Source organism: Mycobacterium sp. SMC-18 (genome assembly GCF_045310895.1).
In the GTDB taxonomy this organism is placed as follows: Bacteria; Actinomycetota; Actinomycetes; order Mycobacteriales; family Mycobacteriaceae; genus Mycobacterium.
Map to the genome: position 1 here is coordinate 56,277 of NZ_JBJIAL010000003.1, position 113,723 is coordinate 169,999.

At 65.5% G+C, this 113,723-nt stretch carries 112 protein-coding genes and 3 pseudogenes (2 of these 115 cut by a window edge); 59 read left to right on the forward strand and 56 right to left on the reverse strand.

Translation table 11 applies throughout. From position 1 onward, the window contains the following. The 3 genes in view from ACJH6J_RS03385 to ACJH6J_RS03395 are tightly spaced (each overlapping or abutting the next) and all read left to right on the forward strand, a layout consistent with a single transcriptional unit that may run on beyond the window. A protein-coding gene (locus ACJH6J_RS03385) for an MCE family protein (protein ID WP_212806422.1) crosses the window boundary here: on the forward strand, positions 1-283 show its 3' portion. The gene continues 1,172 nt to the left of window position 1, outside the view; 283 of the gene's 1,455 nt are visible here — the last part of the coding sequence; its start codon lies off the left edge, out of view; it ends in the stop codon at positions 281-283. Next, complete coding sequence (locus tag ACJH6J_RS03390) at positions 280-1,464, forward strand: MCE family protein (protein WP_318984237.1); 1,185 nt, start codon at positions 280-282, stop codon at positions 1,462-1,464. Before ACJH6J_RS03385 ends, ACJH6J_RS03390 begins: the two co-directional genes overlap by 4 nt. Further along, positions 1,464-3,023 carry an MCE family protein gene (locus ACJH6J_RS03395; protein WP_212806424.1) on the forward strand — a complete coding sequence of 520 codons (1,560 nt, stop codon included), beginning with the start codon at positions 1,464-1,466 and terminating at the stop codon, positions 3,021-3,023. Before ACJH6J_RS03390 ends, ACJH6J_RS03395 begins: the two co-directional genes overlap by 1 nt. A gap of 60 nt (positions 3,024-3,083) precedes the next feature. Here ACJH6J_RS03395 and ACJH6J_RS03400 read toward each other — a convergent pair whose 3' ends face one another. Further along, complete coding sequence (locus tag ACJH6J_RS03400; protein WP_212814726.1) at positions 3,084-3,560, reverse strand: hypothetical protein; 477 nt, start codon at positions 3,558-3,560, stop codon at positions 3,084-3,086. 269 nt (positions 3,561-3,829) lie between these two features. On the opposite strand from ACJH6J_RS03400, the gene ACJH6J_RS03405 reads away from it, so the two are divergent. The 3 genes from ACJH6J_RS03405 (at position 3,830) to ACJH6J_RS03415 (ending at position 5,804) form a co-directional block, all read left to right on the forward strand. Continuing rightward, positions 3,830-4,264: a hypothetical protein gene (locus ACJH6J_RS03405; RefSeq protein ID WP_244872832.1), complete on the forward strand. Its 435-nt coding sequence runs from the start codon at positions 3,830-3,832 to the stop codon at positions 4,262-4,264. A 152-nt stretch (positions 4,265-4,416) separates the two neighbouring features. After that, positions 4,417-5,160 (forward strand): hypothetical protein, encoded by a 744-nt coding sequence (locus tag ACJH6J_RS03410; RefSeq protein ID WP_346416840.1) that lies wholly within the window; start codon positions 4,417-4,419, stop codon positions 5,158-5,160. 191 nt (positions 5,161-5,351) lie between these two features. Next, positions 5,352-5,804 carry a twin-arginine translocation pathway signal gene (locus ACJH6J_RS03415; protein WP_244872830.1) on the forward strand — a complete coding sequence of 151 codons (453 nt, stop codon included), beginning with the start codon at positions 5,352-5,354 and terminating at the stop codon, positions 5,802-5,804. 90 nt (positions 5,805-5,894) lie between these two features. On the opposite strand, the gene ACJH6J_RS03420 is transcribed toward ACJH6J_RS03415, so the two are convergent. Both ACJH6J_RS03420 and ACJH6J_RS03425 read right to left on the reverse strand, forming a co-directional pair. Then, on the reverse strand, positions 5,895-6,818 hold the full coding sequence (locus tag ACJH6J_RS03420) for an alpha/beta hydrolase (protein ID WP_346416841.1): 924 nt from the start codon (positions 6,816-6,818) through the stop codon (positions 5,895-5,897). Beyond that, positions 6,815-7,654, reverse strand: a complete 840-nt coding sequence (locus ACJH6J_RS03425; protein ID WP_212806426.1) for an IclR family transcriptional regulator — start codon at positions 7,652-7,654, stop codon at positions 6,815-6,817. Before ACJH6J_RS03425 ends, ACJH6J_RS03420 begins: the two co-directional genes overlap by 4 nt. A gap of 210 nt (positions 7,655-7,864) precedes the next feature. Between ACJH6J_RS03425 and ACJH6J_RS03430 the strand changes: the two genes are divergently transcribed. Beyond that, positions 7,865-8,245 carry a hypothetical protein gene (locus tag ACJH6J_RS03430; protein WP_212806427.1) on the forward strand — a complete coding sequence of 127 codons (381 nt, stop codon included), beginning with the start codon at positions 7,865-7,867 and terminating at the stop codon, positions 8,243-8,245. 40 nt (positions 8,246-8,285) lie between these two features. Here ACJH6J_RS03430 and ACJH6J_RS03435 read toward each other — a convergent pair whose 3' ends face one another. The 4 genes and pseudogenes from ACJH6J_RS03435 to ACJH6J_RS03450 form a co-directional block, all read right to left on the reverse strand. Next, positions 8,286-8,801: a nuclear transport factor 2 family protein gene (locus ACJH6J_RS03435; protein ID WP_212806428.1), complete on the reverse strand. Its 516-nt coding sequence runs from the start codon at positions 8,799-8,801 to the stop codon at positions 8,286-8,288. Beyond that, positions 8,798-9,646 (reverse strand): LLM class F420-dependent oxidoreductase, encoded by an 849-nt coding sequence (locus ACJH6J_RS03440; protein ID WP_212806429.1) that lies wholly within the window; start codon positions 9,644-9,646, stop codon positions 8,798-8,800. Before ACJH6J_RS03440 ends, ACJH6J_RS03435 begins: the two co-directional genes overlap by 4 nt. Position 9,647: 1 nt before the next feature. Further along, positions 9,648-10,440 (reverse strand): annotated as a pseudogene (locus ACJH6J_RS03445) (SDR family NAD(P)-dependent oxidoreductase). Between the two features lie 20 nt (positions 10,441-10,460). After that, entirely contained in the window at positions 10,461-11,297 is an 837-nt protein-coding gene (locus tag ACJH6J_RS03450; RefSeq protein ID WP_212806430.1) for a mycofactocin-coupled SDR family oxidoreductase, read from the reverse strand. A 204-nt stretch (positions 11,298-11,501) separates the two neighbouring features. Between ACJH6J_RS03450 and ACJH6J_RS03455 the strand changes: the two genes are divergently transcribed. Further along, entirely contained in the window at positions 11,502-12,581 is a 1,080-nt protein-coding gene (locus tag ACJH6J_RS03455) for a ferredoxin--NADP reductase (RefSeq protein WP_212806431.1), read from the forward strand. A 108-nt stretch (positions 12,582-12,689) separates the two neighbouring features. Beyond that, positions 12,690-13,871: an acyl-CoA dehydrogenase family protein gene (locus ACJH6J_RS03460; RefSeq protein ID WP_212806432.1), complete on the forward strand. Its 1,182-nt coding sequence runs from the start codon at positions 12,690-12,692 to the stop codon at positions 13,869-13,871. Between the two features lie 144 nt (positions 13,872-14,015). Here the strand turns inward: ACJH6J_RS03460 and ACJH6J_RS03465 are convergent, their stop codons facing one another. Further along, positions 14,016-14,429 (reverse strand): hypothetical protein, encoded by a 414-nt coding sequence (locus tag ACJH6J_RS03465; protein ID WP_371824471.1) that lies wholly within the window; start codon positions 14,427-14,429, stop codon positions 14,016-14,018. A gap of 251 nt (positions 14,430-14,680) precedes the next feature. On the opposite strand from ACJH6J_RS03465, the gene ACJH6J_RS03470 reads away from it, so the two are divergent. Next, positions 14,681-15,499 (forward strand): IclR family transcriptional regulator, encoded by an 819-nt coding sequence (locus ACJH6J_RS03470; protein ID WP_212814723.1) that lies wholly within the window; start codon positions 14,681-14,683, stop codon positions 15,497-15,499. Here the strand turns inward: ACJH6J_RS03470 and ACJH6J_RS03475 are convergent. Then, complete coding sequence (locus ACJH6J_RS03475) at positions 15,460-16,671, reverse strand: NADH:flavin oxidoreductase (protein ID WP_212806434.1); 1,212 nt, start codon at positions 16,669-16,671, stop codon at positions 15,460-15,462. The two genes, ACJH6J_RS03470 and ACJH6J_RS03475, sit on opposite strands and share 40 nt — an antisense overlap. A 483-nt stretch (positions 16,672-17,154) precedes the next feature. Between ACJH6J_RS03475 and ACJH6J_RS03480 the strand changes: the two genes are divergently transcribed. Beyond that, on the forward strand, positions 17,155-17,760 hold the full coding sequence (locus ACJH6J_RS03480; RefSeq protein WP_346416875.1) for a Dabb family protein: 606 nt from the start codon (positions 17,155-17,157) through the stop codon (positions 17,758-17,760). An 8-nt stretch (positions 17,761-17,768) separates the two neighbouring features. Here ACJH6J_RS03480 and ACJH6J_RS03485 read toward each other — a convergent pair whose 3' ends face one another. Both ACJH6J_RS03485 and ACJH6J_RS03490 read right to left on the reverse strand, forming a co-directional pair. Next, entirely contained in the window at positions 17,769-18,656 is an 888-nt protein-coding gene (locus ACJH6J_RS03485; RefSeq protein WP_212806435.1) for an SDR family NAD(P)-dependent oxidoreductase, read from the reverse strand. Beyond that, positions 18,653-20,575, reverse strand: coding sequence for an NAD(P)/FAD-dependent oxidoreductase (locus ACJH6J_RS03490; RefSeq protein ID WP_212806436.1), 1,923 nt, complete (start codon positions 20,573-20,575; stop codon positions 18,653-18,655). The genes ACJH6J_RS03485 and ACJH6J_RS03490 overlap by 4 nt, the downstream gene beginning before the upstream one ends. 103 nt (positions 20,576-20,678) lie before the next feature. Between ACJH6J_RS03490 and ACJH6J_RS03495 the strand changes: the two genes are divergently transcribed. From ACJH6J_RS03495 to ACJH6J_RS03545, 11 genes are all read left to right on the forward strand, one after another. Continuing rightward, positions 20,679-22,265, forward strand: coding sequence for an acyl-CoA synthetase (locus tag ACJH6J_RS03495; protein ID WP_212806437.1), 1,587 nt, complete (start codon positions 20,679-20,681; stop codon positions 22,263-22,265). A 13-nt stretch (positions 22,266-22,278) separates the two neighbouring features. Next, a complete protein-coding gene (locus tag ACJH6J_RS03500) occupies positions 22,279-23,385 on the forward strand; it encodes a zinc-binding dehydrogenase (RefSeq protein ID WP_212806438.1) in 1,107 nt (368 codons plus the stop codon). Between the two features lie 16 nt (positions 23,386-23,401). After that, positions 23,402-24,826 carry an aldehyde dehydrogenase family protein gene (locus ACJH6J_RS03505; protein ID WP_212806439.1) on the forward strand — a complete coding sequence of 475 codons (1,425 nt, stop codon included), beginning with the start codon at positions 23,402-23,404 and terminating at the stop codon, positions 24,824-24,826. Then, entirely contained in the window at positions 24,823-25,599 is a 777-nt protein-coding gene (locus tag ACJH6J_RS03510) for a crotonase/enoyl-CoA hydratase family protein (protein ID WP_212806440.1), read from the forward strand. The genes ACJH6J_RS03505 and ACJH6J_RS03510 overlap by 4 nt, the downstream gene beginning before the upstream one ends. Further along, positions 25,596-26,753 (forward strand): acyl-CoA dehydrogenase family protein, encoded by a 1,158-nt coding sequence (locus ACJH6J_RS03515; protein ID WP_212806441.1) that lies wholly within the window; start codon positions 25,596-25,598, stop codon positions 26,751-26,753. Before ACJH6J_RS03510 ends, ACJH6J_RS03515 begins: the two co-directional genes overlap by 4 nt. A 14-nt stretch (positions 26,754-26,767) precedes the next feature. Beyond that, positions 26,768-27,811 (forward strand): acyl-CoA dehydrogenase family protein, encoded by a 1,044-nt coding sequence (locus ACJH6J_RS03520; RefSeq protein ID WP_212806442.1) that lies wholly within the window; start codon positions 26,768-26,770, stop codon positions 27,809-27,811. A gap of 70 nt (positions 27,812-27,881) precedes the next feature. After that, positions 27,882-28,373: a polyketide cyclase gene (locus tag ACJH6J_RS03525; protein WP_212806443.1), complete on the forward strand. Its 492-nt coding sequence runs from the start codon at positions 27,882-27,884 to the stop codon at positions 28,371-28,373. Next, on the forward strand, positions 28,370-29,233 hold the full coding sequence (locus ACJH6J_RS03530; protein WP_212806444.1) for an SDR family NAD(P)-dependent oxidoreductase: 864 nt from the start codon (positions 28,370-28,372) through the stop codon (positions 29,231-29,233). The genes ACJH6J_RS03525 and ACJH6J_RS03530 overlap by 4 nt, the downstream gene beginning before the upstream one ends. 1 nt (position 29,234) lies before the next feature. Further along, positions 29,235-30,272, forward strand: coding sequence for an alpha/beta hydrolase (locus tag ACJH6J_RS03535; protein WP_212806445.1), 1,038 nt, complete (start codon positions 29,235-29,237; stop codon positions 30,270-30,272). Beyond that, entirely contained in the window at positions 30,259-31,335 is a 1,077-nt protein-coding gene (locus ACJH6J_RS03540; RefSeq protein ID WP_212806446.1) for a hypothetical protein, read from the forward strand. The genes ACJH6J_RS03535 and ACJH6J_RS03540 overlap by 14 nt, the downstream gene beginning before the upstream one ends. 20 nt (positions 31,336-31,355) lie before the next feature. Further along, a complete protein-coding gene (locus ACJH6J_RS03545) occupies positions 31,356-32,138 on the forward strand; it encodes an SDR family NAD(P)-dependent oxidoreductase (protein ID WP_212806447.1) in 783 nt (260 codons plus the stop codon). A 113-nt stretch (positions 32,139-32,251) separates the two neighbouring features. Here ACJH6J_RS03545 and ACJH6J_RS03550 read toward each other — a convergent pair whose 3' ends face one another. Next, entirely contained in the window at positions 32,252-32,866 is a 615-nt protein-coding gene (locus ACJH6J_RS03550) for a TetR/AcrR family transcriptional regulator (protein ID WP_212806448.1), read from the reverse strand. A 251-nt stretch (positions 32,867-33,117) separates the two neighbouring features. On the opposite strand from ACJH6J_RS03550, the gene ACJH6J_RS03555 reads away from it, so the two are divergent. Next, positions 33,118-34,050 carry a hypothetical protein gene (locus ACJH6J_RS03555; protein ID WP_212806449.1) on the forward strand — a complete coding sequence of 311 codons (933 nt, stop codon included), beginning with the start codon at positions 33,118-33,120 and terminating at the stop codon, positions 34,048-34,050. Between the two features lie 43 nt (positions 34,051-34,093). Here the strand turns inward: ACJH6J_RS03555 and ACJH6J_RS03560 are convergent, their stop codons facing one another. Next, positions 34,094-34,378 carry a hypothetical protein gene (locus ACJH6J_RS03560; RefSeq protein WP_053855896.1) on the reverse strand — a complete coding sequence of 95 codons (285 nt, stop codon included), beginning with the start codon at positions 34,376-34,378 and terminating at the stop codon, positions 34,094-34,096. Then, positions 34,378-35,526 carry a Rieske 2Fe-2S domain-containing protein gene (locus ACJH6J_RS03565; RefSeq protein ID WP_053855895.1) on the reverse strand — a complete coding sequence of 383 codons (1,149 nt, stop codon included), beginning with the start codon at positions 35,524-35,526 and terminating at the stop codon, positions 34,378-34,380. Before ACJH6J_RS03565 ends, ACJH6J_RS03560 begins: the two co-directional genes overlap by 1 nt. A 142-nt stretch (positions 35,527-35,668) precedes the next feature. Here ACJH6J_RS03565 and ACJH6J_RS03570 point away from each other — a divergent pair, with 142 nt between their 5' ends. Next, positions 35,669-37,396 (forward strand): 3-ketosteroid-delta-1-dehydrogenase, encoded by a 1,728-nt coding sequence (locus ACJH6J_RS03570; protein WP_212806451.1) that lies wholly within the window; start codon positions 35,669-35,671, stop codon positions 37,394-37,396. Between the two features lie 12 nt (positions 37,397-37,408). Here ACJH6J_RS03570 and ACJH6J_RS03575 read toward each other — a convergent pair whose 3' ends face one another. Then, complete coding sequence (locus tag ACJH6J_RS03575; RefSeq protein ID WP_212806452.1) at positions 37,409-38,077, reverse strand: helix-turn-helix transcriptional regulator; 669 nt, start codon at positions 38,075-38,077, stop codon at positions 37,409-37,411. A gap of 204 nt (positions 38,078-38,281) precedes the next feature. Here ACJH6J_RS03575 and ACJH6J_RS03580 point away from each other — a divergent pair, with 204 nt between their 5' ends. Next, entirely contained in the window at positions 38,282-38,884 is a 603-nt protein-coding gene (locus tag ACJH6J_RS03580; protein ID WP_020102778.1) for a PaaI family thioesterase, read from the forward strand. A gap of 14 nt (positions 38,885-38,898) precedes the next feature. Here the strand turns inward: ACJH6J_RS03580 and ACJH6J_RS03585 are convergent, their stop codons facing one another. From ACJH6J_RS03585 to ACJH6J_RS03600, 4 genes are all read right to left on the reverse strand, one after another. Then, a complete protein-coding gene (locus ACJH6J_RS03585; protein WP_212806453.1) occupies positions 38,899-39,387 on the reverse strand; it encodes a hypothetical protein in 489 nt (162 codons plus the stop codon). Positions 39,388-39,426: 39 nt separating this feature from the next. Next, positions 39,427-39,993, reverse strand: a complete 567-nt coding sequence (locus ACJH6J_RS03590) for a hypothetical protein (protein ID WP_406802748.1) — start codon at positions 39,991-39,993, stop codon at positions 39,427-39,429. A 213-nt stretch (positions 39,994-40,206) separates the two neighbouring features. Then, entirely contained in the window at positions 40,207-40,722 is a 516-nt protein-coding gene (locus ACJH6J_RS03595; RefSeq protein ID WP_212806455.1) for a hypothetical protein, read from the reverse strand. Continuing rightward, entirely contained in the window at positions 40,715-41,293 is a 579-nt protein-coding gene (locus ACJH6J_RS03600) for a hypothetical protein (RefSeq protein WP_212806456.1), read from the reverse strand. Before ACJH6J_RS03600 ends, ACJH6J_RS03595 begins: the two co-directional genes overlap by 8 nt. A 462-nt stretch (positions 41,294-41,755) precedes the next feature. On the opposite strand from ACJH6J_RS03600, the gene ACJH6J_RS03605 reads away from it, so the two are divergent. The 3 genes from ACJH6J_RS03605 (at position 41,756) to ACJH6J_RS03615 (ending at position 43,465) form a co-directional block, all read left to right on the forward strand. Continuing rightward, positions 41,756-42,697, forward strand: coding sequence for a hypothetical protein (locus ACJH6J_RS03605; protein WP_212806457.1), 942 nt, complete (start codon positions 41,756-41,758; stop codon positions 42,695-42,697). Positions 42,698-42,728: 31 nt separating this feature from the next. Then, a complete protein-coding gene (locus ACJH6J_RS03610) occupies positions 42,729-43,064 on the forward strand; it encodes an Imm51 family immunity protein (RefSeq protein ID WP_212806458.1) in 336 nt (111 codons plus the stop codon). Positions 43,065-43,204: 140 nt separating this feature from the next. Then, on the forward strand, positions 43,205-43,465 hold the full coding sequence (locus ACJH6J_RS03615; protein WP_406774189.1) for a hypothetical protein: 261 nt from the start codon (positions 43,205-43,207) through the stop codon (positions 43,463-43,465). 252 nt (positions 43,466-43,717) lie between these two features. Here ACJH6J_RS03615 and ACJH6J_RS03620 read toward each other — a convergent pair whose 3' ends face one another. Then, positions 43,718-44,329 carry a TetR/AcrR family transcriptional regulator gene (locus ACJH6J_RS03620; protein ID WP_212806460.1) on the reverse strand — a complete coding sequence of 204 codons (612 nt, stop codon included), beginning with the start codon at positions 44,327-44,329 and terminating at the stop codon, positions 43,718-43,720. Positions 44,330-44,415: 86 nt separating this feature from the next. Between ACJH6J_RS03620 and ACJH6J_RS03625 the strand changes: the two genes are divergently transcribed. Further along, positions 44,416-45,522 carry a P1 family peptidase gene (locus tag ACJH6J_RS03625; RefSeq protein ID WP_212806461.1) on the forward strand — a complete coding sequence of 369 codons (1,107 nt, stop codon included), beginning with the start codon at positions 44,416-44,418 and terminating at the stop codon, positions 45,520-45,522. Beyond that, positions 45,519-46,940: an APC family permease gene (locus ACJH6J_RS03630; protein ID WP_346416844.1), complete on the forward strand. Its 1,422-nt coding sequence runs from the start codon at positions 45,519-45,521 to the stop codon at positions 46,938-46,940. Before ACJH6J_RS03625 ends, ACJH6J_RS03630 begins: the two co-directional genes overlap by 4 nt. Before the next feature lie 94 nt (positions 46,941-47,034). Here ACJH6J_RS03630 and ACJH6J_RS03635 read toward each other — a convergent pair whose 3' ends face one another. After that, positions 47,035-47,910: a glycoside hydrolase family 16 protein gene (locus ACJH6J_RS03635; protein ID WP_346416876.1), complete on the reverse strand. Its 876-nt coding sequence runs from the start codon at positions 47,908-47,910 to the stop codon at positions 47,035-47,037. Between the two features lie 230 nt (positions 47,911-48,140). Further along, complete coding sequence (locus ACJH6J_RS03640) at positions 48,141-48,749, reverse strand: TetR/AcrR family transcriptional regulator (RefSeq protein ID WP_212806463.1); 609 nt, start codon at positions 48,747-48,749, stop codon at positions 48,141-48,143. A 44-nt stretch (positions 48,750-48,793) separates the two neighbouring features. On the opposite strand from ACJH6J_RS03640, the gene ACJH6J_RS03645 reads away from it, so the two are divergent. Beyond that, positions 48,794-49,951 carry a phosphotransferase family protein gene (locus ACJH6J_RS03645; RefSeq protein WP_212806464.1) on the forward strand — a complete coding sequence of 386 codons (1,158 nt, stop codon included), beginning with the start codon at positions 48,794-48,796 and terminating at the stop codon, positions 49,949-49,951. Between the two features lie 671 nt (positions 49,952-50,622). Here ACJH6J_RS03645 and ACJH6J_RS03650 read toward each other — a convergent pair. From ACJH6J_RS03650 to ACJH6J_RS03665, 4 genes are all read right to left on the reverse strand, one after another. Beyond that, entirely contained in the window at positions 50,623-50,961 is a 339-nt protein-coding gene (locus tag ACJH6J_RS03650) for a DUF1589 domain-containing protein (RefSeq protein ID WP_406783845.1), read from the reverse strand. Positions 50,962-51,140: 179 nt separating this feature from the next. Continuing rightward, a complete protein-coding gene (locus tag ACJH6J_RS03655) occupies positions 51,141-51,509 on the reverse strand; it encodes a DUF4345 domain-containing protein (RefSeq protein ID WP_346416877.1) in 369 nt (122 codons plus the stop codon). A gap of 77 nt (positions 51,510-51,586) precedes the next feature. Next, positions 51,587-51,769: a hypothetical protein gene (locus tag ACJH6J_RS03660; RefSeq protein ID WP_212806465.1), complete on the reverse strand. Its 183-nt coding sequence runs from the start codon at positions 51,767-51,769 to the stop codon at positions 51,587-51,589. A 140-nt stretch (positions 51,770-51,909) separates the two neighbouring features. After that, a complete protein-coding gene (locus tag ACJH6J_RS03665; protein WP_346416845.1) occupies positions 51,910-53,382 on the reverse strand; it encodes an acetyl-CoA acetyltransferase in 1,473 nt (490 codons plus the stop codon). 244 nt (positions 53,383-53,626) lie between these two features. Between ACJH6J_RS03665 and ACJH6J_RS03670 the strand changes: the two genes are divergently transcribed. The 5 genes from ACJH6J_RS03670 (at position 53,627) to ACJH6J_RS03690 (ending at position 59,655) form a co-directional block, all read left to right on the forward strand. Then, positions 53,627-54,730, forward strand: a complete 1,104-nt coding sequence (locus tag ACJH6J_RS03670; protein WP_346416846.1) for an acyl-CoA dehydrogenase family protein — start codon at positions 53,627-53,629, stop codon at positions 54,728-54,730. A 1-nt stretch (position 54,731) separates the two neighbouring features. After that, positions 54,732-55,916: an acyl-CoA dehydrogenase family protein gene (locus ACJH6J_RS03675; protein WP_346416847.1), complete on the forward strand. Its 1,185-nt coding sequence runs from the start codon at positions 54,732-54,734 to the stop codon at positions 55,914-55,916. 5 nt (positions 55,917-55,921) lie between these two features. Continuing rightward, on the forward strand, positions 55,922-58,306 hold the full coding sequence (locus ACJH6J_RS03680) for a CoA transferase (RefSeq protein WP_346416848.1): 2,385 nt from the start codon (positions 55,922-55,924) through the stop codon (positions 58,304-58,306). Positions 58,307-58,318: 12 nt separating this feature from the next. Beyond that, entirely contained in the window at positions 58,319-59,230 is a 912-nt protein-coding gene (locus ACJH6J_RS03685; RefSeq protein ID WP_346416849.1) for a LysR family transcriptional regulator, read from the forward strand. A gap of 86 nt (positions 59,231-59,316) precedes the next feature. After that, positions 59,317-59,655, forward strand: coding sequence for an MmcQ/YjbR family DNA-binding protein (locus ACJH6J_RS03690; RefSeq protein WP_346416850.1), 339 nt, complete (start codon positions 59,317-59,319; stop codon positions 59,653-59,655). Positions 59,656-59,665: 10 nt separating this feature from the next. Here the strand turns inward: ACJH6J_RS03690 and ACJH6J_RS03695 are convergent, their stop codons facing one another. The 3 genes from ACJH6J_RS03695 to ACJH6J_RS03705 are packed head-to-tail and all read right to left on the reverse strand — an operon-like array spanning position 59,666 to position 63,298. Beyond that, positions 59,666-61,135, reverse strand: a complete 1,470-nt coding sequence (locus tag ACJH6J_RS03695; protein WP_346416851.1) for an NAD(P)/FAD-dependent oxidoreductase — start codon at positions 61,133-61,135, stop codon at positions 59,666-59,668. A 55-nt stretch (positions 61,136-61,190) separates the two neighbouring features. Then, positions 61,191-62,147 (reverse strand): alpha/beta hydrolase, encoded by a 957-nt coding sequence (locus ACJH6J_RS03700; protein WP_318984194.1) that lies wholly within the window; start codon positions 62,145-62,147, stop codon positions 61,191-61,193. A 59-nt stretch (positions 62,148-62,206) separates the two neighbouring features. Continuing rightward, on the reverse strand, positions 62,207-63,298 hold the full coding sequence (locus ACJH6J_RS03705; RefSeq protein ID WP_318984193.1) for an NAD(P)-dependent alcohol dehydrogenase: 1,092 nt from the start codon (positions 63,296-63,298) through the stop codon (positions 62,207-62,209). A gap of 69 nt (positions 63,299-63,367) precedes the next feature. On the opposite strand from ACJH6J_RS03705, the gene ACJH6J_RS03710 reads away from it, so the two are divergent. Both ACJH6J_RS03710 and ACJH6J_RS03715 read left to right on the forward strand, forming a co-directional pair. Continuing rightward, positions 63,368-64,222, forward strand: a complete 855-nt coding sequence (locus ACJH6J_RS03710; protein ID WP_318984192.1) for an EamA family transporter — start codon at positions 63,368-63,370, stop codon at positions 64,220-64,222. 57 nt (positions 64,223-64,279) lie between these two features. Next, the gene (locus tag ACJH6J_RS03715) at positions 64,280-65,251 is read left to right on the forward strand and encodes an NADPH:quinone oxidoreductase family protein (protein ID WP_318984191.1); all 972 of its coding nucleotides are present in this window, start codon (positions 64,280-64,282) and stop codon (positions 65,249-65,251) included. Here ACJH6J_RS03715 and ACJH6J_RS03720 read toward each other — a convergent pair. The 3 genes from ACJH6J_RS03720 to ACJH6J_RS03730 form a co-directional block, all read right to left on the reverse strand. Continuing rightward, entirely contained in the window at positions 65,238-66,851 is a 1,614-nt protein-coding gene (locus tag ACJH6J_RS03720; RefSeq protein WP_406803513.1) for a CocE/NonD family hydrolase, read from the reverse strand. The genes ACJH6J_RS03715 and ACJH6J_RS03720 overlap by 14 nt on opposite strands. 153 nt (positions 66,852-67,004) lie before the next feature. Beyond that, complete coding sequence (locus ACJH6J_RS03725; protein WP_406803514.1) at positions 67,005-68,834, reverse strand: acyl-CoA dehydrogenase; 1,830 nt, start codon at positions 68,832-68,834, stop codon at positions 67,005-67,007. Between the two features lie 184 nt (positions 68,835-69,018). Next, positions 69,019-70,473 (reverse strand): aldehyde dehydrogenase family protein, encoded by a 1,455-nt coding sequence (locus tag ACJH6J_RS03730; RefSeq protein WP_406803515.1) that lies wholly within the window; start codon positions 70,471-70,473, stop codon positions 69,019-69,021. A gap of 134 nt (positions 70,474-70,607) precedes the next feature. On the opposite strand from ACJH6J_RS03730, the gene ACJH6J_RS03735 reads away from it, so the two are divergent. The 3 genes from ACJH6J_RS03735 (at position 70,608) to ACJH6J_RS03745 (ending at position 73,085) form a co-directional block, all read left to right on the forward strand. After that, positions 70,608-71,267 carry a cysteine hydrolase family protein gene (locus tag ACJH6J_RS03735; protein WP_406803516.1) on the forward strand — a complete coding sequence of 220 codons (660 nt, stop codon included), beginning with the start codon at positions 70,608-70,610 and terminating at the stop codon, positions 71,265-71,267. A gap of 62 nt (positions 71,268-71,329) precedes the next feature. Next, a complete protein-coding gene (locus ACJH6J_RS03740; protein ID WP_406803517.1) occupies positions 71,330-72,064 on the forward strand; it encodes a sulfite exporter TauE/SafE family protein in 735 nt (244 codons plus the stop codon). 124 nt (positions 72,065-72,188) lie between these two features. Beyond that, positions 72,189-73,085, forward strand: coding sequence for a cutinase family protein (locus ACJH6J_RS03745; protein WP_406803518.1), 897 nt, complete (start codon positions 72,189-72,191; stop codon positions 73,083-73,085). A 3-nt stretch (positions 73,086-73,088) separates the two neighbouring features. Here the strand turns inward: ACJH6J_RS03745 and ACJH6J_RS03750 are convergent. Next, positions 73,089-73,850, reverse strand: a pseudogene (locus ACJH6J_RS03750) (hypothetical protein); the annotation flags it as partial. A 104-nt stretch (positions 73,851-73,954) separates the two neighbouring features. Here ACJH6J_RS03750 and ACJH6J_RS03755 point away from each other — a divergent pair. The 3 genes from ACJH6J_RS03755 (at position 73,955) to ACJH6J_RS03765 (ending at position 78,094) form a co-directional block, all read left to right on the forward strand. Further along, complete coding sequence (locus ACJH6J_RS03755; protein ID WP_406803519.1) at positions 73,955-75,187, forward strand: PucR family transcriptional regulator; 1,233 nt, start codon at positions 73,955-73,957, stop codon at positions 75,185-75,187. A gap of 202 nt (positions 75,188-75,389) precedes the next feature. Next, complete coding sequence (locus ACJH6J_RS03760) at positions 75,390-77,216, forward strand: amino acid permease (protein WP_212806482.1); 1,827 nt, start codon at positions 75,390-75,392, stop codon at positions 77,214-77,216. Continuing rightward, positions 77,213-78,094 carry a universal stress protein gene (locus tag ACJH6J_RS03765; protein WP_406803520.1) on the forward strand — a complete coding sequence of 294 codons (882 nt, stop codon included), beginning with the start codon at positions 77,213-77,215 and terminating at the stop codon, positions 78,092-78,094. The genes ACJH6J_RS03760 and ACJH6J_RS03765 overlap by 4 nt, the downstream gene beginning before the upstream one ends. 73 nt (positions 78,095-78,167) lie before the next feature. On the opposite strand, the gene ACJH6J_RS03770 is transcribed toward ACJH6J_RS03765, so the two are convergent. Further along, the gene (locus ACJH6J_RS03770; protein ID WP_212806484.1) at positions 78,168-78,398 is read right to left on the reverse strand and encodes a hypothetical protein; all 231 of its coding nucleotides are present in this window, start codon (positions 78,396-78,398) and stop codon (positions 78,168-78,170) included. 338 nt (positions 78,399-78,736) lie between these two features. Between ACJH6J_RS03770 and ACJH6J_RS03775 the strand changes: the two are divergent. Beyond that, positions 78,737-79,763 (forward strand): annotated as a pseudogene (locus ACJH6J_RS03775) (DNA topoisomerase IB). Here ACJH6J_RS03775 and ACJH6J_RS03780 read toward each other — a convergent pair. Next, the gene (locus ACJH6J_RS03780; protein ID WP_406803560.1) at positions 79,752-80,951 is read right to left on the reverse strand and encodes an ROK family protein; all 1,200 of its coding nucleotides are present in this window, start codon (positions 80,949-80,951) and stop codon (positions 79,752-79,754) included. The pseudogene ACJH6J_RS03775 and the gene ACJH6J_RS03780 overlap by 12 nt on opposite strands. Before the next feature lie 142 nt (positions 80,952-81,093). Here ACJH6J_RS03780 and gap point away from each other — a divergent pair, with 142 nt between their 5' ends. Next, positions 81,094-82,113 (forward strand): type I glyceraldehyde-3-phosphate dehydrogenase, encoded by a 1,020-nt coding sequence (gap, locus tag ACJH6J_RS03785; RefSeq protein WP_406803521.1) that lies wholly within the window; start codon positions 81,094-81,096, stop codon positions 82,111-82,113. Positions 82,114-82,143: 30 nt separating this feature from the next. Here the strand turns inward: gap and ACJH6J_RS03790 are convergent, their stop codons facing one another. Continuing rightward, entirely contained in the window at positions 82,144-82,725 is a 582-nt protein-coding gene (locus ACJH6J_RS03790; RefSeq protein ID WP_346416879.1) for a PAS and ANTAR domain-containing protein, read from the reverse strand. A 335-nt stretch (positions 82,726-83,060) separates the two neighbouring features. On the opposite strand from ACJH6J_RS03790, the gene ACJH6J_RS03795 reads away from it, so the two are divergent. Together ACJH6J_RS03795 and ACJH6J_RS03800 are read left to right on the forward strand one after the other, a co-directional pair. Beyond that, entirely contained in the window at positions 83,061-83,783 is a 723-nt protein-coding gene (locus ACJH6J_RS03795) for a hypothetical protein (RefSeq protein WP_406803522.1), read from the forward strand. Then, positions 83,780-84,013: a helix-turn-helix transcriptional regulator gene (locus tag ACJH6J_RS03800; protein ID WP_406803523.1), complete on the forward strand. Its 234-nt coding sequence runs from the start codon at positions 83,780-83,782 to the stop codon at positions 84,011-84,013. The genes ACJH6J_RS03795 and ACJH6J_RS03800 overlap by 4 nt, the downstream gene beginning before the upstream one ends. A 10-nt stretch (positions 84,014-84,023) precedes the next feature. On the opposite strand, the gene ACJH6J_RS03805 is transcribed toward ACJH6J_RS03800, so the two are convergent. From ACJH6J_RS03805 to ACJH6J_RS03830, 6 genes are all read right to left on the reverse strand, one after another. Beyond that, positions 84,024-85,124, reverse strand: a complete 1,101-nt coding sequence (locus ACJH6J_RS03805; protein WP_346416853.1) for a hypothetical protein — start codon at positions 85,122-85,124, stop codon at positions 84,024-84,026. Then, positions 85,121-85,246 carry a hypothetical protein gene (locus ACJH6J_RS03810; protein ID WP_346416854.1) on the reverse strand — a complete coding sequence of 42 codons (126 nt, stop codon included), beginning with the start codon at positions 85,244-85,246 and terminating at the stop codon, positions 85,121-85,123. Before ACJH6J_RS03810 ends, ACJH6J_RS03805 begins: the two co-directional genes overlap by 4 nt. Beyond that, entirely contained in the window at positions 85,222-85,368 is a 147-nt protein-coding gene (locus tag ACJH6J_RS03815; RefSeq protein WP_346416855.1) for a hypothetical protein, read from the reverse strand. The genes ACJH6J_RS03810 and ACJH6J_RS03815 overlap by 25 nt, the downstream gene beginning before the upstream one ends. Next, positions 85,365-86,195: an ABC transporter permease gene (locus tag ACJH6J_RS03820; RefSeq protein WP_406803524.1), complete on the reverse strand. Its 831-nt coding sequence runs from the start codon at positions 86,193-86,195 to the stop codon at positions 85,365-85,367. The genes ACJH6J_RS03815 and ACJH6J_RS03820 overlap by 4 nt, the downstream gene beginning before the upstream one ends. Positions 86,196-86,468: 273 nt before the next feature. After that, positions 86,469-86,888 (reverse strand): nitroreductase family deazaflavin-dependent oxidoreductase, encoded by a 420-nt coding sequence (locus ACJH6J_RS03825; protein WP_406803561.1) that lies wholly within the window; start codon positions 86,886-86,888, stop codon positions 86,469-86,471. Between the two features lie 86 nt (positions 86,889-86,974). Next, a complete protein-coding gene (locus ACJH6J_RS03830; RefSeq protein ID WP_406803525.1) occupies positions 86,975-88,315 on the reverse strand; it encodes a diiron oxygenase in 1,341 nt (446 codons plus the stop codon). 152 nt (positions 88,316-88,467) lie between these two features. Between ACJH6J_RS03830 and ACJH6J_RS03835 the strand changes: the two genes are divergently transcribed. Beyond that, on the forward strand, positions 88,468-89,955 hold the full coding sequence (locus ACJH6J_RS03835) for an APC family permease (protein ID WP_406803526.1): 1,488 nt from the start codon (positions 88,468-88,470) through the stop codon (positions 89,953-89,955). After that, on the forward strand, positions 89,952-90,617 hold the full coding sequence (locus ACJH6J_RS03840; RefSeq protein ID WP_406803527.1) for a helix-turn-helix domain-containing protein: 666 nt from the start codon (positions 89,952-89,954) through the stop codon (positions 90,615-90,617). Before ACJH6J_RS03835 ends, ACJH6J_RS03840 begins: the two co-directional genes overlap by 4 nt. A 19-nt stretch (positions 90,618-90,636) precedes the next feature. Here ACJH6J_RS03840 and ACJH6J_RS03845 read toward each other — a convergent pair whose 3' ends face one another. Continuing rightward, a complete protein-coding gene (locus tag ACJH6J_RS03845; protein WP_406803528.1) occupies positions 90,637-91,245 on the reverse strand; it encodes a TetR/AcrR family transcriptional regulator in 609 nt (202 codons plus the stop codon). 94 nt (positions 91,246-91,339) lie between these two features. Between ACJH6J_RS03845 and ACJH6J_RS03850 the strand changes: the two genes are divergently transcribed. The 5 genes from ACJH6J_RS03850 to ACJH6J_RS03870 all read left to right on the forward strand — a co-directional run bounded on the left by ACJH6J_RS03850 (position 91,340) and on the right by ACJH6J_RS03870 (position 96,468). Next, positions 91,340-92,236, forward strand: a complete 897-nt coding sequence (locus tag ACJH6J_RS03850; protein WP_406803529.1) for a metal-dependent hydrolase — start codon at positions 91,340-91,342, stop codon at positions 92,234-92,236. Next, positions 92,233-93,315, forward strand: coding sequence for a PDR/VanB family oxidoreductase (locus ACJH6J_RS03855; protein ID WP_406803530.1), 1,083 nt, complete (start codon positions 92,233-92,235; stop codon positions 93,313-93,315). Before ACJH6J_RS03850 ends, ACJH6J_RS03855 begins: the two co-directional genes overlap by 4 nt. A 31-nt stretch (positions 93,316-93,346) precedes the next feature. Then, positions 93,347-94,864 (forward strand): flavin-containing monooxygenase, encoded by a 1,518-nt coding sequence (locus tag ACJH6J_RS03860; RefSeq protein ID WP_406803531.1) that lies wholly within the window; start codon positions 93,347-93,349, stop codon positions 94,862-94,864. Beyond that, positions 94,861-95,700, forward strand: a complete 840-nt coding sequence (locus tag ACJH6J_RS03865; RefSeq protein ID WP_406803532.1) for a short-chain dehydrogenase/reductase — start codon at positions 94,861-94,863, stop codon at positions 95,698-95,700. The genes ACJH6J_RS03860 and ACJH6J_RS03865 overlap by 4 nt, the downstream gene beginning before the upstream one ends. Before the next feature lie 78 nt (positions 95,701-95,778). Beyond that, positions 95,779-96,468, forward strand: coding sequence for an Abi-alpha family protein (locus ACJH6J_RS03870; protein WP_406803533.1), 690 nt, complete (start codon positions 95,779-95,781; stop codon positions 96,466-96,468). 16 nt (positions 96,469-96,484) lie between these two features. Here the strand turns inward: ACJH6J_RS03870 and ACJH6J_RS03875 are convergent, their stop codons facing one another. Next, positions 96,485-97,168 carry a TetR/AcrR family transcriptional regulator gene (locus ACJH6J_RS03875; protein ID WP_406803534.1) on the reverse strand — a complete coding sequence of 228 codons (684 nt, stop codon included), beginning with the start codon at positions 97,166-97,168 and terminating at the stop codon, positions 96,485-96,487. A gap of 188 nt (positions 97,169-97,356) precedes the next feature. On the opposite strand from ACJH6J_RS03875, the gene ACJH6J_RS03880 reads away from it, so the two are divergent. The 3 genes from ACJH6J_RS03880 to ACJH6J_RS03890 all read left to right on the forward strand — a co-directional run bounded on the left by ACJH6J_RS03880 (position 97,357) and on the right by ACJH6J_RS03890 (position 101,562). Further along, positions 97,357-99,117, forward strand: coding sequence for an AMP-dependent synthetase/ligase (locus ACJH6J_RS03880; protein WP_406803535.1), 1,761 nt, complete (start codon positions 97,357-97,359; stop codon positions 99,115-99,117). A gap of 17 nt (positions 99,118-99,134) precedes the next feature. Then, the gene (locus ACJH6J_RS03885) at positions 99,135-100,274 is read left to right on the forward strand and encodes an acyl-CoA dehydrogenase family protein (RefSeq protein ID WP_212806505.1); all 1,140 of its coding nucleotides are present in this window, start codon (positions 99,135-99,137) and stop codon (positions 100,272-100,274) included. An 88-nt stretch (positions 100,275-100,362) separates the two neighbouring features. After that, the gene (locus tag ACJH6J_RS03890) at positions 100,363-101,562 is read left to right on the forward strand and encodes a BTAD domain-containing putative transcriptional regulator (RefSeq protein ID WP_406803536.1); all 1,200 of its coding nucleotides are present in this window, start codon (positions 100,363-100,365) and stop codon (positions 101,560-101,562) included. A 7-nt stretch (positions 101,563-101,569) separates the two neighbouring features. On the opposite strand, the gene ACJH6J_RS03895 is transcribed toward ACJH6J_RS03890, so the two are convergent. The 12 genes from ACJH6J_RS03895 to ACJH6J_RS03950 are packed head-to-tail and all read right to left on the reverse strand — an operon-like array spanning position 101,570 to position 113,183. After that, positions 101,570-102,376 (reverse strand): hypothetical protein, encoded by an 807-nt coding sequence (locus ACJH6J_RS03895; protein ID WP_406803537.1) that lies wholly within the window; start codon positions 102,374-102,376, stop codon positions 101,570-101,572. Next, a complete protein-coding gene (locus ACJH6J_RS03900) occupies positions 102,366-102,974 on the reverse strand; it encodes an Mce protein (protein WP_406803538.1) in 609 nt (202 codons plus the stop codon). The genes ACJH6J_RS03895 and ACJH6J_RS03900 overlap by 11 nt, the downstream gene beginning before the upstream one ends. Continuing rightward, positions 102,971-103,597 carry an Mce protein gene (locus ACJH6J_RS03905; protein WP_406803539.1) on the reverse strand — a complete coding sequence of 209 codons (627 nt, stop codon included), beginning with the start codon at positions 103,595-103,597 and terminating at the stop codon, positions 102,971-102,973. Before ACJH6J_RS03905 ends, ACJH6J_RS03900 begins: the two co-directional genes overlap by 4 nt. 25 nt (positions 103,598-103,622) lie before the next feature. Beyond that, entirely contained in the window at positions 103,623-104,882 is a 1,260-nt protein-coding gene (locus ACJH6J_RS03910; RefSeq protein WP_212806509.1) for an MlaD family protein, read from the reverse strand. Beyond that, on the reverse strand, positions 104,879-105,997 hold the full coding sequence (locus ACJH6J_RS03915; RefSeq protein ID WP_318984162.1) for an MCE family protein: 1,119 nt from the start codon (positions 105,995-105,997) through the stop codon (positions 104,879-104,881). The genes ACJH6J_RS03910 and ACJH6J_RS03915 overlap by 4 nt, the downstream gene beginning before the upstream one ends. After that, entirely contained in the window at positions 105,994-107,196 is a 1,203-nt protein-coding gene (locus tag ACJH6J_RS03920) for an MCE family protein (RefSeq protein ID WP_406803540.1), read from the reverse strand. Before ACJH6J_RS03920 ends, ACJH6J_RS03915 begins: the two co-directional genes overlap by 4 nt. Beyond that, the gene (locus tag ACJH6J_RS03925) at positions 107,193-108,257 is read right to left on the reverse strand and encodes an MCE family protein (protein ID WP_212806511.1); all 1,065 of its coding nucleotides are present in this window, start codon (positions 108,255-108,257) and stop codon (positions 107,193-107,195) included. The genes ACJH6J_RS03920 and ACJH6J_RS03925 overlap by 4 nt, the downstream gene beginning before the upstream one ends. Then, complete coding sequence (locus ACJH6J_RS03930) at positions 108,254-109,303, reverse strand: MlaD family protein (RefSeq protein WP_212806512.1); 1,050 nt, start codon at positions 109,301-109,303, stop codon at positions 108,254-108,256. Before ACJH6J_RS03930 ends, ACJH6J_RS03925 begins: the two co-directional genes overlap by 4 nt. Beyond that, a complete protein-coding gene (locus tag ACJH6J_RS03935; protein WP_406803541.1) occupies positions 109,300-110,817 on the reverse strand; it encodes an MlaD family protein in 1,518 nt (505 codons plus the stop codon). The genes ACJH6J_RS03930 and ACJH6J_RS03935 overlap by 4 nt, the downstream gene beginning before the upstream one ends. Beyond that, positions 110,817-111,674 (reverse strand): MlaE family ABC transporter permease, encoded by an 858-nt coding sequence (locus ACJH6J_RS03940; protein WP_406774164.1) that lies wholly within the window; start codon positions 111,672-111,674, stop codon positions 110,817-110,819. The genes ACJH6J_RS03935 and ACJH6J_RS03940 overlap by 1 nt, the downstream gene beginning before the upstream one ends. A gap of 1 nt (position 111,675) precedes the next feature. Continuing rightward, positions 111,676-112,539 (reverse strand): ABC transporter permease, encoded by an 864-nt coding sequence (locus ACJH6J_RS03945; RefSeq protein ID WP_208103616.1) that lies wholly within the window; start codon positions 112,537-112,539, stop codon positions 111,676-111,678. Beyond that, positions 112,536-113,183, reverse strand: coding sequence for a TetR/AcrR family transcriptional regulator (locus ACJH6J_RS03950; RefSeq protein WP_406803562.1), 648 nt, complete (start codon positions 113,181-113,183; stop codon positions 112,536-112,538). The genes ACJH6J_RS03945 and ACJH6J_RS03950 overlap by 4 nt, the downstream gene beginning before the upstream one ends. A gap of 265 nt (positions 113,184-113,448) precedes the next feature. On the opposite strand from ACJH6J_RS03950, the gene ACJH6J_RS03955 reads away from it, so the two are divergent. After that, positions 113,449-113,723: the start of a crotonase/enoyl-CoA hydratase family protein gene (locus ACJH6J_RS03955; RefSeq protein WP_406803563.1), read on the forward strand. The gene runs 520 nt beyond the window's last position; only the first 275 of its 795 coding nucleotides appear in the window; the start codon lies at positions 113,449-113,451; the stop codon falls past the right edge of the window.

A 113,723-nucleotide genomic window follows, 5' to 3' on the forward strand; every position in this document is an offset into this window, starting at 1 on the left:
CGGAAGCGGTTCCCGCGCCGAGTCCCCAACCGAGCCCCCGGCGGTGTCGGCCTACACCGGTACCAACGACGTCACCCCTCCCGCCGGGTGGGGCGCGCCGCCGGGCCCCCCAGGGGCATACGCGCCCAACGGATTACCGGCCGATCCCGCGCCCGCATTGTTCCCCGGCGCGCCGGTCCCCCAACCAGCCGCCGCGTCATCGCCACAAGCACCCACAGTCCGGGACCTGCTCCTTCCCGCAGAAGCCGCTCCCGCGGCGCCGAACCCAGGAGGCACCCCGTGATGAAGCGACGGTCCCTGGCCCGCCTCACGGCGCTATCGGCCTGCTCCCTGCTGTCGGTAACCGGTTGTGCATTCCACGGATTGAACTCGTTGCCGTTGCCGGGCACGGTGGGACGCGGGGCCAACGCCGCGATCTATCACGTCGAACTCGCCAATGTCGGTACCCTGGAGGCGAATTCGCCGGTCATGATCGGCGACGTCATCGTGGGCAGCGTATCGAAAATGTCGGTGCGCAACATGCGCGCCGACGTCGAGGTGTCGGTCAAACCTGGCACCGTGGTCCCCGCGAATGCGGTAGCGACCGTTGGGCAGACCAGTCTGCTCGGGTCCATGCACCTGGCGCTGGATCCGCCGCCGGGGAAGGCGCCCTCCGGACAACTGTCCCCAGGCACCACCCTGCCGCTGAACCGGACGTCGACATACCCGTCGACGGAACAGACGTTGTCGTCGCTATCGGTCCTCGTCAACGGCGGCGGACTCGGCCGGGTCGGTGAGCTGGTCACCGAGACCAACAACGCATTGAACGGCAGGCAGGACCAGGTCCGCGACCTGCTCACGCGCCTCAACAATGTGGTCGGCATCTTCGCCGATCAGCGAGACGACATCAATGCCTCCATCACCGCGCTCACTCGCCTGGCAGGAACCATGGCCGGCCAGAGCGATGTGATCACCCAAGCCCTGCAACGAATCCCGCCCGCGCTGGATGTGCTGATCAAAGAGCAGCCCCGTATCACAACAGCTCTGGAGAAGTTCGGCGTGTTCAGCAATACAGCCACCAAACTGATCAAAGCCACCCAAGACGACTTGGTGACCAACCTGCGCAACCTGGAACCGACCCTCCGCGCCCTGGCCGACGTCGGACCGAATCTGGGCACTGTGCTGGCGTTTGCGCCAACGTTTCCCTACCCGCAGAACTTCATCGACCGCGGCATTCGCGGTGACTACCTCAACGAATTCATCACCTTCGATTTCACGATCCCCCGGCTCAAGCGAGGATTGCTGCTGGGCACCCGCTGGGGACAGGAAGGAGCCCCTTTGGTTCCCGCTCCCGGCGACCCCTGGTACGCCAACTACACCAAGGACCCGCTGGGCACGTTGCTGACCGCGCCGCCGAAAGCTGTTGCGACGCTGCCGGCGCCGGCACTCGCCGCCCCGACAAATCCGAACGGCGGCAGCAACTGATGCTCACCCGCTTCGTACGCATTCAGCTCGGCCTCTTCGCGGCCGCCTCGATCATCGGTATGGCAGTGATGCTGGTCGTCTACCTGCAGGCACCCACCCTGTTGGGGCTCGGGCGCATGACGGTCAGCCTGCAACTGCCGGCCACCGGTGGCCTGTACCGGTTCTCGAATGTCACCTACCGCGGCGTGCAGGTCGGCAAGGTGACCGATGTCCGGCCCACCCGTGACGGTGCCGTCGCCACCCTGTCGCTCGACAATGCGTCGAAGATTCCCGCGGACCTGCACGCCGCGGTACTGAGCGTGTCCGCCGTCGGTGAGCAATATGTCGACCTGCAACCCCATAACGATGCCGGCCCCTACCTGCACGACGGATCGGTCATTCCGGCGTCGAAAACATCGATTCCCCAAGCTGTCGGACCGATGCTCGATCAAGCCAGTGCGCTCATCGACAGCATCCCGAAAGACAAGATCAGCCCGCTGCTCGACGAAACATTCAAGGCGTTCAACGGCTCTGGTTACGACGCCGGGTCCCTGTTGGATTCCTCGTCGAAATTGATCGCCGACGCCAACAGCGTCAGCGATCAGTCTCGAGCGCTCATCGATGACAGCAGGCCCTTGCTCGACGGCCAAGCTCAATCCGTCGATGCCATCCGGACCTGGGCCCACAGCGTCGCGGGACTCAGCCGGCAACTCGTCCAGAACGACCCCCAAGTCAGGACGCTTCTCAAAGACGGGCCGGACGCCGCGGACGAGGGCTCCCGCCTGTTCAACCAGGTAAAGCCCACTCTGCCGCTGCTTTTGTCCAACCTGACAACCCTCGGGCAGGTGGCTGTGACCTACCACCCGTCGCTCGAACAACTGTTGGTGCTGCTGCCACCGACAGTGTCGTCCACCCAGTCTTACGGTGCACCCAAGAACAATCCGACGGGCATGGCTTTGGGCGATTTCACCCTGAACATCGGCGATCCGCCGGCCTGCACCGTCGGCTTCCTCCCGCCGTCGTCCTGGCGCTCACCGGAAGACACCAGTGATGTCGACACCCCCGACGGGCTCTACTGCAAGCTGCCGCAGGATTCGCCGATCGGTGTACGCGGGGCGCGGAACTACCCATGTATGGGCAACCCCGGAAAGCGCGCTCCCACAGTCGAAATCTGCGATAGCGACAAGCCTTATCAGCCCCTGGCGATGCGCCAGCATGCTCTCGGCCCGTATCCGATCGACCCCAACCTGCTCGCTCAGGGGATCCCGCCGGATTCTCGGGTCGATCATGACAGCACGATCTACGGACCACTCGACGGAACGCCGAGGCCGACAACGGGTCAACCGCCGGCCGGCGAGGCCGCACCGGACACTCCCCCGCCGCCGCCGGATGGTGCCGCGCCCACGCCGGTGGCTCCGAGCGCCTTCATTCCCGAGACTTCGAAGGGCCCGTCGGTCGCCATCGCCACGTATGACCCAGCCACCGGACGCTACGCGGGTCCGGATGGAAAGGTCTACCGCCAGAAGGATCTGGCTCCGCGGAGCGGAGAACGGACGTGGCGGGACCTGTTCACCGCCTGATTGAACAACGTTGGGCCGGCACGTTCTCAGGGCGGGCCGGCCCCGCAGTGGGTACCTGGGTCAGGCGGTCTTGACCAGCTTGAAGGGCATCGTGATGAAGAGGACCCTGCTACTTCCGCACGAGCCGCTGACTCCGGTGGTGGAGTCCTCGCCCATCAGTGTCGACGATGTCGGGTCCGCGCCGGCCCCATCTGAGGTAGCCGGGTAGAACCTGAAAACCTGAAGTCCCGGCCCTGCAGTGCCATCTGCACATGGCTGCCAGTTGTCGACCGTCTTCTTGACGTACCAGACGCCGCTTTTCATGTAGATCGGCGCGTTCCATCCCCAGTCGCTCGCGACGGTGCCTGCGCATTCGGTCGGATAACTGCACTCGGTCTTGATCGTCCAGGTGCTGCGGATACTCGCCTCGTCGTGATAGATGTCGTTGGTCTTGGCCCACTCACCATTGGACGTTGCGACATAGGTGCCATTGAGACCCCAGTCGTTCGAGGCGTCGGCGATGCCACAATCCCACCCCGTCAACAGCCCGACAGTCACCGCCGTCGCAGCGATCGATGTCGTTGATATCTGCAAGGCCTGCTCCTTTGCGGCGAACCCCTTTGCCGCCCGTCGGTGGACACCAGACGGCGCGAGTCCGACCACTTCGGCTCATCGAAAGATGCTGCCGCACAATCGGTACAGCTACTACTGTCCAACTTTCCGCATTGGGCGACAGCCAAAATCCCGCCAGGCGGTCATCGCACCCTGCGTGGGTCGATGGTGTGTCACCGTTGACTACGGATCTACCGCCATGGAGGAAGTCTGCGATGCGAATCGATCGAGCACCACGCCGAGCAGCGGCGGGCGCCGTATTCGTGATCGCCTTCGGTACCGCGACAGCACATTCCGCTTCCGCAGACAGCGACTCGACGCCGCACCGCGTGACGTACACCGTCACGGCCGATCTGGCCACCAACGCGGGCATCTACTACCGCGATGTCCAACCGCCCACGTGGGCCGAATACAGCCACAACCCTTATGAATTCAGCCCGAGAGACGACGTACATCTCGAACCCGGAAAGCCCTGGGTTCACGAAGCCACCCTGGACGACCCCGACCAGTGGGCGATGGTCACGGTCACCACAGCCGGTCAGCCATCACAGCCCGGCCAGACGCTGCGCTGCACACTCACCGTCGATGGGCAGGTCGTCAACCGATCGAACGGCGCCAGCGGTGCGCTGTGCTCACTACGAAATTGGTGACTCATCGAGCACCAGGCGGCCGTCAACCGCTGGGCGGGAACCCTTCACCATTCGGAACTCGACCGGATTAGCGTCGAAAACATCATGGCCAGAACGGGAATGGCACCAACGGGCACTAGTACCCACGATCAGCAGCGAACCGGAGGTGGATCATGCGGTTACTCAGCCGCGCTGATACCGCGACGCAGGTGAACGCCACAGACACCGCCGCGGAAGACGGCCGGGCACAGCCTGTCGACCCGGGGCTGATCAACCAGGCGGAGGCCGAAGCACTCGCCGCAGAAGAGCTGGCCGCAGCAGCGCGCGCACGAGCCGATGAACTTCGCGCGCGGGCAGCCGAATCGGATCCCGCTGATGCCGAAACCGGTACACCGCAGGAGTCGTCGACGGGGCGATGGCGGCGGTTGCGCCGCCCAAAGTTGAAGACGGTATTGGCCACTGTCGCCGTCCTGGCAAGTGTCGCAGCACTGGCGGCGACCGGCTACATGCTCCACTACCACCGTCAGCTCGACAACGAGGTGCAGCGGAAGGCGGAATTCACTTCCGCCGCCTCGCAGGCGGTCGTCACGCTGATGTCGATCGACGGCACCAAGGCCGAGGACAACGTCCAGCAGATCCTCGCCAATTCCACCGGACAGTTTCGCGATGATTTCCAGGCCGATGCAAAGGATTTCGTCCAGGTCGCCCGCGAGTCAAAGGCGGCGACAAAGGCCACGGTGCGCAGCGCGGCCGTGGAATCGATGACGCCGAATTCTGCTGTGGTCCTCGTAACCGCCGCGACAACGGTGAGCAACACGGCGGGGACCAACCAACAACCACGCAACTGGCGCCTCAGTGTCACCATGTTCAGAGACGGAGCGCAGCTCAAGATGTCGAAAGTCGAGTTCGTGCCATGACCACAGAAGCGGCAGCACCCACCGCCGACGACACCACTCCCGAGGACGTCGAAAGTGATCAGCCCGACGAAGCATCCTCGGTCGCTGACGAGCAACACGTCGACGTATCGGGGGACCAAACCACGTCAAACCCGCGCCGTTCGAAGCCACTGACCCGCCGGCTTGCGGGCCGGTGGCGGTCCATCGCCGTCATGAGCCTCATGCTGGCGTGCGCCGGCACCGCGGGAGCGACGTACCTCACCACTTATCGCAATGACCGCGCCAGCGCCGAGGCCGAAACCCAGGTTGCCAAAGCCGCATCCGAAGGTGCCGTGGCGTTACTGTCCTATGCGCCGGCAAGTTTGGATCACGACCTGGCAGCCGCGCGCTCGCACCTCACCGGCGGGTTCCTGACGTACTACAGCCAGTTCGCCGACCAGTTCGTCGCGCCGGCCGCCAAACAGAAGGACATTCACGCTGTCGCGTCGGTCGTCCGTGCCGCCACAATCGACGCACACGCAGACAGCGCACACGTCCTGATCTTCCTGAACCAAACCACCACCAGTCGTGAAAATCCCGAACCGACGCAGTCGGCCAGCAGCGTGAAGGTCGGACTCACGAAAAACAATGGGGTCTGGCGTATTTCGTCATTTGATCCGATCTAGTCGTCATCGGCATGAGGGATAGCCGTTCAGAATGCGCACAGAACCGGGCGCACTGATCGAGAGTGCGCCCGGTTCGGTATCCAAACGCCACTAGCGACAAAGCAACTCGCCCAGCGCGCGGCTTGCCTGTCGACGGGCGGCATGCGCGATGTCGAACATGGGCATCGTCATGAAGCCATGTATGCCGCCCGCGAAGAACAACTGCTGAACGGTACCGCCGGCATCCCGCAGTGCATCTGCGTACGCCAGTCCCTCATCTTTGAGCGGATCGCAACCGGCGACCACCATGACGGCCGGAGGCAATCCTTCGAGACGACCGCACAGCGGGGATGCGTACGGATGGCCGCGATCACTTTGCTCGGGAACGTATTGATCCCAATACCATTGCAGCGCTTCACGCGGGTTGTAGTAGCCCGCTCCGAACCGACGGTAGGAGTCGGTGTCGAACTGCGCGGCGATCACCGGGTACAGCAGCATCTGCGCGGCGATGGACAGCTCGCCGCGATCACGCGCCATCAGTGCGACCACGGCAGCGAGATTTCCGCCCGCGCTGTCGCCTCCTATCGCAACTCGTTGGACATCGGCACCGAGGTCACCCGCGTGTTCGGACACCCAGCGGGTCACCGCATACACGTCCTCGGCAGCCGTAGGCCACCGGTGCTCTGGAGCCAATCGGTATGCGACCGAAACGATCACCGCCGGAATGAGATTCGCCAGATTCCTGCACAGTCCGTCGTGGCTGTCCAGATCGCAGAAGACGAAGCCGCCACCGTGCGCGTACACCAGAACCGGCAGCGGTCCGGACGCTTCCGGCCGGTAGATCCGGACATCCACATGACCACCGTCGACCGACACCCGGTCATCCCAGACGACGGCGACCGATTCGGGCTGCGGGTTCGGCACGAACCGCGCGCGAATCGCGGCCCTGGCCTCGGCGCCGGTCATCGTGGATACCTTGGGAAATCCCCCATCGAGAGCCTCGATCAGGTCCGCCACTTGTGGATCGAGGCTCATGCGGGCCGCATCGCAGACGCGCGCAGCTCCGCGTTGTGCGCGGTAAGACCGCCCCGCAGGGGGCGCACGAGCGTGGGCGTGGCATGCTCGCGGACGCTTTCGGCGTTGCGCCATACCGCCGTGGCGGTCATCCGCACGGGCGTCACCAACCGCCGGTCGAACGTCATCTTTGACATGGGGCCACACACGGACACCGCGGCCACGGCTTCGCCCACGGGTCCGATCGGTGCTGCGACGCAGCCGAACCCGCGAAGAGACTCTTCCCTCTCAGTGGCCACACCGTGGGCGCGGACCCTGTCCAGTTCGGCAGCGAGCTGGGCACTCGTGGCGACCGAGTACCGGGTTCGTCGTTTCGCGAGGTCAACGTCAGCAGAGTCGCGATAGGCCAGGATCGCCTTACCGACGGCGGTACATTGGGCGGGTTGGCGGCCGCCGACCCGTGTCGGGATCGCAGCTCGCACCTCGTCGCCGATCTTCTCCAGGTATACGACGTCAGAGCCGTCCAATATGGCGAGATGCACCACCAACCCGGTGGCCCGGTGCAGATCACGCAGGAGCGGAATGGCAGCCCGGTGGATTCGGTCCTGTTGCAGCGCAAGGTTTCCCAGCTCCACGAGACGCACGCCGAGCTCGTAATCGAACCCGTCACGACTCAGCCAGCGCAGGTTCACCAGGCGCTCGAGCATGCGGTGCGCGGACGAGCGGGGCAGCCCGGTGCGACGAACTATCTGCGCCAAGGTGAGACTTCCCGACCCATCGAACGCGTCCAACACCAGGGAAACCCGATCAATCACGTTGCTAGGCATCTCGGCAGCCATATCGACGGTCAGCGTCATCGAAACCCTCCAGGCTCATCGCTCGAATAGTCAAAATAGGAATAGCGAGTTTTTTACCATATGCTGTGGTCGCTGTCACATACCGATCTGTGGCCGCCGGCGACCTCGCCGCCGCGGCTGGTTCCGCTCACCGGTCGGCCACGTATCGCCGGATTCCCTGAACTCGGTAGAGCTGAATCGGAAGAACACATCAACGACCTCGGGAGCCCCATGCGCAAGCAACTGCTGCTGGCCATCGCCGCCGGCGCGCTCACCCTTGGCCCGCCGCCCGTGGCGACCGCTGACACCCCTGCCTCGTGCGAGGACGCCTACTGCACGCCCGGCATCTCCCCCGGGGTGGTGTTGGGAGCCCCCTGTGGCGACACGTCGCATTTCGTTTTCGGCACCACGTCATGGGGCCGACTCGTGTTCTGCGGCTCTCCGCGGCGATATGAACCGCGCTATTTTCGCTCGCCGCCGATGCGGGGTATCAAGGTCGAGGGCTCACCCTGCCCTCAATTCGTCAACGACGTCGCCCAGGCACCGGACGGGTTGTTCTTGAGCTGCGTTGCTGTCGACGGGGCCAGCCGCTGGGTGCAAGGCGATCTTTGACCCGCGCAGGGCGACGCAACCTCCCGGCACCGGAGCCGGTCTACCCCCGTTCGTGCGTCGGTGGCGACACGCCGTCCAGACCGGCTCCGAGCAGTGTGCGAACAAATAGGTCACCATCGAGGAGCCTGCTCGTCCGTGCGGTGATCTGCCACTTGCCCGCAATTCTGTTGAGTACGAAAAGATTTGCGGTGGCACGCCAGACTCGGTAATGGTCGTCGCCGCTGGAGTCTGAACCGCTCTGGCGCAGCAGTACCAGCGATTCGCAGACGGCCACTGCGGCGTCGCCGTCCAAGGCGATCACAGCAGGTCCCAGGAAGTGACAACACCCCTGAGCGACGAGGTCCTGGTGTGATGGGGAGCTGACCATGTCATGTACCCCCTGACGGCCCGTCATCTGCCAGCCTTCTACGTCGTAGGTTCCGCCGACAGCCCACAGCCGCGCGGCTCGGTCGGCGTCGCCCGAATCGACTGAAGGACCGTACGTGGCAATGATTTTCGCGATCTCCAGCTGATCTTCGAGTTGCCGCAGACGTGACAAGACCTCGGCTTCGGTCATACTTCCTTCTCCAATTCACGCAAGCGGACCAACTGATCGCAGTAGTGCGACGCACTGTTTGCCCGGACCACGCAGCTGATGGCCGTGGCCCCGGCGTCGCGCAGGACTTCCAATTGGGCGCGCGTGCCGGCCGGATCACCCTCTGGGTCAACCACGGTGGACAGCACCACCTCAAAACCCGGCTGACGTTCGACGATGGCCAACATGTCAGATACGTCATGCGGATCAAGCCCGAAAGGCATCCATCCGTCCGCATGACGTACTGCCCGTCGCAGTGACGCCGCACCGCGTCCGCCGACCCACAGTGGGACCTGCCGCTGTTCAGCGTGCGGCAGCACAGTCATGCCCTGGAAGTCATAAAACCGTCCATGGTATTGCGGTATCGCACTGGACAGCGATGCTCGAAGAGCGCAAATCGCGTCATCCGCGCGTGCGGCCCGCTGCGCCCACGACGCTTCCAACAGCGCGAATTCCTCTTCCAGAGAGCCGATTCCGACTCCGAGTATCAGTCGCCCCGCGCTCACCCGATCGAGGGTGCCGTAGCGTTTCACGATCTCCAACGGATGGTGGTATCCGAGGACCAGCACCGCAGTGGCCATCCTGATTCGGCTGGTGTGCGCGGCAAGATAACCCAAGGTGGCCAGCGGATCCCAATACACCGCACCACGGTTGGCGACATCCGCCGACGGAACGGCAATGTGTTCCGAGCACGTCAGATACTCGAAACCCAATTCGTCAGCAGCGGAAGCAATCTGAACCAGATCCTCGATGCCGGCGGTGGATTCCCAGTCGCTGGCGATTCCGGGCTGCTGCACCACTACTGGCGTGGACAAACCCAACCGCACGTCAATGTGCCCCGGCAATCAGGGCTCTGATCGCCTCATGCGATTCCAGCACCACCCGCGATCTGTCCGGGGCACTGTTGGCTTCTGCGCGGCCCACGTTACCGCCCGCCACCCAGACCGGCCCATCGGCAAGGTGTGCGAGACCTTCTGCGGCGACGTCAGCGGGCTCGTTGACCAGGATGCCGGGCGCATCGAAATTGAGGCCGATTCGCTCCATCGCCGGCGTCCGCGTGACACCGAGCACCAATTCCAATACATCCACATTGTGTTCGCGCAGTTCCACCCAGAGGCTCTCGGCGAACATCCGGGAAAAAGCCTTGGCGCCAGCATAAATCGTGTGCCTCCACGCGCCCATGTAGCCGGCAAGCGATCCGACGAGCATGATGCCTCCGCGGCCACGAGCCGCCATCGGACGGCCGTAGTACTGGACCAATTCGAGCATCCGCGTGACATTGAGGTCGGTGACCTTTTGAAACTCGCGGAGGTCGGTCTCCAAGAACAGCTCGTTGCACGTGCTCGCGCCTGCGTTATAGATCAACAATCCCACTTCGAGGTCGGCGGTGCCCTCGCAAATCCGGGCAACCGATTGTGGATCGAGGAGGTCAGCGGACTCCACGCGAACCTCGACGCCGATTTCGCGGCAGCGTGCCGCGGTCTCCTCGAGCGGCCCCGGTTTGCGCGATCAGTACCAGGTTCAAACCCGCCCGCGCGAGCTGCACGGCGAATTCGGCTCCCACGCCCTCTGATCCACCGGCAATGACTGCCCACGGTCCGTACTTGGCAACATCGATCATCGTGAATCCTTTTGTCGGAGTTATCTTTGCGTGGCGCCCGCGTCAACGGGCAACGTGATCGCGGTGACGTAGCGAGCCTCGTCGGAGGCCAGGAACAGCGCCGCATTTGCGACGTCGATCGCTTCAACCCACGGGATGGACAGGAGGTTCATCCGTCGCGCGGCTTCGGCGAACTCGTCCCGCGTGGGAGGTCGGTCCAGGTCCGGACGGAAAGCAGTCCGGACGACGTCGTTCTGGATGAGCGGGGTATCGACGTTGGTGGGCAGAATGCAATTCACGCGGACGGCGTGCGGCGCCAGGTCGTGCGCGAAGCTGCGCATCAGTCCGATCACCCCGTGCTTGGCGGCGGTGTAGTGGCCTACCCCGACAAGGCCGCGCACGCCGGCGATTGAGCTCGTCAGCACCATGGCGCCGCCACCGCGTGCAATCAGGTGTTCGGCGCTGGCCCTGCAGGTGTGCCACACTCCGGTCAGATTGACGTCGAGCATGGTGCGCCAGGCGTTTTCACCGAGATCGATGGTCATCGCACGGGACGTGATTCCGGCCGTCGCGCAGACAATGTCGAGTCCACCGAACACATCGGCGCCCCGGTCGGTCGCGGCCTGCATCCCCTTGAGGTCGCGGACGTCGACGATCTCGGTGTGGATCCGGCCGCCGGCCCGTGCGACCAGCCTGGCCGTCTCCTCGAGGTCGGCCGGAGTGCTGAAGGGAACCGAGACGGTCTCGACAGGCCCGCACAGGTCGAGCCCGATGATGTCGGCGCCCTCCTGGGCGAACCGCACCGCTTGGGCGCGGCCGATTCCGCGCGCAGCACCCGTGATGACTGCGACTTTGCCTGCGAGCCGCAGCGCACTCATGCGCTTCTCCCCGTCACACTGCGTGCCCACAGGTCTCGGCGTCGTTTGAATCAGGCTTCGATCTCCTGCTCACACCTGCAACGGTAGGTACCGCCTCCAAGCCGAATCTTCGGCGATTCCCGGTGATCGGAAACCAATGCAGGGATCCCGCTCATCGGAGAGACCGGTTGGGTGCGTGCCTTTGTCGTCCCAGACTTTCAGCACATGAACGATGTCGAAGCCGGCACCGAAATCGTCAGCGCAGGCCGAGGTGTATTGCTAGCGGTAGCCGATGTCGTTGAGGAGACTCCCGACGCTCGGTCGTTGGTGTTCACGGTCCCCGAACAGCTGCGCGACCGCTTCACCTACCGTCCAGGGCAATTCCTGACCCTGCGCGTACCGAGCGATCAGACCGGCTCGGTGGCCCGGTGCTACTCGTTGGCGAGTTCCCCGCACACCGATTCCGAACTGAAGGTCACGATCAAGCGAACTGTGGGCGGATACGGGTCGAACTGGTTGTGCGACAACATTTCTGCTGGCGAAACCATCGAAGTGCTACCGCCGGCCGGAGTCTTCACACCGTCCTCGCTCGACACCGACTTTCTGTTGTGGGCCGCCGGAAGCGGTATCACCCCTGTGATGTCGATCCTCAAATCAGCGATGGCATCCGGTTCCGGACGAGTGGTGCTGTGCTACGCCAACCGTGACGAGCGTTCGGTGATCTTCGCGGCTGAGCTCCGCGAACTGGCTGCGCGTTACGCCGGTCGCTTGACGGTATTGCACTGGTTGGAGTCGGTGCAGGGGTTGCCGACTCGCGCGCAGCTGACCGGATTTGCGCGCACCGTCTTTTCCGGGTCCGCGACCTTCGAATCGTTCATCTGCGGTCCTGCCGCGTTCATGTCGGTCGTCAAGGAGGCCCTGAGCGAAGCCGGGGTGCCACGTGAGCGCATCCATCTCGAGGTGTTCCAGTCCCTCTCGAGCGACCCGTTTGCCAATGAGATGAGTTCCGCAGCAGATCATTCCGATAGCGGAGACGCTGCAACGGTACGGATCGACCTTGACGGCGCGAGCCACCGATTGCGATGGCCGCGTCGCGCAACACTGGTCGACACGATGATCGCGGCAGACCTCGACGTGCCCTACTCGTGCCGAGAAGGCCAGTGCGGATCGTGCGCGGCGACCGTGCTCGGTGGCCAAGTCGACATGGCAGCCTCCGAAGTACTGCAAGCAGAGGACCTCGCCGACGGTCTGATCTTGGCCTGCCAGGCCACACCAATATCAGACGAACTGCACATCAAGTTTTAGAAAAACCTCTGCTCCACAACATTTTCCGCTCACCGGGAACGGTTCTCACCAACGGAAATTCCACCGACGGACCATCAGTGGCAGCCATTGAAACGATAGGACGACAAGATGACCGACCGGGTAATCGACCGGGTGCGCGAGATCGCCGACCAACTGCGCGCCCAGGGCCCCGAGGCAGAACGGGCCGGGCAGCTCACCGACGAGACGGTCAAATTGATGAAGTTGGCGGGCAACATTCGACTGCTGCAGCCGAAGGCCCACGGCGGACTGCAAGTCCACCCGCGTGAATTCGCCGAGACCGTGATGGCCACCGCCGCACTGGATCCGTCCGCGGGTTGGATCAACGGCGTCGTCGGCGTCCATCCGTATCAGCTCGCTTACGCAGACCCACGAGTCGCGTCCGAAATCTGGGCTGACGATGTCGACACCTGGGTCGCCTCCCCTTACGCGCCACAGGGCGTCGCCACGCCAGTCGACGGTGGCTACATCTTCAACGGCCGCTGGCAGTTCAGCTCGGGCACCGACCATTGCGAGTGGATCATCCTGGGCGCCATGCTCGGTGACGCCGAGGGCAAGCCCGTCATGCCGCCGCAGATGCTGCACATGATCCTGCCCCGCAGCGACTACGAGATCGTCCAGGACTCCTGGAACGTGGTGGGCCTGCGCGGCACCGGCTCCAAGGACGTCATCGTCAAGGACGCCTTCGTCCCCACCTACCGCACCATGGACGCGATGAAGGTCATGGACGGCACCGCCCAACGCGAGGCCGGGATGACCGAGACGCTGTACCTGATGCCGTGGTCGACCATGTTCCCGCTGGGCATCTCGTCGGCCGTCATCGGCATCGCCGAAGGCGCCCTGGCCGCCGCACTCGATTACCAACGCGAGCGCGTGAACTCCAGCGGAGTCTCGATCAAAGATGACCCCTACGTCATGTATGCCATCGGTGAGGCCGCCGCCGACATCAACGCCGCCCGGCAGGAGCTGCTGGCCAATGTCGACCGGATGTACGACATGGTCGCCGCCGGCACGGAAGTGTCGTTCGAGGACCGCGCGGCCGGCAGGCGCACCCAGGTGCGAGCCGTATGGCGCGCCGTCTCGGCGGTCGATGAAGTATTCGCGCGATGCGGGGGCAACGCCGCGCGGATGGACAAGCCGCTGCAACGGTATTGGCGGGATGTGCACGTCGGCCAGGCGCACGCCATCCACGTACCGGGCACGGTCTACCACGCCTCGGCCCTGAGTTCCCTCGGCGTGGACCCGCAGGGCCCGCTGCGGGCGATGATCTGACAGGAGAACACCCGTGGGATTGATCAAGAGCCTCAGCTACTGGGGCTATCCGTGGGTCACCGATCTACCTAAGGCGATACGTCCGTAGCTTGTACGGTTTACTCGCGGGCCGCGCGCCGTAGCCACCGAGTAGCAGCTTCCGAATTACATCTGCACGAGGTCGAACGGATAGGTCAATGTGCCCGCGGGCGCTCCATCGCAGCCGGTGGCGAACGATGATGACAGTGTGCCGGACATGGTGTTCGGATCCCACGAATAGGTATCCCGGGTCGGTATCACAGGCCCGTAATAGACATCCCCGCAACGCAATCCATCCGGCACATCAACGGTGAGCGTCAGCCGTCCGTCGTGACGATGCGCGTCGCCCTGGTAGGGAAAGGCCTTCGCCACCGGTTGTGGAATCGCCTGAACGTGAACGCAGTCGCCCTGACAACTCGACAGCGCCCATAGCCAGGTGTGAAAGTCATGCCGGCCGGAGATTCTGACTTCGAAGTTCCCGTGGCGGATATCCGCGTGCGCCAGCGGCATCGCCGTCCATGCGGCGGCGACCAACGCCATGGCCGAGATGGTTGATTTCATACCTGCCCTTGCCGACGCGCCTGCCGGATCAGACGCCACCGGCAGCACCGGCCAGACGTGGCTGTGATCCCTTTACCAGCAAGAAGTTACGGGGCACCGGTCCCGGGATGGGACGAATATCCGCTGAGCGGGCACCCTTCGAACCCAAACCACAGTGTGTGACAGCGCGCACACCATATGGTAAAAATAGTCATAGTCCTTTTTTGACTATCGACCTCTGGGAGCGCCTCATGACAACGACCGTCGTGAACCGCGGCGAAACGCCGATCGCCGCCATTGACCGGATGTCCCTGGTGCTGGATGCCTTCGACGGCAAGACACCGCTGACGATGGTGCAGATCGTGCACCGCACCGGTCTTCCGCGTTCATCTGTGCACCGCATGCTCGAGCGACTCGTGCACCTGCGCTGGCTCCGACGGGAAGGTTTCGACTACGAACTCGGGACCCGCTTGGTCGAACTGGGGTCGCTGGCCCTGCATCAGGGCCGCATTCACCAGGCCGCGCTGCCCCTCCTGCGCAGTCTGCAGCGGGCCACGGGCTTGGTAGTACATCTGGCTGTCCTCGACGGCTCCGACGTCATCTGTCTCGAGAGAATCGGCGATCACCTGACTGATCTCGTCCACACCTCGGTCGGCAATCGCGTACCGGCGCACTGTACTGCGCTGGGAAAGGCCATCCTCGCCGAAAGCGACTGCACGGAAGTCGATTTCAGCAGCCGCCAAACTCGTTTCTCGATTACCGGCACCCAGCAAGTGGCGGTCGAACTGGCGAAGACCCGCGAACGTGGCGTGGCGTTCGACCGCGAGGAATCACTACTGGGGATCGGCTGCGTGGCGGCAGCCATCGGACTGCCCGGTCAGCCGCTCGCTGCGGTATCCGTGTGCGGGCCGATCGACCGGATCACGCTGGATCAGCGGCTGGCGGCGCCGGTTCGAATCACCGCGTCCCGCATCTGGCGCAACATGGAATTCGGCCCGCACCAAGGTGGTTCCCGGTCGCTGCAGGCAGTTCACCGCCGGTCGTCGGTGAGCCGCTGGGCGACTCCGTAGCGTTGTTCGGGGTCGAGGACGCAATGGGTGCGCCCGAACACGGTCACCATGCACTTGTTGTTGTGGGTGCAACGGCTGCGTGAATCCGGCTCCGTGACCATGGTGTTCACCCGGTCGGGTTCACGAAGCAGCGCCCGCCCCATGGCGAAGAAATCGAACCCTTCCCGCATGCCGGTCTCGATGTGTTCACGGTTGGTAATGCCACCCAATAGAACGAGTTTGGTGTTCTTCATCAGCGGGACGAATTGCCGAGCGGCGTCGAGCATGTACAAGTCCCGGTAGGGGTACCTGCCCATCGCTTGCTTGCCGAACAGTCGGATGGCGGGGCGCAGCGCGGCGGGCATCACTTTCGAAAACTCTTTGGCCGGCACATCGCCACGGAACAGATACATCGGTTTGTAGACCGAGGAACCTTGGGTCAGCTCGATGGCGTCAAGCGTGGCGTCGGCATCGAGGAGTTGTGCCGTGCGCAGTGCTTCGTCGATCCAGATGCTGCCGGGGAAACCGTCATCCATGTCCAGCTTGGCGATCACCGCGACCTGGCCGCCGATAACTGTCCGGACGTGTTCAGCGATCTCACGAACCAGTCGAGACCGGTTGTCGATCGACCCACCGTACCCATCTGTGCGGCGGTTGATGAGCGGACTCAGGAATGAGCTGGGCAGGTACAGGTGGCCGAAATGAAGCTCGACCGCGTCGAAACCGGCATCCACCGCGATGCGGGCGGCTGCCCCGAACTGCCGGATGACGGTCTGGATTTCCGCGACGCTGATCGCGCGGCAGTACGCGAAAGACGTCGGGTTGATGAACCTGCTCGGCGCCACCGCGGTAACACCGGTGAGCTTCTTGGGCGCCACCACCCCGGCGTGCCCCAGTTGAGCCGAAATTGCCGCTCCGCGAGTATGTACGGCGTCGGTCAACCGGCGCAGGCCCGGCAACGTAGCTGCACTCATGACGATCTGTCCCGGCGCGCTCGCGGCTTCGGCAGAGACGCAACAGTACGCGACGGTGGTCATCCCCACGCCGCCGTCGGCGAAGGCACGGTGAAAGGCGATCAAATCATCGGTGACCGCGCCGTCGGGCGAGCGCCCCTCCGAGGTCGCCGCCTTGATGATTCGGTTCCGCAGCACCACCGGTCCGAGCTGCGCAGGTTCAAAGGGATTGTCGCCCATGGGATCACCATTGCCGCCCATCACCGAGGAGCAAAGATCCGTTCCCGGTAACCGGGAAGAGGCGGACCGCGCAACGCCCTCTGCGCCTAGCCTCTACCCATGGACGAAGTGTTCGTCATCGACCGCGTGGTCACCGCACCCGGGTGTGCCCAGAAATTCATCGACGCCTATCTCGCCGGATACGCCCCCGGCGCCATCGAGCGCGGTATGACCATGTGGGACATTCTGGTCAGTCCACCGATCTGGTTCGACGACCGAACCAACGTCGTCACCATCACCTGGTCCCTGCCCAGCCCGCAGGCGTGGTGGCAGATGACATGGCAGGGTCGCGGCGATCCGACACTGGCACAGTGGTGGGACAGCGTGGCCGGCCTCATTGTCGAACGCAACCGCAGCGTGGCCGCGTCTCCCGAAAACGTGGCCCCCGCAGGTGATGTCGTTGCGCGGCAACCACAACCGGCAGCAGAGGGTGCCACCGTCGGCGTGACGCGCCTGATCGACGTCGACGAATCCGATCGGGTACGAATCCTGGAGAACTTGCGCGCGGCAGCCCACGACAGCGGCGCACTCGCGTATGTGGTGGAACCGACGCTGTCGGGCTCACGCAATGGTGGCGACATCCTGGTCCATCTACGCTTCGCAGACCAGGCTTCCTGGCGGCAAAGCACTTTCGACAACATTCTGGCCGATCCGGCGATCATGCACGTCAACGGCGCGACTTATCGCGGAACCCCGACACGCAGCGGTAGCGGCACCGTGTACCGCGCACTACTGCTGCGTGTCGACCCCGGCGTCGACGCCGACACCATTGCCGACTTCGAACGCGAATTGGCTTCGATGCCAAGATATGTTTCGACCATCGCGGCGTGGCAGCTCAGTCGTGTCGACACCGCTATCGGTACCAGCCCGTGGACGCACGTGTTCGAGCAGGAATTCACCGACGTCGACGGGCTGATGGGGCCGTACCTGATGCACCCTATCCATTGGGCGGTCGTCGACCGCTGGTTCGACCCGGAAACCACCGACGTGATCATCCGAGATCGTCTGTGCCACAGCTTCTGTGAGCTGACCACGCCGGTGCTGCGCTGACGGGGCCGCTAAACCCCGGCGGGCAGGATGTTCGGATTGGCCGATGCCGGCGGTTGCAGCGGCGGCAGAACCGCGCCGCCGTCCAGCGAGTGCACCGGCAATTGTTGGGACCATGGGTAGTGCAAGCTGAACGCCACCAGACCCGTCCGCTCCGCGGCGGGCGCGTGGCACATGGCCAGCACCGTCTCTGCCAGATATTCGACCGGCTCGGTGGGAAACGATTCGGGAATGAGCGCGGCGGCGCCAGGGGTACGCACCGCAGTGGACGGACCCACACAGTTGACGGCGATGTTCGCATCGACCAACTCGGCTGCCACCCCTTGGGTGAACCGGTGCAGAGCCGCCTTGCACGATGCGTAGATGACATCGCCGGCGGTCTTGTTGTAGTCCCGATACGGCCGCGCCGGGGCCACCCCGGTAACCGAGCCGATGTTGACGATCCAGCCCGCACCCTGGCTTCTCATGTGCGGCACAACGGCTTTCGTCAGGGCGAACGGGATGCGCAGGTAGTGGTCGATTGTCCGGTCGAAGGTTGCCATCGGCATGTCCTCGACCACGGCATAGTCGGCGAAACCGGCGTTGTTGACCAAGATGTCGATGCGCCCGGTCCGTTCCAGGACCGCCTCGACAAGGCCGCCACGCGCGTCGGGGTCTTCGAGATCCGCCGGCACGCCGAAGGCCGAACCGCCGGCGTCTTCGACGAGCCGCACGGTTTCCTGGATGCTGCCCGGGATCATCTCACTCACGCCGGCGCGCACCGACGCTGACGGACCATGCCCGCGCGCGGTGACCGCGACCGTGGCCCCTTCGGCCGCCAGCCGCTGTGCGATTGCCCGTCCGATCCCCCGGCTACTGCCCGTCACGAGTGCGGTCTTACCGGCCAAGAGCCTTGTCATTGCAGGATGAAGTCTTCCTCGATGGGTGCCCGGTGCTGACGCCACAAGTCGACCAGTCGATATGGTGTGGCCACCACGACGCGCCCTGAACCGGACCGGTAGTAGGTGTGGGCGTTGGGCGTATGGCACCACACGGTGCCGCGCATCGTCTCGTCGATGCCCTCGACGTACTCGTCGTACGCATTGCGCGTGACCTCCATGGTCGGCACGCCGCGCAGCGCCATCAGCTGCAGACACTCGATGATGTAGTGCGCCAGCACCTCCATCGAGAAGTTGGCGCCCGCGCCGTGGCCTGGGCTGTAATTCGGTGCTGACGTGATGAACAGGTTGGGGAAGCCCGGGACCGTGCCACCTCGGTAGGCACGCGGACTGTCGCCCCACTCAGCGGACAACGCCCGGCCGTCGCGACCGCGGATGTCGATCGTCGACAGGAAGTCCAGGTGGTAGCCGGTGGCGTAGATGATGACGTCGAGGTCGATCTGTCGGCCGTCGTGCGTGACAATCCCATCGGCGTTCACCGCGGCCGGCTCGCTGGCTTCGACGTCGACGTGATCACGGGTCAACGCGGCATAGTAGCCGCCGGGGTCGCGGATGATCCGCTTGCCGTACGGGGCGAAATCGGGCGTGACTTTGCGGGCCAATTCTGTTCCGGCGCCGAACATCTGGTTGATGTAGTCCGTGCACATCTGCAACAGCACGTCGTTGGCGGGCGAGATCGACAAATGGTTCTTGGACCACTCCGGGTCCTGCAGGATGACCGGGTAGTTGTTGTCGGCGGTGGCCCAGTACGACTTGACCCGGTTCCACATGGCGTAGAACGGCAGCACCCGCCCCAGGTAGCGGCGATGTTCCGGGACGTCGTCGGACAACCGCTTGCGGGGAGCGACCCAATGAGGCTGCCGCTGGAACACGGTGAGGTGTTCGACCTGGTCGACGCAGGCATCGACAATCTGCACCGCGGTGCAGCCGGCACCGATGATCGCCACCTTCTTGCCCGTCAGGTCCAGCGCGGGATCCCACTGCGCCGAGTGAATGCTGATGCCGCCGAAGCTCTCCCGGCCCTCGAGATCGGGAAAGCGGGGACGATTCAGGTAGCCGGCCGCGGTTACGACGAAACTGGCATGGTCAACCGTCGTGCTTCCGTCGGCGCCGCGCGAATGAATCTGCCACTGCTGACGACTTTCATCCCACCGCAACGCCTCCACCTCGGTGCCGAACCGGATGTGCTTGCGCAGCTCGTGCTTGTCCGCGAGCGCGACGAGATAAGCCTGGTACTCGGCGCCCTGCGGGTAATAGCTGGACCATTCCGGGTTCACTTCACGCGACAGCGAGTAGTAGGCCGACGGGGTGTCAACGCCGATGCCCGGGTACGTGGTGGTCAGCCACGTACCCCCGACTTCGCTGTTGCGGTCGAAAATCTGAAACTGGACGCCCTCCTCGGCAGCCGCCAGTGCTACCGCGATGCCGGCCAACCCGGCCCCGATGATGGCCATGGAAGTGGTCTGGGGAATCGGCACCGTGCGCGGCAGCGTAGGTTGCGACGGGCGGAAACCACCCTGCTCGATCAGCAGGTCGACGAATTCGTCATCTACCGGACCGCCCACCGCCAGCGGCAGCACCCGGGTGAACAGGTCGCGGTCTGCGCCGGCCGCGTCCTCGGGCCGGAAGTCGACGAGCGCAGTGCTGATCTCGCCGACCAGCGCGTGCATGGTTTCGGGATCGGTGGTCCCCGCCCGCTCAGGCGGGTCCTGCACGTGATCGATCTTGGGGGCGTACCGATCGACGACCGATGCATCGCCGGTCATCTGTGCGAGCACAGCGACGAGGACACCGGGATCTGCCTGCATCAGGTGTGCACGCAGGGCGTCAGGGTCAGCAGCGCTGGCTACAGGTGAGGACGATTCGGTCGCGGCGGTCATGCAATCGAGTATCGAAGGGACCGCCCTTTCGCCGCCGCTGCTTTGACCTCTGAGCGGGATACGATCCTGCGAGCAACTCGGTGCGCTACATACGTTTCACCGCATGGATTCTGATGACCTGGACACCGTTATCGCCCGGGCCCGCAGCCACAGCCTCGCCGACATTCCACGCCGGGCGGCGCGCAGACAGCCGAACAAGACAGCGATCGTCGACGGCGAGGTGTCGCTGAGTTTCGCCGAGTTCGACCACCTGGTCGACCGTGCCGCTGCGGCGTTGCGCGACAACGGTCTTCGGGTCGGAGACCGGCTTGCGTTGTTGTCACGGAACTGCTGGCAGTACGCGGTACTGACATTCGCCTCGGCCCGTGCCGGCGTGGTTCTGGTCCCGATCAATTTCATGCTCACCGCCGAAGAGATCACCTACATCCTGGCGCACAGCAATGCTGCCGGGCTCATCGTCGAAGCGGACCTGGCGCCGGTGGCGGCGGACGCGCTGCGCCGCGGCACCGCAGTGCACGTCACCGCAGCGCTGGCTCCGGCCGGGCAGCAGTGTCCCTCTGGATGGCCAGATTTCGCCGATTGGCTCGCCGCCACGAGCACTGCCCCGGACCATCTTCTCGGCGACGAACAGCTCGTCCGGGTGATGTACACGAGTGGCACCGAGTCGCGGCCGAAGGGGGTGATGCACAGCAGCCGCAGCTTGATGTGGCAGTACATCAGCACCATCGTCGCCGGCTCGATGTCTGGCGACGACGTCGTCATCCATTCCCTGCCGCTGTACCACTGCGCACAGCTCGACAACTTCCTGGCCACCGCAATCTATCTCGGCGCGACAAGCATCATCCTGCCCCGCCCCGAACCCGAACTGGTCCTGCGCACCATCGAGCGCCACCACGCCACCAGTTACTTCGCGCCGCCCACTGTGTGGATCAGCCTGCTGCGCAGCTCCGTCTTCGACCAGGTCGACCTGTCCAGCCTGTGCAAGGGGTACTACGGCGCCTCACCGATGCCCACCGAAATCCTGCACGAGTTGCGTCGCCGGTTGCCGGGTCTGCGCTTGTGGAACTTCTACGGCCAGACCGAGATGGCGCCCCTGGCCTCGGCGCTCGGACCGGAGGAACAGGACGCTCACGCCGGATCGGCAGGCCGACCGGTGGTCAATGTCGAAACCACCATCCTCGACGAGACGAACACTCCCGTACCACCGGGAACCGTCGGCGAGATCGCCCACCGCAGTGCACATTTGATGCTGGGCTACCTCGACGACGCGGACAAGACCGCGGAGGCGTTCGCCGGTGGTTGGTTCCATTCCGGTGATCTCGGCTTCTACGACGAGCACGGCCTCTTGCACGTGGTGGACCGCAAGAAGGACATGATCAAGACCGGCGGGGAGAATGTCGCCAGCCGCGAAGTGGAAGAAATCCTGTACCTGCACAACGGTATCGAGGAAGCCGCCGTCTTCGGGTTGACGCACCCGCTGTGGGTCGAAGCTGTCGTCGCCACCGTGGTCCCCCGCGCCGGGATGACGCTGACCGAAGACGAAGTCCTCACCCACTGCCGTGGTCATCTCGCAGGCTTCAAAACTCCCAAACGGGTTTTCTTCGTCGATTCCCTCCCGAAGAACCCCAGCGGCAAATTGCTCAAACGCCGACTGCGTGAAGAATTCAGCCCCGAATTCGCGCAAAACTGAAGGAACACAACATATGTACAAAGGCCGCATCGCGCGATTCGATGAGCCCGGCAAGCCATTTCAGATCGAGACCGTCACGCTGCCAGAGGTCGGACCGGGTGAAATCCTGGTCCGCGTGACCCGCGCCAACATCTGCGGGTCGGACGTACACGCCTGGCACGGCACGTTCGCAACCCGAGGTCTCGGTGGGCAACTGCCAACGGTGCTCGGGCACGAAATGGTTGGGGCTGTCGAGGCGCTGGGTGACGGTGTTTCGACCGACTCGAACGGCAAGCCGTTGCAGACCGGCACCCGAGTGGTGTTCCCCTACTTCTACAGCTGCCACAGCTGCCGCAATTGCCTTGCCGGGCGACGAAACGGCTGCCTGAAGCTGAAGATGGCCATGCTGGGCCGGGCCGACGAGCCACCATATTTCGTCGGCGGCTACGGCGATTACTACCTGCTGCCGGCCGGCGCCGTCGTCTACACGGTTCCGGACAGCGTCGCTGACGACATCGCGGCAGGCGCCAATTGTGCTCTGTCCCAGGTGATGTACGGGTTCGAACGCGTCGACCTGCAACTCGGTGAACACGTTGTCGTGCAAGGGGCCGGAGCTCTGGGCCTCTATGCGATCGCGGTCGCCAAAGCGCGCGGCGCCGCGAACGTGATCGCGATCGACGGCATCGCCGAACGGCTGGAGTTGGCGGCCGCCTTCGGTGCCGACACCGTGCTGGATCTGAACCAGGTCGCGACGCCCAGGGACCGAGCCAAAGCCGTTCGTGCGCTGACCGACGGACACGGTGCCGACGTCGTCGTCGAAGTCGTCGGGCACCCCTCGGCGATCGAAGAGGGCCTGCAGATGCTGGGACAGTTCGGCCGCTACGTCGAGATCGGCAACATCAACGCCGGCCAGACGTTCGCCTTCGACCCCTCGCGATTCGTCTTCAGCAACAAGACCATGGTCGGCGTTTCGCTGTACGACCCGGCAGTGCTGTCTCGCGCCCTGACCTTCCTGGACCGTCACCAACATGAACTGCCCTTCGACCGGCTCGCCGCAACGACGTACTCGCTCGACGACATCAATGACGCCTTCGCCGCGGCGGACGGCAAGCGCGACATCCGTGCCAGCATCACCCCGTAGTTCGCAAAGGACGAATATGCACACTCACCAACGTTCCGAGCTTTTCATCGACGGCCGCTGGGTGGCCCCGTCGGGCAGCGGTGTCATCGACGTCGTCGACCCGGCCACCGAAGTGGTGATCGGCCATGTCCCGGCCGGCGACGAAGCCGATGTCGACGCGGCGGTCGCCGCAGCACGCCGCGCCTTCGATCCGGCGATCACCGTCCCAGAGCGGCGGCAGCGGCTGCGCCGGGTGATCGATGCGATGGAGAAGCGCCTGCCGGACATCGCCAACCTCATCACCGCCGAGATGGGCGCCCCGGTACGAATCGCGCAGACGGTGCAAACGCAGGTACCGCTCGCCGTCGCCAACGGCTTTGCCGACGTCTTGGACACGTTCGATTTCGAAGAGCGCGTGGGCAATTCGCTGGTGCTGCGCGAGCCCTACGGGGTTGTCGGCGCCATCACCCCGTGGAACTATCCGCTGTACCAGGTGGTCGCCAAGGTGCTTCCGGCCATCGCCGCGGGCTGCACCGTCGTGCTCAAACCGAGCAACGAGGCACCGCTGTCGGTGTTCGCGTTCATCGAAGCCTGCGAGGAAGCGGGACTGCCGCCCGGGGTGGTCAACATCGTTTCCGGCCCTGGACGGGTGATCGGTGAGCGCCTCGCCAGTCACCCAGACGTCGACTTCGTGTCCTTCACCGGGTCCACCGGGGTGGGATCCCGTGTCGGCGAGCTGGCGGGCCAGTCAGTCAAGAAGGTGGCCCTCGAGCTCGGCGGAAAATCGGCAAACGTCATCCTCGATGGCGCCGACCTGGCCACCGCGGTCAAAGTCGGCGTCGGCAACGCGTTCCTCAACGGCGGCCAGACCTGCATGGCGTGGACGAGAATGCTTGTGCCGCAGAGGCGCTACCGTGAGGCACTAGAACTGATCGAATCGGCGGTGGGCCGCTACACCGTCGGCGATCCCTGGGACCCGGCCACCCGGATCGGCCCGTCCGCCTCACAATCCCAGTTCGACACGGTGCGCGGATTCATCGACCGCGCGCAGCGTGATGGCGCGCGTCTGCTCACCGGGGGCTCCGAGCGGATCCGTGACATCGGGTTCTTCCTGGCACCAACGGTATTCGCCGATGTCGACCCGGAATCTGAACTCGGACAGGAAGAAGTGTTCGGACCCGTACTTGCCGTCATCCCCTATACCGACGACGACGATGCCCTGCGCATCGCCAACGGCACACCCTACGGCCTGTCGGGGGCGGTGTGGGCCGCCGACGACGACACCGCGATCGCGTTCGCACGTCAGATTCAGACCGGACAGCTGGACATCAACGGCGGTCCTTACAACCCCACCGCGCCGTTCGGCGGCTACAAGAAATCGGGAATCGGCCGGGAGCTCGGGCGATTCGGCTTCGAGGAGTATCTGCAGACGAAGTCCCTTCAACTCAGGGCACGGCCGTGAAGGCACCCGTCGATGTCAGCACCAGCGGCTCGATCCAGCTCTGGACGATCGATCTCCCAGAGGCAGGCAACGCCATATCTTCCCCGGATGTGATCGCGGCGATCGAGGCCAACATCGATGCAGCCAACCGCGACAACGCAGTTCGGGCGATCATCCTCACGGGTCGCGGGAAGATCTTTTCGGCCGGCGGCAATGTCAAGGAGATGGCCGACCGCCGCGGCATGTTCGGCCTCGCCCCCATCGACCAGCGTCGTGCGTACATCGATGGCATCCAACGCATCCCACGTGCGATGAGCCGGCTCGAAGTCCCCATCATCGCCGCGGTCAACGGCGCCGCGATCGGCGCCGGCTGCGATCTGGCGATGATGTGTGACATCCGCATCGCCTCGGAGCGCGCGTCATTCGCGGAGAGCTTCGTGCAGCTCGGCTTGATTCCCGGCGACGGCGGATCCTGGTTTCTGCCGCGGGCCATCGGATACTCCCGCGCCGCCGAGCTCACCTTCACCGGTGACCGCATCGATGCCGCAACGGCGCTCGACTGGGGTTTGGTGAGCCGCGTTGTGGCCCATGAGGATCTGCTTGCGGAAGCGCACACCCTGGCCGAGCGCATCGCCGCCAATCCCCCGCACGCGCTGCGGATGGCCAAACGACTGCTTCAGGAATCCATCACCGGCACACTGGAATCGACCCTCAGCATGGCCGCAGCCATGCAACCGCTGGCCCACCATGACACAGCGCACCACGAGCGCATCGCGAAGTGGAAGACCTCATGACGCCGACCCTGAGACGTCTGGTGCCGCCGGCGAGCAGCTCGAACCCAGCTGCTGACGCGTTGCGCGGCCAGGTCCGGACGTTCCTCGCCGAACAACTGGCTGTGGGCGCCTTCACGCCGTCGGTCGACGCCTGGTTGTGCGGCTGGGACGAGACCTTCACCCGTTCGCTGGCACGACAAGGCTGGTTGGGTATGACGGTCCCCGAACACTATGGCGGGCACGGCCGTTCGTTTCACGACCGCTTCGTCGTCACCGAGGAACTACTGGCCGCCGGGGCGCCGGTGGCCGCCCATTGGATCGCCGACCGCCAGATCGTGCCGTCGCTTCTCAAGTACGGCACCGAAGAACAGAAGCACGAGTACCTGCCCCGCATCGTCCGCGGTGAGTGCTTCTTCGGCATCGGAATGAGCGAGCCCGACTCAGGATCGGATCTCGCGAGCGTGCGCACGCGAGCAGTCCGTGCCGACGGGGGCTGGGCGATCACCGGGACCAAGGTATGGACCTCGGGGGCGCACCGGGCCCACGCGTTCATCGTCTTGGCCCGCACCGCACCGGCGGACTCGGCACATCGGCACGCGGGGCTCAGCCAGTTCATCGTCGACTTCGCCACCGAGGGCGTAGACGTTCGGCCCATCATCTCCATGAACGGTGGGCACCACTTCAATGAGGTGATTCTCGATGAGGTGTTCGTGCCCGACTCCCGGGTCTTCGGAGAAATCGGGCAGGGTTGGAGCCAGGTGACCTCCGAGTTGAGCTTCGAGAGAAGTGGCCCGGAACGGTTCCTCTCGACGTTTCCACTCCTGGGCTTTGCACTCGAACAGGCTGCTCCACAAGATGTTTCGTGCGACGTCGAGATGGGCCGATTGGTGGCACGTATCGCCGGGCTGCATCACACATCGATGGCTGTGGCAGATGCCCTGCAACGCGGCGAGGCCGCCGATGTCTCCGCAGCCGTGGTCAAGGTCCTCGGCACCACCGTCGAGGGCGATATCGCCGACTACGCCGATCTGCGCACCGGTGATGAGAGCAGGGTCGACTCGTCGTGGGCCGATCTGGTGTTCCACGCGGTCGACCAGCGCCCCGGATTCACCCTGCGCGGCGGAACCAACGAGGTACTGCGCGGCGTCATCGCGCGGGGATTGGGGTTGCGATGAACGCAATCGGATCGATGACAAGCGCGCCGACAGTCGATCGCGATCTGGTCGACATGATGGACGCCGTCTTCGCCGACCACCGGCTGTCCCACGATCCTGGGCCGGCCGAGGCACGAGTCGACTTTGACCGCACATTGTGGCAACGGCTCGATGAGCTCGGGCTGGTGCGGCTGACCGGTTCGGAACAATCCGGCGGTAGCGGCGCGAGCTGGCGCGAATCGGCTGAATTACTCACCGCCGCAGTGCGGCACGGGGTACGGCTGCCGTTGGCCGAGCATGATCTCTTGGCGTGCTGGCTGCTGGAGGCCGTCGGCCACGAAGTCGACGACGCGCTCCGCACGATCCACGTGGTGCCGCAACCCGATGCACCTCGGGCGCCGACGCCCTGGGCCGGCTCCGCCGACCGGATCGTCACCGTGTGGCGGACCGGCGACGGCTATCGTGTCGCCGATGTCGACACCACGGAAATCACGATCGCCCCGGGACGCAACCTGATCGGCGAACCGCGCGACACCGTGAGAGTCGATGCGGCCGGGTGGCCCGGACAGGCGGTAGCGCCCGAGTTGGTCACCGAACTCGAGCGCAAGGCCGCGTTGGTGAGAGCCATTCAGGTTTGTGCCGCACTGGATTGCGCGATCGCGGCCTCGGTTGAGCACGTGATGTCGCGCATCCAGTTCGGCCGTCCCCTCGCCAAGTTCCAGGCGATCCAGAACCTGATCGCAGATGCCGCCGCCGAGGCGGCGGTTGCGCGCTCGGCTACCGAAGCGGCACTGCACACCGCACTCGAAACAGGATGGCTGACAGACCATCTCGACTTCCAGATCGCAGTCGCACGGTCCTGCGCTGGGCATGCGGCGTCGGCCGTGACACGTCATGCCCACCAGGTGCACGGTGCGATCGGGACGACACGCGAACACCGCCTGCACGAATGGACCCGCGCAGCCCTGGCGTGGCGCTCGGAGAACGGTTCTGTGCACTTCTGGGACCGGAAGGTCGCCGCCGCGGCGGCTGAAGCAGGCCGCACCGGCGTGTGGGCGTTGATCACTGGCACCGGGTAGCTTTCGGGATTATTCCGGTGACCGGTCACGGGCGCTGTGACGAGCAACTCCGGCGAGTTGACTGACCGGTATGAGCAACTCGATCAGCTTGCCTGAGGCCCAAGAATTCATCGCCGAGTTCTGGTTTCACTACGACCAGGGAAACTTCGCCGAAGTGGCGGCTCGGATCGGCGACGAGATGGAGTATCTGAGCCGTTCGGATTCCGGAAACTGCCCATTCGAGCATCTGCTGGCGGCCGAATTGCACGGCGGCGCAGAGACTCTCGCCTGGCTCACCGAGCACCGCAACGAGAACCCGTACCCGTGCCGCCACCACGCGACCAACGTCTTCCGGACCGGAACCGAGGGTGAGGTCACGACGGTGCGGTTCTATCTGTACGTCAACCAGATCACCAACAACGTCCCGTTCGGGGTGTCGAGCGGCGTGGTCGACGTCGGCATTCGGCGCGCGGGTGATGCGTTGGTGTTCACCTCGATGACGGTGGTGCTGGACGCCGAGAACTCGATCCCGCTCGCCGAGCACGCCGCGAAGGCCGCGGCCGCCAACGGGCAACCCGCGTGACCGCTGACGCGATCTTCGGTGGTGGCGTGGCCGTCATCACCGGCGCCGGCGCCGGCATCGGCGCCGGCCTGGCGCGTCACGCCAGTCAGCTCGGTATGACGGTGGTGTTGGCCGACATCGACGCCGCCGCCATTGCGGCTCTGCGTGACGAAATCCGCGTGGCCGGAGGAAACGCAGTCGACGCCGTCTGCGACGTTCGTGATGCCGCGGCGGTACAGCGGCTGGCGGACAGGGTATTCGACGAATTCGGTGCCGTGCGACTGCTGGTCAACAACGCGGGAGTCGAACAGTTCGGCTACCTGTGGGATACCCCATTGGCCAACTGGCAGCGGATCGTCGACGTCAACATCAACGGCGTATTCCATGGCATTCGCGCGTTTCTGCCACGAATGATGTCCACCGATGCGCCCGCGTGGGTGTGGAATCTGTCTTCGATCGGCGGGGTCGCCGTGGTTCCCCTGCAGGCGCCCTACATCATGAGCAAGCATGCCGTGCTGGCGCTGACCGAATGCCTGAATCTCGAGGTGCAGTCCGCAGGCCATGCTCGTCACATTCACGTCCAGGCCGTCCTGCCGGGAGCCGTCGTCTCCAACATCTTCGAATCCGCGGGCGGAGTCGACACCGGGAACACCGATGCCGCCGAGGGGCAGCGCGCGGCCATGCTCGATATCAAAGCAGCCGCAATGGACCCCCTCGCCGCCGCACAGGTGGTCTTCGATCAAGCCGCCGAAGGACGCTTCTATCTCATCACCCAACCGGACTATGTCGGTGCGGCGATGTCCGAACGTGCCCGCGTACTGACCAGCCAGCAGGCGCCACAACTGCGCGAGCATCGCCGGTTCGACCCCACCCACAACTGAGATGCCTACACCACAACTCGATCACGATGCCGCCGTCCGGGTCGCATCTTTCGGAGACATCGCACCGATGCGGACCCGCGGCCTGCCGGCCGTCCGCGCCGGTATCGAATCCGCGCCGCTCCCTGACATGCCGACCATGGCCAGCACACAGAACCTCACGGCCCCGGGGCCTGCCGGCCCGCTGGCGGTCCGCCTGTACCGGCCCAGCACGGATGAACGCCTCCCAGTCCTGGTCTACTTCCACGGCGGCGGGCTCGTCATGGGCTCCAACCACTCGTTCGAACCGTTGGCGAGAGAACTGGCCCACGCCACCGGAGTCGCCGTCGCAGCCGTCGAGTACCGCCTGGCACCGGAGTCACCACCACCCGCGCAGTTCGACGACGCCTACGCAGCGACGGAATGGATCGCCGCCAATGCGTCCGAACTCGACATCGACGCCGGACGGCTGGGGGTGGTCGGCGACAGTGCCGGTGGATCACTGGCTGCCGCAGTGGCTTTGGCGGCGCGTGACCACGCCGGGCCGCAGATAACCCTGCAGGTCCTGCTCTACCCCGGCCTGGATCGCGACATGGGCGCACCATCGATCACCGCGATGCCCGACGCACCGATGCTGCGCCACGACGACATCGTCTACATGCACGAACTGGTCGACCGTAGTGGCGATTGGCCGCATTCGCACTATCAGGTGCCGGCCTACGCAACCGATCTGAGCGGCCTGCCCCAGGCGATCGTGGTCACCGGCGAGTGCGACCCCATCCGGGACTGGGGTGAGCGCTACGCCAATCGGTTACGGGAGGCGGGAGTACAGACCACTCTCACGCGTTATCCCGGGATGTACCACGGGTTCTTGATGCGATCAGACGCGACCGCCCGCGGCCGGCTGGCCATGGCCGAAGTCGGTGCGCTGGTGCGCGCAAAGTTCGCCCATCCCGGTGCCACCGGCCGATCCACCAACGGATCCCTCATGCAAAGCGCTTCTGCCCCAACGTCGACAGTCGACACACTCACCACCGAAGGAGAACACCATGCTGACCGATGAGCGGCGACGCGAGCTGTCCGACGTCCTCCGTCCCGCCGCGCCACCGCGCGAGATCACCGATGTCTACACCCCCGACCAGCGGCGGCGACTGCTCGACATTGTGCACGACCAGGGCCCGTGGAAGCTGATCATCGCGCAGCACTTCGCCTCCGCGGACGAGCTGATGGCGACCATGAGCGGTTCGTTCCCAGAGGGGTTCACCCCGTCCCTGGATCTGTTTCTCACTCCGACGTTCCGCGGCTATCTCGCCAATTACGGTGCCGTCCTGTACCCCGAGCTGCACGACTGCTTCTACCACAGCGCCTTCCTCGAGCACGCCAAGAGCTACTGGAACGCGCAGTACGCGAAGCCACAGATAATGCTGTTCAACATCAATGGCCCATGCGCCAACCGCGATCCCGGTCATCTGGACTCCCCGAGCTTCCGTGGTGTGCGCTACGAGAACGCACCCACCTGGCTGTGCAGCGTGATGGGCAAATCAGGGCTGTTCACCGATTACCTGATCAAGATGGCCCAGGTCATCACCTGGTTCTCCCTCGATGAACAATCAGGATTCACGTACTGGCCCGACGGACCGCTCAAGGCGCCCGGACGGGTACTGCCGCCGATCAACAACCGGGGTGTGGTCGTGCAGAACGAGATGATGATGCATCGCGGCGAGGCCAACGGGCCTCTGGCACAGCAGGTTCCCGCCGGCCTGTCCTTCGACACCGTGTTCACCGGCGACCCGGCCGACCGGGATCAATGGTTGCTGAAGAACGGTGACGATGTCATCGGGAGTCACCACACCGACGAGCTGAGGTTCCTGGTGCACTGGTCCGCCGAAGTGTTCTCGGACTACGACGAACTGAAGAAGAACATGGATGGCTCCGACGACATCACGATCGAACGCGCCATCGGCATGATGGTCGATGACCTCAAAGGCAAGGGCATCAAACTCGACGTCCCCAGCGAGCCCCTCCACGACGCCGCGTTCATCGGCGCACTCAACGCGGCCTACGACTTGGGTGCCCCGACGACGTACCCGGAAGACGCGCCTGTCAGCGCGTTCCAACTCGCATAGACCGCGAAAGGCACTGGAAAATGGATCGTTTCACCGACCGTCGCGTCATCGTGACGGGGGCCGGGTCCGGCATCGGCGCGGCCACCACCGCACGGCTGCTCGATGAGGGCGCCACCGTGGTGGCCTACGACATCGCCGCCGACGGACTGGCGACCACTGCCGACGCTGCGGAAAACGCCGGCACCGCCAAGCGCCTGACCACCGCGACACTCGACATCTCGGACGAGAATGCAGTCATCGCCGCCGTCGACGGTGCGGTGGCTGAGTTGGGTGGCCTCGACGTACTCGTCAACGTCGCGGCGATACAGACCTGTTCGCATACCCACGAGACCACGTTGGCGGACTGGAACCGGACGCTCGCAGTCAATCTCACCGGTACCTTCCTCATGACACGTCAGGCACTCCCGGCCCTGCTGGAGTCGGGCCGTGGCGTGGTGGTGAACTTCACCTCCACCGCGGCGACTTTCGCCCACCCCTACATGGCGGCCTACGCCGCCAGCAAGGGCGCGGTCCTGAGCTTCACCCACTCACTGGCACTGGAGTACTCGAAACAGGGCCTGCGTGCGGTGAACGTCCAGCCAGGCGGTGTCTCTACCGCGTTGGCCAACACCACACTCGAGAAGATGCCCGAAGGCTACGACTTGGGATTGTGGGCCAAGCAGACGCCGCTACTGCACGGCCGGGACAACCCGATCCTCGGCGATCCGAGTGCTGTCGCCGCGGTGATCGCCATGGTGGCCTCCGACGACGGCGCATTCATCACCGGCACCGAAATCCGGGTCGACGGCGGCGCGCACGCGTAGTCCCCCGACTTTCCCTCGGGCACGATGCCTCGATGTCAAGAAAGCACGCCGGTTCCGCACGGGAAGCTGCGCAGGACCGGCGTGCCGCGGGGCCCTACCGGACGAGGCACCCATCAGTTTCCCGGTTCGGCGCCCGGCAAGGCCCCGACAACCATCCCCATCCCGGTCCGCAGCACCGATCGCAGGCGGTCGAAGTCACCGTGCTCGACCCACTGCACATAGGCATGCCGGCACGCCTGAATGATCAACTGCGCCGGTAACTCCCGCGTCATCGGATCATCGTCCAGGCCGATCCGGGTGTCGAGAAACTCGGTGATCGGCCCGACAAGTTCTTGACCCCAGTCCAACCAACGCAGCCGATACTGGGGTGCACCGACCACCAGTGCCATGAACGTGCGGTCGAACTCCACCTGTCCACGTTTGGGCACCTCGGTACTGAATGCGTCCACGAGGATGTCCACGACATCACCGTCTGGCGGAGCGGCCGACAATACCTCGACGCTGAGCCTGCCGAACTGACGGAACAGCGGCATGACGACGTCTTCTTTGACCGGAAAATGCCGATGAAAAGTCCGCGGCGCGATACCGACGGCCTGGCAGATGCGCTCGACCGTCGCCGACGTCGATCCCTCCGCGAGGAAGATGTCACGCGCGGCAATGGCGATATCCAGTCGGAGCTCCTCGGCACGGCGCTCCGTCAGCGTCGCCGTCCTACCCTCAGCCCGCATGCATCCTCCTGGTTTCGGCGTTGCGGCTCATAGTATTTCGTCTCCCTTGCAATGCGGCGCCGGCACGGCAATCCGTATCCCGATGACAGGGAATCCGGTAGTGACGTACGTCTCCCGAACACTACCGTTGAACCTGTCAGATTCTGACATGCATGCTGAATCTGACAGCGGGATGCCCGCCGCGTAACAGTGGTCGCTAACCGTCCCGCGCCTATTGATGCTCACGCAGCACAGCCCACCGAGGAGGAAACATGACCCCCGAATCTGTAGAAATCACCACGGAGACCATGGAATTGAATTACGACGACTACACCCACGACTTCATGGGCAAGGTCGGCAACATCCAGGACTTCTCCCGCGACTTCCTGGTCGGCCTGGCACGCGTGTTCGAGGATGTTCTGAACTTCATGCCGTATGCGCACGTGAAGATCTATTCGGAGAAGGTCGGCATCAATGCCGCGATGGATGTGACCGCCCAGGTCTCCCGGGCCGGCATGCGTCAGGTCATGCCCATGGGACGCTTCATCGCTCCGCCCGGTTGGGACTGGAAAGACGCGCAATACCAAGCGATTCCGTTCGACGTACAGACCGAGGATCTCACGAAGCCGGCTCTGATCCGCCTGATCAAGACCTACTGGGACCAGTACCTCAAGGGGCACAACTACCTCATCGACCAATGGACGAAGATCATTCCCGAAGAGGAGGTATGGCTGGGGCTGCCCGACATGTACCAGCTCATCATCGACTACCAGTACCCGAAACTGGCGAAGGTCCTCAAGATCGAGCCGGTGCATGTGGTGGACTTCCTGAAACTGGCGGTGTTGAGCATCGACGGCACCCTGGGCTACGGGGGCGAATACATCGTCTACAACCCGGACCACGTCGTGTTGAACATGCGCCGTTGCGAGGTGCTGCAGAAGTACACCGACGAGGGCCTGTACCCGCCAGCGCGCGCCTGGATGAATTGCACTTTCGAGCAACGCATTTCGGCACCGTTCTTTCCTGGCTGCAAACTGGCCATCAACCTGCCACCCAAGGACTTCAAATTCGCCCAAGGTGAGCCGTTCTGCGTGTGGACCTACACCCGTGGTGAAGAGAACCACGCGGCCGCGGCGGCTGCGCCGGATCCACGGGCCACCGCGATGGAGCGGCTCCCTCTCATGGACGTGACGGTGTCCAGCTAGAAACCGTGGGGCTGCGCCGTGACTGACGGCGCAGCCCATTTCATCAGTCTGAGAAGCTGCCGTCGACGACCGGAAGCGTCCCCGCGCGTACGGCATCATCGATCGCTCCGCTGAGCGCCGAGCACGCCAGGAACAGGCTGCGATCTCCATACGCCGCCAATTGTTGTACGGTGCAGCGCTCTTCACAACGACCGAGAGCGGTACCGGTCCACTGCACGCTGGTCTGACTCCAGCTGCTCTTGCGGACCAGTACGGCAGCTCCGCACCGCAGGCAATCCACCGGCACCATCGACATGTCGTCGAGCCGGTTGTCGTGCGGTGCCGCCATCACCCGATAGGACTGGACGCCGCGGCCCGGGCAGCAAGATTCGCCTCGACCTCTTTCATCCACGCTTCCCGGGGCCGCGTCGTGTCCAGCTCGAATTCGAACCGGTCAACCATGTCCCGCGTGACATCGGCGACGTCGACATAGAACTGCTCGTACCAACGGCGCAACTGGTACACCGGCCCGTCTTCTTCGACGAGAAGCGGATTGTCGATGCGAGTCTTGTTACGCCAGATCTCCACGTCCTGCTCGAAACCCATCTTGACGAAATCACCCAGTGCGATGGCTGTTTCGACGGCGAGCTCGTCGGGCATGGACGGGTTCTTCTCCACGACGATGCCGTATTGCAGCGCGAAGGAGTTCTCGTCGATCGGATAGTGGCAGTTGATCAACACAGTGTGCTGATCGAAACCCTCGTAGTGGTAGGTCAGCTCATCGATCATGAATGACGGTCCGTGGTAGGCGGCCAGGGATGTCGTCCCCAGAATCGTCACGCCCTCCTCGGGATCGCCAAGATCAGGCCGTCCCGCGCTTTTCATGTATTGGGTCGCGACGTGACCTTCGAAGATGTTCTTGAAGTGGGTGGGCAGCGAGCCATGGATGTAGAAGAAGTGCGCCATGTCGACCACGTTGTCGATGATCTCGCGGCAGTTGGTGTGCACCACCGTGGTGTACCAGTGCCAGTCGGTCCAACCATCGCTGGTGGCGCCTTCGATGCGAGGGATGGTCACATCCTGTGGTGGCTCATTGTGCTCGGGGTCATTCCACACGAACAGCATGCCGTCTTGCTGCAATGTGGGCCAAGCCGCGGTGCGGGCCAGCCGCGGTGTGCGCTTGGCATACGGAACCAGCTTGCATCGGCCGTCCCCACCCCAGCGCCAATCGTGGAAGGGGCACGCGATCTCGTTTCCCTTGACCGTGCCCTGGGACAGGTCGCCACCCATGTGCCGGCAGTATCCGTCCAGGACACTGATGGCGCCGTCCTCGCCGCTGAACACCACCAGCTTCTGCCCGAAAGCGTTGATCTGGTGCGGTTTTCCGTCAGCGAAATCACGGATGAGACCCAGGCAGTGCCAGCCTCTGGCAAACCTGGTCGGCACCGAGCCAGCTTCGATCAACCGGATGTCGTCGGTTTCGGATTCGGCTGTCATTGTTCGGTCCGTCCTTCAATCTGAAATCGCCATCCTGACAACATCATTGAACTGTGCGCGCCGCTTGCCGGGAGATCGGCGTTCCCGCTGACAGGAATTTCCCGGCGAGAAATGTGTCTCTGCGGTTTTAATGTCATTGACCGTGACCGCCTCGACGCACACCACGATCCCCGCTGGTCTGACCATCGCTGATACCGAAGTCGACCTTCTCGTCGTCGGGTCCGGCACCGGCCTGGGCGCCGCACTGGCCGCACGTGAACAGGGCTTGTCGGTACTCGTGATCGAAAAGTCCTCCTACGTAGGTGGTTCAACGGCCCGTTCCGGCGGCGCCCTGTGGCTGCCCGCGAGCCCCGTCATCGAAGAGTGCGGCGGCGTCGATACCGCACAGCGGGCGAGCACCTATCTCGATGCGGTCGTTGGTGATTCAGCTCCGCAGGACCGTTCGACCGCTTATCTGCGCAACCTGCCGGCGACGGTCGACATGCTGCGCCGGACCACTCCGATGAAGCTGTTCTGGGCGAAGGACTACTCCGACTACCACCCCGAGGCACCCGGCGGTTCAGCCGCCGGCCGCACCTGCGAATGCCGCCCGTTGAACACCTCGATTCTCGGTGAGTACCTGGCTGACCTGCGTCCCGGAGTAATGGAGGTCAGCATTCCAATGCCGACGACGGGCGCCGACTACCGCTGGTTGAACCTGATGAGCCGGATGCCGCGCAAGGGGTTACCCACGGTCGTCAAGCGCCTCGCGCAGGGACTCGGCGGACTCGCACTGGGTCGCCGCTACGCCGCCGGCGGGCAGGCCTTGGCCGCCGGCCTGTTCGCCGGCGCGATTCGCGCCGGCATTCCCATCTGGCTGGACACCTCGCTGACCGGCCTCGTCACCGATGACGATGGTCGGGTGACCGCCGCGACCGTCATCCATGCGGATTCCGTATTCACGATCACCGCCCGGCACGGCGTGGTGCTCGCCGCGGGCGGATTCGACCACGACATGGACATGCGGTGGAAGTTCCAGTCCGAATCCCTCGGACGCAATCTCAGCTTGGGAGCACGATCCAACACAGGCGACGCCATCCGGATAGGCCAGGAGGTCGGCGCCGGTATCGCCTCAATGGATCAATCGTGGTGGTTCCCCGCAGTGGCACCGCTGCCCGGCGCGGCCCCTGCGGTCATGCTGGCCGAACGCTCGCTGCCCGGATCATTCATCGTCGATCAGACGGGCCGCCGTTTCGCCAATGAATCGGCGGACTACATGAGCTTCGGTCAGCGGATACTGGAACTTGAAGCTGCCGCCACCCCGGTTGAGTCGATGTGGATCGTTTTCGATCAGCAGTACCGCAACAGCTACGTATTCGCGGCGGAGCTGTTTCCCCGGATGCCGATACCCCGGCGCTGGTATGACGCCGGAATCGCTTTTCGGGCAGACAATCTCACCGATCTCGCCACACAGATCAACGTTCCGGCGGGTACCTTCCGTGCGACAGTGGACCGGTTCAACGAGAACGCGTTCGCGGGTGAGGACCCGGATTTCGGGCGCGGCCGGAGCGCCTACGACCGCTACTACGGCGATCCGACGATCACGCCGAACCCCAATCTGCGTCCGCTGCTGAGTGGTCCGTTCTATGCCGTGAAAATGGTGCTCAGCGATCTCGGTACCTGTGGTGGTCTGCTCGCCGACGGTCATGCGCGCGTACTGCGGGAGGACGGCACGGTCATCGACGGTCTGTACGCGATCGGGAACACCGCCGCCAACGCCTTCGGCCGCACGTATCCGGGTGCCGGCGCCACCATCGCACAAGGTCTGGTTTTCGGCCACATTGCCGCTCAGCACGCTGCGCAGAACAGACTGGCCGCACAGGCTCGGTGAGACGCCCCGACGTCAGTCGGCGGCGTCTTCGGCAGCCGCCCTACGTTCGACCTCGTACCAGAAGGAGAGATCGGGCCAGGCGATGGCGCCGCCCTTGCTCGTGTTCGGCAGGGTTGCCTCCGCCTCGTCCAAATCCTTGATGAGGTTCAGGGCAAGCTCCCGTTCAGACGTATAATACCGGTCGGCCCAGGTCAAGGCCAGTTTGGCGTAACCCCACGTGGGATCAGCGCCGGACCACTTGGCTTCCCTGGCGGCTTCACGCTGCAACTGGTCGATTTGAGCAACGTGTTCGTGCAAGAGTTTCTTGAGCGCGGCCGGAGCGCTCAAATGGCCCAACATCACCCGCAGAATCGCTGGATGCTTCAGCGTAGGCAGCTCTATCGGTGCTTCCTTGGCCCACCGAGAAACCGCATCCAATCCCTTGTCGGTAATTTTGTAGAGTCGCCGGTAACGAGCGCCCTTTCCCTCCACGCGCGAACTCAGCAGCCCGAGCTTTTCCAGCTTCTTCAGCTCTGCGTAAATCTGGCTGTAGGCGGGACTTCCGAAAAAGAAGCGCATGCTCCAGTGGATCCACTTGCGGATGTCATAGCCCGACAGCTCGCGCTCGTACGACAGCATCCCCAGCAAGGCCCAGTTGATCGCGGGCAGCGAAGGTATGTCTGACGTCTCGGGTTCTCCCACACTCTCAGGTTAACAATCGGGCCTCTGAAGACGTCGCACCTCGACCGCCAACCGGGATTTTGCCTTGCTCGACGACGCCACGCCGACCGACAGTGATTGCCAGGTCATCAGTAGACAAGGAGCGACATGGGACTCAGGAACCAAGGGGTGCACGCAGCCTTCGCGGCACACGGTGCGCGGAGGGAACCGGCGAGCGGACCCCGCATGAGGGAGACGAACGCACCTCAGGTCCCCGAAGCGCTCTACGCGTCCCTCACAGACTCGGTCCGTCGACTCGTCGACTTCACGATTCGCAGCGAATGTGACGCCGCGACCATCGAATCAGTCCGCGCCAAAATCGACGCTGCCACAGACGAACTCGGCCGTGCGCTGATGCCGGGCTCATTCGGTGTCCAACAGGAGGTCAGCGGGTCGTCCATCGCTTGGGGCAACGCGGTCATCGGATTGCGTAACGCGCTCGCTCCCCCGCTCGACGTTCATCACGACGATGACGGAACGGCTTGGGCCGAAACCACATTGGGTGCGGCGTACGAAGGACCCAGTGGCCAGGTTCATGGGGGTATCTGCGCTTTGCTGCTCGACCATGTCTTGGGTGCGACAGCACACAAACCCGGCCAACCCGCAGTCACGGGAACGCTGACGATCCGCTACGAGAAGGGCACCGCGCTGGGACCTGTCCGGATCGCAGCCCATATCGACCGCATCGAGGGTGTGAAAACCTTTGCCGTGGGCCATATCGCTACGTCTGACGGCGTGACGGTGCGTGCAGAAGGGGTTTTCATCCATCCCCGTAGGTCCACCACGTGAGACGGCACGGTCAGCTACGTCGGCGTCAACGTGAACGGCAGCCAGTAGGTCCCGGCCCCGTCACCCGGACAGCCCGGTGCGGCCACGGTGAACGTCCGCTCCCCGGAGAAACTGCCGTCGCCGTCGGGTTTCAGGAAATCGGACCGGAATGCCGTCACCGCAGCACCATTCGGGCCGCAGTGGAACGGATAGTCTCCCGATGACTCCCAGCGGTCGCCCGTCCAGCGGTAGTCGAACAGCACCGGTGCGTTCGGATTCTCTTTGAGCTCAGTCATTCTCAGCCAGTGCGCAATACAACCACCGGCGTCGCACACGGTCCGGAACAGGGCCGCCTGGGTCGACGGGTCCGAGGTGTCGGGACGGCCGTTGAACGTCTGCCGCGAATGATCGAGAAACGTGTCGTAGCTCCCGTACAGCGGGACCGGTTCCGCACGATCAGCGTGCGCCAGCGGAGCCGTCACCAGCAGTACCGATGCGGGCAATGCACAGATTTTCGGCAGCATGACTTTGAATAGCACACTGCCCGGAGCTTCGGGGGCGATCTAACATCGCAATTGCCAACGGTCAACCGTGTTGCGCACTGTGTAGGTGTGCCAGGAATCTCCGTGCAGCAACAAGGTGACCTCGCTGGGACCTGATGGTGGGTAACCGATACCGGAAGCGTTGCAACAAGAGGCGTCGATGTCGTTACCCACGAACACGCTGACGCCGATCACACCCGATGGGCCGACGAGCAATTGACGGTCGGGGTTACTGCGATCACCGATGGCCAGCAGTCCGCTGGCGATGTTGAGGTGGCCATCAAAGGCCCGGACGCCCAATCCGCCAGTGTCCGAGCCGGAGAGCACGCGAACCCGAAGCTGCCGTCCGACGGCGTCGCACTCGTCGGCGCTCATGGTCTGTACCCGCAGTGCCTGTTGCACCGGCGCAGGTTCAGGGTCGATGCCGGACTGGATGTAGATGCCAGTAATCCCTTGCGCCCCAGCATCTTCAATTACCACGATGCCGCGGTCGGGTGCGATCATCATGTCGCACAGCAGCTTGTTCGTTGCCGTTCGTGCCGCCATGTCTCCTCTTTCCGTGGCCAAAAACTGTTTCAATCCACCCACGGATCGTCCGCGAAGTACTGTCCCGGATCATTTGGATTTCTCCGGTCAGCCGGCTCTCCCGGCTTGCGGGCGGCAGCCGTGATCGCGGTCCAGAACAGTGCCGGCACTGATGCGAAACATCGGATAATCCTCGGTACGTCACGAAACACATTGACCCCCTGTGCTCCTCGGGTGATATCGGCAGCGTCGGTCCCCGTCGCGCCCGGCGGTCCGTTACACACTGGTCGAAATCGACAGTGCGGCCGCAAATTCGAGAAGTCGTCCCATTTCTTCCTGACCATCGTCTGCGTTCTTGTCGAAGAGGTAGCACTCGACGTAGTGCTGGCTGTCCTCAGGAGTGGTTCGGGTTGTGCTGTTGACTATCGGCGTATACAGGCGGAGGCGCACCGACACCAGCTCGTGAGAACCGTCAGGTAGCACGTCGTAATCGGTGTGCAAAGCCTGATCACTGAGCCGCGACAGCAGAACGGTCCGCACCGAGGACTGGAACATCGGGTGCGGCAATCGATCATCGTGACCGGCGCATTCAGTGTCCGAGCCGTGCCACAGGATCAGCCGCCGGCCGTCAGTGATCGCAACCTCCTGCCACGTCGGGCGCTCCGTGAGCACGAATGAGTAGGCGCCGTCGAAGTCGAGGAAAGGGCGCAGATTGTTCAGCGCTGCTTCGGGATTGCGAATGCCGAGCATGACCGCCTGCTGAAGATGCCTGTGTGATGCCCAGTCAGCCATGCGCGGCCAGCACCCTTCCGAATTGAATCAACCGTTCCATCTGTGCTCGCCCGCCGTCGGTGACAGACTTGCTGAACACCAGTTCCTCGCTGAACGCCTCGGTTCTCGCTGGGGTCTTGGCCAGCGTGTAATCGGCCGTCGTGGTCACGAGCCGCAGTTCGACACTGTGCAGTGACCGTCCACCGCGGTGATCGACGCGATACCCGACCTTGAGATTGCGGTCGGTCAACGCAGACAACGGAATCGAGCGCAGCGTGGACGTCAGCAAGGGTTCGCCGGGCTCAGGATCGTCGTCGTCGGTGAGTTCGTCGTCACCCATCCACAGCAGTAACGTCCGACCGTCGGTCACCGCGACCTCTTGGTACAACGATTCGCGCGAATCCTTTTCTTCGAGTGTGCGTTCCATGACGAATGCCTTGATCGCGGCCGGGTCCATTACCCGGTACAGCGCCTCCAACGCGATCGCGGGATCGCGCAGATATGCCTCCGCCGCTTGCGCCAAGTCGGAGTAGGGCGCCCAGTCCTGGTGAGTATCCGGCCCGCCGGGTCGGCCGGGTGATAGTTCGGTCATCGACATCAGTTCCCGGATGGGGACAACACCCGCAGTGCGGGTACCACCTTCATCGGTGAGAGACCACCCATGACCACATCCCCTGTCCAGCAGACCGACCCGTTGGACCCGTCGCCGATGACGAGCCTGTGCAAGGTGTAGTCGGGAATCAGAGGCAGAACCGAACGGTGATCTAGCTCACAACGCGCGAAGCCAACGAATCCCACCGGGGCTCCCCGAGCGGCTCGTCGGCATCCGGCCATAAGGAAGGCAGCTCGAAGGGCAGACAGAAGCCGAAACGGCGTAAGAGCAAGTCGCACCATAACCATCCGTAGGGCAAACGAGAGCGGCGATCGTTCCCCGGTCGGCGGTAGCATCGCCGACCGGGGAAACTCACGACGACGGGGAAATGAGATGAGTACCGATCAACGTCCGGCAGTCCCGAAGGCGCGGCCGCCGGTTGCCCATACTGTGTGGAGCCCGGTGACCACGGATCAGTTGCCCGAACGTCCGGATTTCCGCAGGATCATCATCCGAGATACCGGCGACGCCTCGTCGGCCGCTGACTGGCAGCTGTTGGCGCAGTACATGTCCCGGCACCCGCATCTGGGGTTATTCGTCAATATCTTCGGCGAAGGCTTGCGTGACCTGGATTTTCTCGCCGAGTTCGGATGGCTCACCGATCTGACGGTGGAGTGCATGTCGCTCCAGTCGGTGGAGGGCTTGCGACATCTACGACAGTTGGAATCGCTGGACCTGGGACCGACGAAGCGGCGGGTATCGCTGGAGGTGCTGACCGAACTACCTGCGCTTCGGAGTGTGTCGATCACTGATCACTCACGGGAGCTTGATGTCCTCGGCCAGATTCCTGGTCTGCGCTCAGCGAGCTTGACCAGCGCCAAGCGCGACGACCTTGAATTCCTCACCGGGTCAACACAGTTAAGATTGGTGTACTTCACCATGGGGCGGCTCAACGACCTGTCTGCCCTGACCCGGCTGCCGCATCTCATCTCGCTGGACATGTATCGCACGAAGGTCACCGACTTGACCCCGATCGGGGGCTGCACGTCCCTGGTGACCCTGTGGCTGGAAAGCCTGCCCGTTGGGGCACTGCCCGATCTGGGCGCACTCAATGATCTGATGGTCGTGGAAGTCGCCAAACTCAAAGGCCTCGATGACCTCACCCCGATCGCACACGCCCCTGCCCTGCGGTACCTGCGGGTACAAAGCGACGCCCTGCAACCCGACGATTTCACCGTGTTGGCGGGGCACCCCACTTTGGAGGTGATCGATGCGGATCTGCGCACCGACAAGCTCGGCTACCAGGTCAACCAGATGCTCCAGCTGGACCGCGACGACGTGAACCCGTACTACCAGAGAGCGTTCAAGCGCGAACTCGCCGCCCGCATCAGCGGCGAACCGTAAACCCACACAACGAGAATCAGAGGTTTCACAGGTGAACCCATTCTTCCTCGACGACGAAGACCCTGCATCCGTCGCGCTGCTGCTGAGCACGGGTGATCTGACCGTCGACGCGGCCGTGGAAGAGCACGGCCATACACCCAACGGCGACTTCTGGACTGGAGTGGCCGAATACCTGATCAGCAGCCACCGCCCAGATCTGTCAGATGCGTTCGAATTCGACCCAGAGGCAGGAACATTCGCCGCCTACGGTGACCGTGACCAGCTGCTGGCACTGGCCGACCTGATGCGTCCCGCGGTGACCGACTCCGATGCCATCGCCGCGCTCATCACCACCGCCACGGCAGCAGGGTACGAATTCGATGACTAGCAACCGGATGGATCGCCCTACCCCTAGGCCGCAGCGCCACCCTCAGCGGCGGCCAGAACTGTCTGGCGCGCATCGCGCGCGGCGAATGAAACGATCTCGGCCCACCCGCCGTTGCTGATCTCTCCCGGACAGCGGCGGCAATGCGCGAACTGCTCTGCGCGAAATTGGCTGTTCTGGTTGCCAACTCGGTGACTGTGGCCGCAGACCGTGACACCCTCGTCAACGGCGACGGCCCCACTGAGGCTGTGCTGGGCCGGCTGTGCCCCACATGCTGGTACGCCACCCGCGCCGCGCTGGCCCAGCGTGTTATTGACGACGGATTCACCGGGCTGCTTGGGCAGGACCTGCTCGACCCTTCCTCCGTCGCGATCGTCTACACCTGCGGGCTCCTTGACTCCTAGCCGTGGACAGGAGTGACTGTTGATAGATCGGCAAAACGCACAGCACGAGCGAATGGCGCAGCCTGGAAAACCATTACCGGCGAACGGCATTCGCACTGCCTGCCGAAGACGATGATCCTGACCACCCCTGGCCTCCCTAAGCGGTTGAAACTAAGCGGATGGAATCCCGGCGAATCGGTTGCCTTGAACCCGTCGTGGTAACGAAGGAGCCGGCCGGATGAGCAGTTCGCCAATCAGTAATCCGCCTGCAGCTCAGTCGATCTCAGGAAGCGGCACTCCGACCACAAGCTCCGCATACTGGCGCATCAGCCGCAGCGCCGTCGGCCGGCTCAGGTCCGGATCGCGTGCGGCGATCCGGTAGCCGAAGTAGTCCTCCATCGACATCAAGGTCATGGCGATATCGCGCGCCGGGTGCAGCAACCGGAACACGCCGCTCTCCTGGCCGCCCGACAGCAGATCGGCGTACAGGCCGACCTGCCGGTGATAAATGCCCTGCACGTCGCTGCGCTGGTCAAGCTCGAAGCCGGCCGACAGCACGGCCCGCCAGATCGCACGCCACTCGGCGTCCTCGGGCCCGGTGGGCAGGCCGGCAGCCATCGTCATCACCAGCTGCTCGCGGGCGTCGGCCGATGACCGCTGCAACTCAAGCCGCGCATCGTAGAACCGCACGTCGGAACGCAGCGCCAGCTCGGAGAGCAACTGCGTCATGTCCTTGAAGTAGTACCGCACCGCGTTGGTGGTGAGCCCCAGTTCCTCGGCGACGTCGGCCAGCTTGAGGGTGGCCAAGTCGTGTCGCTCGATCAGTGCGATCGCGGCGTCCATGATCTCGCGACGCCGCTCCTCCTGCTTGTTGGGCCGGGCCATGGCACCAATCTTGCCCGTTCTCTTGCGAGACGTGGCACGCGGGCGCATAGTTCTTTTCCAATCTGGAAAAAAACTCGGGAGAAGCAATGCGTGCCAGAGATCTCGGCGTGGTCATCGGGGAGCACCCCACTGGCCCGGCCAACGCCATCACCGACGTCGAGGGCGTGCGGGTCGGGCACACCACGCTGCAGGACGGCGGCGTCAACACCGGCGTCACGGTCGTCGTTCCGCATGACGGCATCTGGACCGAGCCGGTGTTCGCCGGTTCACACCGCCTCAACGGCAGCGGCGAACTCACCGGGCTGGAGTGGATCCGCGAATCCGGCGAGCTCACGAGCGCGATCGGACTGACCAACACCCACAGCGTCGGCGTCGTGCGCGACGAACTGGTGGCCGCCCAGGTCCGCGCCCGCGGCGCCGGCCTCTACTGGTCACTGCCAGTCGTGGGCGAAACATACGATGGACTCCTCAACGACATCAACGGCTTTCACGTCCGTCCCGAGCACGCCCGCCAAGCGCTCGAGGCGGCGTCCACGGCACCGCCCGCCGAGGGCAACGTGGGCGGCGGCACCGGGATGATCTGTCACGGCTTCAAAGGTGGCATCGGTACCGCATCGCGCCGCACCGAGACAGCCGTCGGGCAGTACACCGTCGGCGTACTCGTCCAGGCCAATCACGGCCGGCGGGAACGACTCCGGATCAACGGCGTGCCGGTCGGCGAACTCATCGGACCCAGCCAGGTGCCGCTGCCGGACCTGCCCAAGCAGTACGCCCCGGGATCGGGCTCGATCATCGTCATCATCGCCACCGATGCCCCGCTACTCCCCCATCAGTGCACCCGACTGGCGCAGCGCTCGGCGCTGGCGGTGGGCCGTCTCGGCGGCACCGGCGAGCAGTACAGCGGTGACCTGATGCTCGCATTCTCGACAGGTAACCGCGGCATCCCACCATATGCATGGGATGAGGACGCCTCCACCGCACACCCGGAAGTGGCCCTGCGGATGGTCGCACCGCAACTGATGACCCGGCTGTTCGACCTCACCATCGAGGCGACTGAGGAGGCGATCGTCAACGCGATGGTCGCCGCCACCACCCTGACCGGACACAACGGTTTCACTGCCCACGCCATCGACCACGATCTGCTGCGCCACGCGTTGGACCCCAATACCCCTGCACCCGAGGAGATTTCATGACCACTGCATCGGCCGAGACGCAGGGGCGGCGGCTTTCCGGGCGCCTGGGCCCCGTCGGCATCGTCTTCATGGTGGTCGCGGCTGCCGCCCCGCTGACCGTGATCGGCGGCAACATGCCGTTGGCTATGGGCCTGGGCAACGGCGCCGGCGCCCCGGTGGGATTCGTGATCGCCGCCCTGGTGCTACTGGTCTTCAGCGTCGGCTTCGTGACCATGACGCCACACGTTCCCGAGGCCGGGGCGTTCTTCTCCTATGTGACCGTCGGCCTGGGCGAGCGCATGGGCAAGGGCATCGCGGTCGTCGCACTGATCGCCTACACCGCCATCCAGATCGGCATCTACGGCTACATCGGATGGGCGATCTCCGACACCGTCGCCCACTACCACGGCCCGGTAATCCCTTGGCCCGTCTACTCATTCATCGTGCCGGCAATCGTCGCAGTGCTCGGCTACCGGCACATCGAGCTGAGCGCCAAGGTCCTGGGCGTGGCGTTGGCCCTTGAGATCGGCATCGTCGTCGTGCTGGACGCGGTGATGGTCGCCAAACCCGGCCCGGCCGGTGTCACCTTCACCTCCTTCGCACCCGCCACCTTCACTCAGGGCACCATTGGCATCGCCATTCTGTTCGCCCTCACCGGGTTCATCGGGTTCGAGGCCACCGCCGTGTTCCGCGATGAAGCCCGTGATCCCGAGCAGACCATCCCGCGCGCCACCTACGCCGCGGTGATCATTATCGGCGCGTTCTACGCCATCACGGTGTGGGCGTTCGTGGTGGCCGTCGGTCCGGATCAGGTCGCGACTGTGGCGCGGAAAACCCTTGCCGGCGAGGGCAATATGCTGCTGGACACCACTGGCGACATGCTGGGCATCGTGGGCCGCGACATCGTCAACGTCCTCCTGCTGAGCAGCCTTTTCGCCTGCGTGCTGTCCTTCCACAACGTGATCGCGCGCTATCAGTTCGTGTTGGCCGGCAAGGGCCTGCTGCCCGCTCGGCTGGCCACGGTGCACGACGACCACGAATCACCGTCGTTCTCTTCGCTGGTGCAAACCGCCACCGCCGCAATGATTGTCGCCGTACTGGCGATCCTCGGCATCGATCCGCTGGTCGGGGTGTTCGGCTCGATGGCCGGGGTCGCAACGGTCGGCATGGTCCTACTGATGCTGACCACTTCGGTGGCAGTGCTGGTGTTCTTCCTGCGTAACCGAGAGCTGGGGATGGACGGGTTGTGGACGACGCGCATCGCTCCGGCGTTGGCCGTGCTCGGTCTGCTGGGCAGCCTGTGGCTGGTGCTGTCGAACTTCACGCTCGTCACCGGTGGCAGCGCGACGCTCAGCACGGTTCTGGCCGCGATCCCGTTCCTCGGGCTCGTCGTCGGATTTGCGGCCTGGCGTCCGTCGCGGGCGCTGTCGACCAACTAGGCGGCAGCACCGCTCGGCATCACCAAGGCACCCGGATCGAGCCGATCACGCCGACGGCGCACGGTCCGGACCCCGGCCACCGCCGGACCGTTGATCAGAAGACGCGGATCCAGTCGATCAGCATCTCGGCGGGGTAATTGCCGCCGGCAGGCTCGCGACCGCCGGACCCACCGATGGCCAGGTTGAACACCGGGGCCAAGGTGTACCCCGGATCGTTGAAGGGCCAGTCGTCCAACGAATTGGCCGGCACCGCGAAGAACGGCTCTTGCCCCGGCGCGTAGTCCTTCCAGAAGTACATTCCGGTCGGCTGCCAGGTCATCCGCCAGGTATGCCACCCGCTGTCGATCGGATGCGGGTCGGTGGCGAACGACGTGCCGTCCAACCGGGCGTGCACCGTCGTCCCCGATGGCCAGTCCCGGTTGCCGTACCACTCGACCAGGTCGACCTCGCCGCCGCGGACCGGATCGTCATTGAGCAGCCAGAAGGCCGGCCAGGCGCCGTCCGTGAGGCAGTTCAGTTTGATCCGCGCCTCCCAGGTGGTGCCGACCCCTCCGCGCCAGTTGCCGACGACCTTGGCGCTCGCGTAACGCTCCCGGATGTTCGCGCCGGGACCACGGGTGGCCCGGATGACGAGGTTGCCCTTGCCGTCCTGGAACACGTGCTCCTGATCGGTCACGTACCGGCCCATGTTGTACGGCTGGTCCCATTCGACGGGGTTTCGGATGACCTCGCGCTCAGGCACGATGAACCACCACGCCGGGTCCGGCGGGGCACCCGCGGGGCCGTTGAATTCGTCCCGGAACAGCATTGCCGGGCCTGCCGCTGAGCCGGCAGGCGCAGCAGGCGCGGCCCCCGGGCCAGTCCCCGGACCTGGGGCAACGGGCAACGGGTCGGCGTCAGCCCTCGGGGATCCCAGCACGGTGGTAACCGCGCCGAGGCCAACCATCATCATGATCTTGCGACGATCCATATCCGGCACATCAGCAATCGTAGGCGACGCACCGTCGCGACACGGCTAACCAAGTAGCCTGGTTGCGGAAGTGTTCGAGCTCGTCGCCGTGGCGGATGCCCAACGGCCATTCGCTCGCGCCAGCCCGAGAGCACGCGGATGACGAGGTTCAGAACCGCACTCGGCAACACCGTGATCAGGTCCCATGCTGATTCAAAGGCGCTGGCGCCCAAGAGCTTCCGGCGAGACCGTCAAGCCCCGCTGATCACTCCATGCGTGACAATGGTCGCCGTCTCGTCGACCCACAGCTCGTCGAGTTCACTCTCGGGATGCAGCAACATCCGCAGCATCGTTGCGCCACCGATGATCTCGATGAGCCGTTCAGGCTTGACGTCGGCCTGGACCTCGCCGCGCTCGATGCCATGCTCGAGCCGCACCCGCACCACGTCGAACAGCCCATGGAAGCGTGCGACGACCCGCGCGTTGAGCTCCTCGTCGGCGCTCATGTCCGCCATGAGTCCCGGAAGCGCAGCCCGCACGGCCGGGCTGGTGAACACGTCGCGCGCTGCGGCGATCATGGCGCGGATGTCGCCGACGATGTCCCCTTCCGGGGTCGACAGCGCGGTCGGCGTCGTGGGGAACGCCGCTTCATGCACCAACTCGGCCTTGCTCGACCAGCGGCGGTACAGCGCCGTCTTCGTCGTTCCCGCACGTTCGGCGATGGCCGCCATCGTCAGATTGGCGTAGCCGACTTCGGGCAGCAGTTCGGCGGCAGCGGTCAACACCGCGGCGTCGATCCGGGGATCGCGTGGCCGACCGGCGCCAGAGGGCTTGTCAACCGCTTGCAGGTCTGATTTCATAACGCTACGCATCGTATCGTAATTATCTCGGGAAGGAAGGTTCAGTGCCGAACCAACCGGCGGACAGCTCCGTCACGGTCGAGACGAACGTCGACCATATTCAGCGCTCCAGCCGTGACGTGACAACAGTTCCGGACATCCTGTCACAGTGGCTGTCCACCGTGATGGAAGGCGGCATCAAGCCCGAGATCACCGTCGAGAGCGGCGTCGACTCGAACGGAATGTCTTCCGAGACAATCATCATCACCGGCCGGTGGACCGAGGGCGGCACGCCGGTGGAGCAGAAGTGGGTCGTCCGGGTCGCGCCGACCACCGAGGACGTCCCCGTCTTCTCGTCCTACCGACTGGACCACCAGTTCGACGTCATGCGCCTGGCCGCCGAACTCACCGACGTCCCGGTCCCCCGCGTCCGCTGGCTGGAGAACACCGGCGAGGTGCTCGGCTCGCCGTTCTTCCTGATGGACTGCGTCGACGGCGTGGTGCCGCCGGACGTCATGCCGTATACATTCGGCGGCAACTGGTTCGCCGACGCCACCCCGGAGCAGCAACGCACGCTGCAGGACAGCACCGTGGAGGCCATCGCCAAGCTGCACTCGATCCCCGACGCGGAAAAGACCTTCGGCTTTCTCCAGGAAATCGACCCGCCGGGCGACACTGCGCTGCGCCGGCACTTCGGCTGGCTCAAGGAGTGGTACCAGTTCGCAGCGTCGGGCCTGGGCCGCTCACCGCTGGTCGAGCGTGCCCTCGTCTGGCTGGAGGAGAACTTCCCCGAGGACGTCGCGGCATCCGAATCGGTTCTCGTGTGGGGTGATTCGCGCATCGGCAACGTGATGTACCAGGACTTCCGCCCCTCCGCGGTCCTGGACTGGGAGATGGCCACTGTCGGCCCGCGTGAGTTCGACGTCTCGTGGATCATCTTCGCGCACAAGGTGTTCCAAGAGCTCGGTGGCCTGGCCGGGCTGCCCGGCCTGCCGGATGTGCTGCGCGAAGAGGACGTTCGCGCAACCTACAAGAACTTCACCGGCGTCGAGGTCGGTGACCTGCGCTGGTTCTACATCTACTCCGGCGTCGTGTGGTGTTGCGTGTTCATGCGCACCGGCGCCCGCCGCGTGCACTTCGGCGAGATGGAACAGCCCGACGACCTCGAGTCGCTCTTCTACCACAAGTCGCTGCTGGAGAAGCTCCTGGAAGGAACAGCCTGATGCTCGGCCCCATGGACGAATACCCGATCCACCAGGTCCCGCAGCCCATCGCGTGGCCCGGGTCCAGCGACCGGAACTTCTACGACCGCTGCTACTTCAACGCCCACGACCGCACCGGCGACATCTTCGTCATCACCGGCATGGGCTACTACCCCAACCTCGGGGTGAAGGACGCCTACTTCCTGGTGCGCCGCGGTGATACCCAGACCGCCGTGCACCTTTCCGATGCCATCGACCAGGACCGACTGAATCAGCACGTCGTCGGCTACCGCATCGAGGTCACCGACCCACTGCACCAGGTGCGCATCGTGCTCGACGAGACCGAGGGCATCGCCGCCGACCTGACATGGAACGGCCTGTTCGACGTCGTGCAGGAGCAGCCGCACATCATGCGCCAGGGCAACCGCGTCACGCTGAACGCGCAGCGCTTCGCGCAATTGGGTTCCTGGAGCGGCACCCTCGCCATCGACGGCGAGGACATCAAGGTCAGCCCGGACACGTGGATCGGTTCGCGTGACCGGTCCTGGGGCATCCGTCCCGTCGGCGAGGCCGAGCCCGCCGGCCGGCCGGCAGACCCGCCTTTCGAGGGCATGTGGTGGCTGTACGTACCGCTGGCGTTCGAGGAATTCTCGCTCGTGATGATCATCCAAGAGGCCCCCGACGGCTTCCGGTCACTCAACGACTGCAGCCGCGTCTGGAAGGACGGCCGCGTCGAGCAGCTCGGCTGGCCGCGCGTGAAGATCCACTACGTCTCCGGTACCCGCATTCCCACCGGGGCCACCATCGAGGCGACGGCGCTGGACGGCACGCCCGTCCGCTTCGATGTGGAATCCAAGCTGCCCGTGCCGATCCACGTGGGCGGCGGCTACGGCGGTGACGCCGACTGGCTGCACGGCACGTGGAAGGGCGAGAAGTTCACCGAGCGCCTCACCTACGACATGACCGATCCGGCGATCATCGCTCGCTCCGGCTTCGGCGTCATCGACCACGTCGGACGTGCGGTGTGTCATGAGGGCAACAAGCCGCCTGCCGAAGGCTGGGGCCTGTTCGAGCACGGCGCGCTCGGCCGCCACGATCCGTCGGGCTTCCCGGACTGGCTGACGATGGCCCCCTAGTTTTGCTCTTCAGGAGCAAACAGGAATGTTCCCCGATACAACGGCGTATCGGGGAACATTTGTCTTTGGTGGCGCTAGCCGACCCACCACAGCGATGCAGCGAGCAGAACTTCGACAAAGCCGTAGAACCAATTGGGGTAGAACGATGTTCGGTCACCGGCGACCGCGGACACGATGCGCCCGAATGCCATCCCGAGCAACGCCACGCTCACGGTGACCACGATGCCGGTACGGACCTGCTCGGGAGCTGCGATGGCGTATCCGAGGATCGCCGCGATGGCCAACCCGAAACCGCCGTAGACCGCCCGTACCTCTGCCCGAGATGCGGGGCCGCCCAACGTGATTCCGAAGGGCCGCAACATCTCCGCCGGGGCGGTCAGGGCCCGCAGGCCCATGCCCGCAAAGAACACCGCGTTGACGCCGACGACGACGTTCGACGCCACTGACACCGTTACCTCCCGACGACGACGGACCGGCAATCAGCATGACCTATGTGGGCCATGTCGTCACGCGAAACGACTCAGAGTCGCCACATTTCGCGCTCGGTGGCGGCCTGCTCGAATGCCTTGTGACGGAAAGTCTCCGGCTGGCGGACTTTCGCAGCGAGATGCAACCGGGTCACGAACGCGGTGGTCTTGTCCGACCACCAGTGCATCGCGGCCGCGGCGGGGTGGAAGCCAACTGACGCAGAGTTGGTGGCCATCGCGGTGTCCCTTCACGAACTCCGACAATGCTTTTGGGATCGCACAACCTCGGCGACGGGCACCGTCGGCACTAGTGAACAGGTTCAGCGACAGAGGTACCCGATCTATTCCCTGCGGCAGGCCGTTGTTCGCTGTCGGCTTACTCCAGCCCGGCGGTGCCGTCCGCGCCGACGGTGACCTTTGCACCCGCGAGGTCCTCGCGGATGCTGGCCTCGGCCTGCGACGGGTCGGTGATCACGGCGAGCGCCCGGCTGCCGCTGGGTGTCCGGACAGCCACGAAGGCCTTTTCGGGAACGCCCTCGCGGGTGACCGGCGTGGTCCAGGTTTCCACGGTGCCGGTTCCGGACCATTCATCCTCGGCCACCACGGTCGGTTCGGCGTCGACCTCGGATTGCACATCTTCCCAACGGAATTCATGTGCCGGCGGCTCGGTGCTGTAGACGCCGAAACTGTGCTTGGTCAGGTAACCACCATTGGCGGTGATGAGCCCGATCTGGCCAGGATTGGCCACCAGCCGCTCCGCCATGGCGGCGATCGAATGCGACACATAGTTGTTCCACGGCCCACCGGCGAAGGTCAGGCCACCGGTCACCGTCAACGGACGCGCCGGATCATCGAGGGCCAGTCCCAATTCACGGGCGGCGACCTGCACCGCCGACGGGAAGCAGGAATACACGTCGACCGCATCGATGTCATCGATGCCGAGCCCGGTGAGCTCCAGCACCCGACGGCCCGCGATGCGGATCGCCGGCGACCCGGAGAAGCTCGCCCGCTCCCCGATCAGATAGGTGTCGTGGGCGTCGGTGCCGGCGTGCGGGAAAACCCACCGGTCCCTGGGAATCTGCAATTCTTCGGCCTTGCCCACCGAGGTCAGGATCAGCGCCGCACCCTGGTCGACCATGTTGTTGGAGTTCATCAGCTTGGTGTACGGCCAGCTGATCATCCGGTTGTCCGGACCGGGCTGCCAGATCTGCTCGGCAGACACCGCGTCCCGACTCCAGGCGTGCGGATTGCCTTCTGCCACTTGACTGAACCGTGCCCACAGCTCGCCGATCCGGCGCCGATGCTCCTCGATCCCCTCCCCCGCCGCGATCCGCAACGCCTGCTCGAACATCGGGTACACGTGCGACGGCGCCACCAGCCCGATCCGCAGTTCTGCGGGCCCGGCCATGGTGAATTCGGGGTCACTGGGTGCGAGTGGCACCGACTCGTCCTGCTCGGTGCCGGTGAGTCGTTCGCCGCGCGCCTTCAACCGTATTCGGGTACGCCAGGTTTCCCCGCCGGCGATCAGCACCACGTCGTTGCGGCCCTGCTGAATGTCCAGGCACGCCTGGTTCACCAGCGACTGCGGCACGTTGCCACCGATCGGGGTGTACCGGGTGACGGCGTCGGCCGCACCGATGCGCTGCGCCAGCAGCAAGCCGGGGTCCCGGTACCGCACCGACAGCAGGTTGACGATCCGGACGGCGTCGACCGCCTCGAGGACGTGGGCGTCAGCGGCTGCCCGGGCCGCGGCCTCCATCAGGTCGACAGGCTCGCCCGCCGGGTTCTCGTCGTACTGGTTGACCTGGCCGTAGCCGACGAGCACCGGGGTTCTGGGATCAAGTGACACTGACGTTTCCTCTTCTGGCGCCGGACCTGCTCCGGAATACCTCCACCTTGGCGGCATGCGGGCGGCACTGTAAACGACCAGCGCGGAAATCCGCACATGAGCGTTCGCGACATCTGCCCGCCCTCAAGACTCGCAGATGTCGCATGAGGAAACGTATAGGTGTCGCACAATGCGATTTACAGGCGGGCGCCGACAGCATTGCATGGAGCCGAGACGGTGCATGGACCTGCAGAAGGGTGAACACATGACGATGAGCGTGGCCGAACGAGCCGAACTCGCTGCGGCCGTCAAGGACCTGCTCAGTGAACATTGCACCGAAGCCGACGTCCGCCGCGTGATGAGCACAGACACCGGATTCGATCGCGACCTCTGGAACAAGCTGGCCGCCCAGGGTGTGGCGGGCCTGCTCGTAGAGCCGGACCACGGGGGCGTCGGCCTGGGCGCACAGGAGCTCGAGGCGGTCGCCGAGGTCACGGGTGCAGCGTTGCTACCCGCCCCGTTCCTGTCGAGTGCGGTCTTCGCCACGGCCTTGATCCAGGCCGCCGGCACCGACAACGACAAGGCACGGCTCTTGCCGGGGTTGGCCGAAGGTTCCTCGATCGCAACCGTGGCAGCCACCGGGCCCCGTGGTACGTGGGCACCAGATGGTGTTGCGATTCAGGGAGACCGGCACGGCGACGGGTACCAACTCACAGGCTCGGCGCACTACGTGCTCGACGGGCAGATCGCCGATGTCGTCCTCGCCGTCGCGAAGACCGGCGAGGGCATCGCGATCTTCGAGGTCGCCCCGAACGCACCCGGCTTCGACCGCACCGCCGCAACGGTTTTCGACCCCACAGTCCGGCTGTCGACGTATACGTTCGACCAGACCCCGGCCCGTCGCATCGGCACCGGCGGCTGGGCGGCTGTCGAAAATGCGTTGTCCCTCACGGTGATCGCCCTCGCAGGTGAGCAGGTCGGCGGGGCCCGCCACCTGTTCGATCTCACCGTCGAATACCTCAAGACCCGGATCCAATTCGGGCGGCCCATCGGCAGCTTCCAGGCGATCAAGCACATGGCGGCCGACCTGCTGCTGGAAGTCGAATCCGCCACTTCGGCGGCACAGCATGCCGCTGCGCAATTCGATGCCGACCCGGTGGGCGCCGACGGTCCCGTCGCCCTGGCCGGATTCGCCTGTGCGGAGGCCTATCACACCACCGCCATGCAATCGATCCAGATGCACGGCGGCATCGGCTTCACCTGGGAGCACCCCGCGCATCTGTTCCTGCGCCGGGCACGCACCGGCCGTCAACTGTTCGGCAGTTCACGTGACCATCGTGAGCGCTACCTGGCATCCAAGGGGGCCTGAGATGACGACCACCGCAGACGAGCTGCGCACCGAGGTTCGTGACTGGCTCGCGCAGAACTGGACCACGTTGCCTCCGTCGGACGATCCCTGGGTGAGCTCACCCGAGGAAATCGCCTGGCGTGAAAAGGTTCTCGACGCAGGCTACGCCGTGCCCACCTATCCACCCGATTGGTTCGGCCGCGGCTACCCGAGCAAGCTCGCCGCGGTGATCCAGCAGGAGTTTCGCGCCGTCAAGGCCCCCGGCGCCTGCCAGGACAAGCACAATATTCCCGCCAACACCTTGTTCGCGTTCGGCTCGGACGAGCTGAAACATGAACTGCTACGGGACTTTCTGACCGGCGCAGCCCGTACCTGTCTGCTCTACAGCGAGCCCGGCGCCGGATCGGACCTGGCTGGGGTGAGCACCACAGCGGTGCGCGACGGCGACCGCTGGGTGGTCAACGGCCAAAAGGTGTGGACCTCCGGAGCGGCGACGTCCGAATACGGTCTGCTGATCGCACGCACCGACTGGGATGCGCCCAAACACAAGGGCATGAGCTACTTCATCATCCCGATGCGGCAGCCCGGCATCGAGGTGCGGCCTCTGGTCCAGATCACCGGTGAGGCGCATTTCAACGAGGTGTTCATCTCCGATGCCACCGTGCCGCATGCGAATCTCATCGGCGGAGAAGGGAACGGCTGGCGCGTCCTGCAGACCGCCCTGGCGTACGAACGCTCCATCATGGGCGACGGCGGCCGCGGCTCACGCAACAAGTCCAAGGCCGACAGCCTCGTGGAACTGGCTCGCGCGCACGGCCGCCTCGACGACGCCGCCCTGCGCGAGCGCCTCGCGGACGTGCTGGCGTTGCGGGAACTCAACCGGCTCAACAACCTTCGCGCCAAGGCGTCCACCAGTCAAGGCACGTCGAGTTCGATCATGTCGCTGGGCAAGCTCGCGATGTCGCGAATCCTGCACTCGGAGGCCGCGCTGAAGACCGAGATCATCGGTACCGAATCACTGTTGGCGGGTCCCGACAACCCCGAGGCCGACGACGTGAACTTCCTGTCCCTCAACGCGTTCTTCACCTCCATCGGCGGCGGCACCGACCAGATTCAGCGCACCATCATCGGCGAACGCGTGCTGGGGCTGGCGAAGGAACCCGAGACCGACCGTGACATCCCGTTCCGCCAGGCGCGACGCAGTTGACGACCATGGCCTACGACCCGCCGCTGTCGGGCATCGAGATACTCGATCTGACAGCCGGACCCATCACAGCCGTCGGCCGGCTTCTGGCCGATCTCGGTGCCCACGTCACGTCGGTGCACCTGGCCGGTGTGACCGCGACCGACACCACCGGACCACGCATCGACGGAGTGCCCATCGGCACCGCCATCAACCGACACGGGATCCCTTCGGTCGAGATCGATCCGTCGACCCCGGCCGGGCGGCAGGCGTGGGCCGACTTGGTGGCGACCGCCGACATCCTCATCGAGAACACGCGTCCGGGATCGGCGGCCGAGGAATCCTTGGCGGTCAACCAGATTCACGCTGATCATCCGGCACTGGTCATCCTGTCCATCAGTGACTTCGGTCGTGATACGCGATATCACGACTGGCAGGCCACCACTCCGGTGCTGCACGCGTTGACCAGCGAGCTGTCCCGCTCTGGCATCCCGGGACAGCCACCGCTGGTGCCACCGAGCGCGGACCTGCCGTACCACGTCGCCGCGGCCCAGGCCGCGTTCTTCGCCCTCTGTGTGTTCCTGGATCGGCTGCGCACGGGCACAGGCGATCTCATCGATTTCTCGGTGCTCGAAGGTGCGATGCAGACCCTCGATCCGCCATTCGGCACGGCAGGCAGCGCGGCGGCCGGCGTACCCATCAGCGAACAGCAGCGCGACTGGATCGCCGAGCAGCAGCGCTATCCGATCTTCAAATGCAAGGACGGCCACGTCCGCATGTGTGTGTTGGCAAAACGCCAGTGGCAGGGCATGTTCGAGTGGATGGGGCGCCCGGCGGAATTCGCCGACCCCAAGTTCAACAGCCTCCGTGAGCGTTTCGCGTCCGCCACCCTCTTCGGCGCCATCGAGCAGTTCTGTGCCGACAAGACCCGCGCGGAGCTCGAACTGGCCGGACAACGGCACGGCGTGCCGACGGCCGCGGTGCTGAGCCTGGCCGAGGCGCTGTCCACCGAACAGGTGGCCGCGCGCGGTTTCTTCCGCGAGACGGAGCTCTCCCCCGGTCTGACCGCACCCGTGCCGGTCGGTGTCGTCGAGATCGACGGGCACCGGGCGAGCAGCCTGAACATCAAGGCACCGAGTGAGCGACGACTCCGCGACGCCCCCACGCTCACCGCGCGCCCCCGCAGCGGCCTCGGACTGCCCCTGGAGGGGCTGCGCGTGCTGGACCTCGGCGTCATCGTCGTCGGCAGCGACACCGGCCGCCTGTTCGCCGACCTCGGCGCCGACGTCGTCAAGATCGAGAACTCCGCCTTCCCTGACGGGCTCCGCATCAGCCTCACCCGGATGACGCAGGCCTACGCCGCCGGTCACCGCAACAAGCGGTCGATCGGGATCGACCTCCGGTCCGCGGAAGGCCGCGCGCTGGCACACCAACTGGTAGAGCAGTCCGACGTCGTGCTGAGCAACTTCAAACCCGGTGTGGCAGCAGCGCTCGGCATGGATCACGCGACACTGCAGCAGGTGAACCCGGGCATCGTCGTCGTCGACAGCTCGGCGTACGGAGCCACCGGGCCATGGGCGAAACGACTCGGCTACGGGCCGTTGGTCCGCGCCGCGGCGGGCTTCACCGAGCTGTGGACCTACCCAGATGACCCAGATGCGTTCTGCGACACCGTCACGGTGTACCCCGACCACGTGGCGGCGCGGATCGGGGCATTGAGTGCCGTCGCGCTCCTGCTGCGCCGCGAACGCAGCGGTGGCGGCGGATCGGCGAGTATCGCCCAAGCCGAGGTGATGCTCAGTCACCTGGCCGACGACATCGCCGGGGAGGTGCTCACCCGGCGCGGTCATGCTCGCGACGACCAGCCGGCTCATGACGCACCGTGGGGCCTGTTTCCCGGCGCTGGTGATGACACGTGGATCGCGGTCACCGTCCGCGACGACGCCGACTGGTCAGCGCTGTGCGCGGCGATCGACCGGCCCGATCTCGCTGCCGATGCGGAGCTGGGTTCGCGATCCGGGCGGGATCGTCAGCGCGGGCGGCTCGACGAGGCGCTCAGCGCCTGGACATCCCGGCATAAACCGGCAGAGGCCATGGCGCGGTTGCAGGCGGCGGGCGTCCCGGCCGGGGCTGTCCTGCATGCGGTGGAGGTCCCCGCCTGGGACTACTACGTCGAGCGACGGGCTTTCCGGGAGGAACTACATCCGCACGGGACCGCACCGTTCATGATGGAGAACGTGCAAATCCACGCTGACCTGATCCCCGATCCCCCGCTGGGGCAAGCGCCACTGCTCGGCGAGCAGACCCGTGAGATCGCGGCCGAACTGCTCGGCCTGGACGATCAGACAATCGATGATCTGATTGCCCGCGCCGTCCTCGAAGTACCTGCGGCAGCAGCACATTCGGGACGGTAACCACCCCGTCCCATGGAAATCGATTTCACCCGCCTTCGCTACTTCGTCGCGGTCGCCGAAGAGCTGCACTTCAAGCGCGCCGCCGATCGGCTGATGATCACGCCGCCGCCGCTGAGCAAGCAGATCAAGTTACTCGAGCGCGAAGTGGGTGGGGAACTCTTCGAGCGCACCTACCACGACGTCCGCCTGACACCGCTGGGTATGCAGCTGCTGGAGCCGGCGCGCGACATCCTGCGGCGGGTGGAGGAACTGAAGGCCACCGCGTCACGAATCACGCAGGCGAGCAACCCCGTTCGCATCGATGCGACCGCCTACGCGCCATCGGATTTCCTGGCGAGATTCGAGCAAGCGGTGGCAGGCCTCGCGATACCCGCCGAGTTCAGCGTGCCCGGGTCGGCGGCCGAGGTCATCGCCAAACTCGTTTCCGGGCACACGGATCTCGGTCTGATCCACCTGCCGGCCGCCGACAAGCGCATCCGGCACCGGGTCGTGGCCACCTATCCGGGCGCGGCGGCGGTGCGGTTCGACGACCCACTCGCCGCCAACGACACCATCGCCATCGAAGACCTGCGGGACCGCGATGTCGTGATCGACTTCGCCCGGCCCAATCCCGTGGTGCTGGCGCAGATGACGCGGGGCCTCAACGAACGCGGCGTCACGCGCATCGTGCGCGCCGTCAGTCAGCTGGGCGGTGAGCTGGAGATGGCCAGCCATGTGTTCAACCGGTATCTCGTCGCACTGGTCAGCTACGCGCCCGCCTCGACGCTGGGCCGAATCTTCTCGCCGCCCGAATTCAAGCTGATCCCGATCGATGAAAGCACCTGGGCGCCGGCCAAGATCGCGCTGGCGTGGGCGCCGGACCGGCTGCGCGATCCAGCCGCGATCGAGGCCCTCGTCGAACAGCTCGCCACTGTCCTGCGCTGAGTCGCGCGCGAAATACCTGTCACCGCCCGCCGGTAGGCTGCCTCGACGGACAAACTCCACCAACGCAGCTCCGGAAGGTTCACACCGTGCTCGATGCCGATGACGTGCGCCGCATCGCGCTGTCCCTCCCGGAGACCACAGAGAAGGAGCGTTGGGGCCACCCGACTTTCGACGTGGCGCGCAAGATGTTCGTCACGGTGCCCGACGATCAGACCTCGTTTGCGGTGCGCTGTCCGAGGTTCGACCGCGAAGAGCTGATCGCGGCCGAACCGCACAAGTTCTGGGTGCCGCGACATGAGGCGGCGTCGTCGTGGGTGCGGGTCAGGCTGGAGGCGCTCGACGATGAGCAGGAACTGACCGACATCCTCGCCGACTCGTGGCGACTGGCTGCCCCGCCCAGACTCACCGAGCAGCCGGAATCCTGATCCGGAAGGCTCAGACCCGCTGCCGCACCCGTCCGAACACCATGGACTCTTCGATGCGGTCGAAGCGGTGGTCGATCACGTCGAGCACGTAGTTGTGCCGGACGTGCCACGGGCGATGGGTACCGGATTTGGGCAACGCGTGGGGGTTGCGGTTGATGTAGCCGGCGTCGAGGTCGAAGGTCTTCTTCTCGTCCATCGGGACGTCACCCAGATGCGGATAGGCGTGGGTGTAGCCGTGAGAGTCCATGTACGCCACCAGTTTCGCGAACGCACGGGCAGTCATGTCGGCGCGCAGGGTCCACGATGCGTTGGTGTAGCCCAGGCACCATGCCATGTTCGGCACGTCCTCGAGCAGGAATTCCTTGTAGACGTAGCGGTCGGACGGGGTGATCGCGACCCCGTCGACCGACAGGGAGATGCCGCCGAGGGCCTGCAACTCCAGCCCGGTCGCGGTGACGACGATGTCGGCGTCAATGCGCGCACCGGATTTCAGCACGATGCCGTTGGCGTCGAAGTGGGAGATGTGGTCGGTGACGACCTCGGCGCGGCCGTCACCGATGGCGGTGAAGATGTCGCGGTCGAGCACCGCGCAGAGGCGTTGATCCCACGGGTCGTATTTCGGGTTGAAGTGCACGTCCACGGGGTAGCCCGGCGGCAACGCGGCCATGGCCCGGTTGCGGATGAGGCGGCGGCCGCCCTTGGGGAACTTCCGGAGCAGGTTGTAGCTGAGCACGCTGATGAGCACGTTGCGGAACCACACGATGCGATGAGCGATCTTGTCCGGCAACAGCTTCCGGATGAAGCTGACCATCGGGTCGATCTGCCACTGCGACATCAGGTAGGTGGGTGACCGCTGCAGCATGGTCACCTTCCCGGCGGTCTTCGCCATGGCGGGCACCAGGCTGACCGCGGTGGCACCACTGCCGATCACCACGACCTTCTTGCCGGCGTAATCCAGTGACTCCGGCCAGAACTGCGGATGGACGACGTCGCCGGCGAAGGTGTCGATGCCCGGAAAGTCGGGCGTGTAGCCCTTGTCGTAGTTGTAGTAGCCGGTGCCGCAGAACAGGAATCGGGCGCGGTAGGACCTGGCCTCGCCGTTCTCCACGGCGTGCACCGTCCAGGTGTCGGTCGCCGAATCCCAGTCGGCCGACTGCACATGGGTGTTGAAGGTGATGTGACGGTCGATGCCGTGCGTGTGTGCCGCGGTGGTCAGGTACTCGCGGATGTGATCGCCGTCGGCGATGTTCTCCGGCCGCTCCCACGGCTGGTACGGGAAACTGAGCGTGAAAATGTCGCTGTCGGATCGAATACCCGGGTAGCGGAACAGGTCCCAGGTGCCACCGATGCGCGTCCGCCGCTCCAGGATCCGGTAGGTCACCTGCGGGTTGCGTTGATGCAGCCGGTACGCGGCTCCGATGCCGGAGATACCGGCACCGATGATCAGCACATCGAAGAACTCGCCGTCGCTGGCCGTCATGAATCTCCCTTGATCAAATCCGGTACCGCCGGTTTCACCTTAGGACATGGCGATCCTAGGCCGTCGAGCTGTGGGCCACTCCCGCGAGCAGCGCCCGCAAATGCTGATTGACCTGCTCGGGACGCTCCAGGTTCGCGCAGTGACCGCCGCCCAGTTCGACGAACGACCACAGATTCGGCACGTTCCTGGCGATCCGGCGGGACGCCGCGATGGGCAGCAACCGGTCTTTCGTGCTGCCGATGACGAGCGTCGGCACCGTCAGGTTGTCGAGTCCGATGTGATGAGCATCGAGGTTGTCCACCAGCGCGTTCACCCATCCGCTGCGGCCGGCTGCGGAGGTGCCCATGAACAGTTCGTAGACGTAGTCGGCCACTGCGGGGTCGGCGTCACGTCCGACAGCGATCATGGCGACGAACTGGCGCGCCGCCCTACGCGAACCCGGCACCAGCGGGGCTCCGCCGAACGTCTTGAGGATGCGGCCGGCGGCGTAGGCCCGGGACTTCGCCAGCGAGTTCGGGACCTGCGCCAGCTGGACCAGCTTCAGCAGGTCACCAGTCGTGGTGTTGATCAGGGCGACGGCGTCCGCGCACTCGGTGACCCGCTGCGGGTAGCGCTGCGCCCATGACGTGATGGCAATGCCGCCCATCGAGTGCCCCGCGAGGACGGCCCGCTCCCCCGGCCTGAGCGTCGCGCTCAGCACCGCGTCGAGGTCGGCCGCGAGAAAGTCCAGGTTGTACTTGTGGCGGCCGCGGGGAGCTTCACTCTTGCCGTGACCGCGGTGGTCGTAGGCGATGACCCGGTAGTCGCTCGCCAGATCCGCGATCTGGTTGCCCCATACGCCGATGGCGCAGGTGATGCCGTGGGCGAACACGATCGGCTGCCCGTGTTCGGGACCGAACACCTCGGCGTGCAGCCGGGTACCGTCGACGGCCTTGATTTCCATGGAACGGCCTCGTGGCAGCGCCGCGGGACGCCCGGGTTTGACCAGCTGCGAATGAGTGAAAGCGGTCATGCTGCTCCGTTCGGGTTCGGCGACGTTGCCGGCGGGACATCCCGTACCAGCGAGCCTACCTAAATAACCAGCACTGGTTTGACGGCAAAACCGGCGGCGGCGTCCGACCAGGCGTCGGCGAAGCGGTCGAACGGGTAGGTCCGTACCAGTTTGTCGACGGGCAGCTCGCCCCGGAGGACGTGTTCGGCCAACCGCGGGATGAAGCTGTGCGGCTCGCTGTCGCCTTCGATGACCCCCTGTATCCGCAGCCCGTTGGCCAGGATCAGCCCGACGGGTAGTTCCGCGGTCAGCGCGCCCAGCCCGACGAGCGCGAGCGTGCCGCACTTGCGCAGCAGCGTCAGCGCGGTGCTGATGACGTCGCCGCGCGCGGTCGTGTCGACAGCCAGCGTCGCACCACCGCCGGTGAGCTCCATGATCTCGGCCGGCAGGGTCTCGGAGGCCGAGTCGACGGCCCTGGTGGCGCCCAATTCGATTGCCAGCGAACGTCGTTCGGCGATCGGGTCGACCGCGATGACCGTGCGGCACCCGGCGATGCGGGCCCCCATCACCGCCGAGAGACCGACCGCGCCGGCGCCCCACACCACCAGCACATCGCCGGGTCCAGCGGCCAGTGTGTTCAGCACCGCGCCGACCCCGGTCTGCACACTGCAGGCCAGCGGTGCCGCCAGCTGGGCATCGATGCCGTCGGGCAGCACCACGGCATTCGACGTGTTGGCCAGCGCGTGGGTGGCGAAGCTGGACTGCCCGAAGAATCCGCCGCGAACGGGCTGACCGTCGAGCCGGAGCGCGCTCGACTCGTCACCGCGGTCACCGGCCATGTTCAGGCGACTGGCATTGTCGCAATAGGCGGGCGTGTCGGCTGCGCACGCTGCGCACTGTGCGCAGCTGGCGAACGTCAGGACGACGCGCCGGCCGACGTCGATGCGAGCGTCCGGTCCAGCCGCCAGGACCGTGCCCGCGCCTTCATGGCCGAACACCATCGGCAGACGCTTCTCCGGCCAGCGGGCGGCCGTGCTGATATCGGTGTGGCAGATGCCGACGGCATCGATGCCGACCAGCACCTCGCCGCCCTGCGGTTCGCGAATCTGGACATCGGTCAGTTCAGGGGCCGAACCCGGGCGGAGCAACACGGCGGCACGTGCGTCGATCATTCACGGATGGTAGGTCGACGGTAATCTGCGCCGGGTGACCGGGATCGACAACTGCCGGGTGCCGCGCGGATGACGCACCGCCAGTTGCCCCGATGGTCGGTCCCGTTCGTCTTTGTCACCGGTGCGGCGTCGCAGTACCTGGGTGCCGCGATCGGCGTGTTCCTCTTCTCGACCACCCAACCGGCCACCGTCGCGTGGCTCCGGGCCGCGGCCGGTGCGCTGGTGCTGATGGCCTGGCGCCGGCCGTGGCGAATGCCGTTGACGCGCCGCCGTGTCGCGATCGCGACCCTGTTCGGATTGATCACCGTCGGCATGAACATCGCGTTCTACGAAGCGCTGGCCCGTATCCCGTTGGGCACCGCCGTCGCGATCGAATTCATCGGCCCGACGCTGGTGGCCACGCTCGGGTCACGCAGACCGCGTGATCTTTTGGCTGCCACCCTCGCGGCTGGCGGGGTTGCTCTGTTGGCCGGCATCGAATTCACCTCAGAGCTCGCCGGCGTGGCGTGGGCACTGGCTGCCGCGGCGCTCTGGGCCGGTTACATCATGGTCGGCAAACGGGTGGCGGACGCACACGGCGGTCTCGACACGCTCGCCCTCGGAATGTCGACCGCCGCAGCCATTTTGGGCCCGGTGATCATCGGCCTCCAGGCCCACACGAACTCGGCGGTGTTCGTCGATCCGCGCACCTGGCTGCTCGGCCTCGGCGTCGGCCTGTTGTCGACGGCCATCCCCTATGCGCTCGACCAGATCGTCCTCCGTCAGGTCGGCCAGGCGAGGTTCGCGATCCTGCTGGCACTGTTGCCCGTGACGGCCAGCCTCATCGGGCTCACCGTGCTGCATCAGATTCCGACGATCGGCGAGATCGCCGGCATCGGACTGGTGGTGACCGGCCTCTTACTCGGTGCCCGCGGCGGAGCGTGACGTGGACATGCGACAGTGACAGGGACCCACCGGCAATGCCTACAGGAGAAGAGCACCATGCGCGCCATTCAGATCGCCCGGTTGGAAGGCCCCTCGGCGGCCGAACTGAACGACATCCCCGAGCCTGACGGCGCCGGCCTTGTGGTGATCGAGGTGCACGCCGCCGGTGTCGCCTTCCCCGACGCGCTGCAGTCGCGCGGCCTGTACCAGCACAAGCCGGAACTGCCGTACACCCCCGGCGCCGAGCTCGCGGGCGTGGTCCGCAGCGCACCCGAGGGCGCGCACGTGGCGGCCGGCGACAGGGTGGCGGCGTTGACCATGTTGTCGGGCGCGATGGCGGAAGTCGTTGCACTACCGGCTGATCGGGTCTTCAAGCTGCCGGACTCGGTGTCGTTCGAGGCCGGCGCCGGACTGCTGTTCAACGATCTGACGGTGCACTGCGCGCTGCGTACCCGCGGTCGGCTGACGCCCGGCGAGACGGTGCTGGTGCACGGCGCCGCGGGCGGCATCGGCACGTCCACGCTGCGCCTGGCCCCGGCGTTCGGCGCCGCCCGCACCATCGCGGTGGTGAGCTCGCCGGACAAGGCCGAGATCGCCCGTGCCGCTGGGGCTTCCGACGTCGTGTTGGCCGACGGCTTCAAGGACGCGGTGCGAGAGCTGACCGGCGGCCGCGGCGTCGACCTGATCCTCGACCCGGTCGGTGGTGACCGGTTCACCGACTCTCTTCGGTCCCTGGCACCCGGCGGCCGGCTGCTGGTGGTGGGATTCACCGGCGGCGATATTCCGACGGTCAAGGTGAACCGCCTGCTGCTCAACAATGTGGATGCGGTGGGTGTCGGCTGGGGTGCGTGGGCCATGACCCACCCGGGTTATCTCGCCGAGCAGTGGGAGGAGCTGGAGCCGCTGCTGGCCTCCGGTGCGGTGACCCCGCCGGCGCCCGAGGTCTATCCGTTGGAGCGGGCCGCGGACGCCATCGCCTCGCTGGAAAACCGTTCCGCCAAGGGCAAAGTGGTCGTCACGTTGCGCTGACCGGCAACACCAGCCGGGACTGGCCGCCGTCGCCGTGCGCGATGGTGTGCACCGAGGGCACCATCTCGGTGGCGGTCCCGAGCGGATCGCCGGTGCCCAGATTGCGCGCGAACCGCGGGAAACAGCCGCCCGCGACCAGCAGGCGGATCCGGTGGCCGGCCGCGAATCGGTAGGCGGTCGCGTCGAGTTCCAGGCGCAGCAGCGCCGCGGGGGCGTCGGCCGCGGTGAGCCGCAGATAGCCGTCGGTGACGTTGGTCGAATGTCCGTCGGGCCCAACGTCACTGATGCGCACGAACACGTCGGCGTGCGGGTTGTCGGTCCGGTGGTCCAGTTCGACGTACGGCGTTCCGATGACGTCGAGGTCAGCAGGCAACACCGGGCCGGTGAAGGTCAGCACGTCCGATCGCTCGGCGAGCGCGGTGTCGTCGATGTAACCCGACTTGCCGGAAACCAGAAGGCGCCCACCGATACTCGGTGTCGGGTCGGCCGGGTCGTAGACGAACGTGGACGGCGCCCCGCTGTCGGGCGGGGTCTCGGCCAGCGCCGCGCCAGGGTGCAGGTGCCACACCTGTTCGGCAGCCGGTGGTGGCCACTCCTGCATGTCGAGCCAGTCACCGCCGGCAACGCAGATCCGCACGGGGGCCGCGGCGCGGCGGGAGCCGTCCAGCCACAGCACGGATTCCTTAATGGCCTCGGTACCACCGGACCCGTGCGTCCACGGCCCCACGGTCAACGCCACCTCGACACCGCGGGCCCGTAGCCGCCGGTATTGCTCGAGGGTCTGGTCCACGAAAACGTCCTGCCAACCGGTGATCAGCAGCACCGGGCCGCGCAGGTTGTCGAGTGCGGCCGCCACACCGTTCTCGGCCCAGTACGGCGACGACGGATCCGGCTGTTCGAGCCACGCGTTGAACCACGGGGTGCGTCCGCCCAGGAGTTCGGCGGCGGCCGGATCGAGCGGCAGCGTCTCCAGCACCGGCTTGAGGGTGCGCGGCGTCGCCATGCCGCGGAGAATCTGGCGAATCCAGCCACCACGGTGCTGCCAGGCCACTTGATAACTCCAGCCCAGGAAATCGCCGAGCGCGAACGACCCTGTGCTCCATACCGAGTGTCCGAAATCGTGCGGCGCCATGGTGATCACGGAGGTGGTCAGGTCGTCGGGCTGGTCGACGAGGAGCGCCAGCTGGGTGAAGCCCAGGTATGACGCCCCGACAGTGGCGAATTCTCCCCCGTACCAAGGCTGTTCACGCAGCCACCGGACCGTGTCGGCACCGTCGTCGACCTCGTGACGGCCGGGCTCGAACGCACCGTCGGACCCGAAGGTGCCGCGCGTGCTCTGCAGCACGACGTGGAAGCCCTGCCCCGCGTACAGCCCGGCGAACACGCGGTTGGGCAGGCCGTCGCGGCCGTAGGGCCCCCGCATCAGCAGCGTGCCGGCGGGCTTGCGGCGCTGCGGCGCGTAGTGATCGGCCAACAGGACGGCGCCGTCGCGCATCGGCACCGGAAGCGACCGCTCCACCCGGAAGCTCGTGGCCCGCGGCAAACCCAGCCGGCGGGTCAGTGCGCGGGCACCGAGCCACGCCAGGGTGTCGCGTCGCACGTCACACTCTCCTCGTCCGGTCGTGGGCCTTGGACCATTTTCCACGGCGGCACCAGATCCACGGCAATCGACGGCCGGAACTGTGATCTGTTCGACGGCCAGGGATTTGTGCACGATTTTTCGCGGCAGACGCGGAAAATCGTGCACAAATCCCTAGAAGGCCGAGGTCTCCAGCTCCATGACGTCGGTATCGAGCGTCTCGATCACCTCGCGCACCGAGGTCAGCAGCGGCAGCATGTTCTTGGCGAAGAACTTCGCCACCGCCACCTTGCCGGTATAGAACGCGTGGTCGCGTTCGGAGGCGCCGTCGAGCGCCGCCAGGGCGATCTGGGCGGCCAGGATCAACCGCCAACCGATCACCAGGTCGCCGACCGCGAGCAGGAAGCGCACCGAGCCCAGCCCCACCTTGTACAGCTGCTCGGGATCTCCCTGGGCGGCCATCAGGTAGCCGGTCAGCGCGGCGGCCATCGCCTGGACATCGGCGAGAGCCGTTGCCAGCCGGTCGGTTTCGGCCTTGAGCTCCGGCCCGGCGCCGTCGATGGTTGCGGTGATCTGGCTCGACACGTGGGCCAGCGCCGCGCCCTGGTCGCGGATGATCTTGCGGAAGAAGAAGTCCAGCGACTGGATGGCCGTCGTGCCCTCGTACAGCGCGTCGATGCGGGCGTCGCGGATGTACTGCTCGATCGGGTAATCCTGCAGGAAGCCGGACCCGCCGAGTGTCTGCAGCGATTCGGAGAGCATCTCGTAGGCGCGTTCGGAGCCGACGCCCTTCACGATGGGCAGCAGCAGGTCGTTCACCCGGTGCGCCAGATCGGCGTCGGCACCCGAAACGAGTTGCGCGACATCAGCATTCTGGTAGGCCGCGGTGTACAGGTAGACCGCGCGCAGACCTTCGGCGTAGGCCTTCTGCGTCATCAGACTGCGTCGCACGTCGGGGTGTTCGATGATCGCCACGCGCGGCGCGGTCTTGTCCGCCATCTGGGTGAGATCGGCACCCTGGATGCGTTCCTTGGCGTAGGCCAGCGCGTTGAGGTAGCCGGTGGACAGGGTGCCGGCGGCCTTGACACCCACCGTCATCCGGGCGTTCTCGATGACCTTGAACATCTGCGCGATGCCGTTGTGCACGCCGCCGACGAGGTAGCCGATGGCGGGCTTTCCGTGGGCGCCGAACGTCAACTCACACGTCGGCGACGACTTGATGCCCATCTTGTGTTCCAGGCCGGTGACGTACACGCCGTTGCGCTCGCCCAGCTCGAGGGTCTCGGGGTCGAACAGGAAGTTGGGCACGAAGAACAAGCTCAGCCCTTTGGTGCCCGGGCCCGCGCCTTCGGGCCGGGCCAGCACCAGGTGGAAGACGTTCTCCGCGGTGTCACCGACGTCGCCACCGGAGATGAAGCGCTTGACGCCCTCGATGTGCCAGGTGCCGTCGGGCTGTTCGATGGCCTTGGCCCGTCCCGCCCCGACATCGGAGCCGGCGTCCGGCTCGGTCAGCACCATGGTGCCCGCCCAGCCCTTGTCCATGGCCGTCCGCGCCCAGTGCTGCTGCTCCTCGGTACCCACCTCGGCCAGCGTGTGCGCCATCGCCGGCCCCAGGCCGTACAGGAACGTCGCCGACGGGTTCGCGCTGATGAGCATCTCCTGCGTCGCCCACACCAGCGCCGCCGGCGCCAGCGTCCCACCGGCGCGCTCATCGAGGCCCAGGCGCCACCATTCGGCTTCCTTGACCACCCGCACGGTCTTGGCCAGCTCCTCGGACACCGTGATGCGGTGCTCGTCGGGCAGGAACACCGGCGGGTTGCGGTCGGCTTCGACAAACGTCTCGGCGACAACGCCTTCGGCGAGCTTCGAGACCTCGTCGAGGATGGATCGCGCGGTATCGGCATCGAGGTCGCCGTAGCCACCCGCGTCCAGGGCCGCGCCGAGCGGCAGCACTTCGAACAGATTGAATTCGATATCGCGCAGATTGGCGATGTAGTGGCTCACGCACCTCAGGATCCGCGTCCCGCCACGAGGTACGCAACCGTAAGTCTCGCCAACCTACGGTTACGGACCCGAAGGTTCTGAGGTCACACCCACATGTGACCTCCACCACACCGCGTCCTCCCGGGGATTTGTGCACGATTCTTCGCGGTCTGCGCGGAAAAACGTGCACAAATCCCAGGGCCGGCTACAACTGGACGATCACGCTCTTGTTCTTCAGGTAGGCCTCGAGGCCTTCGCGACCGAACTCCTGACCCCAGCCGGACTGCTTGTAGCCACCGAACGGCAGGTCATGGTCAAAGACCAACTGGCAGTTGACCTGAACGCTGCCGGCCTGCAGGCGTTTGACGATGCGGTGCGCCCGGCTGACGTTGGTGGTCCACGCGGTGGCCGCCAGTCCGTAGCTCGTGTCGTTCGCCATGGCGACGGCCTCGTCCTCGGTGTCGAACGGCAGGATGCTGACCACCGGCCCGAAGATCTCCTGCTGGTACAGGCGCATGCCGGGATCGACGTTGGTCAGCACCGTCGGGTGCACGAAATAGCCCTTGCGGTCCAGCCGGTACCCGCCCGCGACGATCTCGACGCCGTCGTTCTTGCCCTCGTCGATGAAGCCCAGAACCCGATTCAGCTGCTTGGCACTGATCAGCGGGCCGCTCATCACGCCCTCTTCCTCCGGTCCGCCGTACTTCATGAAGTTGGCGACGTTCGCGATACCCTCGACCACCTGGTCATAGACGCCGCGCTGCACGAAAATCCTTGAGCCGCACACACATCCCTGGCCGGAGTGGATGAAGATGCCCATGGCCGCACCGAAGATGGCCTTGTCCAGGTCGGCGTCGTCGAAGATCAGCACCGGCGACTTGCCGCCGAGTTCCAGCATGACCTTCTTGAGGTTGCCCGCCGAAGCCTTGACGATCTCCTTGCCCACTTCCGTCGAACCCGTGAACGCGACCTTCTCGACGTCGGGGTGCGCGGTGATGGCGGCGCCCGCGGTGTGGCCGTACCCGGTGATCAGGTTGACGACCCCCTCGGGCACGCCCGCCTCGTGGATCAACCGGTCCAGCAGCAGCGCCGAAAGCGGGGTCTCCTCAGCGGGTTTCACCAGGCTGCTGCAGCCCGCGGCCAGCGCAGGGGCGATCTTGGCGCAGGCGTTGAAGATGGGGCCGTTCCACGGGAAGATCAGGCCGACGACGCCGTAGGGCTCACGCAGCGTGTAGCCGTGCTGGTCGACGTAGGCGTCCGACGCGATGCCGCTGGTGCGGATGTCGTAGGCGGTGCCGTTGATCTTCGAACACCAGCCGGCGTAGTAGCGGAAGAACTCGGCGCACGTCGGCACGACGAGCTCGGACTGCATCTTCATCATGCCCGTGTTGGCCGAGTCGATGGCCGCGAACTCGGCGGCGTGCTCGTCGATCAGGTCGGCGATGCGCCACAGGATCTTGGCGCGTTCCCGGCCCGGCAGACCGGACCAGACACCGGATTCGAAGGACGACTTGGCGCGGGCGACGGCCTCGTCGACGAACTCAGGGCCGCAATCGGTGAACTCGCCGATCTGCTCCTCGCTCACCGGATCGATGATCGGGATGAGCTCACCCGTACCCGGGCGCTTCTGGATGTCCTCCAAGACCGACTGCAGCGTCATCGCGTGCCTCTCATCGTCAGCGAGCCCGCGCCCGGGGTGGGCGCGCAACAAATGCTGTGCAGTTGCTTAGCATTGCCGCGATCGGGTCGTCAAGAGTGGCTCACGCCGGCGGGTTGTCTGGAAAGATCGGGACCGTGTCTGCCGGCCACGACTACACCTCCCCTGACCTGGCACGCAGCGCCCTGGTGCTGATCGACGTGCAGAACGATTTCGTCTCGGGTCCGTCGCAGGTCGACGGCACCGCCGAACGGGTGCCCGCGATGGCCCGGCTGCTCGCGGCGTTCCGCGCGGCGCACCGGCCGATCGTGCACATCGTGCGGCTGTACGTCCCCGGCGGCAGCGACGCCGACCCGCCGCGCCGGGCCGCCATCGAGTCCGGCAAGCAGATCGCCGCACCGCACACCGACGGCGCCGCGGTACCCGGGGAACTGCTGGCGCACCCCCTGGACTACGACTCACTACTGGCCGGCGGCGTCCAGCAGGTGGCGGCGGGCGAGGTCGTCATGTTCAAACCACGGTGGTCGGCGTTCTACCGCACGGCGCTGGAAGAGCATCTGCGCGACCTCGCGGTGAACACGGTCGTGGTGGCCGGCTGCAATCTGCCGAATTGTCCCCGCGCCACCCTGTTCGACGCCTCCGAGCGGGACTTCCGTGCCGCGCTGGTCACCGACGCCACGTCCCAGGTGACACCCGAGCGGCTCGCCGACCTGGCACTCATCGGCGTCGAGACGCTCACGACCGCGGACGTCGAGCAGTTCTTCCAGGCCACTGCAACCGCACAGGAACGCCAGTGAAGAATTCACGGGGTGAGACCGCACAGTAAGACGCGATCCTGACCGCCCTCGCGATCACGGCGGTGCTGCTGGCCGGCGTCGCCGCGGGAGTGATCAATGCCGTGGTGGGCTCCGGCAGCCTGATCACCTTCCCCGTGCTGATGGCCGTCGGTTACCCGCCACTGGTGGCCAACATGTCCAATTCGGTCGGCCTGGTGCCGGGGAACTTCACCGGTGCCTACGGCTACCGGCACGAGCTCGGCGGCCAGGGCGCCCGCATCCTCCGGCTCGGGGTGGTGTCGCTGGCCGGCGCGATCGTCGGCGCCGTGCTGCTACTCAAACTGCCACCCGGCGCCTTCACCGCGGTCGTGCCATGGCTGATCCTGCTGGCCGGCGCGCTGGTGCTGGTGCAACCCCTGTTGCGCCGCGCGCTGGATGCCCGGCGCGGCGCGCCGCGGTCCACCGACCATGCCGCGCCGCTCTACGCGGGCGTGTTCGGGTGCGCGGTATACGGCGGCTATTTCGGTGCGGCGCAAGGCATCATCATGATGGCCCTGTTCGGGCTGTTCGTGTCAGAAGATCTGCAGCGTCTCAACGGCGTCAAGAACATCTCTGTGGGACTGGTCAATTCGGTCGCGGCCATCATCTTCATCGTCGTCGGCCAGGTGGCCTGGCTACCGGCGCTGCTGCTGGCCGTCGGCTCGACCATCGGCGGCTACATCGGAGCCAGGATCGGACGCCGCCTGCCGCCCAACGCCTTACGCGCCTGCATCGTCGTCGTCAGTGTCGTCGCGTTCACCGTCATGACGCTGCGGTAGCCGGCGCGCCATCGCCGAATTCGTCACCGCTAACACGCAATAACCGACTCTTGGTATGTCACGATTCGAACGCGCCGGGCCCAGCTAACGAGCGGATGGGGTGCCGGTGTGTCAGCATGAACCCGTGAGGCCAAGCAAAAGCAGAAGCCGCATCAGAAGCCTGACTACGGCCGCAATCCTGGTGGTACCGCCAGGATTGATCTCCGCGGCCCTACCGCAGACAGCACACGCGGCCGAATGCCCCGACGCCCAGGTCATATTCGCCCGCGGCACCGACGAAGCGCCCGGACCCGGCGGGGTCGGGACGGCGTTCATCGATTCGCTGCGCACCGCCATCATCCCGAAAACCCTTGACGTGTACGCGGTCGACTATCCCGCGACCACCGACTTCCCCACCGCCGTCGACGGAATCCGTGACGCGCGTAGGCAAATCGTGACGACCGCGGCGGCCTGCCCCCGGACCAAGATGGTGCTCGGCGGGTTCTCACAGGGCGCCGCCGTTGCGGGCTTCGTCACCGCAGGCACCATTCCCGACGGCATCTCCGCCGCCGAAGTGCCGACTCCCATGCCACCCGACGTCGCGGATCACGTTGCCGCCGTAGCCTTGTTCGGTAAGCCCTCGCCACGGTTCATGCGCGCCATCGGCTCTCCCGCTGTCACGGTCGGCCCGGTCTACCAACCCAAAACCACCGATCTCTGTGCCCCCAACGACCTGGTGTGCGATGCCCACGGATCGAGCTTCGACGCCCACAACAGTTACGTGGACAGCGGATTGGTCAACCAGGGCGTGAACTTCGCCGTGAGGCAACTGCAGGCGGGGTGGGCGGCCGATGCACTGGCCGGACCCGCGCCGTGGTCATCGACGACGATCCAGGCCGCCGATCAGGCCGGGCGCGGTCGGCCCGCGCCCGCCGGGACTCCGCCGTCCACCGCGGCGCCGGCCCATATACCGGCGAGCGCACCGTGGCTCCCGGGACCGGAGCAGGCCGCGACGGCACCTGACGCAGCGCCGGCCCCGTAGCCGCTATCGGAACTGCACGCCACGGCGCCGCACCCACCAATCGGCAAACACTGTCCCGGCGATCCACACGCCGACCGCGATACCAAGGTGCACAGCGCTTTTGGTGTCGCGGCCGAGGACGGGACCGAAAACATGGGCGACGGCGTTCGGTAGCTTCCGCCACAATTCCCGGTGCTCCACCCCGCCGACCGGGTCGGCGACGAAATACAGAACGTACGGCAGCACCAGCGACGACAGCCAGAATGCGATACGGCGCCGGTCGTGACGCTGGCCCCACCGCTGCACCAACCGCACTTCAGCAACCGGCAGCAATACCGACACCGCATTGCCCACGCCCAGCCAGGACACGATCGGCACCGCAACATTCGGGATCGTCACACCGAGCCGGGCCGGAGTCTCCAACCAGACGGTGAGCACCGCGGCAACCACGAGCGTCGGAAGTCCGACGAGAATCAGCAGCGCCAGGTTCTTCTGCAGCAATATCCGCCATGGCGACACCGATTCGGCCAGCCGCTGCCGGACCCGATCATGGTCGGCGCCAAGCACATTGGTTGTCGTGGTGTCGGCGAGCACGAACGACGAGAAGTACGTGCCGACCAGGATCACCCAATCGTGGTGATGTCGTCCCCCGGAGGTCAGCGGCTCCACGGCAAGCCACAGCAGGGCGAGCACGACGTTGGCCGCCACGCCCAGCAGCCAGGTGCGCGGCGGCGTGAAGGCCCAACGCACTTCCGACCACACTGCGGGCAACATCGTCCGTCTCCACCGTCAACGCCCCGTCCGCCGCGGAGCGCGTGCGACGATACCGGCAACAAACGTTGCGGTTCCTGTGAGCGCAGTGCCGCCGACACAGATCCGAATGGGAGCGTATGGCGGAACCGCACGGCACCGATCCCAGTGCCCACATTCAGCTGATCGTCGACCTGCTGGCCCGATCGCTGAATCGCGCGGTCCTGCTGGACGACACGGCGATGACGCCCATGACCTTCAGCCGCCAGCTGGGGACCGTCGACGACGTGCGGATGCACAGCCTCCTCGAGCGCACCACGAAACCCGAAGTCATAGCGGAGCTTCAGACCCTCGGAATCGATGACGCCGACCCGGGCGTCGCGATTCCGCCGCTGCCCCAGTACGCCATGGTGGCGCGGTACTGCGTGCCGGTTCGATCGGCCGCGAACCATTTCGGCTACCTGTGGGTGATCGACCCGGAGCAGTCACTGAGCGCGGCCGAACGTGCACTGGCGAACCAGGCCGGCGCGGATCTGGTGGCGGTCCTGGATCGGCGCCAGACCGCCGAGCGGGCCGTCGAGTCCGCGCGTCAGGCCGTGCTCACCCGCCTGTTGGCGGCCGGTGCGGGCGAGCCGCTGAACGCGGTGCTCCTCGAGCTCAGCGCCCAGGGCATGGCACAGCCGGACAGCCTGCTCACCGTCTTCGCGTTCGTCCCGTCCGGGGACGCCGCGGAGACCGAGCAGCGTCTCACCGCACTACGCCTGCGGCTGTCCACCGTCGAGCGAACGCACAACTGGTTCCTCCTGCCCGGCAATCCCGTGAGCGTCTTCGCCTTCTGCCCCGCGCACGTGCGGGTCCCGCCGCAGCGACTCGCCGAGACCGTGACCTCGTCGATCCGGGCCACCTTCGATGACGCGCCGGTCATCGGCTGGTCCGGTAGCCGGCTGCCCCTGGCCCAGGCCGCCCAGTCATTTCGGGATGCCCGGCTGGCCTGCACCCTGGCCGCCGCGGGCGCCGGCCCGGGCGAGGCGGCGCTCGACTGGACCGCGGCCGGGTCGTGGCGGGCGGTCGCGCTGCTCGCCGACAGCCTCGCCGACGCTCCAGACGAACTCGACGCGCTGATCCATCCGGGCGTCGCGGCGCTCTTGGCCGAGGGACGCGACGACCTCATCCAGACACTCGAGGCCTATCTGTCCTCCGGCGGCGATGCCCGACGCGCGGCCGACACCATGCACCTGCATCGCTCGACGCTGTACTACCGCCTGGAGAAGATCACCCAGGCACTCGGTGAAGACGTCACCGACCTCACCGACGGCGAAGCCCGCTTCGATCTCATGCTCAGCATCCGGCTGGCCCGACTGCGCCGCCGCTGATACCAGGCGCCGGCGGCCTTCCGACTGCTGTCGGAAAAACGGCCGGATGTTCCGACAAGATGGCGCCTCCTTTGGCCCCCGCGTGCCTTGCTGACCGGCTTAGTATTCGCACACACCAAATAGTGGTGCAGCTCACATCTGTCGCTGGGCGTGGGCTGAAAACGCCCTGACAACGCCGTCGGGGCAGCGCGAAGGAGACGACGTGAGCGGGACACCGACCCTCAACAAGGCACTGAGCCAACGCCAACTGTCCATGATCGCGATCGGGGGCGTGATCGGTGCCGGGCTGTTCGTCGGCTCCGGTGTCGTCATCAAAGACACCGGTCCCGGCACGTTCATCACGTATGCGCTCGCCGGCGTGCTGATCATCATGATCATGCGGATGCTCGCCGAGATGGCGGTGGCCAATCCGTCGACCGGCTCGTTCGCCGATTACGCCCGCAACGCCTTGGGCAACTGGGCCGGCTTCTCGATCGGCTGGCTGTACTGGTACTTCTGGGTGATCGTCGTCGGATTCGAGGCCATCGCCGGCGCGAAGATCATTCGGTACTGGCTGCCCTCGGCACCGATATGGCTCACCGCCCTACTGCTGTTGATCGCGATGACGGCGACGAATCTGTTCTCGGTGTCATCGTTCGGCGAGTTCGAGTTCTGGTTCGCCAGCATCAAGGTCGCGGCCATCATCGTCTTCATCGGACTGGGCTCCTGTTTCGTGCTCGGTCTGTGGCCGCACAAATCCATGGATTTCTCCAACCTGACCGCGCACGGCGGGTTCTTCCCGCTGGGCTCGTCCGCGGTCACCGTCGGTGTCGTCACCGTGATCTTCTCGATGGTGGGCGCCGAGATCGCGACCATCGCCGCCGCCGAGTCCACCGACCCCGAGCGCGCTGTCGCCAAGGCCGCCAACTCGGTCATCATGCGCATCGCCGTCTTCTTCGTCGGCTCGGCGTTCCTGCTGGTGACCATCCTGCCGTGGAACGGCAAGCAGCTCGCCGCGTCGCCGTTCGTCTCGGCCTTCACCGCGATGGGTATCCCCTACGCCGACCACATCATGAACGCGGTTGTCCTGACCGCAGTCCTGAGCTGCCTGAACTCGGGCATGTACACCGCCTCGCGCATGCTGTTCGTGCTGGCCGCCCGCCGAGAGGCGCCCGCCCAGCTCGTCTCCGTCACCCGTCGCGGCGTTCCGGCGGCCGCCATTCTCACATCGTCGGTCATCGGTTTCCTGGGTGTCATCGCCTCGGCCTTCTCGCCCGATTTCATCTTCAAGTTCCTGCTGGATTCCAGCGGCGCCGTCATCCTCTTCGTCTACCTCTTGATCGCCATCTCCCAGATCGTGCTGCGGTACCGCAACGGCGGCGACAAGCTCAAGGTCAAAATGTGGCTGTTCCCCGTGTTGTCGATCATCACGGCGCTGGCGATGACCGCCATCCTGGTTCAGATGTACGTCCAGGGCGGAGACAACCGAAGGGCCCTGACGCTGAGCCTGCTGTCCTGGGCCGTGGTGATCGGGCTGTTCTTCGCCAACCGCTGGTTCAACTCCCGCCGGCCGGTCCCGGAGCCCGTCATCGCGACCGAGCGGCCGCACCGAGTGCTGGTGCTGGCCAACGAAACCGTCGGCTCCGAGGAGCTGCTCGACGAACTGCGCGCCATCGGCGCCGACAACGCCACGACCTATCACGTCGTGGTGCCGGTCAGCCCGATCGAGACCGGCGCCGCCGCCTCGCACAGCCCCCTCGATGTCTGGGAGGCCACCAAAGTCCTTGCCCAGCAACGTCTCGACCAGACGCTGGCGGCGCTGCACTCGGCGAACCTGGAGGCCGACGGCAAGCTGGGCGACTACCGCCCGCTGCGCGCGTTGGCCGCCGGCGTCGACGAATTCCACCCGGATCAGATCGTCATCGCGACAGAGCCACCGGAACAGTCGATCTGGCACCGCTTCGATGTGGTCGACCGCGCCCGGTCCGACTACAACATCCCGGTGACCAACGTGATCGCGATGACTCCCGCCGAGGAGCCTGTCGCGTGACGATCATCGCCGGGTTCAGCGCCTCCCGGCAGGGCAGCGCCCCGATCAACCTCGCTGTGCAGATCGCGAGGACCACGGGCGAGAAGGTCATCGCGGCAGCGGTTCTCGAGCGCTCGTGGCCGCCGCGCAACGACCCCGTCGAGGAGGAATACCTGCGCCACGTGAAGGCGCAGACGGCCCAGTCCTTGCAGGCCGTCGTCAACGGCCTCCCCGGGCGACCGGACGTACCCACGCTGGTTCACGAATCCGGTTCCATCCCAACCGGTTTGCTCGAGCTCGCGCAGGAGTTCGAGGCCCGCGCCGTGGTGCTCGGATCGTCGTCGTCCGGCCTGCTGGGACGCGTGGCTCTCGGCAGCGTGACGGAGCGGCTGGTGCACACCGCGCAGGTGCCGGTGGCGATCGCGCCGCGCGGATACGCCTTCAGTCACGAACCGATCCGCCGCCTCACCGCGGCCTACGGCGGCGAGGCCGACACCAACGGATTGATCCGGGCGGCCGCGGAGCTGTCGAAGGACTGGAATGCCCAGCTGCGGGTCGTGGCGTACACCGTGCGGCCCGCCTGGGCATTCGGCGGGCCCTCGCTCGAGGCGGGTGCCGAGGACATGGTGGTCGCGCAGTGGTCGAAACGCACCGCCGACGATGTCACCAAGCAGCTCAACAGAATTCGCGAGGATCTGGCCGTGTCCGATGTGGACATGGTCGTCAGCAGCGGGCGAGATTGGCAGCAGGCCGTGGAGAACACGGGCTGGGCATCAGGTGATGTGCTGTTGCTCGGGTCGGGCGCGGCCGGGCAGTCCGCCCGGGTGTTCCTCGGATCGGCAGCGGCGAAAATCCTGCGTCATTCACCGGTCCCGGTGATGATCATGCCGCGCGCATGAGTTCGTCGACCGAAAGGCCAACTGTCGCTTGCCGTTGTGAACAGCTTGCGACAGTTGGCCTTTCAGCTTCTATCTAGCTCTTGCCGTAGGGCGCGGCCTTGACGACGGGGCTGGCCGACGGGGTCAGCGGCGCGGTGGGAGGCGCCTCCTTGGTGGTCGTCGAGCCATTGGCGCCCACCGGGTTCTCCCGCGCCGGTTCGGCAACCGCGACGGTGGCGGCCCCCATGGTCACGAGAGCGCCGGCGCCGATTGCGGCCGCCAGGCGACGGATGGTGACGGCGTTGGTCAGACGTGAACGAGACATCAATTTCCTCAGTGTGTTGTTGCCTGTGCAGGATTGGTGCCCGCAGCCCCGAGCCGCTCGCACCTCCGACCCTCGTGTCCCGCAATCTCCAAAGCAGATCGGGAGCGGCAAAGCCAACCACAAGCAATCGGTGCAGCGAAATCTGCCGTGTCGCGATGAGCACGTCAACAGCCAGCGGAAATGTTGAGCAGACTGCTCAGGGTGTGATGTAGGACACTGTGACCTACGCATCATTTTGCCCGGTACCGCCGGGGTTGACGCCCGCGTCGACGAGGTGTCGCCGCAGGCGAACCGGGGTAAGGACGGACGGTGCGACACAGACACCGGGCAGGTGAGCCATGAGGCTGCGACATAGCGACATCGCATCGCCCGGGATCACGCGCAGACGGCGCGGCAACGGCTTCTCCTACTACGACGCCGACGGCACTCCCGTCACCGACGAAGCGACGCTGCAACGGATTCGCGAACTGGTGATACCACCGGCGTGGCGGAAAAGTCTGGATCAGCCCCCACCGCAACGGACATATCCAGGCGGTGGGCACCGACGCCGCGGGACGCCGCCAGTACCTCTATCACGCCGTGTGGCAGCAGGAACGCACCGAGGAGAAGTTCGACCGCGTGCTCCAGCTCTCCACGGCGCTGCCCGAGTGGCGAAATCGGATCGCAGCCGACCTCAGCGGCCGCGGATTGCACCGCGAGCGCGTGCTCGCGGTGGCCCTGCATCTGATCGACCTCGGGTATTTCCGCGCCGGCGGCGAGGAGTACGCCCAGGAGAACGACTCGCGCGGACTGGCCACGCTGCGTTGCGAACACGTCGAGGTGCGCAGCGGCACAGTGATATTCGACTACCCGGCGAAGAGCGGCGTACAGCGCCATCTGGAACTGGCAGACCAACAAGTGGTCCGAGCGGTCCGAGCGCTACGCCGCGGACGAGACCCAACCGATCGACTCTTCTACTGCCGCACCGGTTCGGGGTGCGTAGAGCTCCATGCCGACGACCTCAATGCCCGATTCAAAGAGCTTGTCGGCGAGGAGTACAGCGTCAAGGACCTGAGAACATGGCACGGCACCGTGATGGCCGCCGCGGGCTTCGCCTCCGTCGCGCCGGCGGATACGAAGGCAGCCATCCGCCGCGCCCGGACTTCGGTCTTCCGCGAGGTCGCCGACGAACTCGGCAACACCCCTGCGGTGGCGCGAAGTTCGTATGTCGATCCCCGGGTGGTGACGGCGTACGAACAAGGTCAGACGATTTCCGCGGCCGTCAGGCGTGCCGAGAAGCAGCGGAATGACGCTGCGGCTCAGGAGATCCTGGAAAGAGCCACCCGGAAACTCATCCGCCGCATGGCGCGAGCATCAGGTACGTGACTGGGCCAGCCTGGTCTGCAGAGAGGTATCGACCATCTGCGGACTCAAGATGTGATCGAGCGCCGTGGTCGCGCAGCCGATGATGCCGACGCGCTCCTGGAGCACCGACGGGACGACCTGCAGCGTGCGGGTGGCCAAGGTGCTGGCGTTGCCGTACAAGGTTTCTCGCAGACCGGCCACGAACACGTCGTAAGCACCGACCATGTCACCGGCCACGACCAACACGGCGGGGTTGATCAGGTTGACCGCGGCCGCGAGCACTTCGCCGACATGTCGACCACTGTCACGAATCTTGCTGCGGGCCTTGGCATCCCCACTGTGCGCCAACGCCACGACGTCACGCAGGTGGCCCACGGCATACCCTTCACGCCGCAGATCGCGCACGATCGCCCAGCCACCGGCGACCGCCTCGACGCAACCCGTGTCACCGCAGCGGCACGAGATACCGGCAGCCGCCGCGATCTTGCTGTGCCCGAAGTCCCCCGCTGCCTGCACCGCGCCGCGCCGGAGTTGGCCTCCCATCACGATGCCGGCGCCCAACCCGGTGGATGCCTTGACGACCAGCATGTCCTGCACATCGGCGAATCCGAAGCGGCGTTCGGCCAGTGCGATCACATTGGCGTCGTTGTCCATGACCACCGGCGCGTCGGCGAGATGCCGGAAGTACGGCGCCAACGGCACACCGTCCCAACCGCTCATGTTCGGCGAGTCCAGGCTCGCCCCGAGCTGCCGATCGACCGTGCCGGGCAGACTCAGACCGATGCCGAATATGCGGTCGCCGCGGCGCCCGGAGTCGTCCAGGAGTTCGCCGAGCCGCTTCACCAGATCGGGCATCAGATCGTCCGGGCCCATACCGGGCTCCTGATCGATGTCTGCGGTAGCAAGGATGTCGCCGGCGAGATTGCACAACGCCAGCTGCGTGCGGCTCCGCCCGATGGCCACCGCGAAGACGATGCCGGCATCCACGTTGAACATGAGCTGCGCCGCCGGACGTCCGCCCGTCGTTGCCACGTGCTCGGGCTCGATCACCAGATTGTCGGCTTCCAGCGCTGCGATTCGCGCAGTCACCGCAGTGCGCGACAGACCGGTGATTCGGCCGATCTCGCTGCGGGTAATAGCCCGGTGATCCCTGATCACGGCGAACACTTCGCCGGCAGTGGGTGACACCGACGTGCCGCTGAGCGCCATGGCTGCCATTGAAGCAAGGCGACACACGCCGGCGCAAGCGTAAGTCAGGGCTAGTTAGGTATTTGAAATACATAATTAGCTTGCAGAAAATCCTAATGGGTGTATGGTTCGTTCTGAAACGATCAAGCGAGGAGTATCGGCAGTGACTATTCGGATCGGCGTCAACGGTTTCGGGCGTATCGGGCGTAACTTCTTCCGGGCCCTGGATGCGCAAAAGGCAGCGGGGAAGAACGCCGATCTGGAGATCGTCGCGGTCAATGACCTGACCTCGACGGATGCGTTGGCGCATCTGTTGAAGTTCGATTCGATCCTGGGCCGGTTGCCCTATGAGGTGCGCGCGGACGGGGACACCCTGATCGTCGGGGACACCAAGATCAAGGCGCTGGCGGTCAAGGACGGTCCGGCGGCGCTGCCGTGGGGTGATCTGGGTGTGGACATCGTGGTGGAATCGACCGGCATTTTCACCGATGCGGCCAAGGCCCGCGGGCATCTGGAGGCCGGGGCCAAGAAGGTGATCATCTCCGCACCGGCGACCGGTGAGGACATCACGATCGTGATGGGTGTCAATGACGACAAGTACGACGGTAGTCAGAACATCATCTCGAATGCGTCGTGCACCACGAATTGTCTGGGCCCGATCGCCAAGGTGTTGAACGATGAGTTCGGGATCGTGCGCGGGTTGATGACCACGATTCACGCCTATACGCAGGATCAGAATCTGCAGGACGGGCCGCACAAGGATTTGCGGCGGGCGCGGGCGGCGGCGATCAACATCGTGCCGACCTCGACGGGGGCGGCCAAGGCGATCGGGTTGGTGTTGCCCGAGCTCAAGGGCAAGTTGGACGGGTATGCGTTGCGGGTGCCGGTGCCGACGGGGTCGGTGACCGATCTGACCGCGGAGCTGGGGAAATCAGCGAGTGCGGCGGACATCAACGCGGCGATGCGGGCGGCGGCCGAGGGTCCGCTGCAGGGGATTTTGAAGTACTACGACGCGCCGATCGTGTCGTCCGATATCGTCACCGACCCGCACAGTTCGCTGTTCGATGCGGGACTGACCAAGGTCATCGACAACCAAGCCAAGGTCGTGTCCTGGTATGACAACGAATGGGGCTACTCCAACCGCATCGGAGATCTCGCCGCACTGGTCGGCAAGTCGCTGTAGCCGCACGCACGCCGGCGATGCGATTCGCGCCTACTGCGCGGATCGCTCGTCGGCCAGGAGCAGCTGGTCGATGGTGCTGATGCTCTCGGCCGACAGACCGGTGCGCCGCAAGGAACCGACCAACTGTGCCGCAACGTCTTTGAGCTTTTGTTTGGTCGCCTGCGAACGCCACTTGAGAATCTCGAAGGCTCGGGCGTCATCGACGTCATAAGCGATCATCAAGATGCCCTTGGCCTGCTCGATGGTCGCGCGAGATTCGACGACGTGGCCCATGGCCGCCGTCAGGTCCGACTGCAGGCTTGCAGTGACGTCGATGTAGTAGCCCTGGGTTCCGATCACCTTCCCCGCCGAGTCGGTCAGATGATCGCTCACCACCACCATCCAATGCGTCTGCCCGTGCACGTCGACGATCCGATGCCGGCTGCTGAACAGCCCGCCCGACTGCACCCGCTGGAGGATGTCGGCGACCTTGGCACGGTCGTCGGGATGCTTGTGACTCAACAGCAGTTCGGTGGTGGGTTGCACCTGTCCCGGCCGGTAGCCATGCATACGGGCCACCTCGTCGGACCACACCCAGCGCTGCTCGGCGACGAAGAACTGGAACCTGCCGATGTCGTGCGCGTGACCGCCGGACAGGACCGTGACCGCGTCCCATTGGGCGGCGGTGGTCTCCATTGCGGGCTCGTCAATCGGTGTCTCAGACACAGCGGTGCGCACTTGTCGACGCAATCACGCGATGGCCGGGCCGATACCTCGACAAGTGCAACCCCTCAGTTCCGGTGAAGAGATAGCTGACGGTAGCCGCGCTCACCGCCGGTGTTAAGGCCATCAAGCGAAGCGTTTGCGAACGTGACCTTGCGTTTGTTGGATAGTCCTACGATTGACATCGCAGGCAGCGTTCATAACCTGCTGCTCGGCCGCCGGTACGTGCAGCGGATGGGAGTCATGTGGACACGGGAATATTCGAAAGCGAAGATCTCGGTGCCACCGAGGAGTTCCTGGGCCGCAGGTACGCGAAGATGCGCCTGCAAACCGATGACGACGACCAGACGTTGCTGCGCCACGAACGGCAACGAGCCGGCACGGTCAGCATCGACGAACTCCACTTCACCTACAGCGTCGGCTATGCCGTCAACCCCCTGGAGCGCGTCTGCATCTGCCGCATGCATTCGGGCGTGCTCGAACAGGACATCATCGGCGAACCGTCCGACGCCTTCACCGCCGGCGACGTGACGCTCCTGGCGCCACCGGAGCTCCCCTACACAGGCCGGCTGTCGCACGCGCACTACGACCTCACGATGTTCGATCCCGCACTACTGAACCGCGTCGCGAACACCGGCCCCGGTCGGCGGTCACAACCCGTGCGGCTCCTCGGACACCGGCCCGTCTCGGCCGCGGCGGGGCGCCAACTCGGAGCGCTGATCGGTTATCTGCGGGATCACGTGCTGCCGTCACCGGAGGCACGTACGTCAGAACTCGTGGCCGCCACCGCCTCCCAGCATCTGGCCGCCAGTGTGCTTGCCGCACTGCCCAATACGGCGACAACCGAACCGACCCCGTCGATCGCCGGGATTCGAACGAACCACTGCTGCGCCGCGCGATCGCGTTCATCGACGAGAACGCCCACCGCGATATCGCCCTCAGCGACATCGCCGAAGCCATCTACGTGACACCGCGAGCGGTCCAGTACATGTTCCGCCGGCATCTGGACACCACGCCCATGCAGTACCTGCGTACGGCCCGGCTGCACCGAGCCCACAGCGAGCTGCTGGCCGGCGATGTCGCGACCACCACGGTGAGCGCCGTCGCCCTCCGCTGGGGTTTCGCCCACACCGGGCGATTCGCGGTGACCTACCGGCAGACCTTCGGCTGCAGTCCCCACCAGACGCTGCGCAGCTGACGTTCTCGGGTCAGTCCGCCGGTGAACCGCTCCAGCGAAACGGCGCCTGCAGCGCAATCACCTTCTCCGCCTTGTCATACCAACCCTGCGGCCCGTGCTGGCTGGTGTGCAGGTAGCACTGCACCCGGACTTCCGCGCTGCCCGGGGTGAACGTCAACAACCGGCTCAGCGGCAGCGTCGTGATCGGCATGTGGTGCCGGCTCAGCGAGGCGACGTTGAGAAACCATGTGCCCCAGCGTTGTTCGATGTGGCTCTTGCCGCCGAAATTGTCGTCGGGATGGGTGTGGGTGTGCCCGGCGATCCACAGCTGAACCCGGCCCGGATGCGCGGCCAGAAACTGTTCGAAAGCGCCCGAGTCCGGCCGGCTGTCCACCCAGTACAGGTATGACGCCCCTTGCGGTGTGCCTGCCTCGAACGGCCGGTGATAGTGCTCCACCAACCGGCCGTCGGCATCGCGGCGCACACCTTCCCACTCTCCCGAGGCGACGGTGGTGTCCTTGAGAACGTAGTGGTGCACCGTCACGATGATCGCGTCGGGGTTGGCCAGCACCATGGCTTTCCACCATCGGAACGTCTCGCCGCTGACAACTCCCCCAGGGTTACCGCCCAACGGGCCGCGACCGACAGACTGCGTGGGTTCATTGCGGTCGCTCAGCATGAGAAACAACAGGTTCCCCACCCGGAACGAGTAGTGCTGCCACACGCCGTCGACCGGAAAGGGCCGGCGCGCACTGTCGACGCCGGAAAACGCCGTGTGCCGCCCGAGCGGGTCGACCCATTTCTGCCACCACCAGGCCTCGGGTTCGTCCAGACCGCTGCGGTCATGGTTGCCGCACACGCTGTAGATGTCCTCGCGCCGATGGCGTCGCAGGCTGTCGAACTGCCGCCGCAGCTCTCGCCCCTCGGCATCGTCGGGAAGGTGGTGGTGGGCGCCTGACATGTCGCCGACATCGAGCGCGATGTCCCAGTCGAACGCCGGGCCGCCGTCGGACCCACCGAATTCAGACTGCGATATCGCCTCGGCCAGGCTGTCTCTGCCGAACCGGCGATCGGTGCCGACGTGGGCGTCGCCGAACGCCCAGAGGCGAAAAGGGTTCAGGCCACCGGTCATTCGCGGTCACCGTCGACCAGTCCCCAGTACCGGCGGATCTGGCTGTCCGCCAGGCCGAACACCGAGTCGACGACGATGCCGATCACCAGCACGACGATCATGACGGCGATGGCCAGCGGCATGTCCCGAGGACCGCCAGAAAGGCCCCGGACTCGATGGTGAGGTCGAGGCCGTCGACGACGGGACGGCCCGCTCCCGGGTACCGCACTGTCAGCGAATCGACGGCGATGTCGCCGGCGGTCACGACTGCTCCTTCGCCCAGCGCACGGTGTGACGCGTGGCCTGGTGGAACAGCTGATCGGCGAGGGCACCGACGATGCCCAGCGCAGCGAGACAGACGAACAACCGGTCGGGTTGGCTGAACAGGCGCGCCTGGTCGAGCCGGAAGCCGAGTCCCTCGGTGACACCGGACTGCTCGGATGCCACGATCAGGATGAGGGATGTCGCGATCCCCTGGCGCAGGCCGGTGAGCACCGCTGGCAGGGCGCCCGGCAGGACGACGTTGGTGAACGTCAACAACTTTGACGAGCCCAGCGATGCCGCCACCCGCAGATGGTCGTCGCGCGTCGCGGCGATCCCGGCGTGTGTGTTCACCCAGACCGGGAAGAAGACGCCGAGGCTGGTGAGGAACAGTTTGGACTCTTCACCGATGCCGAACCACAGGATCGCCAACGGCACCAGCGCAATGGCCGGGATGGGCCGAATGATCTGAATGGTGGGTTCCAACAGGCCCCGGGCAATACGGGAGCGGCCGGTGAGGGTGCCCACCACGATGGCGATCAGCGATCCGACGACAAACCCTTGGAGAGCCCGTCGAAAGCTCGCGGCCGAGTCGGCGAACAGCGTTCCGTCGCTGTACATCTCACGCGCGGCGTGCACAACCTGCGCGGGCGCCGGCAAGAGCCGGGCGGAGAAGAGTTCGAACCGCACCGCGGCGTCCCAGCCGATGATGACGGCGACGAGGCTCAGGATCGGCAGGGCGGCCAACAGCGCCACCCGGGTGAGCTCACCGCGGTCGCGTCGGCGCCGCGGCGCTCCGGCCGTACTGCTCGGTCGAACTGCTGCGGGCACGCCGCTCGAGCTGAGCGCGCCAGAACCGCGTGCGGGTGCCGATACCATCCATCTTCCCTTGCAGACCTGCGTAACGGCCCGCAACGTAACACCGGTACAGACGGAAGCCCGTGCGCCGACGGCGTCACCGCGCCGTGAGCGCCACGGTTGCGTCACCACTGAATCGGCTCAGACCTGCGCTGATTCGGGAGCGGTCGCGCCGTCGTGGCGCGTTTCGATCCTTCTGATCCGATGGTTTTGAGCTCCGGCTTCTGCCCGGCACCCGGGAACGGTCTAGTCGGTGAATTCGATGCGCACAGACACGGGCGCAGTTCCGTAGGACGCGATCTTCGGCCCGGCCGCACCGGACCGCCGCACGCGGGCGCGCACATCGTCATCCGGCACGAAGGTCGCGATGCCGGAACGCCATCGATCTCCTTGCTGGATACGAACATTCGGGTTGGCCTCGATGTTGGCGCCCCAGCCCGACAACGTGCCGTGACCGCAGATGACCCACGCCCCCGTTTCGTCGAAGATCGGCGAAACCGGTACCCGTCGCAGCTGCCCCGTTTTGCGGCCGAGGGTTTCCAATTCGCTTACCTGCGTTCGGCGGACGGCGCCGAGTCGAGCCAGACCCCGCACCGTCGGGTTGAGCAGGTAACGTCCGACCGCGCGGAACACCCGGAACTGTCGTTGTTCGGCGCGAGTATGCACTGTTCCCACGAAACACCCTCCTTGCGGCCCTGGCGATGAGCCCGATACGATGAATATACCGATCGGTCTACCAGTCGGCAAGGTTGTCATAAGCCGGGCATGAACTCGGCAAGTGCCAGGATGCTCAGCACGACCAACGTGAGTCCGATGAGCCCGCCAGCGGGAATCATGATGCTGCACAACGCGATCCAGACAGCGAGCCGCGGCCATTCGAAAGGCTGGTTGCCGACCACGCCACCGACTCGGGTTCGCAGCAGGTGGTACGACGCCCATACGGCCGTTCCCGCCGCCGCCACCGTGATGATCCGCAGCCCTACCGGCGTCGCCGCCATCGCAATAATCGCCGCAATCCCCGCGGCCGCGATTCGACTCCACACCACTGCCACGCCTGCACGGTTGCGGCTGCACGGCTGACTGCGATCAGGCTCACCGCGGTACCGGGGCAACCGGCCGTCGATACCCAACAACCGCCACAGCCAGCGGGTCCAGACCGTACGCAAACCGAGGTCTTCGGCAGCACGGCGGACGTCGGCGGCCGACTCGGCCAACAGCTGCCGAGATCGAGCACTGCGCCAGTAGGCGGCTTTGAAAACGCGCCGCGGAATCCCGAACTGCCGGGCGAACGCCCGTGGCGGTGTGATCATCTCGCCGATGAGCCACCGCAGATAGATCGGAAATGCCAGGGCGTAGCACAGCCGCCGCAGCCGTCCCACGCCCGCGATTCGTTGCGCCAGATAATCGTTGGCGAACGAGATGTGCCTGGCTTCCTCAGCGAGGTGGATCGAGGTGACCTTGTTCAGCAGCGGAGGCACGGCCGCCGAACCCCGATGCTGCAGCGTCTGCTGGAAGTGGAGCGGCTGTTCCCCGCACAGCACTCCGATGAAAAGGAAGATGTTGGCGTAGCCGCCGAGGAAGCCGAGAATCGGCCCGAAGAACCGGGACCCGCGGCGCATGCCGGGAACATCGGCGCCCGTGCGGTTGACGAACTCCTGGAACATCTGGATGTGGTGGCATTCGTCGGTCAGCTCATGGAGCAGGTACCGAAACACCACCGAACGGTTGGGCAAGGTGCCGGCGTGGTGGATCACGCCGCGGATCAACATCATCTCGAATTGCAGTGTCACCTTGAGGATGTTCGCGGCGAGCCAACGGCCCATCGCGATTCGCCGCTCGAGGGGTTGCCGCGCGTACCACTCGGTGGCGGCGAGTGGAGCGATGTCGGAGTCGAGCTGCCAACGTACGTCGTTCGGATCCAGCGCGTTTTCAGCTGCCTCCCAGTCGATGTCGACGAACGGTTCGAAACGCCGACGGGTACTCGCCCGGCTGAGCGATGCGGCGATGTCGTTGTCGAACCCTGCCGGCGGAGCAGCGTTCGGGTGTGATCTGGTCGATTCGGCGGCGGCAGTTGCGGTGAAGCCCACAGTCATGGCGTGACCTCCGTTGGTATCGAAGGGATCGGGATGCCAACGAGCGTGCTGCCAGGCATTTGCGTGCCGGTGTCCGTGGCATTGCGGCGGCGCCTCTTCGCGTGGGAAGCCTTGTCCCAGTGCGGGATACGCGGTCGACACGGCGGTGAAACGTGGCAGAAACAGCGGGATTTCTATACTCGGCGATGCTGACGGACAATCAGGTGCCGCTGCGCGGCCTGGGCCCGCGAACGCGACTGGGCGGCTTGGATCGCGGCGCGCTGGGCGCTGCCGATGTTGCGGCACAGTCTGTTTCGGCCATGGCACCGTGCGGGGCGGCGGCGGCGAGCCCGATGTTGGTCGCTGCCCACGGGGGGCCGGTCGTTGCGAGCACGGCTATTGCGTTCGCCCTCGCTCTGATCGTGGCGTGGCTGGTTCGGGGATTCGCGCGGCGTGTGCCCGCGGCGGGTTCGCTCTATACGTACGTTGCCGTTGGCGTCGGGCCGGTGGCCGGGTTCGTCACGGCCGGTGCGCTGTTGCTCGGCTACCTCGGTATCGGGATGGTCGCGGTCACCGAATTCTCAGCGTTCGCGTTACGGTTGGCATCCGCGACCGGGCTGACGGCGCACGGCTGGCTGGTCGCCGTTGCGGCCCTGGGGTTCGCGGCACTCAGCGGGGTGGTGCTGGTTCGCGGCATCCGGATCTCGGCGCGGGTCGCGCTGGTGACCGAGACCATTGCCGTGGGGCTGGTGGTGGTGGTCGCGGGGTGGCTGCTCTGGCATGGTGGCGTACGCCGTCTACATGATTCGGTGCTGGCTCCGATCCCTGATCTCGGGCACCTGGCTGGTGGTGTCGCGGTCGCAATGGCCGCGTTCGCCGGCTTTGAGACCGCGACAGTGCTGTCGGTCGAGACCCGCGCTCCGCTGCGCACTGTGCCGGCGGCAATCCGTGGCTCGCTGCTGGTGGCCGGGCCCGTCGTGATGCTCGCGACCTTGACCCAAGCCGGAACGCTGAGCCAGACACCGACAGATTCGTGGCTCGGGGCATTGGCTGCCGATCCCGGTGGCCGGTTGCTGGTGCCGGCCCTCTACCTCGCGACGACACTGTCGTCTTTCGCCTGCGCATTGGCATTCACGACAGCGGCAGCCCGCGTCTTGCTGTCTCTGGCCCGCGAAGGCGTCTTACCGGCGGCGCTTGGCGACACCGATCTGCGCAGCAAGGCACCAACCGTCGGGATCTGGGTGTGCACCGCGACCGTATTCGGCGTGCCTTTCGCCATGAGTGCATGCGGCGCCGACCCGGCAGCGGCATGCGGCTCGCTGATGGCCGGCGCGGTCTGCGGCTACCTGCTGGCATATGCCGCGGTGGCCGGCGCGATGCCCGCAATGCTCCGGCGCGTGGGCGAACCCAGCAGGCTGGCGTTGGTGATCGGGCCGGCCTGCGCACTGGTTCTCACGGCCATGGTGGCCGAATTCTGGGGACTGACGATCACCGGCCCGTTCCGGATTGGAGCGGTGGCCGCCACGGCATGGATGCTGCTGTGGGCCGCCGCCGGGTGGCTATTGCGCAGCAGCCGACCGAACGCGTTCGCGTCGATCGGCACACACGCGGGAACTGTCAGATCCGAGGTGTGGCGTGGCTACCTGCGGGGCCCGTCATGACCAGAGCGCTGCGCCCCGACGCCGGGTCGCGTTCGGCGCTCGCCGCGCTGTCCATCATCGAGGAGGTGGCGGCTGCGGGGCCCGGGATCACGGCACTGGAGATCACTCACCGGCTGCGGATGTCACGGTCCTCGGCATACCGATTGCTCGCTGTCCTGGTGGACAGCGAATACCTGGTGCGCACACCGGATTTGGGCGGGTTCGCCCTCGGCCGGCGGATCGACCGATTGGTCGGCATCCCCTCCACTCCGGCGGACCGGTTACGCGAAGCAGTCGACGCCGTGCGAGCCGAAGCACGGTTCGGCATTCATCTGGTCCTGCACCGGTCCACGGGGCGGCCGGCGTTGGAGCTGTTCGACATCGACCCGGATTTTCCGCTGTCTGATCCGGCCCGGGTCATCGCTGAACCGGATTGCTCGGCCATCGGACGGATCGTCGCCGCAGACGCCCGCGGTGAACGCCCGGCGTTCTGCACTCAGCGCGGAATTCTGGTGCCCGGACACGGCTGCCTGGCTCTTCCGATCCGCGGCGCCGACGACAGCCTCGTCGCCGTATTGGCCGCCTCGGCGCCCTCGCATCGCGTCGCAGACACGGATACGTTGCTGGCGTTCCTCACGCCCCACGCCCGGGCGGTGTCGCTCGCCTGCACAACCGCAGGCTGAAGCCCCCGCGTTGCGGCAACTACGGTGTCGGCGTCGATGCGATCGGCAGCAGGTTCCGCCGGGCGAACTGCTCGACCTGTTCGTAGGTTTCCAATGGGGCCAGTACCGCCGGTGTAAGCAGGATCGAATGCGTGATGCGGACGAGGATTTCCGCTCGCGCGAGCAGCTCGGGTTCCGGGACTGCCGCAACGTCCGGACCGCGGAGCACTTCGGCGGTCGCCGCAACGGCGCCCGCCAGCAGCGGTGAGGCTTCGAGGGTCAGTCGAGGCAGCACGGTGTCGGGCTCGATGTCGAGCAGCCGGTTCCAGACCGCGTTCGTGCGCACCGTCTCGATCGTCGTGGCAAAACTGTGCACCACGCGATCCGCGAAATTGTCCGTACGCGCCGCCGCGGCGCGCACCGCTTCGAACAGCTTCTGGGATTCGCGGATGAGCACCGCCGTGACGATCTCGTTCTTCCCGCCGACCCGTCGATAGATCGTGACGCGGCCCAGCCCTGCCCGTTGGGCGATTTCATCGACGGTCGCCCGCCGGATCCCGATCTTGGCGAAGACGTCCAACGCGGCGTCGAGGATCTCTTCGACACCCTCATCACGGGCCGTGTCGAGCGCGAAAAGATCGGTGTGCACGCACCTGACCATAGTCGACACTGCAACATTGAAACAATTGTATGTAGTGTGTTTCACTGTAGCGCGAAGGACTCAGAGCCGAGGAAGGCGTGTGATGGCGAGCAGAAAACCGGGACGAGTGGTACGCGAGTACAACGACGAGGCACTGGCGATCAACGCCCGCCGCGTCCACTTCGATTGGTCCGGCGTCCCGTTGGAGTACATCCCGGGCGAGGCCTATGCCACTCATTTCTGGAACGTGATGCACCTGGTCTTGCCGGAAGGCGAGCGGGCCATGGCCGACGTCTTCAGTCAGGCCCTGCCGTACATCGACGACGAGCGCCTCAAAGAGGAAGTCATCGGATTCGTCGGACAGGAGGCGACGCACGCGGCCTCGCACGAGGGCTTCCGCAACTACCTGCGCGGACACGGTGTCGACGTCGGTGTGGTCCTGCGTCGCATCGAGTTCGCGGTAGAGAAGATTTTCGGTGACCACGGGATCACCGGCCCCGCGCGCAAGGCGTGGCTGAGCGAGCGCCTCGGGGTCTACGCGGCGGCAGAGCATTTCACCGCCGTCATCGGCGAATGGCTGTTGGACAACGAGGCCTTCGATCGCGCCGGCATCGACCCGACGATGCTCGACTTGCTGCGATGGCACGGCGCTGAAGAACTCGAACATCGCAATGTCGCGTTCGATGCCTACCAGTACGTCGACGGTGGCTATGCCCGCCGTGCGCGCACGGCCCTCATCGCATGTTCGGGCCTTGCGTTGCTCTGGTTTTCGACGGCATCGCATCTGTACCGCAACGACGCGACGGTGCAGCGTCGTCGTCCGTGGCCCTTCGAGTACATCCGCGCCGCCCACCATGGATTGGTGCCGGGGGTGTCCTTCCTGTTCTCGCAGATGTACTTCTACCTACGACCGGGTTTTCACCCGTCGACGATGGGCGACATCAGCAAGGCAGTGCGGTACCTCGCGGTGTCGCCCGCGGCGCAGGCGGCACACGCATGAACGAGCTCCTCGACCAGCCCGCGTCTGTCGATGACCCGACGCCAGCGCTCAGGGCCATGGGGCAGTTGGCTCGCGGCTATTCGCGGTTGTTCACCGAAAGCCGGATCGCGGACCGCTTGTCACCGGGCCGTCCGGTACGCAGGGCCGGATACGACGCGCGGCTCGAAGTTGTTGCGGCAGAACGCGTAGCCGACGACGTCGTCAGCCTCACCTTGAGCCGGGCCGACCGTTCACCGCTCCCCCGCTGGACGCCGGGCGCGCATATCGACGTGTTCACCCCGGCCGGACGGCAACGGCACTACTCGCTGGTCGGTGACCAATTCGACCCCCTGCACTATCGAATCGCCGTGCGGCGGATCCCCGACGGCTCGGGTTCGGCCGAGCTGCACCGCGTCCGGGTCGGCGACACGCTGCGGATCCGGGGTCCCCGCAACGCGTTCAGCCTGGCCCCCGCCGACGAGTACGTGTTCATCGCCGGCGGGATCGGCATCACGCCGATCCTGCCGATGGTGCGTGCGGCGGCATCCGGCCCGGTTCCCTGGCGCCTGGTGTACACCGGGCGTTCGCGCGCATCGATGCCCTTCATCGACGAGCTCACCGAGCTCGGGCACGACCGGGTGCTCATCCGGCCCGACGACCACTACGGCACACCGGATCTGGCTGAATTGTGTACGGCCGCTTCAACCAGCGCGGCGTTCTATGTGTGTGGCCCTCCCGCCATGATCGAACGGGCTCGCGATGTCGCCGCCGCGACGGCGCCGGGCCGTACCGCAGAATTCCACAGCGAACGTTTCACCGCCGCACCGATCGTCGACGGCAGAGCGTTCACCGTGCAGCTCACCGAATCGGGGCTCACTGTCGACGTCGCCGCCGACGAGTCGGCCCTCGCCGCGATCCGCCGGGTCAGACCGGACGTGCAGTATTCGTGCCAGCAGGGTTTCTGTGGAGCTTGCCGCGTGCGACTGGTGGACGGCGTTGTCGAGCACCGAGACCGCGTGCTGACGCCCGACCAGCACGCCGACTCGATGATGATCTGCGTTTCCCGCGCCCAGGGTGACTCGATCTCCGTCGCGCTCTAGCCAGCCACCGGCACTCACCAAGGACACACCCATGACCAAACCCACTCCCACACATGTCCATACCGCGATCATCGGTGCCGGCTTCGGCGGGATCGGCGCGGCGATGCGACTCAAGGATTCCGGCGACAACGACTTTCTCGTATTCGAGCGGGCCAGCGACATCGGCGGAACATGGCAGGTGAACACCTATCCAGGAGCGCAGTGTGACATCCCGTCGGTGCTGTACTCGTACTCGTTTGCCCCAAACCCGGACTGGACGCGCCTGTATCCGCTCCAGCGAGAACTGAAGGCCTACATCGAAAGATGTGTCGATGACAGCGGCATCCGGTCGCACATTCGGCTGGGGCACGACGTCACCGACGCCTCATGGGACGACCTGGCCCAGGTCTGGCAGATCACCGCAGGCGGTCACCATTTCACCGCCACCGTCCTGATCCTCGCCACCGGACCATTCAGTGAGCCGTCGATCCCGAATCTTCCGGGCCTCGAGGACTTCTCGGGCCCGGCCTTTCACTCGGCGGAGTGGCGCCATGACGTCGACCTCCGCGGAAAGGCGGTCGGTGTCATCGGCACCGGGGCTTCGGCCGTGCAGTTCATCCCGCGGATTCAGCCTGACGCCGCCGAACTGGTTGTTTTTCAACGAACTCCGACGTGGATCTTGCCCCATCCGGACCGCCCGGTCGGGCCCGCGGTGCGTTCGGTGTTCCGCACGGCCCCGCTCGTCCAGCGCGCAGCCCGTTCGGCGGTCAGCCTCGTCCAGGAAGCGATGGTGCCCGGCCTGGTCCATCTCCCGGCGCTGCTCCAGCCGATGGCGGCCGTCGGCACATGGCATCTCCGCAGGCAGGTCCGCGACGAGAACCTGCGGGAAAAGCTGACACCGAGGTATGCGTTCGGATGCAAACGACCGACGTTCTCCAACACCTATTACCCCGCGCTGGCCGCGGACAACACCGTCGTGGAAACCGCCGCGATCCGGCGGGTCACCAAAGACGGCATCGAAACCGCCGACGGGCACCACCATCGCCTCGACGCCATCGTTTTCGGAACCGGGTTCAAACTGGCCCATAACGAAGGATTCACCCGCATTCACGGCCGAGATGGCCGCAGCCTCGCCGAGGTGTGGGCCGGCGGAGAGATGAAGGCGCACTTGGGCACCGTCATTCCGGGCTTTCCGAATCTGTTCATGATCCTCGGCCCGAACTCGGTGGTGTATACGTCGCAGATCGTGACGATCGAGGCGCAGCTCGACTTCGTACTCGACGCCATCGCGCAGATGCAGCGCCGTCAGATCCGCAGTATCGAGGTTTCGAACGACACCCTCGACAACTTTGTCGCACACGTCGACCGGCGCCTTGCGGACTCGGTGTGGAACTCCGGTGGTTGCCAAAGCTACTACTTGAGCCCGTCTGGCCGAAATTTCACCTTCTGGCCTGGCTTCGTCTTCACATTCCGACGCCAGATGCGGCGAATTCGCCTCGCGGAGTTCGATATCCGCTACGCGACCGTGCCGCCCGAATCCGGCCGCGCCGAGTTGGTGGTCGGACGATGAACGCACGTGCAGCGATACCCCTTTCTGGTGCAGTGGTTTTCATCACCGGCGCGGCACAAGGCATCGGGTTCGAAGCGGCCTCCCGTTTCGTGGCGGCCGGATCCCGAGTGGTCCTCGTCGACGTCGACGAAGAGAAACTCGGGAAAGCCCAGGAACAGCTGGGGATGGACACCATCGGCATCGTCGCCGATGTGCGCGATGCCGCCGCGTTGACCGCCGCGGCCGACCAGGCGGTGCACGCCTGGGGCCGCATCGATGTGGTGGTCGCCAACGCCGGCGTCACACCGCCGCCGGCAACCCTGCGCACCATCGAACCCGATGCGTTCCAACGGGTTATCGACATCAATCTGCTCGGTGCGGTGCACACCGTACGCGCGACGACCGAGCACATCATCTCCAGTAGCGGACACATTCAGCTGATCGGGTCATGCGCTGCGTTCGCACCGGGCATGGGCGGTGCGGCGTACATGATCAGCAAAGCCGGTGTCGAACAGCTCGGGCGAGCGTTGCGCATCGAGCTCGCCACCCACCAGGTGACGGTCGGAATCTCCTACTTCGGCATCGTCGACACGGCGCTGGCCCGCACCACACTCGATGACGATCCGATGGGCCAACGCATCGGCGAACTGTTGCCCTGGCCATTGAACAAGCGCATCGACGCCGGTCACGCTGCCGCGAGCATTGTCGACGCAGTCGGCCGGCGCAGAGCCAGCAGCACCGTGCCGCGCGCATGGATCCCCTATGCCTGGCTTCGCGGTGTCATCAACGTGCTCCTCGACCAGCAACTCGCGGCCAACCAGACGGTGGCCGCCATCATCCGGCAACTGGAGCGCTAACACGCTGCCTCGCAGCGGAAGCCAGATCACCAACCCGCACCAGTCGAAAGAACCGCCCTCCAGAAAAGAGATGACACGATGGTCACCACCTCCGACGTGCACGGCCTGATCGCGACCGCCACGACATTCGCCCGGCGCCGGCTATCCGTGGCGGGGCGAGCCGATATCCCCGTGCGGGAGGTGCCGTCGCGCGTGCAGGCCGGCGGGCCGCCGCACGGGCCATCGCGGCCGGCCGATGCCGACATTGCGACACAGAGTGATTCGTCGCAGTCGAACGAATCGTTGCGCACCAGAATGGCCGAGTTGTTGGACCGCTCACTGGACCAGAGCACGGGCGAGACGCGGCTGGAGCTCTACGACCGTATCGTCGACCAGCTTGTTGCCGACGAGGCGAGGATTCTCCGTGCGCTTTCGGACGGCACCACCTCTCCCCTGGTCAACGTCTATGCGCAGTCTCGGCGGTGGTCCTTGCCTCGAGCCGTCCTGACCAACACCTCGCTGATCGGCCGCACCGCGGGCGTGACGCTGCCGACCATGGTGCCGATCTACGTCGCGAACCTGTTGCGGCTCGGTCTGGTTGAAATCGGACCCCGGGCAGACGGATCCGAGCCCGGCTACGAGGTCCTCATGGCGGAACCAAGCGTCATACGCGCCATCGCCGATGCGCAGGAGGCGCGGCAGTCCACTCGGGTGGAACGGCTCAGTCTGCGCCTGTCCGACCTGGGACGCGAGCTGTGGACGACAACGACGTGCGACAGTTCCCGGTAAGGCACAAATTCTGGAACTACCTGGGCCACAATGCGTTCCGCCATAGGGCTGACACCGCGTCGATAGTGCGATCGAGGTGGCCGGATTGCGCACCGACACCCGCGGTTTCACTGCCGGCGACCGTCGCGGTGGTCAGGACACGCACCAGAGCAGGGAGGTCGGTCGAGATCGGTTGGGCGCCTTGATGTACCTCGGCCGACACGATCTCCACGATGCGGCGAGTGATCGCGTCCTCCACGGCGGCGACGATCTCGGCGATCTCCGGTTCGTAGCCTGACGATGCGCGACACGAGGCCCACACCGGGTCGTCGGCAGCCAGGGCGGCACGGATACCGGCGATGACCCGTGCGACCAATGCCGGAGTGGACTCCCCCGGTGTCCGCAACGCAAACGACTTATCGAGCATCGCGGCAGTGGTGCGTCCGTGCAGCAGTTCCGCCAGGGCGGAGTACTTGGATTCGAAATAGAAATAGAACGCGGTTCGCGTGACACCGGCCTGCCGAGTGATCGCCTGTACTGAAACCTCCGTAATCGGGTTTCGATCCAGCAATTCGCGTAGCGCTGTCAAGATCGCCGTACGGGCGTGATCACCACGGTTGGTGATCGTCGTTCGGTCACGACCGGTGGTGCTCGGACTGTCGGTGGCAGTCGGACGCGCCTGGCAGCACGTGCCGTTCGGTTGACGTCGAGTTGCCAACATCACGGCTCTCCTTTTGTCGGGCAGGGTATTTCACTGAACACAGCGGGCACCGGACGACGTGCGTGAGACCTCTCCATCGCCCACGATTGAAACAATCATACGTAATATGTTCTACTGTTTCAGCCTGAGCCGTTGCGGCCGCACCCCCGGTCCGGACCCCGCACGGCACTGCTGCGAGAAGGGGTGTGATGAGCGAAAGTCTGTGCGCGCACTTCCAGCGGCGCGTTGCCGAACTCGGTGACACCGCGGCGATTTGCCGCGCCGACGGCACAGTGGCATTGACCTGGTCGCAGTACGGCGACCAAGTTCGAAGAGTGGCCGCCGGTCTGGCCGCGCTGGGCGTGCGGCGCGGCGATGTGGTGGCGATGATGCTCACCAATCGTCCCGAGTTCCACGTTGTCGACGCGGCGGTGATGCATCTCGGTGCGATCGGCTTTTCGGTGTACAACACCAGCGCCGCGGCGCAGATCACGTACCTGTTCGACAACGCCCAGCCGGCAGTCGTGGTCAGCGAGGCGCAATATCTGGAGAAGGTGCTCGCTGCCTCGTCAGGAACCGATGTGCGCAACGTCATCTCGGTCGACGAACCGAACCACGGTGTGCTCACCCTCGATGAGGTAGCAGATGGTGGTGCTGAGGATTTCGACTTCGACGCCGTGTGGAAAGCCGTTCAGCGCGACGACATCCTGACCCTCATCTACACCAGCGGGACCACAGGGCACCCCAAAGGCGTAGAGCTGACGCACGGCAACTTGCTGTACCAACTCGAGGTGATCCCCAGTGTGGTGGGCAATCTCAGCCGGGGTCGAGTGCTGTCCTATCTGCCGGATGCACACCTGATCAACCGTTGGATCGGCCAGTACGCGCCGATGTACTTCGGCATCACGGTCACCGATGTCGATGACCCGAAGATGCTGATCGACGTACTGGGCCGCGTGCACCCGACGTTCTTCGTCGCGGTACCGATGCTCTGGTACAAGATTCGGGCTCGCGTCGAGGCACTCATCGCGGAGCAGACCGGACCGGCAGGCGCGCTCGCGCGGTGGGCCCTGGCAGCCGGCAAGAAAAAGGCGGGAGCCACCCTGGTGGGAGGCCGGCTGCGACTGCTCGACGAAGCAGCCGCCGTCGCGGCGGACGTGTTGGTGTTGTCCAAGATTCGCGCGCGCCTCGGAATGGACCAACTGAGCGCGGCCGTGTCGGGCGCTGCCCCCATCGACGTCTCCGTACTCGAGTTCATGCTTGCGATCGGTATTCCCGTGTTGGAGGCATGGGGCATGTCGGAGACCTCCGCGGTAACGACCGTCAATCCCAGAGACCGGCTCAAGCTCGGCACGGTGGGTAAACCAATCCCCGGCACACAAATCAAACTGGCCACCGATGGCGAGATTCTGGTCCGCGGATGTGGGGTGATGCGCGGATACCACCGCGATCCCGGTCGCACCGCGGAAATCCTCGATGTCGACGGCTGGATCCACACAGGCGACATCGGCTCGGTCGACGCCGACGGGTATCTGCGTATCGTCGACCGCAAGAAGGAGTTGATCATCAACTCCGGTGGAAAGAACATGTCCCCCAGCAACATCGAGGGAGCACTGAAAGCAGCCAGCCCGCTGATCGGCGCTGTCGCTGCCATCGGTGACAACCGTCCGCACATCGCCGCGCTGATCACGCTCGACCCCGATGCGGCCGCTGACTTCGCCTCCCGGCATGGATTCGCCGGCGCCACCGTCGACGAGATGGTCGACCACGAGGCGACACAGCAGGCGGTGTCTGATGCGGTGGCGTCGGCGAATACCCGGCTATCCCGGGTGGAGCAGATTCGGAGCTGGAAAGTCCTGCCGCAGTATTGGATTCCCGGCGGGGATGAGCTGACGCCGACGCTCAAGCTGCGCCGCGCACCCATCGCCGAAAAATATGCCGCACAGATCGACGCGCTGTACGCGCGTTGAAGGAGAGGAACAAGACAGTGACCCCCGCATCGACGACCGAACTTGCCGACCTGTCCGGTTTGGCCCGCGACTTCTTCGCCAAGGAAGTCGTTCCGCGTCACGAGGAATTCGCCGCCGCCGGCGAGCCCGACCGCGCGTTGTATCGCCGTGCCGGCGACCTGGGGTTGCTATTGATGTCGATCTCGGAGGAATTCGGCGGCGGTGGCGCGACTTTCGCGCACGAGGCGGTGCTCTTCCGGGAGCAGGCCTACGCCGGTGATCTGTCCATGCAGTTGGGCGTCCACACGGGCATCGTCCCGCACTACCTGAACGCCTACGCCACCTCCGCGCAGAAGCTGCGCTGGCTGCCCAAACTCGCTGCCGGTGAATGGATCGGTGCGATCGCCATGACCGAACCCGGTACCGGATCAGATCTGCAGGCCATTTCGACGCGGGCCGTTCGCGTGGGAGACGAATACGTGATCTCCGGCGCCAAGACGTTCATCTCGAACGGCGCGACGTGCGACCTCATCATCATCGCGGCCAAGACCGATCCGCAGCAGGGTGCGGCCGGGTTGTCGCTGTTCGCCGCCGAAGTTCGCGACGACACTCAGGGATTCCAGCGCGGCCGCAAGCTGAAGAAGATCGGCCAGAAAGGGCAGGACACCACCGAACTGTTCTTCGATGAACTTCGTGTCCCCGCGGAGAACCTGCTCGGCGGCGTCGAAGGTCGCGGCTTCGTCCAGCTGATGCAGCAGTTGCCGCAGGAGCGCCTGATCGTGGGCGTCGCCGCCCTGGGCGCGGTCGAAGCCGCATACGACCACACGCTGGCGTACGTCAAGGAGCGCCACGTGTTCGGGAAACCCCTCTTCGCCCTGCAGAACACCCGTTTCGAACTGGCCGAGATCGCCACCGTGATCGACGTCATGCGCACGTTCGTCGACGACGCGATTCAACGTCACGTCCGCGGCGACCTCGACGTCAAACGCGCCGCGCAAGTCAAACTCTGGTGCTCCGAACAACAGACACAAGTCGTCGATCGCTGCCTGCAACTGCATGGCGGTTACGGGTACATGGAGGAATACCCCATCTCCCGCCTGTTCGTCGACAGTCGGATCTCGCGGATTTATGCCGGTGCCAACGAAGTCATGAAGGACCTCATCGCGCGCCACCTCTAGCCCGGATGATTCGGCCTTCCTGATCGGGCTTGGTGTGCAACCCTCTACCCGTGCAATTGGGTAGGTTCGGCCACGCGGGGAGCTATTGATGGGTGGCCAGACACCGGCGACGCCCGCACCTCAGCGCCGTGGAGCCGCACACGACATCCAATTCGGGGTGCTGGGTCCGCTGGAGGTGACCATCGCGTCGAGGTCGATTCAGGTCGGGACGCCGAAACAGCGCGCGGTACTTGCCATGTTGGTGGCGAACGCCAACCGCGCCGTCAGTGCCACTGACTTGATCACCGCAATCTGGGAAGACGAACCACCGGCCGCCGCTCGCATCTCCGTGAGTGCGTACGTGTCGAATCTGCGCCGCATCCTCACCGACGCGGGCGTCGATGCCCATGCCGTGGTGTCCACCGCACCCCATGGCTACCGACTCGAAATCACCCCAGAACAAAGCGATCTGGCCCGGTTTGCCACCGAACAGCAAGCCGGGATCGACGCCGTGGCCGCCGGACGCTTCGAGGCGGCCAGTGCTCACCTCACCGCTGCGCTGCGCCAGTGGCGCGGCCCCGTCCTCGACGACCTGCGCGACTTCGCCTTCACGGAGGCGCTGCGCAACGCGTTAGCCGAGGACAAAATCGTTGCGCAGACCGCACGCGCCCACGCCGAGATCGCTTGTGGCCGAGCCCATACCGTCGTTCGTGAGCTCGAAACCCTGGTCGGCGAACATCCCTACCGCGAACCGCTCTGGGCGCAACTGATCACGGCGTACTACCTCACCGACCGCCAATCCGACGCACTCGATACCTATCACCGGCTCAAGACAACGTTGTCCGATGACCTCGGCATCGACCCCGCGCCGGCACTGCGCACCCTGTACGAACAAATCCTGCGCCAGGAACCGCTCGACGTACAGCGCAATGCCCAGGCTGCGGCCCAGACGATCATCGCCTTCGAACCCGATGTGACGACCCTGATCGACCCTGTCACCGCGGCCCTGCGCGACGTGCACGATCACCTTCATCGACTCAAGGGGGCGGCCACCCGCATCGGACGCAACCCCGACAACGACCTTGTCGTGGCCGACGACAAGGTCAGCCGGCACCACGCCGTCATCAACAACACCGGCTCCACCCACATCATCACCGACCTCGGGTCTGCCAACGGCGTCCATGTCAACGGCGAGCGCATCCGCGCCACGGCTGAACTCCACGACGGCGACACCATTCGAGTGGGTGGTCAGGTGTTCGTCTTCCAGACCTACCCGCCGGCTACAGCGCGGGACGGTGACCGGGACTGACCCGAGCTCAGCCGCCGTACTGCGGCTTGAGCTGACCCGCCAACGACGCCAGCGGCACATTGGCGACGACGGTGCCACCGTCCATGGACCAACTGAATCGGTCTCGTGGGCTTGGGCTTTCGCGAGACATCGGCTGGTCCGGCATGTAGAGGCGCAGTGAATCACCGGTCAGCGCGAAGGCACGGTAGTTGCCCGAGTAACCCGGACCGTCGCCGTCGGGCTGGAACTCCTCCACGGTGAACGGATAGGTGCCCGGCGCGTGCGGCGGCGCGGCGGCGTCGAGCACCGGCGGCAGGATCGGCGCGGCGGCAGCCGAAACCGCCTGGTTCGCATTGACTCCCGGCCGGAACAGATCGGGCAGGTACAGCCGGCGGCCGCTGTTCATGTCGAAGAGGAAAGACCGGTACGCGTTGTTGGACTGGATGCCGAAAGGCTCGAACGTCTCGTGGACGACCACCGACTGCAGGCCCCCGGGCCCGGGAATGATCTCGTAGTCGGCGCGCGCACTGCTATCCCGTGGCGTGGTGTTGCCGGTGGCGCGCCAGCCGTTGAACAGCCGCGTGTAGTAGTCACGCAATACCGGCCCGGCGGTCGGGTTGTCGATCAGTTCGGCCGGAACCCGCAGGGACAGCAGCATTTCGGCTTCTCGCTGGGATTTGACGACGGCAGTGCAGGCACCGCCGTCCCAGACCGCGCCGAGTTGCGAGCAGAAACTGTCGATGGCCGCATGGGCGACGGGCGCGCCAGTCAAACACGTCGTCGCGACCACTGTTGCACCCACGGCAGCCAGGGCCGCCCGGACTCTACTTGCCACGTTTACCGTCCGCTCCGGCAAGCAGCACCTCGGCCGCCAGCCACCTGTCTCCCACCTTGCGCATCGTCATCGACACGCTGACGTAATCGGTCCGCTTCTCTTTGACCCCGGCACTGGTGACGTCCTGCTTCACCGAAAGCAGCACGTCGACGTCGTCGCCCCGCACGTCCTTGACCGCAGAGTCCTCGACCACACCCGTCGTGCTGACCTTGTTGTCGATCAACATCTTTCGCATGGTCGCCGCGGCCTTGCTGTAGGCGTCCTTGAACTCACCCGTCGCCCCACCCAGGACATCGGCGAAGTTCTTGTCGATCGTGTTCTGGTCGGTGGTGGTCAGCGTGACGGCGTATGCGCGCGCTGCTGTGAGAGCTTCTGCGGCCTCGGCGTCACGTTGCTGCTGGGCGTATACCAATGCCCACGCGGTGCCCGCCGCGGCCGACAGCGCGATGATCACGACGGCCACGGCCCAGCAGAGGCTGCGCCGGACGGCATACGTCTTCGGGGCCTTGGGCTCGGCGGCATCCGCCGGCGTGGGTGACTCGACCTCGAGGGCCTCGTCCACGTCCACGTCGGTGATGTCGGTCTCCTTGTCGGTCACAGGATTTCGACCCTGCTGGCCAGCCAGCGGTCGCCGACCTTGTCCATGGTCATGTCGATGCGGTTGCGGTCGATGCGTGGGCTCGGGTTGTTCGCGTTGGTGATCGACTGGTCGACGAACAGCAGCACCTCGACCTTGTCGGGCGTCGCTGACTTGACTGCCGCCGCGACGACGATGCCCGTTCCGGAGGCCTTGTTGTCGATCAGCACCTGCCGCAGTTGCGTGGCGCCCTGGCTGTAGGCGTCCTTGAACTCGCCGGTGGAACCATCGAGCGACTTGCGGTAATTCTCATCGATGTTCTTGGCGTCCAACGTCGTCAGCACCACGGCGTAGTCCTTCGCGGCCTGCAGTGCCGCGTCACTCGCGGCGTTGACCCGGTACTGCTCGTACTGCCGCCAGCCCAGGAAGCCCAGTGCTGCCACCAGAATCGTGAACAGCAACGCGCACACCACCGCGGCCAGACCGACCCGCCGCTTCTCGACCGCGGCGGGTTCCGCGCTCTCCACGGCCGCATCCGTCTCCGTCACATCGGCGGCATCGGACTCGACCGGCGCTTCGGCCGCTTCGGTTTCGGTGTCGTGCACCTGGTCGAATACGTCGGTACTTGCAGTTCGTTTACTCATCACTTCTCGCGTGTCTCGTGGACCGTCAGTTCGGCATCGGGTACGGGTACGCCGCACCGCCGTACGGGGTGTCGATCGTGTAGCCCGGGTAGTGCGGCGTCTTGTCGGTCACCGCGTGGGGGTCATATCCCGGCGGCGGACCGGCAGTGTCGTCACCCGGTGGCCGTGGCGCGTTGCGGGCGCCGCGAACCAACAGCGATGGATCCTGATCCTCACAGTAGGTGTACTTGTACGGCTCGGGGAAACTCGCGTCCGACGGGGCGTGCCGCGGCAGGTTGTAGTCGCACCGGTACTTCGGGTAGATGTCACCGATCGCCCAGACACCGCCATCGTGGACGACGGACGCGAAGCGGTCGATGAACGGGTCCCGATCCGGCCGCCAGATGTACTCCAGGCCCGGAATGCGTTGATAGATCACCTGCGAAGTCGTGGTCAGGTTGCCGAGGATCTGCACCACGTTCTGCCGGTTGTCCGCAATCAGGTTGTCCAGCGTCGCCAGCTGTGGCTCACCGCGCTCGACGAGGGTGCGGAAACCGCCATCCATCTTGTTCACGCCGTCGAGCACCTTGGTCAGGTCGTTGGTGGTGGCCGCCAGGCCCGGGCGGACGTCGGCGACGGTGCTGAACACGACGCGGGTGGTGCGAATCATGCTCACGGTCTCGGGCAACACCGAATCCACGGTGTTGGCCAACAAGCTGGCACCGTCCAGGATCGCGGCCAGCTTGCGCGGGCCATCCTTGGTGACGTGCAGCTCGTTGAACATCTTGCCGAGCTTGTCGGCGTCGAGCTGCGCCAGCGCGCCGCGGCTGTGGTCGATGATGTGCGGCAAGGTCACCGGGATGCTGGCCTGCTTGCCCGAAATGACCGCGCCATCAGTGAGATACGGGCCGCCGCCGTGCTCGGGCCGGAAGTCCAGGTACTGCTCCCCCGCCGCCGACAGGCCGGAGACCCGCACCGGGCTGTCGGTCGGGATGTGCGCCGACGCGTCGACCGAGGCGACCGCCTCGACGCCGGTCTTGGTGAGGTTGACCGCCGCGACGTGGCCGATCGGGATGCCACGCAACGTGACATCCTGATTGGCCAGCAGGCCACCGGATTCGGGCAGCATGATCCGGATGGCGATGGTCCGGTGGAACGGGTTGAACCGCAGGCCGTCGATCGCGATGTAGCCGAAGGCGATCACCGCGGTGAGCAGCAGGCCGAACAGCGCCAGCACCACCTTGCGGCTCGCCACCGCCTTGACGATCCGAATGATGAACGCCACCAGGCTGTTCAGCGCGTTCATCGGGTTCGGTCCGATCCGTAGATGCGGCCGAGCAGCATGTTCCACTCGTAACGCAGGCTGCCGATCATCAGGTGCCAGTCGGTGCCGTCGGGTCCGTGGATACCGGGGTCGCCCGCGTAGTTCTTGTCGGGCAGCGCACCGATCGCGATTCTCGAGATCTCCGCCTCCACGTGCACCGCGGTAGAGGTGGTGGCCTTGACCAGGATGCCGATGAGCCGGTTGAAGGCGGTCAGCGAGATGTTCGGGTCCATGGCGATCTCGTTGAACACCGCCGATAGCTTGTTCACGTCGGCCGCGACACTGCGGGTGTCGGTGCCCTGCATCGACGGAAACTTGGACAGCTGCCGCGTGATCCGGCCGACGTTGTCCACCACGTCCATGATCCGCGTGGTGTTGTCGGAGATGACCGCCAGCGCGGGGGCGCCGGCGGCCAGCGCGGTGTCGATGCTCTGCTGGTGCCGGGCGACCTCGGCCGCCATGTTCGACGTGCTGCGCAACGTCGCGTCCAGCTGCGCCGTCCGCGCCGACATCTTCGACAGGAACTGGTTGGTTTCCGAGATGAGCGCGGCCAGCTTCTCGCCGCGCCCGCCGACCACCCGGCCGGCGCCGTTGACATCGGTGGTCAGCGCGCGAATGGCACCGCCGTTGACCAGCATGGCCAGCGAGTTGAGGAGTTCCTCGACCGTCGGTGCCGCCGCCGTCGACCCCAACGGGATGGTGTCACCGCCCCGCAGCAGCGCACCGCCGTCCCCCTTGTCGTCCGGCGGGCGAATCTGCAGGAATACGTCGCCGAGCGGTGTGGCCGAACGCAATTCGGCCGTACTGCCCACCGGCAGCGGTACGTCCTGGCGGATCCGCATGGACACCTTCGCGGTGAAGTCCACGGCGTCGATCGACGTGACCTCACCGATGTCCGCGCCGTACAGGCGCACCTTCGCCTTCGACGGCAGGTTCAGCGCGTCGGTGAACACCGCGTTGAGTTCGTAGGTCCCGCCCCGGGATCCCGGGGACGGCAACGGCACACTGTCCAGGCCCGCGGCGCAGCCGGTCATCAGCACGACACCGCCGAGAACCCCGGCCCAGCGCGCGCCGCGCACAACGGATTTCACGCTCATCGCGTCGGCCCTCCCGGCGCGGGGGCAGCGGGCGCAGGCGCCGTCGTGGTTGCGGCAGCCCCCTGCTTGGGCGGCTCGCCCTGACCCGACGGGCCGATACCGTTGGCCATCAAATCCATCATCGAGGTCAAGCCGAAGTCGGGGCCGTAGTCCTGCAACGTGCCGGTGGCACAGCCCAATTGCTTCAGGCCCATCAGGTTGCAGAGTTCCTTGTTCAGCTGGTTGTACGCCAACAACTTGTCGGTCAAGAGATGTCCGCGGATGCTGCCGCCCACCGGGTCCAGGACGTTGTAGACGTTGTCCAGGGCCAGCGGCAGGACATCCAGCGTCTCTTCCAATTCGCGCTTGTTGTCCGAAAGGGACCGCACCACTGGGTCCAGGTCGCCGAACGCGCCCTTGAGCTGGTCGCGATGGCGCTCGAGCAACCCGCTGACCTCTTCGAGGATCTCGTTGGCCTTGGCTCCGGTGCGCCCCGACCCCAGATTCTGGTCGGCAAGGATGTCGCTCAGTTGGTGCACATTGTTGCCGAACTTGCGGACGGCGTCATCGTTCTCGGCCGCGGACTGGGTCAGGTCCGAGACACTGCGAATGATCTCCTGCAGGTTCTTCTCGGTCTTGGCACCACCATCGGGACCGACCTTGAGGGCCTCCGACAACTTGGTCAACGTGGACTTGATCTGGGCGCTGTTCTCAGAGCTGATCCGAGACCCCAGATCCACCAGATCGCCCAGCGGGCCACCGCCCTGCGGGTTGCCCTTGAGGGCGGTACCCAGTTTGTCGATCATCGACAGCGTCTTGTCGAATTCGACCGGAGTCCTGGTGTGGCCCAACGCGATCAGGTCGCCGTCGCGCAGCTTGTTCCCGCCACGGTAGGGCGGGGTCAGCTCGACGTGCCGATCGGTGAGGATCGAGGCGGAGACGGTGGCGGCCGTGACGTCGCTGGGGATCGGGATCTTCTTGTCGATGTCCATGGTGACCTCGATGTAGCCACCCTTGTTCACCACCGAGTCGACCTTGCCCACCTGCATGCCGAGCACCGACACCGCGTTGCCGGGATACAACCCGACGGCGTCCTGGAAGTGCGCCGTCACGGTGATGTTGCGTTGCCAGATGCGCGGCGCCACGGCGGCCGCGGTCGTCACCAGTGCGACGATCACAATCACGGCGATCGCCCCGATCATCAAGGCGCGCTTACTCATTTGCAGTCCTTGAAGTATTCGACGATGTTGAACTGCCGGGCCCGGCCGCTGATGGCGCACATCCAGGAGTCGACCATGATGCCCGCGGGCAGGGTGATGTCGGCACCGTTACCGCTACCGGTCAGGTTGGCGATGTTGCGTGCGGTGATCGGCGCGACCTGCAGGATGCTGCGGACCAGAGCGTCGTGGTCAGCGAGCAGCTTGGCGAACTCGTGCAGGTTGGCGATCAAGGCGTCGAGTTGCGGCTCGTTGGCCAAGAGCGTGTGGGCCCGGTCGGCAAGCAGTGTCACGCCGTCGAACAGCCGTTGCATCGCAGCCCGCCGGGTGGTGATCTCCCCGAGAATCTGGTTGCCCTGCAACACAAGTGCGCCAAGGTCGGCCTTCTGCCGATGCAACAGCGCCGCGATGGTGTCGGCGTTGGTGATCAGCGTGCCGATCTGGTCGCGGCGGGACTGGATGACCCCGGCCAGTGAGTTCAGATTGGTCAGCGCTTCCGGTAGTGCGTCGGGCACCCCCTGCAGGCTGCCGCTCATCACCCGCACCGACTCGGCGATCTTGTCCGCATCGAGCGGCGACAGCGTGCTGGTCGCACCCTCGAGCGTCTTCTGCAAGTCATACGGCACCTCGGTATGACTCAATTTGATGGTGTTGCCGGCGAGATGGCCCGCACCGGCGGGGCTGATCTCGAGGTACCGCGAACCCAAGATGGTCGTGAGTTTGATGGCCGCACGTGTTTCCGTCCCCAGCCGCACGTTCTTGTCGGCTTTGAACGTCACCACCACGTGATCACCGGCCAGCTCGACGTTCTGCACCTCGCCGACGTTGATGCCCGCGATGGTCACCGCATTGCCGGATTTGATCGCCGCGGCCTGGGCGAACTCGGCGGTGTACTGCTTCTTTCCGATGTCCAGGATGCTGACCAGCACCACGGCGGCGACCATGACGACGATGACCGTCAGACCGATGACGCCGAGCCAGAATTTGTTGTAGTCCTCCAGGACTCGCTTGCGCCCGCCCGGGATGTTCTTCGGGCGGAGGGGGCCACCGAACAGGCTGCTCATCGGCACACCGCCGTGTGCCAGGTCTCGTTGCCGTTGCCCGGCGTCGCCGCCACGACGAACCGGCGGAACCAGTTGAGCAGACCGCGCCACAGCCCGAAATCGAGGTCGCAGACGTAGACGTCGATGTAGGTGCCCTCCTGGCCCGCGCGGGCAAGTCCCTTGAGCAGCAACGGCACATTGGCCACCGCGTACGCCAGGCGCTGCTTGCCGTCGGTCACGCTGTACTTCAGGAAACCCGGCTCCCGGTCGATGAACTGCTGCATTTGCGGCGTGATCGCGTTGACGATCGCCGACAGCCGCGTGACGTTGGCGGTGATCGAGCCCACCGACGAGACCAGCTCGTCGCGCCGGCTGTTCAGCGCGGCGATCGACACCGAGGTTTCGTGCAGCATCGTCTGCAGATTGGCGCTCTGCGCGGCCAGTGTCGTCATCAGCCGGTCCAGGTTCGCGATCAAATCCCCCAGCGCGGCATCGGGACCCGCCAGTGTCTGCGTCAGCACCGACGCCTGCGTCGTCAGGGTCAGGATCGAGCCCTCGTTGCCCTGGAACGCCTTGATGATGGCGTTGGTCAGATTGTCCACCTGCTGCGGGTCGAGCTCGGTGAACAACGGCTCGAAACCGTTGAGCATGTAGGAGATGTCGAACGACGGATTGGTCCGGCTCTCCGGAATCTGCGCTCCGACAGCGAGTTTGCGCTTGTCGCCCTCACCCTGACTCAAACCCAGGTACCGCTGTCCGATGATGTTCTGGTAGGTCACCGAGGCCAGCGTGTTGGTGTACAGCGTCTGGTTGCTGCGGACCTGGAACGTGACCTTGGCCTGGTTGTCCGGCGTCAGCTCGATCTTGTCGACCCGGCCGACCCGAACACCGGCCACCCGGACGTCGTCACCTTCTGCCAGGCCCGACACATCACTGAAGATCGCCGAATAGCTCGAGGTGGGTCCCGCGACGTTGCGCTGCAAGGTCGCGAAGACCATCCAGGTGACGGCCACGGAGAAGACCAGGAACAGCGTCAGGAACACGACGGTGCTGCGCTTCAATTTCATGGCTGTCCCTCCGGGATCGGAGCGACGTGCACGTCCTGCCCCCGGGCCACCGGGCCCAACAGCAACTGAGTGGCGGATGTGGCTGGGCCACCGACGATCTGGCTCAACTGATCCTTCTCGTTCTGGCTACCGACGGGCCCGACGGTGCCGCCGTAGAGCGGCGCGGACTGCTGCTGAACCTGGCCGGGTGCGCCGGCTTCGGCGGGCAGCGGCGGGCCGGGAGGTGCGGGCGCAACCACCGGGCCGGGCGCGGGCGCGGCCTGCGGCGCGGGTGGCGCGTTGGGGTCCGGCGGACCGGGAAACTCCGGCACGATCGGAACCGAAAAGCGCGGCGGTGCAATGTTGGGACGGTTCTCGGTCACCCACGGTGGGGTCGCCATACCCATCGATTCCAGGCCGGGCTTGAGGTCGGGCGCGGTCGGGGTTTCCGGCGCGGTCTTGCAGCTCGGCCCCTCCATCGCGCCGTACCGCGGGCAGTCCGCCCGGGTGTACTGGCGCGACGGGTTCATCGAGATGACCGCTTTCCAGATGATGTGGCCGGTGTCCTGATTGACGCCCTCGTCGTAGATCTTGTTGGCCAGCGCCTGCAATCGTGTCGAGACGCCGTGGAATTCGCCGGCATGGTCGGCCAGCACACCGATCGCCGGTGTCAGTCCGGTGCTGACCTGGATCATCCGGTCACTCTGGTGCTCGAAGGCATCCCCCAGCGTGCCAGTGGTATTCAGGCCACCCGACAGGAAATTGGTCAGCTGCGTGCGCTTCTCGGCGAACGTCCGCATCGGCTGCACCGAACTGTCCAGCGCGGTGAACAGTTCCGGCGACACGGTCCGCAGACTCTCGGCCGCCGCCTTGAGCGCGGACAACGTCGTCGGGCCGGTGTCGTCGGACTTCACGACCGTATTCAGTTGCCGCATGATCTCGTTCACGTCATGGCCGGCGTCGGTGATCTTCTGTCCCCGGCCGTGGGTGGCCTCGGCAATGGCGGCGAAGACGCCGACATTGTTGGCGTCGGGCGACTGGCCGACGGCCTTGAGCAGCTGGCGCAGCTTGGCCAGCACGTTCTGGAACAGCACCGTGGGCAGGGTCTGGTCTTCGAGCACGACATCACCGGAACGGATGGGGCGGGCCCCGTCGCCGTTCTGCACCAGTTGCACCGCCGACACCGCAAAGATGTTGGCGGGCACCACGCGCGCGGTCACGTTGTCGGGGATCTGCGCGGCGAACTGCGGCTGGATGTTGACGTGCACCACGTTCGGCTGACCGTGCTGCGACGGCGTCACAGCCGACACCATGCCGACGATGACACCGCGGAACTTGACGTCGGACCGCTCGGGCAGACCGTCACCGATGTTGATGAGCTTGAGCTCCACCCGGACGAAGTCGTCAAGCTTGCCTTGCGATTTCACCACCATGAGGACCGCGGCGAACGAGGCGATCACCGCGAAGCACAGGCCGATGACGCCCAGCTTGCGGTCGGTGGAGCCGCGCGGGTCGTGGTCGAACGAGTTGCCCATCAGCCACCGAACCTTGCACCACTGATGACGCCCCACAGCGCCATGGTGAGCAGCATGTTGACGATCATCACGACGGTGACGCTGCCGCGCATCGCCCGGCCGGCCGCCACGCCGACACCGGCCGGGCCGCCGGAGGCGAAATAGCCGTAGTAGCACTGGATTGTCGACGAGATGAACACGAAGATCACCGCTTTGACGGTGGCGAACAGCACGTCGCGGCCCTCGAGGAACAGTCCGAAGTAGTGCAGGTAGGTACCCGTGGACTGCCCGGCGACGACGCTGACCAACTGGCACGACAGGTAGGCCAGGGCCAGCGCCGCGAGGAACAGCGGGACCACCGCGATGACCGAGGCCACCACCCGCGTCGCCACCAGGTAGGCCACCGAGTTGATGCCGAGGGTGTCCAGCGCGTCGATCTCGTCGTTGATGCGCATGGCACCCAGCTGCGCGGTGAACCGGCAGCCGGCCTGCGCGATGAACGCCATCGCGATCATCGCCGGCGCCAGTTCTCGGGTCGTCGCGAAGGACGAGACCAAGCCGGTGGCGGGCCCCAGCCCCAACAGGTTCAGCGCGTTGTAGCCCTCGACCGCGACCAGCGCCCCGGCCGTGACACCAAGAACCCCAGCCACATTCAGCGTGCCGCCGCCCACCACGATGGAGCCGTTGCCCCACGTGATGTCCGACAGCAGCCGCAGCAGTTCCTTGCGGTAGCGCAGCCACATCGTCGGCATGGCGAGCACGACCTTGCCGAAGAACTCGACCATGTGCCCGGTCCGCCCGGCACCCTTCAGCAGCCCGCGGCCGACCGCGGAGAACGGCCGCAGCAGACCCGGGGTGAATGTTGACGGAGCTGCCATGTCAGATCGACGTCTTCGGGAACACGACGACGTACAGCTGGCTCATCACCACGTTGACGATCATCATCAGCAGCACCGACTCCACCACCGCGGCGTTGACCGAGTTGGCCACACCGGCCGGACCGCCGCGGGTGTCCAGCCCCTTGTGGCAACTGATCACCGCCACGATGACACCGAAGACGACGGCCTTGACCATCGCCAGCGCGAGGTCGCCGACGGTGGAGAACGACGAGAACGTCGCGATGAACGAGCCCGGGGTGCCGTTCTGCAGATAGACATTGAACATGTAGCTCGCCAGGTAGCCGACGAAGCTGGTGACGCCGGTCAGCAGCACACCGATGAGAACCAGGGCGACCAGCCGCGGCACGACGAGGCGCTGGATCGGGGACACGCCCATGACCTCCATGGCGGAGATTTCCTCACGCATGGTGCGCGAACCGAGATCCGCGCAGACGGCCGAACCGACGGCCGTCGCCAGCAGTAGCGAGGCGACCAGCGGAGCGCCCTGCCGGATGACAACGAGCCCGGTGGCCGCACCCGACAGGGATGACGCACCGACCTGGCCGGCCAGCAACGCGAACTGGATCGAGAGGGTCACGCTGATCGGAATGGTCACCAGAACCGTTGGGGTGAAGGCGGTTCCGGCCATGAACGCAGCCTGGTCCAGGAATTCGCGCACCTGGAAGCGGCCCTTGACGATGTCGAAGAACAGATACTCCAGCGTCCGCAACCCGAGCACGATCTGCCCACCGGCGGTGCTCAGCGATGCGATCGGATGGTTCTGCAGGTAGCGCTTGACCCAGTCGATGGCCTCGGCGATGGCGCCCCACTTCGCCAGTCCCCGTGGTTGTGCCTGGTCGGTCATCGAGCCGCCGCTTCCTTGCCGGACACCGGCCACTCGGTGGCGATGCCGCGGCACACCAGTTCATTGCTTGCCAGGGTCTGCGCGAGCAACTCCTCGCGACTCAGCTTCTGGCCGTAGCGAAGGGCGATACCGAACGGGATGGCGCAGATGGTCTGGGCGGTGGCGCGCACGTCGACGTCGGCCCGGATGTAGCCCTGGTTGATGCCGTCCCGAAGCATGGTCGCGAGAACGCGGGCGCCGTCATCGAAGAGACGTTGGAACTCCTCGGTCATCTGCTGGTCGACGCCGGCGGCCTGCACGACGATCAACTGCATCAGCCGCGGTTCATCGGCCAGCAGTTCGCTGTACGCCATGCCGATGCCCAGAAGGTGATCACGGAATTCGGTGATGGACGTCAGCTGTCCCGGCCTGGAGTCGCCGATCGCGGCGAGCACGCGGGCGTTCACCTGGCGCACCGCGTGGTCGACGATGTCGCGCTTGTTCTCGAAGTACCGGTAGAACATCGAGTGCCCGGAGCCGAGGCGCTTGGCGATGTGACTGATCGAGGTCTGGTGATATCCCCGCTCAGCGAACTCCGCCAATGCCGCTTCGATGACTTCTTCACGCACCAGCTCGGCGCGTTTCGCACGCTGGCGTTCCGCCATGGTCGCGCGCACCTCGCCTGTCACGCGGATCACAGTAGCGTATCGATTCCGGTTTGGGACACACTCTTCGCGAAACGGAATGAATTGTCTCGCGAGTAAGTGTCCGGGCCGCGCCAGGTTTGCTGGATTTCGCAGTTGGGGTTGCCGCTGCACAGTAGGGCGGGTTCCTCGGCCATGGGGCCGTTTGGCCATTTTCACGAAATACCCACAGCTTCGGGCGGTTCCGTGGTACTGACCGGCGCCGCACTATCCTGCCCCCATGGCAATGGATCGGATCACCGTCGAAGTTCGGGATGGCATCGCCTACGCGACGCTCAACCGGGCCGACAAGATGAACAGCCTGGATCTGCCGATGCTGGAGGCGCTCGCCACGGTCCCCGGCCGATTGGCTCGCGACCGTTCGGTGCGCGTCGTGATTCTGCGTGGCGACGGGCGTGCGTTCTGCACCGGGCTGGACTTCGCCGGAGCAAAGCTGCAGGGATTGAGTGCCGTGCGCAACTTCGGCAAGTTCCCCGGACAGAAGACGAACCTGTTCCAGAA

Coding starts and splice junctions, on each gene's coding strand:
- ACJH6J_RS03860 (WP_406803531.1), top strand. CDS start 93,347: ATGACCAAACCCACTCCCACACATGTCCATACCGCGATCATCGGTGCC.
- ACJH6J_RS03420 (WP_346416841.1), bottom strand. CDS start 6,818: ATGAGCCTCGATCCACAAGTGGCGGACCTGATCGAGGCTCTCGATGGG.
- ACJH6J_RS03875 (WP_406803534.1), bottom strand. CDS start 97,168: ATGTTGGCAACTCGACGTCAACCGAACGGCACGTGCTGCCAGGCGCGT.
- ACJH6J_RS03870 (WP_406803533.1), top strand. CDS start 95,779: ATGGTCACCACCTCCGACGTGCACGGCCTGATCGCGACCGCCACGACA.
- ACJH6J_RS03460 (WP_212806432.1), top strand. CDS start 12,690: ATGACCGACCGGGTAATCGACCGGGTGCGCGAGATCGCCGACCAACTG.
- ACJH6J_RS03580 (WP_020102778.1), top strand. CDS start 38,282: ATGAGGGAGACGAACGCACCTCAGGTCCCCGAAGCGCTCTACGCGTCC.
- ACJH6J_RS03940 (WP_406774164.1), bottom strand. CDS start 111,674: ATGGCAGCTCCGTCAACATTCACCCCGGGTCTGCTGCGGCCGTTCTCC.
- ACJH6J_RS03470 (WP_212814723.1), top strand. CDS start 14,681: ATGACAACGACCGTCGTGAACCGCGGCGAAACGCCGATCGCCGCCATT.
- ACJH6J_RS03930 (WP_212806512.1), bottom strand. CDS start 109,303: ATGAAATTGAAGCGCAGCACCGTCGTGTTCCTGACGCTGTTCCTGGTC.
- ACJH6J_RS03670 (WP_346416846.1), top strand. CDS start 53,627: ATGACGATGAGCGTGGCCGAACGAGCCGAACTCGCTGCGGCCGTCAAG.
- ACJH6J_RS03620 (WP_212806460.1), bottom strand. CDS start 44,329: ATGGCCCGGCCCAACAAGCAGGAGGAGCGGCGTCGCGAGATCATGGAC.
- ACJH6J_RS03560 (WP_053855896.1), bottom strand. CDS start 34,378: ATGGCGGCACCGCACGACAACCGGCTCGACGACATGTCGATGGTGCCG.
- ACJH6J_RS03615 (WP_406774189.1), top strand. CDS start 43,205: ATGCGCGAACTGCTCTGCGCGAAATTGGCTGTTCTGGTTGCCAACTCG.
- ACJH6J_RS03495 (WP_212806437.1), top strand. CDS start 20,679: ATGGATTCTGATGACCTGGACACCGTTATCGCCCGGGCCCGCAGCCAC.
- ACJH6J_RS03830 (WP_406803525.1), bottom strand. CDS start 88,315: ATGACTGTGGGCTTCACCGCAACTGCCGCCGCCGAATCGACCAGATCA.
- ACJH6J_RS03430 (WP_212806427.1), top strand. CDS start 7,865: ATGCGCAAGCAACTGCTGCTGGCCATCGCCGCCGGCGCGCTCACCCTT.
- ACJH6J_RS03915 (WP_318984162.1), bottom strand. CDS start 105,997: ATGAGCGTGAAATCCGTTGTGCGCGGCGCGCGCTGGGCCGGGGTTCTC.
- ACJH6J_RS03840 (WP_406803527.1), top strand. CDS start 89,952: ATGACCAGAGCGCTGCGCCCCGACGCCGGGTCGCGTTCGGCGCTCGCC.
- ACJH6J_RS03435 (WP_212806428.1), bottom strand. CDS start 8,801: ATGACCGAAGCCGAGGTCTTGTCACGTCTGCGGCAACTCGAAGATCAG.
- ACJH6J_RS03935 (WP_406803541.1), bottom strand. CDS start 110,817: ATGGGCAACTCGTTCGACCACGACCCGCGCGGCTCCACCGACCGCAAG.
- ACJH6J_RS03920 (WP_406803540.1), bottom strand. CDS start 107,196: ATGAGTAAGCGCGCCTTGATGATCGGGGCGATCGCCGTGATTGTGATC.
- ACJH6J_RS03950 (WP_406803562.1), bottom strand. CDS start 113,183: ATGGCGGAACGCCAGCGTGCGAAACGCGCCGAGCTGGTGCGTGAAGAA.
- ACJH6J_RS03705 (WP_318984193.1), bottom strand. CDS start 63,298: ATGATCGACGCACGTGCCGCCGTGTTGCTCCGCCCGGGTTCGGCCCCT.
- ACJH6J_RS03455 (WP_212806431.1), top strand. CDS start 11,502: ATGAACGATGTCGAAGCCGGCACCGAAATCGTCAGCGCAGGCCGAGGT.
- ACJH6J_RS03640 (WP_212806463.1), bottom strand. CDS start 48,749: ATGAAATCAGACCTGCAAGCGGTTGACAAGCCCTCTGGCGCCGGTCGG.
- ACJH6J_RS03730 (WP_406803515.1), bottom strand. CDS start 70,473: ATGACGCTGCAGTCGGTCTTGGAGGACATCCAGAAGCGCCCGGGTACG.
- ACJH6J_RS03810 (WP_346416854.1), bottom strand. CDS start 85,246: ATGCCGCTGGCCATCGCCGTCATGATCGTCGTGCTGGTGATCGGCATC.
- ACJH6J_RS03675 (WP_346416847.1), top strand. CDS start 54,732: ATGACGACCACCGCAGACGAGCTGCGCACCGAGGTTCGTGACTGGCTC.
- ACJH6J_RS03450 (WP_212806430.1), bottom strand. CDS start 11,297: ATGAGTGCGCTGCGGCTCGCAGGCAAAGTCGCAGTCATCACGGGTGCT.
- ACJH6J_RS03945 (WP_208103616.1), bottom strand. CDS start 112,539: ATGACCGACCAGGCACAACCACGGGGACTGGCGAAGTGGGGCGCCATC.
- ACJH6J_RS03755 (WP_406803519.1), top strand. CDS start 73,955: ATGGCGGAACCGCACGGCACCGATCCCAGTGCCCACATTCAGCTGATC.
- ACJH6J_RS03395 (WP_212806424.1), top strand. CDS start 1,464: ATGCTCACCCGCTTCGTACGCATTCAGCTCGGCCTCTTCGCGGCCGCC.
- ACJH6J_RS03515 (WP_212806441.1), top strand. CDS start 25,596: ATGACGCCGACCCTGAGACGTCTGGTGCCGCCGGCGAGCAGCTCGAAC.
- ACJH6J_RS03850 (WP_406803529.1), top strand. CDS start 91,340: ATGGCGAGCAGAAAACCGGGACGAGTGGTACGCGAGTACAACGACGAG.
- ACJH6J_RS03685 (WP_346416849.1), top strand. CDS start 58,319: ATGGAAATCGATTTCACCCGCCTTCGCTACTTCGTCGCGGTCGCCGAA.
- ACJH6J_RS03625 (WP_212806461.1), top strand. CDS start 44,416: ATGCGTGCCAGAGATCTCGGCGTGGTCATCGGGGAGCACCCCACTGGC.
- ACJH6J_RS03925 (WP_212806511.1), bottom strand. CDS start 108,257: ATGAGCAGCCTGTTCGGTGGCCCCCTCCGCCCGAAGAACATCCCGGGC.
- ACJH6J_RS03535 (WP_212806445.1), top strand. CDS start 29,235: ATGCCTACACCACAACTCGATCACGATGCCGCCGTCCGGGTCGCATCT.
- ACJH6J_RS03520 (WP_212806442.1), top strand. CDS start 26,768: ATGACAAGCGCGCCGACAGTCGATCGCGATCTGGTCGACATGATGGAC.
- ACJH6J_RS03465 (WP_371824471.1), bottom strand. CDS start 14,429: ATGGCGTTGGTCGCCGCCGCATGGACGGCGATGCCGCTGGCGCACGCG.
- ACJH6J_RS03550 (WP_212806448.1), bottom strand. CDS start 32,866: ATGCGGGCTGAGGGTAGGACGGCGACGCTGACGGAGCGCCGTGCCGAG.
- ACJH6J_RS03890 (WP_406803536.1), top strand. CDS start 100,363: ATGGGTGGCCAGACACCGGCGACGCCCGCACCTCAGCGCCGTGGAGCC.
- ACJH6J_RS03660 (WP_212806465.1), bottom strand. CDS start 51,769: ATGGCCACCAACTCTGCGTCAGTTGGCTTCCACCCCGCCGCGGCCGCG.
- ACJH6J_RS03805 (WP_346416853.1), bottom strand. CDS start 85,124: ATGACCGGTGGCCTGAACCCTTTTCGCCTCTGGGCGTTCGGCGACGCC.
- ACJH6J_RS03600 (WP_212806456.1), bottom strand. CDS start 41,293: ATGACCGAACTATCACCCGGCCGACCCGGCGGGCCGGATACTCACCAG.
- ACJH6J_RS03855 (WP_406803530.1), top strand. CDS start 92,233: ATGAACGAGCTCCTCGACCAGCCCGCGTCTGTCGATGACCCGACGCCA.
- ACJH6J_RS03525 (WP_212806443.1), top strand. CDS start 27,882: ATGAGCAACTCGATCAGCTTGCCTGAGGCCCAAGAATTCATCGCCGAG.
- ACJH6J_RS03715 (WP_318984191.1), top strand. CDS start 64,280: ATGCGCGCCATTCAGATCGCCCGGTTGGAAGGCCCCTCGGCGGCCGAA.
- ACJH6J_RS03780 (WP_406803560.1), bottom strand. CDS start 80,951: ATGGCGCTCAGCGGCACGTCGGTGTCACCCACTGCCGGCGAAGTGTTC.
- ACJH6J_RS03595 (WP_212806455.1), bottom strand. CDS start 40,722: ATGGCTGACTGGGCATCACACAGGCATCTTCAGCAGGCGGTCATGCTC.
- ACJH6J_RS03905 (WP_406803539.1), bottom strand. CDS start 103,597: ATGAGTAAACGAACTGCAAGTACCGACGTATTCGACCAGGTGCACGAC.
- ACJH6J_RS03500 (WP_212806438.1), top strand. CDS start 22,279: ATGTACAAAGGCCGCATCGCGCGATTCGATGAGCCCGGCAAGCCATTT.
- ACJH6J_RS03650 (WP_406783845.1), bottom strand. CDS start 50,961: ATGACACACCGCACGTCCGACGTGGTCGATGACGCCGAAGCCGGAGCG.
- ACJH6J_RS03485 (WP_212806435.1), bottom strand. CDS start 18,656: ATGACAAGGCTCTTGGCCGGTAAGACCGCACTCGTGACGGGCAGTAGC.
- ACJH6J_RS03710 (WP_318984192.1), top strand. CDS start 63,368: ATGACGCACCGCCAGTTGCCCCGATGGTCGGTCCCGTTCGTCTTTGTC.
- ACJH6J_RS03910 (WP_212806509.1), bottom strand. CDS start 104,882: ATGAACGCGCTGAACAGCCTGGTGGCGTTCATCATTCGGATCGTCAAG.
- ACJH6J_RS03540 (WP_212806446.1), top strand. CDS start 30,259: ATGCTGACCGATGAGCGGCGACGCGAGCTGTCCGACGTCCTCCGTCCC.
- ACJH6J_RS03410 (WP_346416840.1), top strand. CDS start 4,417: ATGCGGTTACTCAGCCGCGCTGATACCGCGACGCAGGTGAACGCCACA.
- ACJH6J_RS03415 (WP_244872830.1), top strand. CDS start 5,352: ATGAGCCTCATGCTGGCGTGCGCCGGCACCGCGGGAGCGACGTACCTC.
- ACJH6J_RS03700 (WP_318984194.1), bottom strand. CDS start 62,147: ATGACCGCTTTCACTCATTCGCAGCTGGTCAAACCCGGGCGTCCCGCG.
- ACJH6J_RS03505 (WP_212806439.1), top strand. CDS start 23,402: ATGCACACTCACCAACGTTCCGAGCTTTTCATCGACGGCCGCTGGGTG.
- ACJH6J_RS03695 (WP_346416851.1), bottom strand. CDS start 61,135: ATGACGGCCAGCGACGGCGAGTTCTTCGATGTGCTGATCATCGGTGCC.
- ACJH6J_RS03475 (WP_212806434.1), bottom strand. CDS start 16,671: ATGGGCGACAATCCCTTTGAACCTGCGCAGCTCGGACCGGTGGTGCTG.
- ACJH6J_RS03630 (WP_346416844.1), top strand. CDS start 45,519: ATGACCACTGCATCGGCCGAGACGCAGGGGCGGCGGCTTTCCGGGCGC.
- ACJH6J_RS03490 (WP_212806436.1), bottom strand. CDS start 20,575: ATGACCGCCGCGACCGAATCGTCCTCACCTGTAGCCAGCGCTGCTGAC.
- ACJH6J_RS03545 (WP_212806447.1), top strand. CDS start 31,356: ATGGATCGTTTCACCGACCGTCGCGTCATCGTGACGGGGGCCGGGTCC.
- ACJH6J_RS03770 (WP_212806484.1), bottom strand. CDS start 78,398: ATGTCTCGTTCACGTCTGACCAACGCCGTCACCATCCGTCGCCTGGCG.
- ACJH6J_RS03880 (WP_406803535.1), top strand. CDS start 97,357: ATGAGCGAAAGTCTGTGCGCGCACTTCCAGCGGCGCGTTGCCGAACTC.
- ACJH6J_RS03555 (WP_212806449.1), top strand. CDS start 33,118: ATGACCCCCGAATCTGTAGAAATCACCACGGAGACCATGGAATTGAAT.
- ACJH6J_RS03565 (WP_053855895.1), bottom strand. CDS start 35,526: ATGACAGCCGAATCCGAAACCGACGACATCCGGTTGATCGAAGCTGGC.
- ACJH6J_RS03585 (WP_212806453.1), bottom strand. CDS start 39,387: ATGCTGCCGAAAATCTGTGCATTGCCCGCATCGGTACTGCTGGTGACG.
- ACJH6J_RS03635 (WP_346416876.1), bottom strand. CDS start 47,910: ATGGATCGTCGCAAGATCATGATGATGGTTGGCCTCGGCGCGGTTACC.
- ACJH6J_RS03425 (WP_212806426.1), bottom strand. CDS start 7,654: ATGACGCTGACCGTCGATATGGCTGCCGAGATGCCTAGCAACGTGATT.
- ACJH6J_RS03865 (WP_406803532.1), top strand. CDS start 94,861: ATGAACGCACGTGCAGCGATACCCCTTTCTGGTGCAGTGGTTTTCATC.
- ACJH6J_RS03680 (WP_346416848.1), top strand. CDS start 55,922: ATGGCCTACGACCCGCCGCTGTCGGGCATCGAGATACTCGATCTGACA.
- ACJH6J_RS03405 (WP_244872832.1), top strand. CDS start 3,830: ATGCGAATCGATCGAGCACCACGCCGAGCAGCGGCGGGCGCCGTATTC.